Consider the following 115,343-nt stretch of genomic DNA (forward strand, 5'->3'; position numbering starts at 1 on the left):
GAACCTGGGCTCACAGCCTTTGCAGGCTCTGCTGAACCTGGGCTCACAGCCTTCGAAGGCTCTGCTGAACCTGTGGGAGCGGGTTTACCCGCGAAGAGGCCGGTGCAGGATTAATCAGTCAGGTGCGCTTGCTGAACTGTGCCAGCGCAGGCAAAAGCTGCTTGTCGATCGCCTGGCGCACCGCCGGCAATATCGTCGCGCTGCCGGTATACATCTGCTCGACCATGCCCTTCAGCGCCTTTGCATTGGGCTCGGTCAGCCCACGCACTACCGCCTCGCAGGCCTGCTCGGCGCTGGCCCCGGCGGGGATGTCGAAACCGCGCGCGCGCAGGTGGCCGGCGAGGTCGTCCTGGTCAATCAAATCCGCATGCATCATGGCTGTTGTCCCTTTTATCGCTAAGCGAGTGCTGCTGTGATTTACGACCGATTCTGTGTCCACCGCGACATGCCCGCAAGGGCAGAATGTCGCAATGGCTGCTTTGGCTAAGAACAGGTCGTTTACGGCTAAATCACCCGCCCCTGAAGTGCGCACACTCAAGCCATCTACCGCAACGGAGGGTTTGGTCACCCTCGCTCGTGCACAGTGGATGTTGCTCGCTCTTGGCCCCGGATGCTCACGGCTTTCCGGGGTTATTTTTTGCCCATACTTCGCTGTTTTCCATGCCGCTACCTGACATTTCTGCCAGGTGACTAGCCTGCGTGTTACCTGCTCTGCTAGAGGCGATGGACTTCCAGTGGAGTGGAATTATGAAAATATTTGCCTATAGGGCATGGCTCGTCATCGCAGGGTGCGCGTTGCTAGCAGCTTGCTCGTCATCGACACCGCCAGAGAGCGGAACTTCAAGCCCGGTTAAGCAATTGTTCACGCTTGAACCCACCCCAGATCGCAGTACGCTGCAGAAAACAGCCACGGGGTATCTGGCGACTCTGTTGGCGAACCCAGCTAACGAGGAAATAACGCTGGTTGACGCCAATGCGGAGTTGATCAACAACAGCACTCAGCATTTGGCAGTGACATTGCCCGATGGTAAAACAGCTCAATTCAACGTGCGCGACTTTAGTTCTATGGCCGGTGGTTACGAAGGCTGGGTGGGTTATAAAGGTTCAGCGTGGAAGCTGAATCACCCTTCACCTGCTGAGATCGATTTTGACCCTCGCTATTACCTGTCGATCGTGCGCCACGGCACCCAGTTGGTCGGTAACTTGATCGTGGATAACCAGCGCTATCAACTGGAATCCCTCGGAGGCAGGCAGCATGCGTTAATAAAGGTTGACAGTTCGAAGTTGCCGCCTGAAGACAGTCAGGGTCCACAGGGGCATGCAAATGAAGTATCGGCAGTCAAGACTAATCTACCGCCGAAATCGGCACACAGTACGATCAGGTTGCTGTTTGTCACTACCAATCAGGCCCGCGCTAACAATCCAAACTACCGTGCCGCGCTGATCCTGGGATTGCGGGATGCCAATCAAATCGCAAAAAATAGCCAGGTCGCTATAACGTATGAATTAGCTGGTTTTATGGACGCTAATCACGATGAGACCGGCAAAGATTTTGTCACGCTTCTCAATGATCTGACGTACCGGATGCCGGAGGTGAAAGTTGTGCGGGATCGGCTGCGCGCTGATCTCGTCTCGATGTTAGTGGCTAATAACGAGCTGTGTGGTGGCGGTAAACCGGGCCCAGAAAAACATTTAGGGTTTTCGGCAATCAATTGCATCTCTTCATTGGCGCACGAGATCGGTCACAACTTCGGTATGTCCCATAGCTGGAACGGTGAAAGTAATACCTACACGCATGGATATCAGTATAAACCTGCGTCGGGCTCCCTCAGGTTCCGCACACAGATGGCTTACGATTGCAGTCCGGCCTGCCCTAGGCAAATGTTCTTCTCCAATCCACGCTTGAGTTATCAAGGGCAAGCACTGGGTACGGTAGCTAACCATGATGTTGCTAGAGCGATTAATGAACGCAGAGAAACGGTCGAGAACTTCTACCCTCCCTTTACTGGAAAGAAAGTCGCAAATGTCGCACGCGTCAAATTAGGGCTTCCAGCCTGCTTGACGGTTACATCAAGTGGTGCGCTGACTTTTGCGGATTGCGGAAGTATCAGTGAAAGTAATTTTTGGTACTGGAACAACAGTTTGTGGACGACAATCCGCGTCCAGCAAGGCGATACTTCATCATGCCTTCAATGGACGGCAAATGGTGATGCAGCAGGCATGGGTGCATGCTCAGGTATGCGTTCAAGCTTTAATTTTGAGGACGGGTTGATTAAGTTCTCACTCTTTGGTATCTCCAACTGCCTGGAAGGTAATGAAAGAAGTGACAGCCCTCTATTCAGCAATTGCTCTGAGAGGGATGATGTTCTATGGATGGCTCTACCCTATTAGGGAGCAGGTGGGGCTGCCGTTCCTGGTTTGGACGTCGCCCCACCCGCATTACCGTGGCAACAGGCCAATGATGCGGCCGACGTAGGCGGGTGGTGGAATGCCGTATTGGAGCTTCGTTAGGCGTTGTATGCACTCGGTGGTCACATCACCGAATGGAGATGCCTTCGATGCTTTCAAGCAGACGTGCAATAACATCTGTTCACTGGCTGCCAAAGGCCCCTCAACATTTTCGCTGTGCAAGCTGTGATAAACATGCAAGCGCTTGTGATCAAAACCGATGATCTGCGTTTGCACATACACCTCGGTACCCAGCTTCACTTCGTGCAGGTAGTTGATGTGCGCCTCCAAGGTGAACAGGGAATGCCCACTTTGCCCGCGGCTGTCGGCATCCAGGCCGATACGCTCCATCAATGCATCGGTGGCATAGCTGAAAATCAGCAGGTAATAGGCATCGCGCAGGTGCCCGTTGTAATCCACCCAGTCCTCCTGGACCGGGGTGCGGTAGGTGATCAGTGCGGGCATTGCAGTCTCCTCAATCGCCAAAGGCCATGCCGTGCTTGGCCTTGCTGGTTTTCACCGCGTCCAGCACTGCCAGCAGGGTGTCATCACGGTAGCGCTCCAGCGCCGCAATACTGCGTTCGCCCAGTTGGTCCGAGGTGCCGTCCACAACATCGTCGATCAGCTTGTCGGTCAACTCGGGGGCTGGCAAGTAGGTCCAGGGCAGTTTCAGCGCCGGGCCGAATTGCGACATGAAGTGGCGCATGCCGGCATCGCCACCGGCCAGGGTATAGGTGAGGAAGGTGCCCATGAACGACCAGCGCAGGCCGGCACCAAAGCGGATTGCATCGTCGATCTCGCCGGTGGTCGCCACGCCGTCGTTGACCAAGTGCAGCGCCTCGCGCCACAGCGCTTCGAGCAGGCGGTCGGCAATGAAGCCGGGGACTTCCTTGCGCACATGCAGCGGGCGCATGCCGAGGGCGGTGTAGATGGTTTTTGCCGCATCGATGGCCTCTGGCGAGGTGCGCTTGCCGCCGACGATTTCGACCAGCGGCAGCAGGTAGACCGGGTTGAAGGGGTGGCCAACCACGCAACGTTCAGGGTGGGTGGATGACTCGTAGAATTCACTGGGCAACAGGCCCGAGGTGCTGGAGCCGATGATCGCATCAGGCTTGGCCGCAGCGCTGATCTTCGCGTGCAGGTCGAGCTTGAGGTCCAGGCGCTCTGGCGCGCTTTCCTGGATGAAGTCGGCGTCCCGCACGCAGGCTTCGATGGTGCTGACGAAGGTCAAACGTTGCGGCGATGCGCCTGGCGCCAGGCCTTGTTTTTCCAGCGCCGGCCAGGCGTTGGCGATGCGCTTGCGCAGGGCCTGCTCGGCGCCGGGGGCTGGGTCCCAGGCGACGACATCCAGGCCGTGGGCGAGGGCGCGAGCGACCCAGCCGCTGCCGATCACGCCACTACCCAGGGCGGCGAAGGTCTTGATCTTGGTGATGAAAGGCATAGCGGTCTCCTGTGGGATCAGCGGCGTTTGAGGTTCATTTTTTCCCGGCCCTCGGCCGGGGTCAGCACGCGGGCGCCGAGGCGGGAGATGATCTCCACGGCGCGCTCGACCAGCTGGCCGTTGCTGGCCAGCACGCCACGGTCCAGGTACAGGTTGTCTTCCAGGCCGACGCGCACGTTGCCGCCCAGCAGCACGGCCTGCGCGGCCATGGGCATCTGCATGCGGCCGATGCCGAAGCCGGCCCAGGTGACGTTGGCGGGCAGGTTGTCGACCATGGCCTTCATGGTGGTGGTGTCGGCCGGCGCGCCCCATGGGATGCCCAGGCACAGCTGGAACAGCGGGTCGTCGAGCAGGCCTTCCTTGATCATCTGCTTGGCGAACCACAGGTGGCCGGTGTCGAAGATTTCCAGCTCGGCTTTCACGCCCAGCTCGGTGATGCGCTTGGCACCGGCGCGCAGTTGGGCCGGGGTGGAGACGTAGATCGAATTGCCGTCGCCGAAGTTGAGGGTGCCGCAGTCGAGGGTGCAGATTTCCGGCAGCAGCGCTTCGACGTGGGCCAGGCGCTCCAGCGGGCCGATCAGGTCGGTGCCTGGGCCGAATTCCAGGGGCGTTTCGCCTGGGCCGATTTCCAGGTCGCCGCCCATGCCGGCGGTGAGGTTGACGATGATGTCCACGTCGGCTTCGCGGATGCGTTCCATGACTTCGCGGTACAGGTTCACGTCGCGGCTGAAGCGGCCGGTTTGCGGGTCGCGGACGTGGCAGTGGACCACGGTGGCGCCGGCTTTGGCGGCTTCGACGGCGGCTTCGGCGATCTGCTTGGGGGTGACTGGGACCAGGTGGCTTTTGGAGGCGGTGTCGCCGGCACCGGTGAGGGCGCAGGTGATGATGACGTCGTGGTTCATAGCGGTTCCTTGTGATGTCGGTTCTGGCCTTTTCGCGGGTAAACCCGCTCCCACAGGGGAACGTGATGTCCCTGGCATGCGCTGTACCTGTGGGAGCGGGTTTACCCGCGAAGCGGCCGGATCAGTTGGCGGTAAGCTTGAGGTTGTCCGCAGCGGGCTTGCCATCGAAGGTGGTCACACCTTCAAGCCAGCGGGCCTTGTCCTCGGGGTGGTCCTTGAGCCACTGGCGGGCCGACTCCAGCGCGTCCTTGTGGTCGAGCAGCGGCTGCATCATGCGGCTCTCGTCCTCGGCGCTGAAATTCAGGTTGGCCAGCAGGCGGTGAGCGTTGGGGCAGCGTTCGGCGTAGTCCGGCGCGGTGACCGTCCACACCGTGGCGCGGCCTTCGTCAGGGCCGAGCGCGTCCTGGCTGTCGCCCAGGTAGGCCATGTCGATGTTCACGTTCATGGGGTGCGGCGCCCAGCCGAAGAACACCACCGCCTCCTTGCGCCGCACGGCACGGTCGACCGCGGCGAGCATGCCGGCCTCGCTGGACTCGACCAGCTGGAACTTGCCCAGGCCGAACTGGTTCTTGGCGATCATCGCCTTGATCTGGGTATTGGCCCCCGAGCCGGGCTCGATGCCGTAGATTTTCCCACCCAGTTCCTTTTCGAACTTGTGAATGTCGGCGAAGGTCTTCAACCCCTTGTCGGCCAAGTACTTTGGCACTGCCAGGGTCGCCCGGGCGTCTTCCAGGCTCGGCTTGTCGAGCACCTTGACCTGCTTGGCGTCGATGAACGGGGTGATGGTCTGGGTCATGATCGGGTTCCAGTAACCCAGGAACATGTCCAGGCGTTTGTCGCGGATGCCGGCAAAGATGATCTGCTGCGAAGCGCTGGTCTGCTTGGTCTGGTAACCCAGGCCGTCGAGCAGTACCTGGGCCATGGCGCTGGTGGCGATGACGTCGGTCCAGTTGACCACGCCCAGGCGCACGTTCTGGCAGGCGGCGGGCTCGGCGGCTAGAAGCGGGGTAGAGACGATGCTGCTCACGGCAAGGGTCAACAGGCTGCGGCGGATCAAGCTGTGCATGGTGGCTCTCCATCGGCAGTGCATATTGTTATGGGGATCGGTCTCTCTGGACCGTGTGAACACGCTACGCTGCTGTCGGGGTGGAAAATCGCACCCTGGCGACCAACACTTGCACCCTGGCGACCACCTTCACTGTGGAGCGATGTAATGCCGCAGATCATTCATTTCCTGTTGTTACCCGGCTTCTCGGCCATGGGCTTTATCAGTGCCCTGGAGCCGCTGCGTGTGGCCAACCGCTTCAAGGGCCCGTCGTATCGCTGGCAGGTGCTGAGCCTGGATGGCGGCGCGGTGCAGGCCAGCAATGGGATGTCGGTGAACGCCGATGCGGCATTGGGCGCGGGCGAGGCGGGGGGCATTTTGCTGATCGTCGCAGGCTTCGAGCCTTTGGCCTGTTATGGGCCGCCGCTGCAGCAGGCGCTGCGCCGTCTCGATCATGACGGGGTGATATTGGGTGGCATCGATACCGGGGCGGTGGTGCTGGCCGAGGCGGGCTTGCTCGACGGCCACCGCGCGACCGTGCACTGGGAGGCGCTTGAAGCGTTTAAGGAAAATTACCCAGGTTTGCAGGCGACCCAAGAGTTGTTCGAAATCGACCGGCGGCGCATCACCTGCGCGGGCGGCACCGCCTCGATCGACCTGATGCTCGACCTGATTGCGCAAGCCCACGGCAGTGAGCTGGCGGTGCAGGTGTCGGAGCAGTTCGTGCTCGGGCGTATCCGCCCGCGACAAGACCACCAGCGCATGCAGATCGCCAGCCGCTATGGCATCAGCAACAAGAAGCTGGTGAAAGTGATTGGCGAGATGGAGCGCAATACCGAACAGCCTTTGAATACCCAAGTGCTGGCCGATGCGGTGCAGGTAACGCGGCGGCAGCTGGAGCGGTTGTTTCGGCTGCACCTGGACGACACGCCCAGCGGGTTTTACCTGCGGCTGCGGTTGGACAAGGCGCGGCAGTTGTTGCGCCAGACCGACATGAGTGTGCTGGAGGTGGGGGTCGCGTGTGGGTTTGAGTCGGCGTCGTACTTTACCCGCTGTTACCGGGCGCGGTATCAGCGGTGCCCGCGGGAGGACAGATTAGCCCGGGCGGTTTGAGGTTCATGTGGGAGCGGCCTTGCGTCGCGAAAGGCCGCTCCCACAGAACCGATACTCGTTACTGCTGCCCGATAGACTGCAGGTACTCCGACCGGTCATCACTGCGCTGCGCCACACAGGTGCCCCACGCCGCCTCGAACGCCTTGCTCCCAGGCTTCTCGGCAAAGGTCTCGACCTTGCAATCGGCATCGCGCAGCTGGGCCCAGAGTTTTTCCGCCGCCTCCATGCGCCCCACCAAGGCATTGGCCTGGTCGGCTTCGTCGGCATACTGGTCGCGAATGCGCTGGATCAAGTCATCGTAAGCCGACTTCAGCTCCCGCTCGGCCGTCTGCTTGTTGAAGGCCGCGCACGCGTACGTCTGTTGGTCGGTCTCGACGTTGTCGCACGGGGTGCTTTCTTCCTCGCCGGCCTGGGCGCCCGACACGACGGCCAGCAGTACCAGGCATGCCATTGATTTCATCCTTTATCTCCTCAACAGGCTGACGAATCGCAGGGATTCTCGCTCAGCCGAAGGCAACGCGGTAGCTCCCTGACGAAATGTTCATGAAAGCGAGCAAAATGTCGTTATCGAGACTGCCTCTCATCGCCAGATAGCGTCGCAGAGGGCCTGTTGTCGCGCATTGACGCTTTCGGCAAACCCCCTGTCGTTTTTGCATCGGGGCGCCTCGGGGCACAGGCATATGCTGGCCCCAAAGCGCCGGCACAACGTTCGGCGTGACCCAACTCAATAAAAGGGGACAGCCTGATGAGCCCAGCCGAATTACACGCCGACAGCATCGTCATCGACGGTTTGATCATTGCCAAATGGAACCGCGAGCTGTTCGAAGACATGCGCAAAGGCGGCCTGACTGCGGCCAACTGCACGGTGTCGGTCTGGGAAGGGTTCAAGGCCACGGTCGACCAGATCGCCTCCAGCCAGAAGCTGATCCGCGACAACAGCGACCTGGTCATGCCGGTGCGCACCACCGCCGACATCCGCAAGGCGAAAGAACTGGGCAAGACCGGCATCCTCTTCGGCTTCCAGAACGCCCACGCGTTCGAAGACCAGATCGCCTACGTGGACGTGTTCAAGCAGCTGGGCGTGGGCATCGTGCAGATGTGCTACAACACCCAGAACCTGGTCGGCACCGGCTGCTACGAGCGTGACGGCGGCCTGTCGGGCTTCGGCCGCGAGATCGTCGCCGAGATGAACCGCGTTGGCATCATGTGCGACCTGTCGCACGTGGGCTCCAAGACTTCTGAAGAAGTCATCCTCGAATCGAAGAAGCCGGTCTGCTACTCCCACTGCCTGCCGTCGGGGCTCAAGGAGCACCCGCGCAACAAGTCGGACGAAGAGCTGAAATTCATCGCCGACCACGGCGGCTTCGTTGGCGTGACCATGTTTGCGCCGTTCCTGGCCAAGGGCATCGATTCGACCATCGACGACTACGCCGAAGCCATCGAATACACCATGAACATCGTCGGTGAAGACGCCATCGGCATCGGCACCGACTTCACCCAGGGTCACGGGCAGGACTTCTTCGAATACCTGACCCACGACAAGGGCTACGCCCGTCGCCTGACCAACTTCGGCAAGATCATCAACCCGCTGGGCATTCGCACCGTTGGCGAGTTCCCCAACCTCACCGAGACCTTGCTCAAGCGCGGCCACTCCGAGCGTGTGGTGCGCAAGATCATGGGCGAGAACTGGGTAAACGTCCTCAAGGATGTCTGGGGCGAGTAAGCCGCTCTCCAAGCCTGAAAGCCCCTGCCAGCAACGCCGGGGCATCCCAATAAAAAATTTTATGGAGTTGAGTTTCCATGGCCAAGATCGCCCCGCAATTGCCAATCGAAGTCGACAGTGAGACCGGTGTCTGGACCAGCGACGCCTTGCCGATGCTGTACGTGCCACGCCATTTCTTCGTTAACAACCACATCGGTATCGAGGAAGTGCTGGGCGCCGACGCCTATGCCGAGATCCTCTACAAGGCGGGCTACAAGTCGGCCTGGCACTGGTGTGAAAAAGAAGCCGAGTGCCATGGCCTGGAAGGCGTGGCGGTGTTCGAGCATTACATGAAGCGCCTGTCCCAGCGTGGCTGGGGCCTGTTCGAGATCCAGGACATCGACCTGGACAAAGGCACCTGCAGCGTCAAGCTCAAGCACTCCGCCTTCGTCTACGTGTACGGCAAGGTTGGCCGCAAGGTCGACTACATGTTCACCGGCTGGTTCGCCGGCGCAATGGACCAGATTCTCGCTGCCCGTGGCAGCAAGATCCGCACCGTGGCCGAGCAGGTCTATGGCGGGTCGGAAGAAGGCCACGAAGATGGCCTGTTCGTTACAAAGCCGTTGTAAGCCGGAGATAGCGTCATGGCATTCGAAGCAATGTTCCAGCCGATCCAGATCGGCAAACTGACCATCCGCAACCGCGTGCTCAGCACCGCGCACGCCGAGGTCTACGCCACTGACGGCGGCATGACGACCGACCGCTATGTGAAGTACTACGAAGAGAAGGCCAAGGGCGGCATCGGCCTGGCGATCTGCGGCGGCTCGTCCGTGGTCGCCATCGACAGCCCGCAAGAATGGTGGGCGTCGGTCAACCTGTCGACCGACCGCATCATTCCGCACTTCCAGAACCTGGCCGACGCCATGCACAAGCATGGCGCCAAGATCATGATCCAGATTACCCACATGGGCCGTCGCTCGCGTTGGGACGGCTTCAACTGGCCGACCCTGATGTCGCCGTCGGGTATCCGTGAACCCGTGCACCGCGCCACCTGCAAGACCATCGAGGTGGAAGAGATCTGGCGGGTGATCGGCAACTACGCGCAGGCTGCGCGTCGTGCCAAAGAAGGCGGCCTGGACGGCGTCGAACTGTCGGCCGTGCACCAGCACATGATCGACCAGTTCTGGAGCCCGCGGGTCAACAAGCGTACCGACGAATGGGGCGGTACGTTCGAAGGCCGCATGAAGTTCGGCATGGAAGTGCTCAAGGCTGTGCGCGCCGAGGTCGGTGACGACTTCTGCGTGGGCATGCGTATCTGCGGCGACGAATTCCACCCCGATGGCCTGAGCCACGAGGACATGAAGCAGATCGCCGCCTATTACGACGCGACCGGCATGCTCGACTTCATCGGCGTGGTGGGCTCGGGTTGCGACACCCACAACACCCTGGCCAACGTTATCCCGAACATGAGCTACCCGCCGGAGCCGTTCCTGCACCTGGCGGCCGGCATCAAGGAAGTGGTCAAGGTCCCGGTGCTGCACGCGCAGAACATCAAAGACCCCAACCAGGCCACGCGCATCCTCGAAGGCGGCTATGTCGACATGGTCGGCATGACCCGCGCGCACATGGCTGACCCGCACCTGATCGCCAAGATCAAGATGGGCCAGATCGACCAGATCAAACAGTGCGTCGGTGCCAACTACTGCATCGACCGCCAGTACCAAGGCCTGGATGTACTGTGCATCCAGAACGCCGCGACCTCCCGTGAATACATGGGCGTGCCGCACATCATCGAGAAGACCACCGGTGTCAAACGCAAGGTGGTGGTGGTTGGCGCCGGCCCAGCCGGCATGGAAGCCGCCCGCGTGGCGGCCGAGCGCGGCCACGACGTGACCTTGTTCGAGAAGAAAGACCAGATCGGCGGGCAGATCACCATCGCCGCCAAGGCACCGCAGCGCGACCAGATCGCCGGTATCACCCGCTGGTACCAACTGGAACTGGCACGCCTGAAAGTCGACCTGCGCCTGGGCACCGCTGCCAGCGTGGACGCGATCCAGGACCTGCGCCCGGACGTCATCGTGCTGGCGGTGGGCGGCCATCCGTTCGTCGAGCAGAACGAGCACTGGGGCGCGGCCGAAGGGCTGGTGGTCAGTAGCTGGGACGTGCTCGATGGCAAGGTTGCGCCGGGCAAGAACGTGCTGGTGTACGACACCATCTGCGAGTTCACCGGCATGTCGACGGCGGACTACATTGCCGACAAGGGCAGCCAGGTCGAAATCGTCACCGACGACATCAAGCCAGGCGTGGCCATGGGCGGCACGACCTTCCCGACCTACTACCGCAGCATGTACCCCAAAGAAGTGATCATGACCGGCGACATGATGCTGGAAAAGGTCTACCGCGAAGGCGACAAGCTGGTGGCGGTGCTGGAGAACGAATACACCGGTGCCAAGGAAGAACGCGTGGTCGATCAGGTAGTGATCGAGAACGGCGTGCGCCCTGACGAGGAGCTGTACTACGCGCTGAAGGATGGCTCGCGCAACAAGGGCCAGATCGATGTGGAGGCGCTGTTTGCCATCAAGCCGCAGCCGATCCTCAGCCAGCCGGGCGAGGGCTACCTGCTGTACCGCATCGGCGACTGCGTGGCCCAGCGCAACGTGCATGCGGCGATCTACGACGCCTTGCGCCTGTGCAAGGATTTCTGATCGTTAACAGTCGCCGCCACTGAGCGCGGCCTCTGTGGGAGCGGGTTTACCCGCGAATGCGTCAGCTCTGACAACGCCGTTGCCTGACCGGACGCATTCGCGGGTAAACCCGCTCCCACAAGGGGCCAGTCTCGTCCTCAAGGCGGCGCAAGAATCCAGCTGTTGTGGGAGTCTCCCATGTTGAACACCCTTCTACCCATTCTGCTGTTCGCTGCCCTTGGCCTGGCGGTGCTCGGCGCCCTGCGCCGAGTGCGTATGTGGCGGCGTGGCCGAGCGTCCAAGGTCAATTTGATCGGCGGCCTGCTGGCCATGCCGCGACGCTACCTGGTCGACCTGCACCACGTGGTCGAACGCGACAAGTACATGTCCAAGACCCACGTCGCCACAGCGGGCGGCTTTGTGCTGTCGGCGGCCTTGGCGATCCTGGTGCACGGCTTCGGCCTGCAGAGCAAGATCCTTGGCTACGCGCTGCTGGTCGCCACGGTGATCATGTTCACCGGTGCGATCTTTGTCTTCAAACGCCGCCTTAACCCACCTGCGCGCCTGTCCAAGGGCCCGTGGATGCGCCTGCCGAAAAGCCTGCTGGTGTTTGCTGCAAGCTTCTTCATCGCCACCTTGCCGGTCGCCGGCATTCTGCCCGCCAACACCGGTGGCTGGGTGATGGTCGGTGTACTTGGCCTGGGTGTGCTGTGGGGCGTGTCGGAGCTGTTCTTCGGCATGACCTGGGGCGGCCCGATGAAACACGCCTTCGCCGGTGCCTTGCACCTGGCATGGCACCGCCGTGCCGAACGTTTCGGTGGCGGCCGCTCCACCGGCCTCAAGCCGCTGGACCTGGAAGACCCGAATGCGCCGCTGGGCGTGGAAAAACCGGTGGACTTCACCTGGAACCAGCTGCTCGGGTTCGATGCCTGCGTGCAGTGCGGTAAATGTGAAGCCATGTGCCCGGCCTATGCCGCCGGCCAGCCGCTGAACCCGAAAAAACTGATTCAAGACATGGTCATCGGCCTGGCCGGTGGCACCGACGCCAAGTTTGCTGGCAGCCCGTACCCGGGCAAGCCGATCGGCGAACATGGCGGCCACCCGCACCAGCCGATCGTCAACGGCCTGGTCGACGCCGAAACGCTGTGGTCGTGCACCACCTGCCGTGCCTGCGTCGAGGAATGCCCGATGATGATCGAGCACGTCGATGCCATCGTCGACATGCGCCGCCACCTTACCCTTGAAAAAGGCGCGACCCCGAACAAAGGCGCGGAAGTACTGGAAAACCTGATCGCCACCGACAACCCAGGCGGCTTCGCCCCAGGCGGGCGGATGAACTGGGCGGCCGACCTCAACCTGAAACTGCTGTCGGACGTGAAAACCACCGAAGTGCTGTTCTGGGTCGGCGACGGCGCCTTCGACATGCGCAACCAGCGCACCCTGCGCTCGTTCGTCAAAGTGCTCAAGGCCTCGGGCGTAGACTTCGCCGTGCTTGGCCTGGAGGAACGCGACAGCGGTGACGTGGCACGTCGCTTGGGTGATGAAGCAACCTTCCAGCAATTGGCCAAACGCAATATCCAGACCTTGGCCAAATACACGTTCCAGCGCATCGTCACCTGCGACCCGCACAGTTTCCATGTGCTGAAAAACGAGTACGGCGCGCTGGGTGGGGATTACCAGGTGCAGCACCACAGCACCTACATCGCCGAACTGATCGCAGCCAAGAAGCTCAACCTCGGCCAGCACAAGGGCGGCAGCGTTACCTACCACGACCCGTGCTACCTGGGCCGTTACAACGGTGAATACGAAGCGCCCCGTGAAGTGCTCAAGGCGTTGGGTATCGAAGTGCGCGAGATGGAACGCTCGGGCTTCCGTTCCCGTTGCTGTGGCGGTGGCGGCGGTGCGCCGATCACCGACATCCCGGGCAAGCAACGTATCCCCGACATGCGCATGGACGACATTCGCGAGACCCAGGCGGAGCTGGTTGCAGTGGGCTGCCCACAGTGCACCGCGATGCTCGAGGGCGTTGTCGAACCGCGCCCACAGATCAAGGACCTCGCCGAGTTGGTAGCTGATGTGCTGATCGAAGAGGAAACCCCTGCGGCCCCAAAGTCGCCAACGGTTAAACGTGAACCTGCGGAGGTGCACTGATGAGCGACATCATCCGCCGCGACCCACGCGCCGAGTGGATCGCCCGTAACCGTCTGCACCCGCTGCACGCGGCCATGCAGACGCAACAAACCAGCTGGATGGGGCCCAACGGCCTCATGCGCAAGAACCCGCATGCCATCGCCGCCGGTTTCATCGGCCCCAGTGGCATCAAGCGTATCGACCGCAGCGGTGCCCAGCAGGGCACGGGTGTGGGCGGGCGACGCACAGCGGCGGCGGCCGTCCAGTTGCCGCTGCACCAGGTGCCGGCGCCGGCGTTCTACATTGCCGTGGTGCCGGACATGGTCGGTGGCCGCCTGAGCAGCCACGACCGCGACCTGCTGGGCCTGGCCCATAGCCTGGCCGGCAACGACGGCGCAGTGTTGGCCGTGGTCTTTGGTGAACACAAGGAAAGCAACTTTTCCACAGCCGGCGTCGACCGCCTGCTGGTCATCGAAGGCGAAGCGTTCGAGGGTTATGCACCGGAGCAACTTGTGCAGGGGTTGCGGGCTGTGGATAACCAGTTCACACCGCGCCACTGGCTGCTGCCCGACAGCCGCACCGGCGGCGGCGAGCTGGGGCGGCGCTTCGGTGCCGCTTTGGGCGAACGGCCTGCGACGCGGGTTTGGCAGGTCAAGGACGGCCAATGCATCGGCCGCGCCGGCGCGGGTCAACAGGACCTGCAACGCGCCGTGCCACGGTTGATCCTGGCTGCGGCGGAATGTGCGGAGCCGGTCAGCGAAACCCGTCACGAAGCGCTGCCGGTAGAGTTGTCCACAAGTGTCGCACGCAGCCTGTCGCGTATCGAAGACCTCGGCTCGGTGGCCGTGGACCCGGCCACCATTGCCATGGCCGAGTCCGAGTTCATCGTTTCGGGCGGTAACGGCGTCAAGGACTGGGACCTGTACCACAAGGCAACTGCGGCCCTCGGCGCCACCGAAGGCGCCTCGCGGGTGGCGGTGGACGACGGCTTCATGCCGCGCAACCGCCAGGTCGGTGCTACCGGTACCTGGGTCACGGCACGGGTGTACGTGGCTGTGGGTATCTCTGGCGCGATCCAGCACCTGCAGGGCATCGGCGCCTGCGACAAGGTGGTGGCGATCAACATGGACCCTGGCTGCGACATGATCAAACGGGCTGACCTGTCGGTGATTGGCGACAGTTCGGCGATTCTCAAGGCGCTGATCGAAGCTGTGGACAACTTCCGCAGCGGCGGCCAGCGCGACGCGGCATAAGGGCACGAGCATGAGTACGAAAGTCATCAGCCTGGTTTCCATCGGTGCTCACCCAAGCTCTGGCCGCGCGCGCCGCGCCGAGCAGGATGCCCGCGCGGTGGAGCTGGGGTTGCAGCTGGCTGGGGATAACTTGCAGGTGGTGCATGCCGGTGACCCGCGGGAAGAGGCGCTGCGGGCCTATCTGGGCATGGGTCTGGAGCACCTGGACGTACTGGAACAGCCAGCCGGGGCGGATGTGTTGGGCGTGCTTGGCGACTACCTGCGCGACGCTGGCGCCCAGCTGGTGCTGACCGGGACTCAGGCCGAAACGGGCGAAGGTTCGGGCATGTTGCCGTTCCTGCTGGCCGAGAAGCTGGGCTGGCCGTTGATCGTTGGCCTGGCGGAAGTGGAGTCGATTGAAAATGGCACCGCCCAGGTGCTGCAGGCACTGCCACGCGGGCAGCGGCGTCGCCTGAAGGTGCGCCTGCCGTTGTTGGCGACTGTGGATAACGCCGCGCCCAAGCCACGCCAGAGCGCGTTCGGGCCGGCGCGGCGGGGTGTGTTGGCAGCGCGTAACGTGGCGATTGTCGAAGACGACCTGCTGGCCGAGGCAGAGCTGCAACCGGCCCGCCCACGGCCCAAGCGATTGAAGGTGATCAAGGCCAAGAGCGGCGCCGACCGGATGAAAGCGGCCACGGCCAAGGCCAGTGGCGGCGGGGGCAAGGTGCTCAAGGATGTATCGCCGCAAGAAGGCGCCGAGGCAATCCTCAAGCTATTGGTGGAGGAAGGGGTCCTGCGCTGAGTTATCTGCCGTGCGTCATGCGCGCACTTTGTAGGAGCAGCCTTGTGCTGCGAAGAGGCCGGTAAATGCACAGTGAATCTTCGCTGCTGTCACCGGCCTCTTCGCAGCACAAGGCTGCTCCTACAGGGCCGGTTAGGTGGCCACGTTGAATGCCGGAAGGTCAATTCAGGGCAGGAATTTTACCCACGAAATCTGTTCGCCAAGGTGTGGATAAAGTGTTTGCGCTTCGCTACAAGGCGCGGAACTCGGGGCTTACGCTGGGTTGATCAAAAAGTGAGCATAAGTGCCATACAGAGAAGTTCTTGGGCGTTATCCACAGTTTTACTTGGCAGAGCGAGCTTCTGCACGGCGTCACTGTGGATGAACCTGTGAATAAGGTGTTGGAAAATGCAGAAGCGCCTTGGAACAGTTTGACCTGGCATTTTTGACAGTTTCTGAGAGTGCCCGCCGGTATTAAAGTCGTCGTCACGCCTGTCGAGACGTGAGTCGACCTATGAACCGTGCCCAGTTGTTGATGACGGATATGCAGCGATCTGCCTTGATGGGGTCAGGCGCAAGCTCGAAAATGAGGGCTTACACGCCATATGGGTACGCTCTACTCGGTGCTGGGCCGTTCACCGCCTTCGCAGGCGAACGTCATGACTCAACTTCTGGATGCTACTTACTCGGCAACGGCTACAGGTCATACAGTCCTGGCCTGCTGCGTTTCCTGAGCCCGGATAAGTTGAGCCCGTTCGACCTAGGCGGGTTCAATGCCTATGCATATTGCGCCGGTGATCCTGTCAATCGTAGTGATCCATCAGGGAGAGGTCCGCTGGACTGGTTGGTGCAAGCAATCTTCGGGGTTGGCAACGCGGCAACGATCGGTGCGGGAGTCAGCTTCAGTGCCAACCGCCATGCCAATCCTCCTGCTCAAGGCTTCACCCGCTTGCAGGCCTTCACTGATCGCGCCATAGCAAATGCATTGACCCTAGGCGGCAGTGCTGGGCTGGCCGCACGTTACTTCACGGCACGCGCAATGATGGATCCCTCTCGTGCAGCGATGTTCAATCAACAAGCTACGACCGCGAACCTAGTGTCTGGTGTGTTGGTAGGTTCGGCAACTGTGGTCTACGAAGTTAGGGCAGCGATTCGCTGGGTGAATCAGTCTAGAGCCGCAGGGCGCAGACCTGGCCAAGCTCTGGCGCGGGGCGTCTATGAGTCTACAAACGCCGATCTAATTGTTGGCGCAGCGCGGTCAGTGGCACGCGGGATTGCAAGCGTAGCCAGTGCAGTAGGGAATGCCGCGCGTGATATGCATCGGAGATTCAAATGGTGGATCGCGGGCGAGAAGAACAACGAGGTTAGGATGCAGGGGACGTTCAATCAGCATAACGAGTTGTGAGTATCGTCAATGCCTGAGCATGAGCACTTGAACGGGGCTTGTTCACCCTATGCAGACTCACGTCGTTCAGGTGGTCGTGCGCTGGCCTTCTGCGGCGAACGTCGCGACGGTCGCCCAGGCAGCCGCATTTGCTGCCACCCGGGCTTGTATCAACTTACTGCGCCTGCACTTCCTTCAAATACGGCGCTGGCTCCGCCCCCAGGTTCTCCAGCACCCGCTGGCTGTACCAGTCGATGAAGTTCACCACACCAAACTCATAAGTCTTCGAGTACGGCCCTGGCTGGTACGCCGTGGAGTTGATCCCGCGCTGGTTCTCTTCCGCCAGACGGCGGTCCTGGTCGTTGGTGGCATCCCACACCTTGCGCATCTGCGCAGGGTCGTAGTCGACGCCTTCGACCGCGTCCTTGTGCACCAGCCACTTGGTGGTGACCAAGGTCTCCTGGGCGCTGATCGGCCACACGGTGAAGACGATCATGTGATCGCCCATGCAGTGGTTCCACGAGTGCGGCAGGTGCAGGATGCGCATCGAGCCGAGGTCCGGGTTCTTGATGCGGCCCATCAGCTTCTGGCAGGCCTGCTTGCCGTCCATGGTCATCGACACGGTGCCCTTGAGCAGCGGCATGCGCACGATGCGGTTACGCAGGCCGTGGCTCTTGTGCAGGTACGGGATTTTCTCGGCGTCCCAGGCAGCGGCAGAGGCGGCCACGTGGTCCTTGAATTCCTGGCTGGCACGCGGGTCGTTGGTGTCGTCCCATTCAAGCAGGGTCTTCAGCAGCTCGGGGTGCGAGCCGCTGCAGTGGTAGCACTCGCGGTTGTTTTCCAGTACCAGCTTCCAGTTGGCCTTCTCTAGCAACTGGGTCTGCACCGCGATCTTGGTGTTCTCCATGTCGTACGGTTCCATGTAATGGTCCAAAGTGGCCAGGAACTCGTCGATGGCTGGCGGGTTTTCTGCCAGGCTGATGAAGATGTAACCCCCCGCGACCTTCACGTTCACAGGCTTGAGGCCGTATTCCTTCATGTCGAAGTCGGCGCCCATTTCGGTGCCGGCGAACAGCAGGCGGCCGTCCAGCTCGTAGGTCCACTGGTGGTAATGGCAGACCAGCTTGGCCACCTTGCCCTTGTCGCTGGTGCACAAGCGCGAGCCGCGGTGGCGGCAGACGTTGTGGAAGGCATGCACCTTACCTTCGGCGCCACGGATGACGATGATCGGGTTCTTGCCGATCTGCAGGGTGATGAAGTTGCCTTTGGCCGGAATCTCGCAAGTCATGCCGGCGATCAGCCACTCCTTGTGGAAGATCTCCTGCATGTCGATCTGGAACAGACGCTCGTCGGTGTAGAAAGGCTGGGGCAGCGAGTAGGTGCGCTCGCGGGTTTGCAGCATCTCGGCGGTGGCCTTGCGTGCTGCTTCCAGTGGATCGCCCAGGCTCAGGGTTGCGGTGACGTCCATCGTGTGGTCCTCGGGGCCGCGTGCGGCCGGCAAAAGGTGGCTAATCATTGTTGTGGTGCCGCAAGGCTGTCGTTAAAAAAACAGCAGGTTCTTTTGCCGTGGAGTGTGCGTCCGAAGGCGTCGTGAACCGTATCCATGGGCGACATGGCCGATTTGAATAACGACGCCACAGCCCTTGTAGCATGGGGCTGGTCGCGATAAGTACGCCGATGTCGCAGGCAGGAATGTACGTCGCCTTCAGCTTGCGCATTATCGACGCCATAAAAAGGCCAATAGTCGGCTGCTGGAGATGAACATGTCCGATACCTTCCTCAATCCGGTCACCACCCAGACCTGGGCCAACGGCCGCCACATCGTGCGCTGCGTCAAGGTCATCCAGGAGACCTGGGACGTGCGCACCTTCTGCTTCATGGCCGACCAACCGATCATGTTCTTCTTCAAGCCAGGGCAGTTCGTCACCCTGGAGCTTGAGATCGAAGGCAAGCCGGTGATGCGCTCCTACACCATCTCCAGTTCGCCGTCGGTGCCTTACAGCTTCTCGATCACCGTCAAGCGGGTGCCGGGCGGGCATGTCTCCAACTACCTGCACGACACCATGCACGAAGGCGCCGAACTGCCCGTGCACGGGCCGGTGGGGTTGTTCAACGCCATCGACTTCCCGTCGGGCAAGGTGCTGTACCTCTCGGGCGGTGTCGGTATTACCCCGGTGATGTCGATGGCGCGTTGGTTCTACGACACCAACGCCAATGTCGACATGGTGTTCGTGCACAGTGCCCGTTCGCCGAAAGACATCATCTTCCACCGCGAGCTGGAGCAGATGGCCTCGCGCATCCCCAACTTCAGCCTGCACATCATTTGCGAGAAGCACGGGCTGGGCGAGCCGTGGGCGGGTTACCGCGGGTACCTGAACCAGCGCCTGATGGAACTGATCGCGCCCGACTACATGGAGCGCACGGTGTTCTGTTGCGGCCCGACGCCGTACATGACCGCGGTCAAACGCATGCTAGAAGCCGTCGGCTTCGACATGAAGAACTACCACGAAGAGTCGTTCGGCGCGACGCCCGCAGAAGCCAAGGCCGATGCCGTGGAGCATGCCGAGCAGGCCGCCGATGCACCGGAAGTGGATGTTTCGGACCTCAACCTGGTGGAGTTCATTGGCAGTGAGAAGAGCATCCGCATCGCCCCGGGCGAGACCGTGCATGCGGCGGCGGCGAAAGTTGGGCTGATGATCCCCAAGGCTTGCGGCATGGGCATTTGCGGGACATGCAAGGTGCTCAAGCTGGGTGGCGAGGTGGAGATGGAACACAACGGCGGCATTACCGAGGAAGACGAGGCCGAGGGGTACATCCTGTCGTGCTGCAGTGTGCCGAAAGGGGATGTGCGGATCGATTACTGATCTGCAGATTTTGGGGCCGCTTTGCGGCCCATTCGCGGCCGGTCCGACGCCTCGGCAAGGCCGCTCCCACAGGTTCACCGCAGGCTTGAGGGTTACGGTGATTTTGTGGGAGCGGGCTTGCCCCGCGAAGGGGCCATCAGATCCACACAGCATCCCAATGTGGATAATCGCCAGCACGGTCTACAAGCCCTGCTCTTATGGGGTTGGCAACGATGTACCTCGCCATTTGCAGTACACTCTCCTCCCGGCGCAAAGCCCGGTCCTGATAGCCCGGCTGCCATATCTTTTCGCGACGCATACCCCGCTGATAAAGCGCATGACTGCTGCGCGACTTGAACCTGCGCATCAGGCAGCACAACGTGCCACTTCGCAATTCGATCAGCCAATGCACATGGTCAGGCATTACTACCCAGGCCAAGGATTGGCAATGCCCATCGAGCTCGGCCTGTCTCAGTTGCTGGATCACGCCTCGGGCAAACTGCAGTTGAGTGAAGATCCGCTTGCGTTCAAGAGTGACCGTGGTCAGCAGGTATATCCCGCCCGGCTGAGAAAAACGGCCACGGCGCAGTAGGTAGGATTGGGCACGGTCCATGTGAGGCTCCCTGAAATAAGATTCAGGTGAAACACTAGGTTAGCGGGTAGTGGCCTGAGACTGGAAATGGTTGCTGGATGTTGGAGGTAGGGCAGTGCCGGCCCTTTCGCGGGGCAAGCCCGCTCCCACAGGTTCACCGAGTACTTCAGGCTTGCGCATAACCTGTGGGAGCGGGCTTGCCCCGCGAAAGGGGCCGCAGGTCAGGTACGGAAGCGCGCTACCAGCCCATTCAAATCCACCGCCAACCGTGACAACTCGGCACTCGCCGCACTGGTCTGATGCGCCCCGGTCGCGCTCTGCACCGACAGGTCATTGATATTCACCAAGTTGCGGTCCACCTCGCGGGCCACCTGGGCCTGCTCTTCCGCCGCGCTGGCAATCACCAGGTTACGCTCGTTGATCTGCGCCACCGCACCCGCAATGGTATCCAGCGCCATGCCCGCACCCCGGGCGATATTCAAGGTCGACGCGGCACGTTCGGTGCTGGTGCGCATCGACTCCACCGCCTCTTCGGTCCCGCCCTGGATACTGCCGATCATCCGCTCGATTTCGCTGGTCGACTGCTGGGTACGATGGGCCAATGCCCGCACTTCATCCGCCACCACGGCAAAGCCTCGGCCTGCTTCACCGGCACGGGCCGCTTCGATTGCGGCGTTGAGTGCAAGCAGGTTGGTCTGGTCGGCCAGGCCGCGAATCACATCCAGCACTTTGCCGATGTCACGCGACTGCTCGGCCAGGTGAGTGATCAGCGTGGCAGTGGCCTGCACATCACCGCTCATGCGCTCGATGGCGCCGACGGTCTCCAGTACCAGGTCGCGCCCGTCGCCGGCCGAACGGCTGGCTTCACCGGAGGCTTCCGAGGTGCTGACCGCATTGCGCGCCACTTCTTCCACGGCGCTGGTCATCTCGGTGACTGCGGTGGCGGCCTGCTCGATTTCGTTGTTCTGCTGCTGCAAGCCACGGGCGCTTTCGTCGGTGACGCTGTTGAGCTCTTCCGCCGCAGAGGCCAGTTGGGTCGCCGAACCGGCAATCAATTGCAGGGTGTCGCGCAGTTTCTCCTGCATGCGGCCCATGGCGCGTAGCAGGCGCGCGGCTTCGTCGGTGCCTTCGGCACGGATGACGTGGGTGAGGTCGCCGTCTGCCACCTGCTCGGCGCATTTGAGCGCCTCTTCAATCGGTTTGACGATACTGCGGGTCAGCAGGAAGGCGCACAGCAGGGTCAGCACCGTGGCTGCGATCAACAGGCCAATCACCAGGGCGAAGGCAGAGGCGTACTGGCTGGCAGCCGTTTCATTGGTGGCGCGGGTCTGGTCGGTGTTGATGCGCACCAAGGTGTCCATGACCTTGTTGATCTGCTCGGAGTTGGCCAGCAGGTCGCGGTTGAGCAGGTCGCGCAATTCGTCGGTGCGGTCCGCCTGGCTCAGGCTGCGCATGCGCGCCTCCAGCTGGCGGTACTGATTGAGCAGTTGGCTGTATTGATCGTAAGCCGCTTGCTCGTCGCGTGCGCCAATCATGGGCTCGTAGGCACGGCGCGCCTGGTCGATCTGGGTGTTGCGTTGGTCCAGCAGGTTGAGGGTGTCGCGCTGCGTCTCTGGGTCGCGGTTGAGCAGCAGGCGATAGGAAAGGGTGCGCATGCGCAGGTTCAGCGCAGTAAGTTCGTCCAGCGTCTTGATGCTAGGCACGCTGATGCTTTCGATGGCAACGCCGGCCTGGCGGATGTTGCCCATCTGCATCAGCGAGAAGATGCCGAGGCCGAGCATCAACAGGCCGATCAGCGCGAAGCCGAGCAGCGCGCGCGGGGCGATATTCATGTTGCGTAGGGACATGAGGGGCGTAATCCAGGCAAGGGGAAGAGGTCGCAGGGGACGGCGACGAAATATGACTTGCCTGGCTATCGGTCGTGACTGGTCAGTCTTGAGCGAGACCGGTGAAAATTGTGAGCGCGCTAACCTTTTCCTGACCGGCGGTTGATCCAGGTCGGAACAAGCGGGCGCTTACCCTGTCAATCTGCGGGTTAGAAACCTTAAGAATCCGATATTTAATGGCGAGGACTCACGCTTTTCTTTATCGTGTGCGGCCTTTGCAACAACCTGAGATAGACCCCATGCTGGAAGCCTCCCTGAATCAAATCGAGCAACTGGTCAGCGACCTGATGCAGAAAAACGCTCAACTCACCGAGCAGAACACCGCCCTCGGTCAGCAACTGGCCCAGGCCAAGGAAGAAAACGAGACCCTGCAGCTGTCGCTGATGGAGCAGGAAGAGAAGAACGGCGCCACCGCCGCGCGCATCCAGGCGCTGGTTGACCGCGCCAATGCGGGTGTCGTCAACGCATGAGTCTGCAAGCGCAGCCGGTCAATGTCGTGTCGATCCTTGGCAGCGACTATTCGATCAAGGCGCCCGAAGGCCAGGAAGAAACCCTGGCCCAGGCGGTGCGGATGCTGAACACCGCCCTGGCCGAGACCAAGCGTTCGTACCCGACCCTGATCGGTGACAAGCTGCTGGTGCTGGCGGCCCTGAACCTGTGTTCCAAGCAGGTTGAGCTGCAAAAAGAGCACCAGCAGACGCTGGCGCGTACCCAGGCGCAGATCGACGCCACGGTGGACGCGATCGTTCGGACTATCGCCGAACAATAAAGCACTCCGCGACCCCTTGTAGGAGCAGCCTTGTGCTGCGAAGAGGCCGGTGAAAACGCAGTGATTTCCGCTGCTGTCACCGGCCTCTTCGCAGCACAAGGCTGCTCTTACAATGTCCCAGATCACTGGAATAACTGGATACGTAAGTGTATACACTTCCCCCAAAACAATAATTGGCGGGGAGCACGGGCATGCGTATCTGGCGGCAAAGTATCCAGTGGCAATTGATCGCAAGCATGGGCGCAGCCCTGCTGGCGAGCATCCTGGTGGTGGTGATCATTTTCACGGTGGCGCTCAACCGCCTGACCGAACGCTACCTGGTCGACACAGCGCTGCCAGCCAGTGTCGAAGCAATCCGCAACGATATCGAGCGCATGCTCGGCCAGCCGCTGGTGGCGGCCGCCGACATAGCCGGCAATACCCTGCTGCGCGATTGGCTTGCCGAGGGCGAAGACCCCGCTCAAACCTCACGCTTTATTGAATACCTTGAGGCTGCCAAGCAGCGCAACAACGCCTTTACCACGCTGTTCGCCTCCACCGAAACCGGCCACTACTACAATGAGAAGGGGCTGGACCGCACACTCAGCCGGGCTAACCCGAAGGACACGTGGTTCTACGGGTACATCGACAGCGGCGCCGAGCGCCTGATCAACATCGACATCGACGGTGCCACAGGCGAGTTGGCGCTGTTCATCGACTATCGCGTGGAAAAAGACGGCAAGCTGGTCGGCGTGGCGGGTATGGGCTTGCGCATGACCGAGTTGTCGAAGCTGATCCACGATTTCAGCTTTGGCGAGCACGGCAAGGTATTTTTGGTACGCAACGATGGGCTGATCCAGGTGCACCCGGACAGCGCCTTCAGCGGCAAGCGCCAGCTTGTCGACCAGCTAGACGCACAGGCCGCGAAAGCGGTGATGAGTGGCGACCAGGGCCTGCGTACCAGCCGCTTCCAGCGTGATGGCGAAGGCTACCTGGCATTAGGCTTGCCACTGCGCGACCTGAACTGGACCTTGGTCGCCGAAGTGCCTGAGGCCGAGATCTACGCGCAGATGCATCAGGCAGTCTGGCTCACCACCTTGATCGGTGGTGGCGTGGCGCTGTTGTCGTTGCTGCTGGTGGTGGTGCTGGCGCGCGGCTTGGTACGGCCGATCCGCCGCGTCACGGCCGCACTGGTGCAGATCGGCAGCGGCGCGGGAGACCTCAGCCACCGCCTGGATGATTCGCGCCAGGACGAACTGGGTGACTTGGCCCGTGGCTTCAACCGCTTCCTCGACAGCCAGCGCGGGTTGATCGGCGAGGTGCTGCGCACGACTGAACGCCTGCACCTGGCCGTCGAACAGGTGACCCAGGTGGTGGACAACACAGCCGAGCGCTCCGGTCGCCAGCAGGAAATGACCGAAATGGTCGCCACCGCCGTGCATGAGATGGGCCTGACCGTGCAGGACATCGCCCGCAATGCCGGCAATGCCGCTGAAGCGTCACAATCGGCGCGCGACGAAGCCTTGCAGGCGCGTGACGTGGTGCGGCGCTCGATCCAAGGTATTGAAGGCATGTCCGGCGACATCGGCAAGGCGGCGGATGCGGTCGCACAGTTGGCCGACGAAGTCGCCTCGATCGATGAAGTATTGGCGGTGATCCGCAGTATTTCCGAACAAACCAACCTCTTGGCGCTGAACGCTGCGATTGAGGCGGCGCGGGCAGGGGAGATGGGGCGTGGCTTTGCCGTGGTCGCCGATGAGGTGCGTACCCTGGCGCGGCGCACGCAGCTGTCTACCGATGAAGTGCAGCAGATGATCCAGCGCTTGAAGCAGGGCGCAGGCTCGGCGGTGACGTCGATGCAGGCAGGGCAGCAGGCGACGGGTAGCGGCGTTGAATCGAGCCAGCGCACCGGTGCCTCGTTGGGGGCGATTACCGACAAGGTCGAGCACATCAGCGACATGAACCATCAGGTGGCGACAGCGACTGAAGAGCAGTCAGCGGTGACGGAGGAGATCAACCGGACGGTACAGGGGATTTCCGACCTTGCCAGGGAGACCGCGGCGGAGGTGCAGGGGTGCCGGGCGGAGTGCCAGGCGTTGCGTGGGTTGGCTGATGATTTGGCGCGGCAGATGGGTGGGTTCAGGCTTTAGATTGTTGGAGCTGCTGCCATCGCATTCGCGGGGCAAGCCCGCTCCCACAGGGTCCTCACAGATGCTGAAACTGTGCAGGACCTGTGGGAGCGGGCTTGCCCCGCGAATGCGATCTATCAGGCAGTGATGATCGCGCGGATATCCGCCGCCAGCTCACGCACCCGGTCTTCTTCAGTATCCCAGGAGCACATGAACCGCGCCCCGCCACTGCCAATAAAGGTATAGAACCGCCAGCCCTTGCCCCGCAGCGCTTCAATCGCGTGCTCAGGCATTTGCAGAAACACCCCGTTGGCCTCCACCGGGAACATCAGCTCCACCCCCGGCAGGTCGCTCACCAGCGACGCCAGCAGCTGCGCGCAGTGGTTGGCGTGCGTGCCGTGGCGCAGCCAGGCGCCATCTTCCAACAGCCCGACCCAGGGCGCAGACAAGAAGCGCATCTTCGACGCCAACTGCCCGGCCTGCTTGCAGCGGTAGTCGAAGTCTTCGGCCAGCTGGCGATTGAAGAACAGGATCGCCTCGCCCACCGCCATGCCGTTCTTGGTACCGCCAAAACACAGCACATCGACGCCGGCCTTCCAGGTCAGCTCCGCCGGGCTGCAACCGAGGAACGCGCAGGCATTGGTGAAACGCGCCCCGTCCATGTGCAGGTTAAGGCCCAGTTCCTTGCAGGTGGCGCTGATCGCCTTGAGCTCGTCTGGGCGGTACACGGTGCCCACTTCGGTGGCTTGGGTGAGTGTTACCACACGTGGCTTGGGGTAGTGGATGTCCTGGCGCTTCAACGCCACTTCACGGATCGACTCAGGCGTCAGCTTGCCGTTGATGCTGGGCGCGGTGAGCAGCTTGGAACCGTTGGAGAAAAACTCCGGCGCGCCGCATTCGTCGGTTTCTACGTGGGCGGTCTCGGAGCAGATCACGCTGTGGTAGCTCTGGCACAGCGAGGCCAGGGCCAGGGAGTTGGCGGCGGTGCCGTTGAAGGCGAAAAACACTTCGCAGTCGGTTTCGAACAAGTTGCGGAAGTACTCGGCGGCACGCTCGGTCCACTGGTCGTCGCCATAGGCGCGTTCGTGGCCCATGTTGGCCTTGGCCATGGCGGCCCAGGCTTCGGGGCAGATGCCGGAATAGTTGTCGCTGGCGAATTGTTGGCTCTTATCTGTCATGACACGGTCCTGTGAACGACGCAGAACAGCACTCTAAACCATCGATTCAGCAGTTGCCTATACAAGCAGCCCAACCATCGATTTATCCGTTGTCCGTGCCGGCCTCTTCGCGGGTAAACCCGCTCCCACAGGGATACCCAAAGGCTTCAAGCACCGCCGTACCTGTGGGAGCGGGTTCACCCGCGAAAGGGCCGGCACAAACAGCAAATCAGCGAATGTCGTAAACGCGCCATTGCAAGGCGTGCGCAGGCATCTGACCCACCCCGGCCAGTCATACCATCGCCACAAAGGGCCACAGTGCTCTACAGACAAGAAACGATCGCTGCCGGGAGACAACAAGATGTTCAGCAAGCAAGACCAGATCCAGGGTTACGACGACGCACTGCTGGCGGCGATGAATGCCGAAGAACAGCGCCAGGAAGATCACATCGAGCTGATCGCCTCGGAGAACTACACCAGCCAGCGCGTCATGCAGGCCCAAGGCAGCGGCCTGACCAACAAATACGCCGAAGGCTACCCAGGCAAGCGCTACTACGGTGGCTGCGAGCACGTGGACAAGGTCGAGGTGCTGGCCATCGAGCGCGCCAAGCAGCTGTTCGGTGCCGACTACGCCAACGTCCAGCCGCACTCCGGCTCTTCCGCCAACGGCGCGGTGTACCTGGCCCTGCTGCAGGCCGGTGACACCATCCTGGGCATGAGCCTGGCCCACGGCGGCCACCTGACCCACGGCGCTAAAGTGTCGTCCTCGGGCAAGCTGTACAACGCGGTTCAATACGGCATCGACACCAAGACCGGCCTGATCGACTACGACGAAGTCGAGCGCCTGGCGGTCGAGCACAAGCCGAAAATGATCGTCGCCGGCTTCTCGGCCTACTCCAAGACCCTCGACTTCCCACGCTTCCGTGCCATCGCCGACAAGGTCGGTGCGCTGCTGTTCGTCGACATGGCCCACGTTGCCGGCCTGGTTGCTGCGGGCCTGTACCCGAACCCGATCCCGTTCGCCGACGTGGTCACCACCACCACCCACAAGACCCTGCGCGGCCCACGTGGCGGCCTGATCCTGGCCAAGTCCAACGAAGAGATCGAGAAGAAGCTCAACGCTGCCGTGTTCCCCGGCGCCCAGGGCGGCCCGCTGATGCACGTCATCGCCGCCAAGGCCGTGTGCTTCAAGGAAGCGCTGGAGCCAGGCTTCAAGGCCTACCAGCAACAAGTCATCGAAAACGCCCAGGCCATGGCCCAAGTGTTCATCGACCGCGGCTACGACGTGGTTTCCGGCGGCACTGACAACCACCTGTTCCTGGTCAGCCTGATCCGTCAGGGCCTCACCGGTAAAGATGCCGACGCCGCCCTGGGCCGCGCGCACATCACCGTCAACAAGAACGCCGTACCGAACGACCCGCAGTCGCCGTTCGTCACCTCGGGCCTGCGCATCGGCACCCCGGCCGTCACCACCCGCGGCTTCAAGGTCGCTCAGTGTGTGGCCCTGGCCGGCTGGATTTGCGACATCCTCGACAACCTCGGTGACGCTGACGTCGAAGCCGATGTGGCGAAGAACGTCGCGGCGCTGTGCGCAGACTTCCCTGTTTACCGCTGAGTGGAGTAAACGACCATGCAACGCTACTCGGGCTTCGGCCTCTTCAAACACTCCCTCAGCCACCACGAAAACTGGCAGCGCATGTGGCGCACGCCGACCCCTAAAAAGGTCTACGACGTGGTCATCGTTGGCGGTGGCGGCCATGGCCTGGCCACGGCCTACTACCTGGCCAAGGAACACGGCATCACCAACGTCGCAGTGATTGAGAAGGGTTACCTGGGCGGCGGCAACACCGCCCGTAACACCACCATCGTGCGTTCCAACTACCTGTGGGACGAATCGGCGCAGTTGTACGAGCACGCCATGAAGCTGTGGGAGGGCCTGTCCCAGGACATCAACTACAACGTGATGTTCTCCCAGCGCGGTGTCTACAACCTGTGCCACACCTTGCAGGACATTCGTGACTCCGAGCGCCGCGTCAGCGCCAACCGCCTCAACGGCGTCGATGGCGAACTGCTGAACACCGCCCAGGTCGCGGCCGAAATCCCGTACCTGGACTGCTCGAAGAACACCCGTTACCCGATCCTCGGCGCGACCGTTCAGCGCCGTGGTGGCGTTGCCCGTCACGACGCCGTGGCCTGGGGTTACGCCCGTGCCGCCGACGCCCTGGGCGTGGACCTGATCCAGCAGACCGAAGTGATCGGTTTCCGCAAGGAAAACGGCGCGGTCATCGGTGTCGAAACCAATAAAGGCTTCATCGGCGCCAAGCGTGTCGGCGTGGTCACCGCGGGTAACTCCGGGCACATGGCCAAACTGGCCGGCTTCCGCCTGCCGCTGGAATCGCACCCGCTGCAAGCCCTGGTGTCCGAGCCGATCAAGCCAATCATCGACAGCGTGATCATGTCCAACGCCGTGCACGGCTACATCAGCCAGTCCGACAAGGGCGACCTGGTGATCGGCGCCGGTATCGACGGTTGGGTCGGCTACGGCCAGCGTGGTTCGTACCCGGTGATCGAGCACACCCTGCAAGCGATCGTCGAGATGTTCCCCAACCTCTCGCGCGTGCGCATGAACCGCCAATGGGGCGGCATCGTCGACACCTCGCCGGACGCCTGCCCGATCATCTCCAAAACCCCGGTCAAGAACATGTTCTTCAACTGCGGTTGGGGTACCGGTGGCTTCAAGGCGACCCCGGGTTCGGGCAACGTCTTCGCTGCCAGCCTGGCCAAAGGCGAGATGCACCCACTGGCCGCGCCGTTCTCCATGGACCGTTTCTACAACGGCGCACTGATCGACGAACACGGCGCCGCCGCCGTCGCCCACTAACCGGAGACACCGTCATGTTGCATATTTTCTGTCCCCACTGCGGCGAGCTGCGCTCCGAAGAAGAGTTCCACGCCTCTGGCCAGGCGCACATCGCCCGCCCGCTGGACCCTGCCGCCTGCTCCGACGAGGAGTGGGGCACCTACATGTTCTTCCGCGATAACCCGCGCGGTATTCACCACGAACTGTGGGACCACGTTGCCGGCTGCCGTCAGTACTTCAATGTCACCCGCGACACCGTGACCTACGAGATTCTGGAAACCTACAAGATTGGCGAGAAGCCGCAGGTGACCGCCAACGGCAAGCAAAACAGCGCACCGTCGACCGTCAAAGGCCAAGGGGAAAAAGTATGAGCCAGACCTATCGCCTCGCCAGCGGCGGCCGTATCGATCGCAGCAAGGTCCTGAACTTCACCTTCAACGGCAAGACCTACCAGGGTTATGCCGGTGACAGCCTGGCCGCTGCGCTGCTGGCCAACGGCGTCGACATCGTCGGCCGCAGCTTCAAGTACTCGCGCCCGCGCGGCATCATCGCCGCCGGTACCGAAGAGCCGAACGCCATCCTGCAGATCGGCTCCAGCGAAGCCACCCAGATCCCTAACGTGCGTGCCACCCAGCAGGCGCTGTACGCCGGCCTGGTCGCCACCAGCACCAACGGCTGGCCGAACGTCAACAACGACGTCATGGGCATCCTTGGCAAGGTGGGCGGCAGCATGATGCCGCCGGGCTTCTACTACAAAACCTTCATGTACCCGAAATCGTTCTGGATGACGTACGAGAAGTACATCCGTAAAGCGGCCGGCCTTGGCCGTGCACCGCTGCAGAACGACCCGGACAGCTACGACTACATGAACCAGCACTGCGACGTGCTGATCGTCGGTGCCGGCCCTGCTGGCCTGGCCGCCGCCCTGGCTGCTGCCCGCAGTGGCGCCCGCGTGATCCTCGCCGATGAACAGGAAGAGTTCGGCGGCAGCCTGCTCGACACCCGCGAAACCCTCGACGGCAAGCCTGCCGCTGACTGGGTCAATGCGGTGGTCAAAGAGCTGGAAAGCCTGCCGGAAGTGACCCTGCTGCCCCGCGCCACGGTCAACGGCTACCACGACCACAACTTCCTGACCATCCACGAGCGCCTCACCGACCACCTCGGCGACCGCGCCCCGATTGGCCAGGTGCGTCACCGCGTGCACCGTGTGCGTGCCGGCCGTGTGGTACTGGCCGCTGGCGCCCACGAGCGCCCGCTGGTGTACGGCAACAACGACGTCCCGGGCAACATGCTGGCTGGCGCTGTGTCCACCTACGTACGCCGCTACGGCGTGGCCCCGGGCCGCAAGCTGGTGCTGTCGACCAACAACGACCACGCCTACCGCGCCGCGCTGGACTGGCACGACGCTGGCCTGCAAGTGGTCGCCATCGCCGACGCCCGCCACAACCCACGCGGCTCGCTGGTTGAAGAAGCGCGTGCAAAAGGCATCCGTATCCTCACTTCCAGCGCCGTGGTCGAGGCCAAAGGCAGCAAGCACGTGACCGGCGCCCGCGTGGCCGCCATCGACGTGCAGGCCCACAAAGTCACCAGCCCAGGCGAAACCCTTGAGTGCGACCTGATCGCCAGCTCCGGCGGTTACAGCCCGATCGTCCACCTGGCGTCGCACTTGGGCGGTCGCCCGGTCTGGCGCGATGACATCCTCGGCTTCGTGCCGGGCGATGCACCGCAAAAACGCGTTTGTGTCGGCGGTATCCATGGTGTCTACGCCCTCGGCGACGTGATTGCCGACGGCTTTGAAGGCGGCGTTCGCGCAGCCACCGAAGCCGGCTTCAAGGCCACCACCGGCACCTTGCCGAAAACCGTGGCACGCAAGGAAGAGGCCACCGTGGCGCTGTTCCAGGTGCCGCACGACAAGGGCAGCAAAGGGCCTAAGCAGTTCGTCGACCAACAGAACGACGTGACCGCTGCCGGTATCGAGCTGGCCACCCGCGAAGGCTTCGAGTCGGTCGAACACGTCAAGCGCTACACCGCGCTGGGCTTCGGTACCGACCAGGGCAAACTCGGCAACATCAACGGCCTGGCCATCGCCGCCCGTTCGATCGGCATCACCATCCCGGAAATGGGCACCACCATGTTCCGCCCCAACTACACGCCGGTCACCTTCGGTGCGGTAGCGGGCCGTCACTGTGGCCACCTGTTCGAACCTGTACGCTTCACCGCCCTGCATGGCTGGCACGTGAAGAACGGCGCCGAGTTCGAAGACGTTGGCCAGTGGAAACGCCCGTGGTACTTCCCCAAAGCCGGTGAAGACATCCACGCCGCCGTGGCCCGCGAGTGCAAGGCCGTGCGTGACAGCGTCGGCCTGCTCGACGCCTCGACCCTGGGCAAGATCGACATCCAGGGCCCGGACGCACGTGAGTTCCTCAACCGCATCTACAGCAACGCCTGGACCAAGCTCGACGTGGGCAAGGCCCGCTACGGCCTGATGTGCAAAGAAGACGGCATGGTCTTCGACGACGGCGTGACCGCCTGCGTTGGCGACAACCACTTCTACATGACCACCACCACCGGCGGCGCCGCACGCGTGCTGCAGTGGCTGGAGCTGTACCACCAGACCGAATGGCCAGAGATGAAGGTGTACTTCACCTCGGTCACCGACCACTGGGCGACCATGACCCTGTCCGGCCCCAACAGCCGCAAGCTGCTGAGCGCGCTGACCGACGACATCGACCTGGACAAGGACGCCTTCCCGTTCATGACCTGGAAGGAAGGCACCGTCGCCGGCGTACCGGCCCGTGTGTTCCGCATCTCGTTCACCGGTGAGCTGTCGTACGAAGTGAACGTGCAGGCCAACTACGCCATGGGCGTGCTGGAAAAGATCATCGAGGCGGGCAAGCAATACAACCTGACCCCCTATGGCACCGAGACCATGCACGTGCTGCGTGCCGAGAAGGGCTTCATCATCGTCGGCCAGGACACTGACGGCTCGATGAACCCAGACGACCTGAACATGAGCTGGTGCGTCGGCCGCAACAAGCCATTCTCGTGGATCGGCCTGCGTGGCATGAACCGCGAAGACTGCTTGCGCGACAACCGCAAGCAGCTGGTCGGCCTCAAGCCGGTGGACCCGACCCAGTGGCTGCCAGAAGGCGCGCAACTGGTGTTCGACCCCAAGCAACCGATCCCGATGGACATGGTTGGCCACGTCACCTCCAGCTACGCGGCCAACTCCCTGGGGTATTCGTTCGCCATGGGTGTGGTCAAAGGCGGCCTCAAGCGCATGGGCGAGCGGGTGTACTCGCCGCAGGCTGACGGCAGCGTGATCGAGGCGGAAATCGTGTCTTCGGTGTTCTTCGATCCGAAGGGTGAGCGGCAGAACGTTTAAGGCCCCGGATGGTGGCGTCGAACCCTGTGGGAGCGGGTTTACCCGCGAATGCGATGTTGGCCTCACTGGCCTCTTCGCGGGTGAACCCGCTCCCACAGGTTCGGCGTTGCTCGGAACTACAGAATTCAAGGCAGGTAAGAAATGAGCGCTATCAACGTCTTCCAGCAAAACCCCGGCGCCGACGCCAAGGCCCAGTCGCCGCTGCACCATGCCGACCTGGCCAGCCTGGTTGGCAAGGGCCGCAAGAACGCAGGCGTGACCCTGCGTGAGAAAAAATTCCTCGGCCACCTGACCCTGCGTGGCGACGGCCATGACCCGGCCTTCGCCGCAGGCGTGCACAAGGCCCTGGGCCTGGAGCTGCCGGTGGCCCTGACCGTGGTTGCCAACAGCGACATGTCGCTGCAGTGGATGGGCCCCGACGAGTGGCTGCTGATCGTCCCGGGCGGCCAGGAGTTTGCCATCGAGCAAAAACTGCGCGCGGCCCTCGACGGCCTGCACATCCAGGTGGTTAACGTCAGCGGCGGGCAGAGCCTGCTGGAACTGCGCGGCCCGCACGTGCGCGAAGTGCTGATGAAGTCCACCAGCTATGATGTTCACCCAAACAACTTTCCGGTGGGCAAGGCCGTCGGTACGGTGTTCGCCAAGTCGCAACTGGTGATCCGCCGCACCGCCGAAGACACCTGGGAACTGGTGATTCGCCGCAGCTTCGCCGATTACTGGTGGCTGTGGCTGCAGGACGCTTCGGCCGAATACGGCCTGAGCATCGAAGCCTAAGGAGAGCCGCACATGAGTCGGGCACCGGATACCTGGATTCTCACCGCCGACTGCCCGAGCATGCTCGGTACCGTCGACGTGGTGACGCGTTTCCTCTACGAGCAGCGCTGCTACGTCACGGAGCACCACTCCTTCGATGACCGGCAGTCGGGGCGTTTCTTCATTCGCGTCGAATTCCGCCAGCCGGACGATTTTGACGAGGTGGGCTTTCGTGCCGGCCTCGCGGAACGTAGCGAAGCGTTCGGCATGGCCTTCGAGCTGACCGCGCCTAATCACCGCCCCAAGGTGGTGATCATGGTGTCCAAGGCCGACCACTGCCTGAACGACCTGTTGTACCGCCAGCGTATTGGCCAACTGGGCATGGACGTGGTCGCAGTGGTGTCCAACCACCCAGACCTCGAACCGCTGGCGCATTGGCACAAAATTCCTTACTACCACTTTGCACTCGACCCCAACGACAAGGCGGGGCAAGAGCGCAAGGTGCTGCAGGTGATCGAGGAGACTGGCGCGGAACTGGTCATCCTTGCCCGCTACATGCAGGTGCTGTCGCCCGAGCTGTGCCGGCGCCTGGACGGCTGGGCGATCAACATTCACCACTCGTTGTTGCCGGGGTTCAAAGGCGCCAAGCCTTATCACCAGGCCTACAACAAGGGCGTGAAGATGGTGGGCGCGACCGCGCACTACATCAACAACGACCTCGATGAAGGGCCGATCATTGCCCAGGGGGTCGAGGTGGTGGACCACAGCCATTACCCGGAAGACCTGATTGCCAAGGGGCGGGATATCGAATGCCTGACCCTGGCGCGCGCTGTGGGGTATCACATTGAGCGGCGGGTGTTTCTTAACGCCAACCGGACTGTCGTTCTCTGACTATTTTGGGGCTGCTTTGCAGCCCATCGCAGGCAAGCCAGCTCCTACAGGTGCACCGCCGCTTTCGAATGCGGCGCTGTACCTGTGGGAGCGGGTTTACCCGCGAATGGCCCAACACATTATCCCCTGCCGTAAAAAGGCATCCCCCTGTCGTTTTCAGTCTGCGCAACTCGCCTCATCAGGCCCACAATTCCCCTCATCCCAGTAACACATGCCGCCCATGGATGGCGGCGCTTCAACCAACGCTGCATAAATAAAAATCAAGCGAGGTAAGAGCATGTCTGGCAATCGTGGAGTGGTGTATCTCGGCGCCGGCAAGGTCGAGGTGCAGAAGATCGACTACCCGAAAATGCAGGACCCGCGCGGCAAGAAGATTGAACACGGCGTCATTCTCAAGGTGGTCTCCACCAACATCTGCGGCTCCGACCAGCACATGGTCCGCGGCCGCACCACTGCCCAGGTCGGCCTGGTTCTTGGCCACGAAATCACCGGTGAAATCGTCGAGTTGGGGCGTGATGTCGAACGCCTGAAAAAAGGCGACCTGGTGTCTGTACCGTTCAACGTCGCCTGCGGCCGCTGCCGCTCCTGCAAAGAAATGCACACCGGCGTCTGCCTCACTGTAAACCCGGCACGCGCCGGCGGTGCCTACGGCTATGTCGACATGGGCGACTGGACCGGTGGCCAGGCCGAGTACGTGCTGGTGCCGTACGCTGACTTCAACCTGCTGAAACTGCCGGACCGCGACAAGGCCATGGAAAAAATCCGTGACCTGACCTGCCTGTCCGACATTCTGCCGACTGGCTACCACGGCGCCGTGACGGCGGGCGTAGGCCCAGGCAGCACCGTTTACGTCGCGGGCGCCGGCCCGGTTGGCCTGGCCGCTGCTGCCTCGGCACGCCTGCTGGGCGCTGCCTGCGTGATCGTCGGTGACCTCAACCAGGCCCGCTTGGCGCACGCCAAGTCGCAGGGCTTCGAAGTGGTCGACCTGTCCAAGGACACCCCGCTGCACGAGCAGATCATCGACATTCTCGGTGAGCCGGAAGTGGACTGCGCCGTCGATGCCGTTGGCTTCGAGGCCCGCGGCCATGGCCACGAGGGTGCCAAGCATGAGGCCCCGGCCACCGTGCTGAACTCGCTGATGCAGGTTACCCGCGTTGCCGGCAGCATCGGTATCCCGGGCCTGTACGTGACTGAAGACCCGGGCGCCTCCGATGCCGCTGCCAAGATCGGCGCCCTGAGCATCCGCTTTGGCCTGGGTTGGGCAAAATCGCACAGCTTCCACACCGGCCAGACCCCGACCATGAAGTACAACCGCCAGCTGATGCAGGCGATCATGTGGGACCGTATCAACATTGCTGAGGTGGTTGGTGTGCAGGTGATCAACCTCGACCAGGCGCCGGAAGGGTATGGCGAGTTCGATGCGGGTGTGCCGAAGAAGTTTGTGATCGACCCGCACAAGATGTGGGGCGCGGCGTAATTTAAGTTGAGCTAAAAGCCCCTCGAATGAGGGGCTTTTTTCTAGACAACAACCTACAAGCAGGCCCAGGTACGGTATGGAATCCAGGGTCGGTCAACGGTTCTGGTATGGTTGCGTAAGCACGGTCGCCAGGATTGGAGCAAGCGGCCCCGATCCGAGACGAGAAGAGCTGCGCGATGTCTGACCCGAAAATGCTCACTCCAGAAGAGCGGATCAAAGAGCTTGAGCAGCAGCTTGAGCTGATGAACCAGAAGGCCCAACTCTTTACCGCTGCTGCGGGGTACGCCTTATTAAGGCGTCATGCCCCTTGAACTTCTGTAGCTTCCACGAATGTATAGACCTTCAATTGTGGGATCTTCGGCTTTAGCGAGAAGACTTTCACCTAATTTAACGATGAAGTCGTTTCGTTTCATTCGGCTCTTTATTTCCGTGCTGAGGTATTTACTCACGCTAGGAGATAATGGCGGATTATGCCCATTGGCACTCAGAGGCGCGGTCAGTTGCCTGAGTTCGATGTCATTGGCCAAGTACTCGGATAAATTGGACTGCGAAATATGTACTTTGGTTTCTCCTGCTTCGAGGATATACAGCGTTTCACGGTGGAATGTCGAATTGTGTGTTTTTGGTTCCAGCTTATAATTTCTGGTGTTTCCGGGTTTTTCTAGCAGATTAACTGATGGCTCTGATGGCTCTGATGGCTTTCTTGGGTGATCAATCTCGATTTGAATAGAGGGGAGCTTTTCTATGTTTCTGATGATTGATTTGACGTGGCCTGATGGGTCGCAGAAATTGACTGGATCACCTTGACAATAGGCATACGCATTCGGTGCACCTTTTCCAAAAGGGCTCAGATTATCAGGCGCGATAAAGCGCATCAGCGCTGGGCTATACGGCCGGTAGCCGTTGCCTAGCATTTGACAGTGGTTGAACGCCTCTAGGCGTTCGCCGTTGAATCCCGCTAGGGTAATTGCTGAGGGCAACGAAGGGTCATGGCCATATACAGAATATCTATGCTCCTCTTCCTCGGCTTTGCCTTGCACTCTGAGGACAGAGCTTTTATTGTCGGCAGCCATTAGCCAGCTGCCCGGCTTGTCGCCCGCTTGCTGCTCGCCCAGTGGGATATCCGCTCTACGAAAAATGGCGCGGTGGTGGTCGCCTTGGTTGACGGTGATCGGCTTGTCGCCCTGGTAGAAGAAAAGCGAACGGTTCGATGCTTTGCTCATGATTCAGGTCTCTGCTGCTCTGGATGTATGGGGTGTGCCTGACGCCCATTCTGAACAGCCGCAAGAATTTCGATACTGGCAGAAATAACAGTTCTACAGCTTCCCCAGCACTGCCTCATAACCTGTGGGGTTTGCCCTCGAAGAGACCAGCCCTGCCAACCCATGACTCAGTGCATCATCCCCAGCTCGGCATCAGATCGGCACGCTGAGCTTCCGCTTCGTCTTGAACTGGGTTGAATCGCATAGTTTCCACGCCAGCGGGACCCAGACCGTCGAAGGGTTTTTGTGGTCAGCATCGCCGAATCTATGTGTTACTGATTTCTCATGAAAGTAACTTTATTCTCCAAACTGTTTATTTTTCTATCTAGAGATGAAATTTTTAGATCAAGTTTTAGGTTGGCGTTATTGAGTTCGTACATGTTCTGAACTCCTGGATTTACGTTGTAAAAGTGTTTTACAGCGCTTTCAGCTTGTTGTGCGTCGACGATTTGCTTGAACGCAGCGTCAGAGTTCCGGTGACCGCTCGCTGCTATTTCATTTTTAACTCGGGCATTTTGTAAAAGGTCATCCAGTTTTTTAAGATTGCCTGGCTTGTGGTATGAATAATTCAAAACCTTGTTTTGATCTTCTCTCAGGCGAGGTTCATACGGCGTCAGCTTGGCGCGTTTTTGTTTTAATATATCTAGCTCAGACCTACGTTCTGGCGGCAAAGGTGCGAAGGTTACTTCTTTTTGGGGGGCAGGGACTGCCGAACCGTTTTTTCCCCCTTGGACATGACCTGAGGGGTCTAAATGATTAATTGGGTCTCCAGCGCAATAGGCATATCCGTTAATGCCTCCGTCATCGAAGGGGCTTAGCGAATCAGGAGATAAAAATCGCATCAGTATGGGACTAAACACCCGATAGCCATTGCCCAGTACATAGCTTTCAGACCCTGTGTCGAGCCGTTCTGCATTAAAACCTAAGACAGTGCTTGACGAGGGGAGAGTTAGATCGTAACCGTAAGCAGTGAATGCATGGACTTCTGTTTTTTGGGGGGCATGCAACCTGAGCACCGAACCGCCATTTTCTACTGCCAACAGTCCAGTACCCAATAGTGTATCGGTATTTCGTTGTGCAAGTGGAATGTCAGGAGTTTGTATGCTCCTGGATATCTGGCCACCTTGCTGTACGCTGGAGAGCTTGCCGCTTTGGTAGAAGTAATGGACAGTGCCTTCGCGTTTCATGGGATATCCATAATAATTGGTGAGAAATGTAATGCTTTGATAAATGTAGCTATGCGTTATTGGTTTAACAACTAGCAAAAATGATAGGTGCTTGGGTCGAGCGATTACCACCAGGCTGGGAGCTAGGTGTATGGTTTCGGAATGAGAGGGTGCGGATTGACAGTGAGGGTTGGGCCTGTCAGTTAGCGGGGCCGCTGCGCGGCCCTTCGCGGGCAAGCCCGCACACAAGGGTACGCGACATACCCCGATACGCGGCCTGGAACAAACCACCAATCCTCCAGTCGAATGCCTCGTTTCCCAGGCCATCCCGGCCCACGAGGTCCCTCCCGATGAAAGCATTCACCCTGGCAACCCTGATGACCCTGGCCGCAAGCCCGGTGTTCGCCTTCAACCTCAGCGATGCCGCCAATGCAGTGTCGGCCATGCAGAACCAAAAACAACAGGGCCAGGTCCAGGCGCCCGAGGCGCAGGCCAATTTGCTCAATACCTTGGGTAGTGAACTCAAGATCACCCCGGAACAGGCCGTGGGCGGGGCGGGGGCGATGCTGGGTTTGGCGCGCAATAACCTGAGTTCCGACGACTACGGTCAGTTGACCAAGGCCGTGCCTGGGCTGGACTTGCTGTCCGGTGCCAATGCGCTGGGCGGGTTGAGTGGGTTGGGTGAGCTGCTGGGCAAGAACAGCGAAAGCCAGTCGGCGTTGAACAATGCGCTGGGCAACAACGTCGAGAACCGCAGTGACCTGGACAGCGCGTTCAAGGCGTTGGGCATGGATACCGGGATGATCGGGCAGTTTGCGCCGTTGATTCTGCAGTACCTGGGGCAGCAGGGGATTGCCGGGGCGTTGTTGCAGAATCTGGGGAGTTTGTGGACTACACCGGCGCCTCTGACCCAACCTTCGGTCTGAAGGCAGGACGCGGGCCCTGTGGGAGCGGGTTTACCCGCGAATGCGATAGTGACTTCACCGCCGCCTTCGCGGGTAAACCCGCTCCCACAGTTACAATGTTGCTCAAGTGGCTTCTGTGAAGTCCACCAAGCGCACCGGGCGGCGGAAGCCGGCGGTCAGTACCGCCAGGTATGCAAGGCCCAGAGCAAACCAGCACAGCCCAATCACCATGGTCAGCGCCGACAGGCTGGTCCATAGCCACAGCGTCAGGCCCAATCCCACCAGCGGTACCGCGCCATAGCACAGCAGCCCCTTGAGGTTACGCTGGGCCCCGTCATCCATCAGGTGCGTCTTCACCACCGCCAGGTTCACCGCCGAGAACGCCACCAGCGCGCCAAAGCTGATCAGCGAGGCGAGGGTGGACAGGTCGATCACCAGCGCCAACAGCGAAAACGCCGACACCAGCAAAATGGCGAACACCGGCGTGCCAAAACGCGGCGACAGGTAACCGAACGTGCGCTGCGGCAGCACATTGTCGCGCCCCATGGTGAACAGGATGCGCGACACCGCTGCCTGCGAGGCCAGTGCCGAACCCAGGCTGCCGGCGACGAAGGCGGCGGTGAAGAAGTTGGCGAGGAATTGCCCGCCTGCCTTGAACATCACTTCATTAGCCGCCGCATCGGCGTTTGCAAACGTGCTGCCCGGCAGCACCAGCTGGCTGACGTAGGCCAGCGCGGTGAACAGTACGCCGGCGAAGAGCGTGGTGAGGATGATCGCCCGTGGCACGTCGCGGCGGGCATCGCGGCATTCTTCGGCGAGGGTGGAGACGGCATCGAAGCCGAGGAACGACAGGCACAGTACTGCGGCGCCCGCCATCAGCGGGCCAAAGCCAGGTTGTGTGCCGTCACCCATCAGCGGCGAGAACAGGTCTAGCGGTTGGCCGGCCAGGGTCTGGCAGGACAAGGCCACGAATACCCCGATAAACACGATCTGCGCACCGACGATCAGGTTGCTGGTTTTAGCCACCGAGTTGATGCCGACTACGTTGAGCACGGTCACCAGGGCGATGGAGGCGAGCACGAAGGCCCAGGCGGGCACAGCCGGGAAGGCGATGTTGAGGAACAGGCCGATCAGCAGGTAGTTGATCATCGGCAGGAACAAGTAATCGAGCAGCAGCGACCAACCCGCCAGGAAACCAACGTTCTGGCCGAAGGCCATGTTGGTGTAGGAGTACGCCGAGCCCGCAACCGGGAAGCGTTTGACCATGAAACTGTAGGACGCGGCGGTGAACAGCATGGCCACCAGCGTAACCAGGTAGGCGCCAGCGGTGCGGCCACCGGTGAGTTCGGTGACGATGCCGTAGGTGGTGAAGATGGTCAGCGGGACCATGTACACCAGGCCGAAGAAGACCAGGGCGGGCAGGCCCAGGACGCGACGAAGTTGGGCGGGGGCGGAGCAAGGTTGGTTGGCCATCGATCGATCCAGGCAATTTTTTGTAGTTGTGCTTTGATCGATTTTTATCCACTTAGGTGGAGGGTGACAAAGAAGTAATCCTTATGTTGATTATTAGCCTGGGTTTTAATCGGATTTGTGCTGTGCCTGTGCAGGCCTCTTCGCGGGCAAGCCCGCTCCCACAGGTTCACTACAGGTCTTGAGAGCGGTGGTAGAACTGTGGGAGCGGGCTTGCCCCGCGAAGAGGCCGGACCAGCCAACATGGCCTAGCGCAATTCTCCGCGCAACTCCTCGATACGCTGGTCTTTTTCCAACCACAACTGGTTCACCCAAGCCTGCACGGTCTGCCGGAAGGCCGGGTCATTTTCATAATCCCCATCCCACAACGCCGGGTCCAACTCACGCACCTGAATGTCGATAATCACCCGGCTAATGCTGCCATTGAGCAAGTCCCAGAACCCCGGCGCCTGGTTGCCCGGGTAAACGATGGTCACGTCCAGCAGCGCATCCAGCTGCTCGCCCAGCGCCGCCAGCACAAACGCCACGCCGCCGGCCTTGGGCTTGAGCAGGTAGCGGTAAGGCGATTGCTGCTCCTGGCGCTTGGCCTCGGTGAAGCGCGTGCCTTCCAGGTAGTTGACCACGGTCACCGGCTGGCGCTTGAACAGCTCACAGGCGGCCTTGGTGATCTCCAGGTCCTTGCCCTTGAGCTCGGGGTGCTTGTCCAGAAAGGCCTTGCTGTAGCGCTTCATGAACGGGTAATCCAGCCCCCACCAGGCTAGGCCCAGCAGTGGCACCCAAATCAGCTCCTTCTTGAGGAAGAACTTGAAGAACGGCGTGCGGCGGTTGAGGCTTTCGATCAGCGCGGGGATGTCGACCCAGGTCTGGTGGTTGCTCACGGCCAGGTACGAGGTGTCCTTGCGCAGGCGGTCGACGCCCCGGATATCCCACTGGGTGGGGATGCACAGGGCGAAAATCGCCTTGTCGATCTCTGACCAGGTTTCGGCGACCCACATCACCGCCGCAGAGGCATAGTCACGGCCACGGCCCGGCAGCACCAGCTTGAGCAGGGCAAAGACCAGCAGCGGGCAGATCAACACCACGGTGTTGAGCAGCAGCAGGAGGGTTGTGAGAATGCCGGTCAGCAGGCGACGCATAAAGGAACTCTTGTAGTGAGATAAAAACAGCCGGCAATGATAAGCAGCGATGCGGCCTACGCCAAATGCCCAATGCCCAGCGGCGAGGACAAATGTTTCACATTGTGTTGATTACCGTGTACAGACGAACCTATTCAACTCATGCAGTCTAAGCACTGTCTGCACTCAAGGAAGCGTAACCTGTGAAATCACTGCTTGCCCTGTTGTCACTGTTCGCCTTGCCGGTCATGGCCGCCGAGCCGACGATTTATGGCCGTTACGAAAACATCGCCCTGCCGGAGATTGGCGAGACCTTGAAGGCCAAGATGGACACCGGTGCCTTCACCGCATCGCTGTCGGCCAAAGACATCGAGCTGTTCACCCGCGATGGCGATGAGTGGGTACGCTTCCGCCTGGCGACCAAAGAGTCCGACGGCAAGGTTTACGAGCACAAGGTCTCGCGCATCAGCAAGATCAAGGGCCGTGCCGACGAAGAGGAAGAGGGCGATGCGCCGGAAATCTCCAAGCGCCCGGTGGTCGACCTGGAGCTGTGCCTGGGTGATGTGAAGCGCACGGTCGAAGTGAACCTGGTGGACCGCAGCAGTTTCAACTACCCGCTGTTGATCGGTTCCAAAGCGTTGCGTGAGTTCAAGGCAGCGGTCAACCCGGCCAAGAAGTTCACCGCCGGCAAGCCGGACTGCTGACCAACATTTCACCCGTTCCTCCGTGTAGGAGCAGCCTTGTGCTGCGAAGAGGCCATGCCAGACGCAGCAAATGTGCTGACGATACCGGCCTTTTCGCAGCACAAGGCTGCTCCTACAATGTCCAGCTACGCCCCCAGCCAGGCCGGACACCATGCCCCATATCCTCATCGTCGAAGACGAAGCCGCCATCGCCGACACCCTGGTCTACGCCCTGCAGGTCGACGGCCACAGCACCGAGTGGGTGACCCTGGGCGGCGCCGCCCTCGACCAGCAGCGCCAGCGCCCGGCCGACCTGATCATCCTCGACATCGGCCTGCCTGATATCAGTGGTTTCGAAACCTGCCGCCAACTGCGCCGCTTCAGCGAGGTGCCGGTGATGTTCCTCAGCGCCCGCGATGGCGAAATCGACCGGGTGGTGGGCCTTGAGATCGGCGCCGACGACTACGTGGTCAAACCCTTCAGCCCCCGCGAGGTGGCGGCACGGGTGCGGGCCATCCTTAAACGCATGGCACCACGTGTTGAGCCCGCCGCCGCGGCAACGCTGTTCCAGCTCGACACCCTGCGCATGCAGATCAGCTACCGTAACCAGCCGCTGAGCCTGACCCGCCACGAGTTTCGTTTGCTGCAGTGCCTGCTGGAACAGCCCCAGCGGGTGTTCAGCCGCGAGCAACTGCTCGATGCCCTGGGCGTGGCGTCTGACGTGGGCTACGAGCGCACCATCGACAGCCACATCAAGAGCCTGCGGGCCAAGTTGCGCCTGGTCGCCAGCGAGGCAGAACCGATCCAGACCCACCGCGGCCTCGGCTACAGTTACAGCCCGGATCACGCCTGATGCGCCTGGGTATCCGGATCTTCCTGGTGTACTTCCTGTTCGTCGGGCTGGCGGGGTACTTCCTGCTTAACACGGTGCGCGAACAGATCCGCCCGGTGGTGCGCCAATCGTCCGAAGAAACCTTGGTCGACACCGCCAACCTGCTGGCGGAGATTTTGCACGATGACGTCAAGGCCGGCACCCTCGGGCAAAGCCGCTTGCCCGAAGTACTCAAGGCTTACGGTTCGCGCAGCCCGGGCGCGCAGATCTGGGGCTTGGCGAAGAACCAGGTCAGCCACCGCATCTATGTGACCGACGCCAAAGGCATCGTGCTGCTCGACTCCAGCGGTGAGGACCTGGGCAAGGATTACTCGAAGTGGAATGACGTTTACCTCACCCTGCGCGGCGAGTACGGCGCCCGCTCCACGCGCAGTGTCGCCGATGACGAAAGCACTTCGGTGATGCATGTGGCCGCGCCGATCATCGATGACGGCCAGATCATCGGCGTGGTTACCGTGGCCAAGCCCAACAGTTCGCTGCAACCCTACATCGACCGCTCCGAGCAGCGTTTGCTCACGTTGGGCCTGGGCCTGATCGGCCTGGGCTTGTTGATTGGCGCAGCGCTGTCGTGGTGGCTGGCGCGCTCGCTGCGCAGGCTGGCCCGTTACGCCCAGGCGGTCAGCGAAGGTGAGCGGGCGGCGCTGCCGCATTACAAGGGCGGTGAGCTGGCGCACCTGGCCAATGCAGTGGAGCGCATGCGCACGCAGCTGGAAGGCAAGGCCTACGTCGAGCGCTATGTGCACACCTTGACCCACGAGCTGAAAAGCCCGCTGGCGGCCATCCGCGGTGCCTCCGAGTTGTTGCAGGGCGATATGCCGGCTGAGCAGCGGGCGCGCTTTGCCGGCAACATCGAGCGCGAAAGCGAGCGCCTGCAGCAGATGATCGAACGCCTGCTCAACCTCGCCCGCGTGGAGCAGATGCAAGCGCTGGAGGATGAACAGCAGGTGGCGTTGGCGGCACTGGTCGACGAATTGCTGTTGGCCCATGCGGCGCGCATCGAAGCGGCGGGCCTGCAGGTGCGGCAGCGGGTGCCGGCCGGTTTGCGGTTGTTGTGCGATCCGTTTCTGATGCGCCAGGCGTTGGCGAACCTGCTCGACAATGCGCTGGACTTTACCCCGGCCGGTGGGGCGTTGTTGTTCGAGCTTGAGCGCGACGGTGGGCGGGTGGCGTTGAGCCTGTTCAACCAGGGGCAGGCGATACCGGCGTATGCCATTGGGCGGGTGAGTGAGCGCTTTTACTCGCTGCCGCGGCCGGGGAGTGGGCGCAAGAGCACCGGGCTGGGGCTGAATTTTGTGGCCGAGGTGATGCAACTTCATGGCGGTTCGCTTGCAGTCGATAACGTCGATGGCGGGGTGCGGGTAAGGTTGTGGCTGCCGGTGCGGCGTATCAGCTGAAAACACGGAATCTCCACACAGTCTCCTCAAGGTCTCCACGCAAGGCGCAGACACTGCGCCCACTGCCAAAGGAGGCCCTATGAACAAGACCCTTGGATTCAAGCTCGGCATGATTGCCCTGCTGATGGTGCTGTTGCTGATCCCCCTGCTGATGATCAGCGGCCTCATCGACGAGCGCCAGACCCTGCGTGACAGCGTAGTACGTGACATCGCCCAGAGCGCCAGCTTCGACCAGCAACTCAGTGGCCCGCTGCTGGTGGTGCCTTACCGCAAGTACCAGCGCCGCTGGATCGACAAGGACGGCGAGCGTACCCAGGAGACCAGCAGCATCGCCGGCCACCTGTACTTCCTGCCGGAAACCTTCGAGGCCGATCTGGGTGTCGACACCGAGCTGCGATCACGCGGCATCTACCAGGCGCGGCTGTTTCACGCCAAAGGCCGCATCAGTGGCCGCTTCAAGCTCCCCGAACGCTGGGGCATCGACAAGGATTTTGAAGACTACCGGTTCGACAAGCCCTTTCTGGTGGTGGGCATCAGCGACATTCGTGGCATCGAGAATGGCCTGGAGCTGACGCTCGACGAGCGCAAGTTGCCCTTTGAAGCGGGGACCGGGCTCGACTGGATGCGCGGTGGCGTGCATGCCAGCGTGCCAGGGCTGGATGGCCTGCAAGCGCGGGAGTTCAGCTACGGCTTCGACCTGGCGCTGCAAGGCACTGGCCAGTTGCATGTATTGCCGGTAGGCCGTACCAGCAGTGTGGATATGCGCGCCAACTGGCCGCACCCAAGCTTCATCGGCAGTTACCTGCCCAGCCGTCGCGACATCGATGCCCAAGGCTTCACTGCCCACTGGCAGACGTCGTTCTTCGCCACCAACCTTGAAGATGCCCTACGCCAGTGCGCCACGGCCGGGCAATGTGAGGACTTCAGCGAGCGTACCTTTGGCGTCAGCTTTGTCGACCCGGTTGATCAGTACCTGAAGAGCGAGCGGGCGATCAAATACGCGCTGCTGTTCATTGCCCTGACCTTTGCCGGCTTCTTCCTGTTCGAGGTGCTGAAGAACCTCAGCGTGCACCCGGTGCAGTACATCCTGGTGGGTGTGGCGTTGGCGTTTTTCTACCTGCTGTTGCTGTCGATGTCCGAACACATCGGCTTTGGCCCGGCGTATGGGCTGTCGGCTTCGGCCTGCGTGTTGCTGATTGGCTTCTACCTGAGCCACGTGCTGCGCAGCCTGGGGCGTGGGGTTGGGTTTGCGGCGGGGTTAGCGGCGTTGTACGGGATGCTTTATGGGCTGCTCAGCGCCGAGGACTACGCGCTGTTGATGGGGTCGTTGCTGTGCTTTGGTTTGTTGGGCGTGTTCATGGTGCTGACCCGGCGGCTGGACTGGGCGCGGGTGGGGAGGGCGGCATGAGGGAGGACAGAGAAATCGGGCGGTGGTTGGCACGCAGGATTGGGCAGTTGTTTCCTGTGATACCGAGGTAAGGCATTCGCAGCACAAGGCTGCTCCTACAGGGCGCGCGCTACCGTGTAGGAGCAGCCTTGTGCTGCGAAGAGGCCCGTCAGGCCGCTGGAGAGGTAGCAACCATCGACGGCCGCTGGGCCACCTCGGCATACCACTTCGCCAGCCCAGGCTGGCGCTCACGCCAACCAAATTCAGGCTGACGCAAATCCAGGTACCCCAGCGCACAGGCAACACCAATGGCAGCCAGATCAAAGCCCGAAATCAGCTCCGCCAGATGTTCCTGCTCCAGGTTGGCCAGGCTGCGGCGTATTTTGTCGCCCTGCGCCTCGAGCCAGCCATCCCAGCGCTTGTCCTCAGGCCGCAGGAAGCTCTCATAGCGGCTCGACACCGCCGCATCCATGATCGCATCAGCCTGCGACGCCAAGGTCATGCGCCGCCAGCGCGCCGAGCCTTCACGCGGCAGCAATGGCAGGCCGACGTGCTGCAGGTCGAGGTACTCGCAAATCACCCGGCTGTCGTGCAGCACCGTGCCGTCGTCCAGGCGCAGGGCCGGGATCTTGCCGATCGGGTTGCCCTGGTTGAGCTGGTCATCACCACTCACGGGGCTGATGTTCACCGGCTGCAGGGTGACGCGGTCAAGCTGGCCGGTCTCGTGCAGCACCACCATGACCTTGCGCACGAAGGGCGACAGCGGCGAGTGGAACAGGGTCATCGTGGCCATGGTTCAGTTGCCCTGCAGGCTGGGTGGCAGGCACACACCGGTACCGCCAATACCGCAGTAGCCGTCCGGGTTCTTGGCCAGGTACTGCTGGTGGTAGGCCTCGGCGAAGTACACGGTCGGGGCCTGGTCGATCTCGGTGGTGATCTCACCGAAACCGGCCTTGTTCAGCTCGGCCTGGAAGGCGTCGCGGCTGGCCTTGGCTTCTTCGAGCTGCTGCGGCGAGGTGCAGTAGATGGCCGAGCGGTACTGGGTGCCGACGTCGTTGCCCTGGCGCATGCCCTGGGTTGGGTTGTGCAGTTCCCAGAACATGGCCAGCAGCTCGCGGTAGCTGACCTTGTCCTTGTCGAACACCACCAGCACCACTTCGGTGTGGCCGGTCAGGCCGGAACAGACTTCTTCGTACGTGGGGTTGGGGGTGAAGCCGCCGGCATAGCCGACCACCGTGCTGACCACGCCTTCACGCTGCCAGAAGCGGCGCTCGGCGCCCCAGAAACAGCCCAGGCCGAAGATGGCGAAGTCGATGGCACCTTCGAAGAAGGGGCCCAGCAGGGGGGTGCCTTCGAACACATAGTGGAACTCGGGCAGCGACATTGGCGTTTCGCGGCCAGGCAGGGCCTGCTCCGCGGTTGGCATGACGTTTTTGTTCACCAGGATTTCCGAACGCAGGACCATGGCCGTTCCTCTGTGTTTTTTCAGTTGGATTGGTGGTGAGGCCTTCGCAGCACAAGGCTGCTCCTACAGGGAGCGCGCACTGCTGCAAAAGGGCCCGAATGGGCTCTATAGTGCCCGAGGTTAACGCTGCTGTCAGGCCATTGGACCGCGCGGATAGCGCTTCAGTCGCTCGGCCAGTTCACGCCCCGGAATCGGCCGATCGAACAGGTACCCCTGGCCCACGTCGCACCGGTGCCGGCGCAGAAACGCCAGCTGCGCCGGGGTCTCGATCCCTTCGGCAACTACCTTGAGCTTGAGGTTGTGGGCCATGGCCACCACCGCCGAGGTGATTTCCATGTCGTCCTGGTTATCCGGGATTTCGTTGATGAAGCTGCGGTCGATCTTGATGATGTCGATCGGAAACTTCTTCAAGTAGCTCAACGACGAATAGCCCGTGCCGAAGTCGTCCATCGCCAGGGTCAAGCCCAGGGCCTTGAGCTCGTCGAGCTGGCGGTGGGTGTCTTCGGTCGCTTCCAGCAGCAGGCCTTCGGTCAGCTCCAGCTCCAGCAGGTGCGAGGGCAGCGCTTCTTCCTTGAGGATCGAACTGATCGAGGCTACCAGGTCCGGGTCGGAGAATTGCTTGGGCGACAGGTTGATGGCCACGTGCAAGTTGCCCAGGCCGGCCTCGCGCAGTTGCTGGCTCATGCGGCACGACTGGCGCACCACCCACTTGCCGATTGGGATGATCAGGCCGGTTTCCTCGGCCACGCTGATGAACTGGTCCGGGCGGATCATGCCGCGCTCGGGGTGGTTCCAGCGCAGCAGTGCTTCCAACCCTAGCAGGCGGCCGCTGCGCAGGCACAGCTTGGGCTGGTAGAACACTTCCAGTTCGTTCTGGGTCAGGGCGCGTCGCAGGTTGTTCTCGACGAACAGCTTGTAACTGGCCTCGGCATTGAGCACTTCGGTGAACACCTGCACTTGGTGCTTGCCGTTGGCCTTGGCCTTGTGCAGCGCCAGGCCTGCGTTTTTCATCAGGCTCGCCGGGTCGATGCCGTGCAGCGGCGCGCAGGCAAGGCCCACCGAGGCGGTGACGTTGATCAGCTGGTTGTCGACGAACATCGGCTTGTCGAGGGTGTGCAGCAACTGCTGGGCGACGTCCTGGCCGTCTTCCAGGCGGGTGTCGTCGAGCAGCACAGCGAACTCGTTGCTGGCGAAACGCGCCAGGATGCCACCGGCGCTTAGGCTGTTGCGCAGTCGGCGGGCCAGGCTGACCAACAGCTTGTCGCCGGTCTGGTGGCCGAGGCTGTCGTTGATGCGCTTGAAGTTGTCGATGTCCACCAGCAGCAGGCACATCGAGCTCTCGCTGTTACGGGCAAAGCGCTCGTCGAGGCTGCGGATGAACGCCGGGCGGTTGCCCAGGTTGGTCAGGTTGTCGGTGTAGGCCAGGCGCTCGATGCGCTGTTGGGCCAGCTTGGTCTGGGTGACGTCTTCGTAGATGCCGATGTAGTGGGTCAGCTCACGGTTGTCGCCATACACCTTGGATATCGACAGTTGGCCCCAGTAGGGTTCGAGGTTTTTGCGCCGGCTTTTGAATTCGCCTTGCCAGCTGTTGCCCATGGCCAGGCTCGACGGCGAATCGAACAGCAGCTCGCTGAGGTTTTCCAGGGCTGGCAGCTCGGCCAGTTGGCGGCCCTGGACTTCATCGGTGCTGTACTGGGTGATCGCCGTGAAGCTTGGGTTGACGTATTCCACCACACCGTCGCGGTTGACCAGCAAAAAGGCACTGGCGCTTTGTTCCACCGCGCGCTGGAACAGGTGCAGGGCGCTGGCCGCAGTGCGTCGGTTGTGGTTGGTGATGACCTGGGCGAACTGGTCGGCCAGCTCACCGGCAAAGGCGATTTCATCGGACTGCCAGGCCCGCGGCTGGCCACTTTGCTCCAGGCACAACACCCCGATTACCTGGCCATCGACGCGCACGCTGGCATCGAGCATGGCTTTGTTGTCGGGGCGCAGGCTCTGGGTCAGGGCGCGGGTGCGCGGGTCGTGGTTGGCGTTGTGGGCGTCGATGGCGCGGCTGGCGTGCAGGGCGTCGAGGTAGTCGGGAAAGTGGCTGGCATCGATGGCTTCGGGCAGGCGATGCTCCTGCTCGTGGCGGTACCAGGCACTGATCGGCTCCAGGCGCTGGCCTTCCAGGTGCCAGATGCTGGCGCTGTCGACCTTGTAGATCTCACAGGCGCTCTGGGTGATCAGCTCGGCGGCTTCGAGCAGCGAGTTTTCTGCGCTGTAACGCTGGCGGGCCAGGCGCAGGATCAGGTCTTGCTGGCCGCGCACACGCTCCAGGTGTTCAAGCTGTTCTTGCTGGGCGCGCTGGTTGAGCTGCAGGGCCAGTTGCAGGCGGTTGTTGCGCGACTCCAAGTCACTGGCGTCGGGGTCGGCGGCGTCTTCGGGCGGGTCGTCGAGTACGCTCAGGTAGCCGCGCAGCAGTTGCCGGTTGTGTTGCCTGTAGGCTTCCCCGGCCTCCAGCAGGCGCAGTGACGCGCCAGGGGCATGCAAGGTGTAGCGCACGCGGTAGTAGCCACGGCGGGCAAGCTGCGACTGGATCTCGTCGTGCAGCCTGTAGCGGGCTTCGGGTTCCATCAGGCTGGCATAGGGCGAATCGACCAAAGCGCACAGCTCGCCTGCCTGCAGGCCGAACTGGCGTTCGCAGGTGGGGTCGAGGTAGAGCATGGCCCAGGTGGCTTCGTTGAGCCTTTCGAAACGCAGCATGCCGAGCCGCGAGGGCACGGGTAGCTGCGTGACGACCTCGGCCGCCACACGGCTGGCGGCATCGGGTTGGCTTTTCATCGAAGACTCGCTTGAAGAGGGAAACACGGCCTGGTCGGCGGCGTATCTGGCAAGGTTGCATCATGTCCCGAGGGCTGGCAAGCGGCCATGTGTGATGCTGTGTACGGGTTATCGGCAGAGGTACCACAAACTATAGGCGCGCCCCTTGTAGGAGCAGCCTTGTGCTGCGAAGAGGCCCTGCCAGGCGCTGGAAATGTTGGCGGTGGTACCGGCCCTTTCGCAGCACAAGGCTGCTCCTACAAAAAAACCGGTGAGGTGTGAGCCGCAGGCAAAAAAAAGCCCCGCCAAATGACGGGGTTGAGGTACGAGCGTGGCAGCTCGAAAAGGGTACTGCCCCTCTTGCGAGGGGCAGCGTGCCGCCTTACAGCAGCAGGGTGCGGATATCCGCCAGCACGTCGCCCAGGCGCTTGGTGAAGCGCGCGGCGGCAGCGCCGTTGATCACACGGTGATCGTAGGACAGCGACAGCGGCAGCATCAGCTTCGGCTGGAAGGCTTTGCCATCCCAGACTGGCTGCATGGTTGCCTTCGAAACGCCCAGGATCGCCACCTCAGGCGCGTTGACGATCGGCGTGAAGCCGGTGCCGCCAATGTGGCCGAGGCTGGAGATGGTGAAGCAGGCGCCTTGCATGTCGTCGGCCGACAGCTTTTTGGTGCGCGCCTTCTCGGCCAGTGCAGCGGCTTCGGCAGCCAGTTGCAGCAGGCTCTTCTGGTCGACGTTCTTGATCACAGGGACCAGCAGGCCATCCGGGGTGTCCACGGCAAAGCCGATGTTCACGTACTTCTTGCGGATGATCGCCTTGCCGCTTGGCGCCAGCGAGCTGTTGAAGTCCGGCATTTCCTTGAGCAGGAATGCGCTGGCCTTGAGCAGCAGTGGCAGCACGGTCAGCTTGACGCCAGCCTTCTCGGCCACGGCCTTCTGCGCCACGCGGAAGGCTTCCAGCTCGGTGATGTCGGCGGAGTCGAACTGGGTCACGTGCGGCACGTTCAGCCAGCTGCGGTGCAGGTTGGCGGCACCGACCTGCATCAGGCGGGTCAGGGCCACTTCTTCCACTTCACCGAACTTGCTGAAGTCCACGGCAGGGATTGGCGGGATGCCAGCGCCGCCGGTTGCGCCGGCGGCTGCCGGGGCTTCCTTGGCCTTCTGCATCATCGCTTTGACGTAAACCTGCACGTCTTCTTTCAGGATGCGGCCATGCGGGCCGGTGGCCGCGACAGCGCCCAACTCGACACCGAATTCACGGGCCAGCTGACGAACGGCTGGGCCAGCGTGAACCTTGGCGTTGTTGCCAGCAGCCGGCGCTGTAGCGACCGGAGCAGGGGCAGCAGCCGGGGCGGCAGCGGCAGGTGCGGCAGCAGGCGCAGCCTCAGCCTTGGCCGGTGCAGCAGCGGCCGGAGCCGGTGCGGCAGCCGGCGCTGCGCCAGCAACCTTCAGCTTGAAGATCAGGTCGCCAGTGCCGACTTCATCTTCCAGCTTGCACAGCACTTCTTCGACCACGCCAGCAGCAGGCGATGGGATCTCCATGGAGGCCTTGTCGGACTCCAGGGTGATCAGCGACTGGTCGGCTTCGACGGTGTCGCCGACCTTGACCAGCACTTCGATGATCTTGGCCTTGCCCGACGAGCCGATGTCCGGCACGTGGATGTCTTGCACGCTGGCGGCAGCCGGGGCTGCAGCAGGCGCAGGCGCAGCTTCGGCGGCCGGCTTTTCAGCGGCGGCCGGCGCAGCGGCAGGGGCAGGTGCGGCGGCTGGCGCCTCGGACGCCGCAGCGCCCTCGGCTTCCAGCACCAGCAGCTCGTCGCCTTCTTTCAGGCGATCGCCCAGCTTGACCTTCAGCTCTTTGATCACGCCGGCCTTAGGGGCCGGGATCTCCATGGAGGCCTTGTCGGACTCCAGGGTCAGCAGGCTCTGGTCAGCCTCGATACGGTCACCGACCTTGACGAACAGCTCGATGATTTCACCTTCACCGCTGCCGATGTCAGGTACGCGAATGAGTTCGCTCACTTAAAAATACTCCTCAGCAGTCCAGTGGGTTGCGCTTGTCCGGATCGATGCCGAACTTGACGATAGCGTCAGCCACCACTTTCGGTTCGATCTCGCCACGGTCAGCCAAGGCTTCCAGGGCAGCCAGCACCACGAAGTGGCGGTCAACTTCGAAGAAGTGACGCAGCTTCTTGCGGCTGTCGCTGCGACCGTAACCGTCGGTACCCAGGACTTTGAACTCTTTGCTCGGCACCCACTGGCGAATCTGTTCGGCGAACAGCTTCATGTAGTCGGTGGAGGCGATGACCGGGCCTTTGCGACCGTTCAGGCACTCTTCGACGTAAGTCAGCTGAGGCTTCTGGCCAGGCTTGAGGCGGTTGGCGCGTTCCACGGCCAGGCCGTCGCGACGCAGTTCGTTGAAGCTGGTGACGCTCCACACGTCGGCACCGACGTTGAACTCTTCACGCAGGATCTTCGCTGCTTCGCGGACTTCGCGCAGGATGGTGCCGGAGCCCATCAGCTGAACGTGGTGCGCGGCTTCGCGGGTGTCTTCTTCGAGCAGGTACATACCCTTGATGATGCCTTCCTCAACACCGGCCGGCATGGCTGGCTGCTGGTAGGATTCGTTCATCACGGTGATGTAGTAGAAGATGTCCTGTTGCTCTTCGGTCATCTTCTTCATGCCGTCCTGGATGATCACCGCCAGCTCGTAGCCGTAGGTCGGATCATAGGTGCGGCAGTTCGGGATGGTGCCCGCCATCATGTGGCTGTGACCGTCTTCGTGCTGCAGGCCTTCACCGTTGAGGGTGGTACGGCCGGCGGTACCGCCGATCAGGAAGCCACGGGTGCGGCTGTCGCCAGCGGCCCAGGCCAGGTCGCCGATACGCTGGAAGCCGAACATCGAGTAGAAGATGTAGAACGGCAGCATCGGCTGGTTGTGGCAGCTGTACGAGGTACCGGCAGCGATGAACGACGACATGGCGCCGGCTTCGTTGATGCCTTCCTCGAGAATCTGGCCCTTCTTGTCTTCGCGGTAGAACATCACCTGGTCTTTATCGACTGGCTCGTAGAGCTGGCCGACGGACGAGTAGATGCCCAACTGGCGGAACATGCCTTCCATACCGAAGGTACGGGCTTCGTCCGGGATGATCGGGACGATGCGCTGGCCGATTTCCTTGTCCTTGACCAGCTGCGCCAGGATGCGCACGAAGGCCATGGTGGTGGAGATTTCGCGGTCGCCCGAGCCGTCCAGGATCGCTTTCAGCGTTTCCAGGGATGGGGTCGGCACGCTGAAGCTCTTGGCGCGACGTTGCGGCACGAAGCCACCCAGGGCAGCGCGGCGCTCGGCCAGGTACTTGGCTTCGGCAGAACCTTCTTCCGGCTTGAAGAACGGCAGGTTCTCAAGGTCGGCATCCTTGACCGGGATGTCGAAGCGGTCACGGAAGTGACGCAGGCTGTCGACGTCGACCTTCTTGGTGTTGTGCGCGGTGTTCTTGGCTTCGCCTGCACCGGTGCCGTAACCCTTGATGGTCTTGGCCAGGATGACAGTCGGTTGCTCTTTGTGGTTCACCGCCTGGTGATAAGCCGCGTAGACCTTGTACGGGTCGTGGCCGCCACGGTTGAGCTTCCAGATCTCTTCGTCGGACAGGTCTTCGACCATGGCCTTGAGCTCTGGGGTGTTGAAGAAGTTCTCACGCACGTACGCGCCGTCTTTGGCTTTGTAGTTCTGGTACTCGCCGTCGATGACTTCGTCCATGCGGCGCTGCAGGGCACCGTTGGTGTCCTTGGCCAGCAGTGGGTCCCAGAAGCGGCCCCAGACGACTTTGTTGACGTTCCAGCCACCGCCACGGAACACGCCTTCGAGTTCCTGGATGATCTTGCCGTTGCCGCGAACCGGGCCGTCGAGGCGCTGCAGGTTGCAGTTGATGACGAAGATCAGGTTGTCCAGCTTCTCGCGGCCAGCCAGGGCGATTGCGCCCAGGGATTCCGGCTCGTCGCACTCGCCGTCGCCCATGAAGCACCAGACCTTCTGCTTGCCGGCCGGGATGAAGCCACGGGCTTCCAGGTACTTCATGAAGCGCGCCTGGTAGATCGCCTGGATCGGGCCCAGACCCATCGAAACGGTCGGGAACTGCCAGAAGTCAGGCATCAACCACGGGTGCGGGTACGAAGACAGGCCGTTGCCGTCCACTTCCTGACGGAAGTTGTTCATCTGGTCTTCGCTGATGCGGCCTTCCATGAAGGCACGGGCGTAAACGCCTGGCGAAGCGTGGCCCTGGAAGAACACCAGGTCGCCGCCGTGTTCTTCGGTCGGGGCCTGGAAGAAGTAGTTGAAGCCGATGTCGTACAGGGTGGCACTGGAGGCGAAGCTGGAGATGTGGCCGCCCAGGTCCGAGTCCTTCAGGTTGGTGCGCATCACCATGGCCAGCGCGTTCCAACGCACCAACGAGCGAATGCGGCGTTCCATGAACAGGTCGCCAGGCATGCGTGCTTCGTGGGTGACAGGGATGGTGTTGCGGTATGGCGTGGTGATCGCATACGGCAGCTGGGAGCCACTGCGGGTGGCCAGCTCGCCCATACGGGTCATCAGGTAATGAGCGCGGTCTTCGCCTTCTTTGTCGAGGACCGACTCCAGGGCATCCAGCCATTCCTGGGTTTCGATTGGATCGAGGTCTTGCATGGCTTGCTCCAGGGCGGAAAGGCAACCAGAATCGATTGCCTGAGTTTGCGACTGGCCTTATGGGCAGACGTCGTGAATTCTTGGATTACCGGAGTGTGATCCGGCGCCGTGTAGTTTTACTACAAATGCATTCGCATTTCATGCTTTTAGACAGTCGGGGTAGTAGTAAAACTACACAAATGCGGCTTTTGGTCGCACCCCGGCTTGTGGGGAAAAACGTTCATGTTGGTTGGCGATGTGTCGCGAACGGGTGATTCTTGATGTTTTTTGCCAGTGATTGCTTTTTTTCAGCTATTTCCAACTTTTGTATGACAGTCCAACCGTGGTCCGCCTTCCATTTGGCCGCCTTTACCCCTCTCTTTCACGCCGATCAAGGATAGTCCATGCGCCTGCCTTTGCCGCTCGATCTGCCCGCCACCCTGCAACCGCTGGTCGCTCGTAATCAGCAGTTCCTCAGCGAAGCTGTGGCTGGCCACCCCGAACTCGACCTGAACGGTTGCAGCCCGGCCCATCGGCAACAGTTCGACCAGGTTGCTGCCGCCAGCGACTTCGTCCTTGGCCTGGCCCAGCGCGAACCGGCCATGCTGCTCGCCCTGATGGCCAGTGGTGAACTGGACCGCCGCTACGCGCCCGGCGAGTTGCGCGGGCAGATCGGGGCGGTGGCCCAGGCAGCGCAAAGCGAAGACGAACTGGCGCGTAACCTGCGGCGCGAGCGCAATCGCCAGCAGTTGCGCATCATCTGGCGCGACATTACGCGCCAGGCCGAGCTGGGCGAAACCTGCCGTGACCTGTCCGACCTTGCCGATGCCGCCATCGACGAAGCGTATCAATGGCTGTACCCGCGCCATTGCCAGCAGTTCGGCACGCCCATCGGCCACCGCAGCGGCCTGGCGCAGCACATGGTGGTGCTGGGCATGGGCAAGCTGGGGGCGGTGGAGCTGAACCTGTCGTCGGACATCGACCTGATCTTCGCCTTCCCCGAGGGCGGCGAGACCGAAGGGGTGAAGCGCTCGCTGGACAACCAGGAGTTCTTCACCCGCCTGGGCCAGCGCCTGATCAAGGCCCTGGACCCGGTCACCGTCGACGGTTTCGTGTTCCGCGTCGACATGCGCTTGCGCCCTTACGGTTCGGCCGGTTCGCTGGTGCTGAGCTTCAATGCCCTGGAGCAGTACTACCAAGACCAGGGCCGCGACTGGGAACGCTACGCCATGATCAAGGCGCGGGTGGTGGCCGGTGACCAGGCGGCAGGCGCTCAGTTGCAAGAGATGCTGCGCCCGTTCGTCTACCGCCGTTACCTGGACTTCTCGGCCATCGAAGCCCTGCGCACCATGAAGCAGCTGATTCAGCAGGAGGTGCGGCGCAAGGGCATGTCCGAGAACATCAAGCTGGGTGCTGGCGGCATCCGCGAGGTGGAGTTCATCGCCCAGGCCTTCCAGCTGATCCATGGCGGGCGAGACCTGAGCCTGCAGCAACGGCCCTTGCTCAAGGTGCTGGCGACCCTCGAAGGGCAAGGTTACCTGCCACCCGCGGTGGTGGCCGAGTTGCGCGAAGGCTACGAATTCCTGCGTTATACCGAGCACGCTATCCAGGCCATCGCCGACCGCCAGACGCAGATGCTGCCGGACAACGAAATTGACCAGGCGCGGGTCGCCTACATCCTCGGCTTCGCCGACTGGCAGGGCTTCCATGACCAATTGATGTACTGGCGCGGCCGGGTCGATTGGCACTTCCGCCAGGTGATCGCCGACCCCGATGATGAGGACGGCGAGGGCGAACTGGTGGTCGGTGGCGAATGGTCGCCGCTGTGGGAGCAGGCGCAGGATGAAGACGCGGCCTGTCGTCAGCTTGAAGAAGCCGGGTTCAAACAACCCGCCGATGCCTTGCGTCGCCTCACTGGGTTGCGGGGCAGCCCGCAATTGCGCTCGATGCAGCGCATTGGGCGCGAACGTTTGGACGCCTTTATTCCAAGGCTCTTGGCCCAGGCCGTGGAGCACCAAGACCCTGACCTGGTGCTTGAACGCGTGCTGCCGCTGGTCGAAGCGGTTGCGCGGCGGTCGGCCTACTTGGTGCTGCTCACCGAAAACCCGGGTGCCTTGCGCCGCCTGTTGACCCTGTGCGCGGCCAGCCCTTGGATCGCCGAGCAGATTGCCCGCTACCCGTTGCTGCTCGACGAGTTGCTCAACGAGGGCCGGCTATTCAGCCCGCCATTGGCGCCGGAGCTGGCCAGCGAACTGCGCGAACGTTTGACGCGCATCCCCGAAGACGACCTGGAACAGCAGATGGAGGCGCTGCGCCACTTCAAGCTGGCCCACAGCCTGCGTGTGGCGGCCTCGGAAATCAGTGGCAACCTGCCGTTGATGAAAGTCAGCGATTACCTGACCTGGCTGGCCGAAGCCATCCTCGACCAGGTGCTGGCCCTGGCCTGGCGCCAGACCGTAGCCCGCCACGGCCAGCCCAAGCGCAGCGACGGCAGCCTGTGCGACCCGGGCTTCATCATCATTGGTTATGGCAAGGTCGGTGGGCTTGAACTGGGCCATGGCTCGGACCTGGACCTGGTGTTCATTCACGATGGCGACCCCCAGGCCGAAACCGATGGCGCCAAGCCGATCGACAGCGCGCAGTTCTTTACCCGCCTGGGCCAGCGCATCATCCACTTGCTGACCACCCAGACCAACTCTGGCCAGCTGTATGACGTGGACATGCGCCTGCGCCCGTCCGGCGCTTCAGGGCTGTTGGTCAGCTCGCTCGGTGCCTTCGAGCGCTATCAACAGAACGAGGCCTGGACCTGGGAGCACCAGGCCTTGGTGCGTGCGCGTGTGCTGGTCGGCTGCAAACAGGTGGGCGCGGCGTTCGAAGGCGTGCGCGCCAACGTCCTGGGCCAACCCCGTGACCTTGAGACGTTGCGCACCGAAGTCAGTGAAATGCGCGCCAAGATGCGCGGCAACCTCGGCACCAAGGCCACGGCTGCCGGCACCGCAGCCAATGCCTTCGAGGCCGGTGTACCCTTCGATATCAAGCAGGATGCCGGCGGTATCGTCGATATCGAATTTATGGTGCAATACGCGGCTTTGGCCTGGTCCCACGACCACCCGGCCATACTCCGATGGACCGATAACATCCGCATTCTGGAAGAGCTGGAGCAGGCAGGTTTGATGCCGGCCAGTGACGCGGTGCTGTTGCGTGAAGTGTACAAGGCGTTCCGTTCTGCCTCGCACCGCCAGGCCCTGCAGAAGCAGGCCGGGGTGATCGATGCGGCGCAGTTTGCCGATGAACGCCGCGAGGTGCGGCGGATCTGGGGCGAGCTGGGTTTGACTTGATACCGCTGAGGCCCCTGTAGGAGCGGCCTTGTGCCGCGAAGGGCTGCAAAGCAGCCCCAAAGGTCCATGCCTCACCACCGGTGTTACACTGTCCGCCACATAGCCTGAATATAAAGAGGGGAGGCCAGGCTGTACCGCAGCCTGTAGCCTCCCCGAGCGTTTCTGGACTAAGCATGAGAATACTGATCATTGGCCCCAGCTGGGTCGGCGACATGGTAATGGCGCAGACCTTGTTCCAGTGCCTGAAACAGCAGCACCCCGACTGCGTGATCGACGTGCTGGCGCCCGAGTGGAGCCGGCCGATCCTCGAACGCATGCCCGAGGTGCGCCAAGCCTTGAGCTTCCCGCTCGGCCACGGTGCGCTGGAACTGGCCACCCGACGTCGCATCGGCAAGTCCCTGGCCGGCCAGTACGACCAGGCAATTCTGCTGCCCAACTCGATGAAATCGGCGTTGGTGCCGTTCTTTGCCGGTATTCCCAAACGCACCGGCTGGCGCGGCGAGATGCGCTTCGGCCTGCTCAACGACGTGCGCAAGCTGGACAAGGCACGCTACCCGTTGATGATCGAGCGCTTCATGGCCCTGTCCTACGCGCCGGGCGTCGAGCTGCCACAGCCTTACCCGCGCCCCAGCCTGCAGATCGAACCGCAGAGCCGTGACGCCGCCCTGGCCAAGTTCGGCCTGGCACTCGACCGCCCGGTGCTGGCGCTGTGCCCCGGTGCCGAGTTTGGCGAGGCCAAACGCTGGCCGGCCGAGCACTACGCCGCCGTGGCCGAGGCGATGATCCGCCAGGGCTGGCAGGTGTGGTTGTTCGGTTCGAAAAGCGATCACCCCGTCGGTGAGCAGATCCGCGATCGGCTGATCCCGGGCTTGCGTGAAGAATCCTACAACTTGGCCGGCGAAACCTCGCTGGCCGAGGCCATCGACCTGATGTCCTGCGCCGATTCCGTGGTGTCCAACGACTCCGGGCTGATGCACGTGGCGGCCGCGCTGAATCGCCCGCTGGTCGCCGTGTATGGCTCGACCTCGCCGGGCTTCACGCCGCCGCTGGCCGAACAGGTGGAAGTGGTGCGCACCGGCATCGAATGCAGCCCGTGCTTCGACCGCACCTGCCGCTTCGGCCACTACAACTGCCTGCGCCTGCTCGACCCGCAGCAAGTCATCGCCGCCTTGCACAGCCTGGGCGGTCCGAACCTGATCGATACCGTGGCCGAGGTCGACTAAGTGCGGGTACTGATCATCAAGACATCGTCGCTGGGGGATGTGATCCACACCCTGCCGGCGATCACCGATGCCGCCCACGCGATACCGGGCATTCGTTTCGACTGGGTGGTGGAAGAAGGCTTTGCCGAGATCCCCAGCTGGCACCCGGCAGTCGACCAGGTGATCCCGGTGGCGATCCGTCGCTGGCGCAAGAACATCTGGCAGACCCTCAAGAGCGGCGAGTGGAAAGCGTTCAAGCAGCGCGTTCGCGCGCGCAAGTACGACCTGGTGATCGATGCCCAGGGCCTGGTCAAGTCGGCCTGGCTGACCCGCTACGTCAAGGCACCGGTGGCCGGGTTGGACCGCTACTCGGCGCGCGAAGGCCTGGCCAGCCGTTTTTATGACCGGCGCCTGTCGGTCGCCACGGGCCAGCACGCGGTCGAGCGTGTGCGCCAGCTGTTCGCCCTGGCCCTGGCCTACGACTTGCCGGAGGGCATCGGCAACTACGGCCTGGACCTCGATCGCTTGCAATTGCCGCCGGCCGCGCCCTACGTGGTGTTCCTGCACGGCACCACCTGGGCCACCAAGCATTGGCCCGAGGCTTACTGGCGCGAGCTGGCCGAGCGCATGGGCCGGCGCAAGCTGCAAGTGCGCCTGCCGTGGGGTAACCCGGCCGAGAAGGCACGCGCCGAACGTATCGCCCAAGGCTTGAATAACTGCCAGGTACTGCCCAAGTTGAACCTTGTCGGCGTCGCCCGCGTGCTGGCGGCGGCCAAGGCCTGCGTGGCGGTGGACACCGGCCTGGGCCATTTGGCTGCGGCGCTGGATGTGCCGACCATTTCACTGTTCGGCCCGACCAACCCGGGCCTGACCGGCGCCTATGGCCGCGCCCAGGTTCACCAGGCCAGCGATTTCCCCTGTGCGCCGTGCCTGCAGAAAAAGTGCACCTACAAGCCGAGCGCCGATGACCTGCGCCGGTTCGATCTCAAACGCGAGTGGCCGCTGTGCTTCACTCGCCTGAATCCCGAGCATGTGGCGAGCCGCTTGAGCGCGCTGCTGCTGGCTGAGGATGTTCGTTGATGCAACTGGCTTTCGTGCTTTACAAATATTTCCCCTTCGGCGGGCTGCAGCGCGATTTCATGCGCATTGCCCTGGAATGCCAGAAGCGGGGCCACCAGATCCGTGTGTACACACTGATCTGGGAAGGTGACATTCCGCCTGGCTTCGAAGTGCTGGTGGCGCCGGTCAAGGCGCTGTTCAACCACCGCCGCAACGAGAAGCTCAGCGCCTGGATGGAAGCCGACCTGGCCAAGCGCCCGGTCGACCGCCTGATTGGCTTCAACAAGATGCCGGGGCTGGACGTGTACTACGCCGCCGACGGCTGCTTCGAGGACAAGGCCCAGACCCTGCGTGGCGGCCTCTACAAGCGCTGGGGCCGCTACCGGCACTTTGCCGAGTACGAGCGCGCGGTGTTCGCCAAAGACTCGAAAACCGAGGTGCTGATGATCTCGGAGGTGCAGCAGCCGCTGTTCGTCAAACACTACGGCACCCCGGCTGAACGCTTCCATCTGCTGCCGCCGGGCATTTCCCAGGACCGTCGGGCGCCGGCCAACGCCGCCGAGATCCGCGCCGAGTTCCGCCAGGAATTCAACCTGGGCGACGATGACCTGTTGCTGGTGCAGATCGGTTCGGGCTTCAAGACCAAGGGCGTCGACCGCAGCCTCAAGGCCTTGGCCGCGCTGCCGTCGGCCTTGCGCAAGCGCACCCGGTTGATGGTCATCGGCCAGGACGACCCCAAAGTCTTCCAACTGCAGAGCGCCACCCTCGGCCTGGGCGACCAGGTGCAGTTCCTCAAGGGGCGTAGCGATATCCCACGCTTCCTGCTGGGCGCTGACCTGCTGATCCACCCGGCCTACAACGAAAACACCGGCACCGTGCTGCTCGAAGCACTGGTGGCAGGCTTGCCGGTGCTGGTCTCCAAGGTGTGTGGCTACGCCCATTACATCGCCGAAGCCGACAGCGGCCTGGTGTTGGACGAGCCGTTCGAACAGGAACAGCTCAACGGCTACCTGCAACGCATGCTCGAAGACCCGCAGGCCCGTGCCGACTGGTCGCGCAACGGCCTGGCCTTTGCCGATACGGCCGACCTGTACAGCATGCCGCAGCATGCTGCTGATGTGATCCTGGGGCAGGAGACCGCATGAAGCTGATACTGGCCGAACCCTTCAAGCGCTTGTGGGCCGGGCGTGATGCCTTCGAGGCCGTGGAAGCGCTGCAAGGCGAGGTATACCGCGAGCTGGAAGGGCGCCGCACGCTGCGCACCGTCGTCGAGGGCGAGGGGTTTTTCGTCAAGATTCACCGCGGCATCGGCTGGGGTGAGATCTTCAAGAACCTGTTCAGCGCCAAGCTGCCGGTGCTCGGTGCCGGCCAGGAATGGCGAGCCATCCAGCGCCTGCACGAGGTCGGCGTGCCGACCATGACCGCCGTCGCCTATGGCGAGCGCGGCAGCAACCCGGCCACTCAGCATTCGTTCATCGTGACCGAAGAACTGGCGCCGACCATCAGCCTGGAAGACTTCAGTATCGACTGGGTCAAGCAGCCGCCCGCGCCACGCCTCAAGCGTGCGCTGATCGCCGAAGTGGCGAAGATGACTGGCGGCATGCACCGCGCCGGGGTCAACCACCGCGACTGCTACATCTGCCACTTCCTGCTGCACACCGATCGCCCGGTGACGCCAGAAGACTTCAAACTGTCGGTCATCGACCTGCACCGTGCCCAGACCCGGGCGACAATCAGCCGCCGCTGGCGTGACAAAGACCTGGCCGCGCTGTACTTCTCGGCGCTGGACATCGGCCTGACCCGGCGCGACAAGCTGCGCTTTTTGCGTGGCTACTTCCAGCGCCCGCTGCGCCAAGTGCTTGCCGACGAGGCCGCGCTGCTCGCCTGGCTGGAACGCAAGGCGCAGAAACTCTATGACCGCAAACAACGCTATGGGGATGCACTCTGATGGCGGGTTGGACACTGGCGCCAGGCTACGAACACCTGGCGGCGGATTTCGGCAGCCTTGACGCAGTCTTCGCCCTTCAAGGTGAACGCCTGACCCGCGACCCGCTCAGCGAAGTGGTGCGCATCGAGCGCGAGGGCATCAATTACTACGTCAAGCGTTACACCGGGGCGGGCAAGCACATGCGCCGCTACCTCGGCCGGCCGCGCATCAAGGCCGAATGGCAAAACCTCAAGCAGTTCGCCAAGTGGGGCATTCCCACCGCCGAAGTGGTCGCCTGGGGCCTGGAGCGCAAGGGCCTGGCGTTTGGCCGCGGGGCGATGATCACCCGCGAGCTGCCGCGCACCGAAGACCTGTCGGCCTTGGCCGAACGCAAAGACCCGCGCCTGGCAGACCCCGCCTGGGTCGACCACGTCAGCCGCCAGTTGGCGCGCCACACCCGGGTCATGCACGAGCACCGTTTTGCCCACAACGACTTGAAGTGGCGCAACCTGCTGGTCGACGACCAGGGCACGCTGTTCTTCATCGACTGCCCGACCGGCGACTTCTGGCGCGGCTTCATGTGGCGGCACCGGATGATCAAAGACCTGGCGTGCCTGGACAAGGTCGCCAAATACCACCTGTCGGCGACCCAGCGCCTGCGTTTCTACCTGCAATACCGTGGTCGCGACAGGCTCAACGCCCGCGACAAGCAGCGGATTCGCCAAGTGCTGAGCTTTTTCGAGGGAAGGGAATGACCGATTACCTGGCCAGCGCGGACCTCGCGCTGCTCAAACGCCACGGCTTGAACGATTTCGACGCGCTGTGGGCGCTGCAGCTCGATGCCGTGGACGAGCCCAACACCGGCCGTGGGGGCTGGAGCAGCGTGTTCCGCCTGGAACTCGAAGGCAAGGGCTACTACCTCAAGCGCCAGAGCGACTACCTCACCCGTACCTTGCACCGGCCATTCGGCGAGCCAACCTTCGCCCGCGAATTCCGCAACATCAGCCGCTACCAGAAGCTGCACATTCCGGCCTTGCAAGCGGTGTTCTATGGCGAGCGCAAGCAGGCCGGCGAGCACCGGGCGATCCTCATGACCCGTGCCTTGGACGAGTGGGCCGACCTGGACAGCCTGCTGGCTCAGTGGCCGCAGTTGGGCGATGCCGAACGCAACGGCATCCTCGAGGCCTGCGGCCAGTTGGCGCGCACGCTGCACAGTGCTGGCCAGGTGCACGGCTGCTTCTACCCCAAGCACATCTTCCTGCGCCAACGCCGCGAAGGCTGGGATGCCCAACTGATCGACCTGGAAAAAACCCGGCCCCTGCTGTTCGGCATGCGTGACCGGCTCAAGGACCTGGAGCCCCTGTTGCGCCGTGCCCGGGCCTGGAGCGAGGCGGATGTGCGTCACCTGCTGGCAGCCTACCTGGTGCAGCCGGCGGACAGCACGCTGGTCGGCACCTGGCTGCAACGCCTGACGCAACGCCGTCGTGAAAAAGAGGCCCGCTGATGCGTTTGTCTGAACTGAAAGAGGCCGGGCGCGCCCCGGCATTGCCCCTTAACGTGAGCCTGGCCGATGCCGCCGGCAGCGCCGAGCTGCAACTGCTGAGCCTGCTGCGCGTGCTGCCCGGCCAGCGCTATGTGGGTGCTGGTGTCTGGCGTGGCACGCCGGTGCTGGCCAAGCTGTTGGTGGGCAGCAATGCTGCCCGGCACTTCCAGCGCGAGCTGCAAGGCGTCAAGTGGCTGGCCGAGCAGGGCCTGACCACGCCCAAACTGCTGGCCGATGGTTTGAAGGAAGGCGACGGCGGCTGGCTGCTGTTCGCGTTTCTGGATGGTGCCGAAAGCCTGGCCGATGCCTGGGCCGCCGTGGAGCACCTGCCGGTACTGGCAGACGAGCAACACGCGGTGTTGGGTGAGGCGCTGACGGCGGTGGCGCAGATGCACGCCAAGGGCTTGTGGCAGGAAGACCTGCACCTGGACAACCTGCTGCGCCATGGCGGCAAGCTGTACCTGATCGACGGCGCGGGCATCAAGGCCGAGACCCCGGGCCAGCAGTTGTCGCGCCCGCGTGTGCTGGAAAACCTCGGCGTGTTCTTCGCCCAATTGCCCAAGCGCCTGGAGCCGTTCATCGAAGAGCTGTTGGTGCATTACCTGTTGGCCAATGCCGAGCACGCGCTGCCACTCGAAGCGCTGCAGAAGCAGGTGGACAAGGTGCGCAACTGGCGCCAGAAGGACTACCTGGAAAAGGCCGGCCGCGAGTGCTCGCTGTTCAGCGTCGAGCGTAGCCTTTCGGGCCTGCGGGCGATTCGCCGCGCTGAGGTGCAGGCCATGCTGCCGGTGCTGGAACACGCTGATGAGCTGATCGACAAGGGCCACTTGTACAAGACCGGTGGCGCCGCCAGTGTGGCCCGCATCGAGGTCGATGGCCGGCAACTGGTGCTCAAACGCTACAACATCAAGAACACTGCGCACTGGTTCAAGCGCTTCTGGCGCCCGAGCCGTGCCTGGCACTCGTGGATCGAAGGCCATCGCCTGGAATTTCTCGACATCGCCACCCCACGCCCTCTGGCAGTGCTAGAGGAGCGTGTCATGGGCCTGCGCAGCCGTGCTTACCTGGTCACCGACTATGTCGATGGCCCGGACCTGACCGCGTGCTTCGCGCCCTATGTGGAAAACGGCGAGGCACCTGAAGAGCAGGTCGATGCGCTGGTGAAGGTCATGCAGCAACTGATCCGCGAGCGCATCAGCCATGGCGACTTCAAGGGCCATAACCTGTTCTGGGATAACGGCCAGTGGTCGCTGATCGACCTCGATGCCATGTGCCAGCACGCCACCCAGCTCAGCTTCGCCCCGGCCTACGCCCGTGACCGGGCGCGGCTGCTGCGCAACTGGCCGCGTGACAGTGCCTTGTATCAACGGCTGGACAGGTTGCTGCCGCGGTTGTCCGAATAAGCTGCCGGCAGCGCCAGCCAGTTGCTGCTGCGGCCGGTCTGGCGCACGCGGATGCGCCATTGCGCATCCTGCCAGCGCAGCACTGCCCACGCGGGCACCGTGCCGCGCAGCGTCTCAGGCAACACCAGGTGGTAGTGAGCAGCGAGCAGATGGCGGCGCACAGGTAACTGGTGGCTGCCCAGTTGCAGGTACAGCGTGGTGTTGTCCTGAAACAGCTGGGCATCGTCTTCGGTCGCGGTGCCGTGTAACGAGGTGGTCAGGCGGCAGTCTTCCAACAGTTGCTGGATATTCGGCAACCCGTCGTACCAGAGCACTGGGGAGTCGACCACCCAACGGCCATCCAGGCAGCGCTTGATCGGCAGCTTCAGGTAGGTGTTCGGCTGGTTCGGGTCGGTGGCGCGCCAGCGTGTGCCGTCGAAGGTGACATTGAAGTAGCGGCCCAGGTTATCCCTCACGTAGTACTGCGACAGGCCGGGGCTCGCCGACTGCTGTTCGTACACGGCCTCGCCGTGCAGTGCATCGATGCGGTAGCGCAGCCTGGCCACGTCAGGGGTTGCTTCGTAATGCTTGGGCAGCGGCACCGGTGGCGGTTTGGGCAGGCCGCGCATCACCCGGCGCATCAGCCCAGAGCCTGCCATGTCGTTGAGCCCCGCCGTGGCGTGGCCGAGTGCGGCGACTGCGTGATGGAGCGCGCCACTGTGGTCGTCCCTGTCGAGCGCTTCGAAACCGTCCCAGATGGAAATGCCCATGCGCCCGAATGCCAATGCGGTCGAGCCCGCCTGCGGCAACACCAGGGTGAGGATATCCAGCACCAGCCTGAGCACATTGACCGAGAACTCTCCCAGCAGCTCCTCGTTGCTGCGCGTCACGGCATCGGCCTGGGCCATCAGGGTACTGACCTCGGCGCGGTAGAGGGCGTCGTACAGGTTGCCGGTGATGGTCTGCAAACTGATATGCGAGCCCAGGCGCCCACGCACCAGTAGTGCTTCCAGGGCTTTGCCATTGCCTAACGGCAGGCGCTGCAACACATAGCGGCGCAACTGCGCATCGCTGCGCACGGCGCGAATCAATGCTCGAGCGTTGTCGTATTCACGCCAGGGGCGGCGGTCTGGCGCGTCGGGGCTGTAGACCACGATGCGATAAGAGTGCTCCGGCGAGACCAGTAGCACGACACCTTGCAGGGTTTGCCCCTGTATCAGCATCTGTCGGGCGATCACCTGTTGTTCATTGCGGTGCGGGCGGGTATGGCTGTCAGGTGAGTGAATAACGCAGTCGGCCCAACCATAACCCTGCTCGATCATGCTCGGCTGGAAATGCCCAGCGTAGCGCGCCTTGACCGCTTCTGCGTACATGCGCGTGCGGCTCAGTTGCCCGTAGGCCTGCTGCCGCCAGCGGCCATGGGGCGAGTCGAGCAGTTGGGTGCGCAGATAGGCCTGGTAGCCGCTGCCGGCATTCAGGCGCCGTACGATTTGCTTGACCCGCAGTGGCGTCAGGGCCGGCAGCGGCTGATCGGCGTCAAGGTGCACGCGGGCGGTCAGCCAGTAATCGACGTCGAACCAGGCAATATTAAGCAGCGCCAGTTCATCGAGCCGATAGCTGTGGTTGACCAGTTCAATCGTCCCGCCGGCATGCGGGCGGCTGGCCACGGGGATGTAGGCGCTGGTGTCGAGCGGGTTGCTGACGGGGCCGACCTGGCGCGCCAGGGTTACGCTAATCGAGATCTGCTCTGGTGCGGTGTCGATGCCCGGGTCTTGCTGCAGAAACTCGCGCAGCCGCTGACGCACCCAGGCCAGCAGGGTGTGCCGTTGGTTGAACTGCTCCAACGTGAGGATGCCTGGCGCGGCTGCGACCGTGATGGCCGCCACCTGCTCTTGCATGGCTTGCATGATGTGGGCAATGCCTTGCTGTGAGGTCGAGCGCAGCCAGTCTGGCATGTGTTTTTCGAGTAGCAGGCCATAACGGTTAGCCACCGGGCCTTGGCTGCCTAGCGTGTGGCGCAGGTCCAGCGCGTTGGCCAGATGCGCGTCGAGGTGTTCGATATGGCGTTGCAGGCTTCGGTCCCATGCCGTTTGCCAGGCGTCTGACAAACGCTTGCCATGGGCGTCGCGAATCGCCAGGGCTTGCGCCTCGGCGAGGTCCTCGTTGTACCAGTTGTAGCGCAGGCGTTCGGCGCCGTGGGTACGTTGGCGATCTGCAGAGGCGACCAGCAGTTGGGTCAGGGGCGTGTTTTGCAGCGGGTCTTCGAGGCGCTCGCATAGCTCTGTATGCAACTCGGCCAGGCTGTCGAAGGCTTCGATGCCGTGCGCGATGCTGCACAGGAGTACCCGCCCGACCGACGCTTGTGCTTCGAGCAAATGCCCCTCTGGGCCGCTTTCGGTGAGGATCAGCACGCCAGGCAAGTGGCTGCGCCAGTTGGGCGTCGAGCCCGACAGCAGCGGGCGGTACACTTGTGGGCGGCTGGCCGCCGGCAAGTGTCGGCGTTGCCAAGGCTGCGGGTATTCAAGGCAGGTGGTCAGCAGTCGGGCGTGCTCCGCTGACAGGGTCTGGTCGTGGCTGCGCAAGCGCATCTCGGTGAACAGTTGATCGCGGCGCAAGCTGGCAAGACGCGTCATCCGGCTCAGCCCGCTATCGTCGCGCGCGAGCCAATAGCTGGCCAGGCGCGCATGCAGGCCTTGGCGAAGGGTTGCGCAAAAGTTGCCGATGCGGACGTTGAAGTCACTTGGCAGGTTGAATGGGCGGTCGTCTAGGCGGGGCTGGGCGCCAGCCGGTGGCTTGAACGTGTCGCCATCGAACAGGTGAAAGCCGATCAGGTCCAGCAGGCGGAAGCGCCCGAAGTACAAGGTACGGGCGCGGATCGTTTGATCGGGGAACAGAGTTTGCAGGTACTCGTCGACGCAGTGTTCTACCCCCGGCAAGGGCGGCAGTAGGACTTCGAGTTGGCTGTCCAGCGACTGGAGGCGCAGCAGCGGTGTCATGGCCTATCTCCTGGTGAAAGGGGACCATGCTGCACCGCGTTGGCCGGGCGGCTGCGTTAACCCATTACCTCAACGCCGCCAGAAACCGCGCAGTGCCAAGTACGCCGGCAGGCCCAGGCCCACCCAGGACAAGCCATCCCACGCGCCGTCGCCCAGCAGCGCAGCGAACAGGCCCAAGGCACCGAGCAGGGCGATGAGTGCCGGCCAGGCGAAAATCTTAGTGGTCGATCGCGACGCGTGGCTCATGCCTTGCACTCCCGTGGTTTGCGCTGCTTGCCCCACCACAGGTACAGGCCGCTGCCGAGCACGATGAGGGTCAGCACGTCGAGCACCGCCCAGAGGATCTGCATGGGGCGCCCGCCGTAGTCACCGAAGTGCAGCGGCTGCGACAGGCCCATGGCGTCCATGTACCAGGGCCGCTCGCCGACGGCGGTCACCTGCAGGGTCTGCGCATCGATCAGCACCGGGGTGAGCAGGTGCGAGGTCAGGTGCGTGGCGCCTTTCATGAACACGGCGTAGTGGTGCTCGCTGGAAAAGCGCGTGCCGGGGAAGGCGATGAAATCCGGGCGCATGCCGGGCGCCGCGTGCTCGGCGATGGCCAACAGGCGGCTGGCTGGGGCGCGTTCGGTGAGCGGCGGGGCATCACGGTAGGGGGCGACCATGGCGGCCAGGCTGTCGTTGCGCCAGGCGGCGATGACCAGGTCGGACAGTGCACTGATCACACCGGTGACGCCAACCGTCAGCGCCCAGGCCAGGGTCACCACGCCGATCAGGTTGTGCAGGTCGAGCCAACGCAGGCGGCGGGACTTGTCGTGGCGCACCGTGGCGAAATCCAGGCGGCGCATGAACGGCGCGTAGAGCACGGTGCCAGAGACGATCGCCACGACGAACAGCACGCCCATGAACGCCAGCAGCAACTTGCCAGGCAGGCCGGCGAACAGGTCCACGTGCAGGCGCAGCATGACCATCATGAACCCGCCGTTCGCAGCCGGCATGGCGACGGCTTCGCCGGTGCGGGCGTCGAGCATGAAGGTGTGCGACGCATTGGGCTCGGTGCCGGCGGTCGCGGCTGTGATTGCCACCACGCCGTTGCGTTCGTCCTCGTCGTAGCCGAAGTACTGCATCACCTCGCCTGGGCGGTGTTGTTCGGCCTTGAGCACCAGCTGTTGCAGGTCGAGGTGCGGGGTGCCGGCGGGCATCTCGCGCAGTTCGGGAGCGTCACCGAGCAGCTGTTCCAGCTCGTGGTGGAAAATCAGCGGCAGGCCGGTGAGGGCCAGCAACAGCAGGAACAGGGTACAGACCAGGCTGCTCCAGGTGTGGATGAAGGACCAGCGGCGGATGGTTGAGCTTTTCATTTCATTTTGTTTCTCGACGTCCAGAAAGACCAAAGCCGCCCTCTGAAGGACGGCTTGGTCGGCGCGCGTGGGGCGTCAGGTCATCACCATTTGTAGGTGGCGCTGGCGACGACGCTGCGCTCATCTCCGTAGTAGCAGTAGTAACTGTCACAGGTGGAGAGGTAGTCCTTGTTGAACACGTTGGTCGCGTTGACCGCCACCGACGCGCCTTTGAGGCTGTTGTTCAGGCGGCCGAGGTCGTAGTGCACCGAGGCATCGAACACGGTGTAGGCATTGGCCTTGCCCAGGTAGGTGTTGGCCTGGTCGCCATAGGTATTGCCGGTGTAGCGCGCGCCACCGCCGATGCCAAAACCGTCAAGCACGCCGCTGTGCCAGGTGTAGTCGGCCCACAGCGAGGCTTGCTGGTTGGGCATCAGTTGCAGGCGGTTGCCTTTGTAGTCGCCCTTTTGCACTTCGGACTTGGCCAAGGTGTAGGCAGCGGTCAACTTGAGGTTTTCGCTGACGTCGGATACCGCTTCCAGCTCCAGGCCGCGCACTTTCACTTCGCCAGTCTGGCTGGTGACGCTCACGTTGCCGATGGTGTTGGTGACCGAGACGTTTTTCTGGGTCAGGTCATACACGGCTGCCGACAGCAACGTGTTGGAACCTGGCGGTTGGTATTTGATACCCAGCTCCCATTGCTTGCCTTCGGTCGGTTTGAACGACTCCGTGGCAGACACGGCGGCATTGCTGGCCGGCTGGAACGACTCCGCATACGACAGGTACGGCACAAAGCCCGAGTCGAACACATAGCTGATCGCCGCGTTGCCGCTGAATTGCTTGTCACGTTGGGTGTTGGTGGCATCGCCCTGGTTGAGGTACTTGGTGCCGGTGTGCACCCAGTCTTCCCGGCCACCCAGGGTCAGGCGCCAGTTGTTCAGTGCCATCTGGTCTTGGACATACAGGCCCGTCTGACGGGTTTTCTGGTTGTAGTCATAGAACGCCGTGGAGCGGTCCGGGCGGGTGATCGGCAGCCCGTAAACCGGGTTGTTGACGTTGCTGTTCGGTACGTTGAAGCCGTAGATCGACAGGTAGTTGGTGTTGACGCGCTGGTGGTCCAGGCCGATCAGCAGGGTGTGAGTAATGTCCCCGCTGGCGAAGTCAGCCTGGAAGTTGTTGTCCACGGCGAATTGGCTGATGTCTTCGTCGACGTTGGTGGACATGCGGCTGACGGTACCATCGTCTTGCACCGGGCCACCGGGCGCGTAGTAGCTGCCGGGGGTGATGGTCTGGAACGCCAGGTCCGACTTGGTGTAGCGCAGGTTCTGGCGGAACTGCCAGACATCGTTGATGCGATGCTCGAAGGCATAGCCCAGCGCGTAGTAGGTGCGGTCGTAGAACTCGTAGTCCGGATCCCCCAGGTTTTTGTGGTGGGAGATCTTGCCGAACGGCATGTCGATCTTGGTGCCCTGGATCGGCCGAAACTGGCTGGTGGCGCCCGTATCGTCGCGGGTGAACTGGGTCAGCAAGGTCAGCGAGGTGTCGTCGTCGATGTTCCAGGTCAGGCTCGGGGCGATGTTGTAGCGCTTGTCGTCGATATGGTCGATCTGGGTGCCGCCATCGCGGATCACGCCACTGACGCTGTACAGAAACTGGCCTTGGTCATCGATTTTGCCGGTGCTGGCGAAGTTGATCTGGCGGTGGTTGTCGCTGCCGTACTGCAGTTCGATTTCGTGGGCGCTTTCAGCTTGTGGGCGACGGCTGACCATGTCCAGCAGGCCGCCCGGTGGGGTTTGCCCGTAGATCGAGGACGCCGGGCCGCGCAGCAGTGCGAGGCGGTCGAGGTTCCAGGTTTCGGCTTTCGGGTTGGCGTACACGCCACGGGGCAGCGGCAGGCCATCGAGGAACTGGGTCGGCTCGAAGCCACGCACGCGCATCCAGTCATAGCGTGTGTCGCTGCCGAAGCTGGCAGACACGATGCCGGGCATGTAGCGCACGGCATCATCCAGGCTGTGCACGCCGCGGTCGGCCATTTGCTGGCGCGTGGCAACAGAGATGGAGCGGGGGACTTCGACCAGCGCGGTATCGGTCTTGGTGCCGGCGGCGGTGCGCTTGGCGAGGTAGCCCTCTACCGGGCCCCAGGCGCTTTCGCTGACGCTGTCGGCATTCACGGTGGTTTCCGGCAGTGCCAGGGTGCCGTCAGGGACGGCCACCAGGCTGTAGCTGCCAACGCTGCTCTGCTGCAGCTGCAAGCCGGTGCCGCGCAGGGCGGCCTGCAAGGCGCCGATGCCGTCGTACTGGCCGTTGACCGGGGCCGAGGTGCGGCCGCTGACCAGGGCCGGGTCGATGGCCAGGGCGATGCCCGATTGGCTGGCGATCTGGTTGAGGGTGCTGGCCAAGGGCGCGCTAGGCAGGTCGTAGGCGCGCTGGGCGGATTGCTCGGCGGCGAACAGGGCAGGGCTGGCCAACGGCGCGGCCAGGCCAATGGCCAGGGCCATCAGGCTGGGGCGCAGGATACGATCGACAGTACGGGACATGCAGCGGCTCCTAGACGGATAAGTGCTAACTGCTTCCTTGCCGAGCGAGATTTCAAAAGTGACAGGGGCTGTCGAAAAAAAAGTGAAAAACTTCAAGAACCGGCAATGCCCGTTCAAACGCCATCCGCTGTAGGAGCAGCCTTGTGCTGCGAAGAGGCCAGTGAAAGCAGCGAAGATCCACTGTGTTGTCGCTGGCCTCTTCGCAGCACAAGGCTGCTCCTACAGTGAATTCGCGCCAGAACAACAGATCACTATTTGGCCTTGACGGTCACCCACCACGGCGTATGCCGCTCGATCTGCACCGGCAGTGCGGGCACCAGCGAGGCCAGGGCCAGGTCGGTGTCGGTCAGCGGGAAGCTGCCGGTGACACGCAGGTCGGCGACTTCGTCAGCCACCCCGAGATGGCCGCTGCGGTAACGCCCAAGCGCGGCCAGCAAGTCAGCCAGGCGCACGTTGTCCACCACCAGCATGCCGCGGGTCCAGGCATCGGCGCCGACGGCGACTGTGCCGACCTGGCCAAGCCCGTTGGCATCCATGAGTACCTGCTGGCCTTCGCGCAACACCTGCTCGTCGCCACTGTTCAGCGGCATGGCCGCGACCGAGGCCTGCAGCACTTCCAGGCGAGTGCCCTGCGCCTCACGGCGCACCAGGAAGCGTGTGCCCAGCGGGCGAAGGCGACCGTCGTCGGTGCGTACCAGCAACGGGCGTGGGTCTTGGTGGCCAGTCTCGACCGAGATCTCGCCCTGGTGCAGCACGATCACCCGTTGCTCGCCTTGGTAGTCGATATCCACCGCGGTATGGGTGTTCAGGCTCAGCAGGGTGCCGTCTTCCAGGCGCAGGGTGCGCAGCTCGCCGGTGGCCGTGCGTTGGTCGGCGAGCCAGTAGTTCGGTGACAGCGACGGGGCGCCGACCCAGGCCAGCAGCGAGCCTAGCAGCAACATCCCGGCCAGGCCGCTGCCAACCTTGCCGATGCGCCGCCGCAGCCCGGCCCGCGACTGCAGCAGTGCCTGGCGCGCAGGCCCGGCAGCGGCGCTCACGCGCTGGTCGAGGCTGCCCAACTGGCGCCAGGCGCGGGCATGCTCTTCGCTGGCGGCGTGCCAGCGCATGAACGCGTTGCGTTCATCAGGCGTGCCACTGCCTTCATCCAGGTTCAGCTTCCAGGCGATGGCCGCTTCCAGGACGCGGGACGATACCGGTGAGCCGTTCACGTGGGCTCCCCGTACAGGGCCACATAGCACTGGCGCAGGCCTTGGGCGATGTACTGGCGTACCCGCGAGACCGAAACGCCAAGGCGCTCGGCGATTTCGGCATGGCCCATACCGTCCAGGCGGTTGTACAGGAAGGCCGCCCGCGCTTTGCTCGACAGCTTGCCCAGCAGGCGGTCAATGGCTTTGAGGTCTTCTAGAATCAGGTGCTGGGTTTCCGGGGAGGGGTGTTCGGCTTCGGGCAGCAGGGCGAGCTCGGCCAGGTAGGCCTGCTCCAGCGCGGTGCGGCGGAAATGGTCGAACATCAGCCCTTTGGCCACGGCGGCCAGAAAGGCGCGTGGCTCGCGGGGCGTTTCCAGCCGATCACGGCCGAGCAGGCGCACGAAGGTGTCCTGGCTCAGGTCTTCGGCACGCTGACGGCAGGCCATGCTGCGTTGCAGCCAGGCGAGCAGCCAGCTGCGATGGTCGCGGTAAAGCGCACCGACCAGCTCGGCGTGTGGGCTGTGTGCAGAAGACAAGCAGCGTCCCCCCGGAACGAATGCATTAACTAACGATAATTATTCGCGATTGTTGCAGAGGCAGGGGGCGGGGCGCAATGGACGCTTATCGGATTGCCACTATGGTTGGGGCGCCGCCGGGTGTAATGATTGGGTGATTTGGCGCCTGTGAGATCGAGCGCCGCCCGCGCGGCGCATCGCGAGCAACGCTCGCTCCTACGTTTGTTTCGGGCCAATTATTCCTGGGGCATATGCGCGCGACCGCCTTGTATGTTCGACGCGATAACGCGCCATGCGCCAAGGCGATCGCGCGCACCTGTCACAGGCGTTACTGGCCAAAAATAAACGTAGGAGCGAGCGTTGCTCGCGATGCGCCGCGCGGGCGGCGCTCGATCTCACAGGCGCAACAACCCTCAAGCCCTACAAACCGTGACTATGCACCTTACGCCGACGCCACCCCCGCAACCGCTGCTCCAGCTGCAACGGGCTGTCCAGCTGCTGGCGGCGGGCCTGGCTGAACAGGATCAAGGCCAGCTCAGCAGTCACCTGGGCATCGGCACTGGCATGGTGGCGCTCTTCCACCTGCAGGCCAAAACGCGCAACCCAGTCATCCAGCCCGGCTTCGCGCAGCACCGTGTCGGGGTTGAGCATCGGCGCCAGTTCGGCAACATCGAGAAACGGCAACTGCAGGCGATAGCCCAGGCTTTCTTTCAGCGCGCGCGCGAGCATGCGCTGGTCGAAGGGCGCATGGAACGCCAATACCGGGCTATCGCCAATGAAGTCGAGCAGGTCGAGCAAGGCCTCGACCGGGTCGCAGCCGGCCGCCAGGGCACTGGGCCCCAGCCCGTGGATCAACACGCTGGCGTTGGTCTTCTGGGTGGGGCGGTACAGGGTGCGTTCAAACTGCTGGGCAAAGTCGATAGCACCGTCTTCAATGGCCACGGCGCCAATCGACAACACCTGGTCACGGTTGGGGTTGAGGCCGCTGGTTTCCAGGTCCAGCACCACCCAGCGCTGTTCACGCAATGTGCACACCCCCAGCGCCGCGGGCTTGGGCAACTGCGCCAGGCGCTGGCGCGAGGCGTCGTCCAGGTCGGGCAGGCTGGGACGTAGCCAGGCGAACAAGCTCATAGCTGGTACCGCAAGGCCAGGCTGCTTTGCAGGCGCTGCGCCTGGCGCAGCGACTCTCGCAGAATGCGCCGGTCCAGGTGGTTGAGGCTGTCTGGGTCGACGCGGTTGGAGTAGGGCAGGTTATCGCGGGTCTGGCGCTGGTGCTGCTGCATGCGGGTTTGCTGGATGAAGTGGTAAGCCTCTTCATACGCTGCGCCGTCGAGTGGCTCGATGACGCCTTTCGTCACCAGTTGGCGCAGGCGCTCGAGGGTGTTGCAGGCACCGATGCCATTGGCCAGGGCCAGCAACCGCGCGCCATCGACGAAGGGCGTCAGGCCCTGCACCTTGAGGTCGAGGGTGGCGGCCTTGTCATTGCCTTGGCGGGTCAGCACGAATTCACGCAGGCGGCCCACGGGTGGGCGCTGGCGCAGGGCGTTGTCGGCCATCATGCGCTGGAAGAGGCGGTTGTCGGCCACCTGCGCCAGCAGGCTTTGGCGCAGTTGCTCGCAGCCTTGCTCGTCACCCCAGACCACGCGCAGGTCGAAATAGATGCTCGAAGCCAGCAGGTTTTCCGGGCTGGCCTCGCGGACGAAGCCGGCAAAGCGCTGCGCCCATTCGCTGCGTGACAGGCACAGCTCGGGGTTGCCGGCCATGACATTGCCTTTGCACAGGGTAAAACCGCACTGGGCCAGGCATTGGTTGATGTACTGCGCCAGTGGCAGCAGGCGGGCTCGGACCGCGTCGGCTTCGGCGCTGTCGCGGGCGTCGAACAGGATGCCGTTGTCCTGGTCGGTGTGCAGGGTCTGCTCGCGCCGCCCTTCGCTGCCGAAACACAGCCAGCTGAAGGGCACGCCTGGGTCGCCGCGCTCGGCCAGGGCCAGTTCGATGACCCGGCAGACGGTGTGGTCGTTCAACAGCGTGATGATCTGGGTGATCTGCGTCGACGAGGCGCCGTGGGCGAGCATGCGCTCGACCAGTTGGCTGATCTCACCGCGCAGGGAAACCAAGGTTTCCAGGCGCGGTGCATGACGAATGGTACGCGCCAGGTGCACCAGGTCGACCCGTTGCAGGGAGAACAGGTCACGTTCGGAGACCACCCCGCACAGGCGTTGGTTGTCCACTAGGCAAACATGGGCGATGTGCCGCTCGGTCATGGCCATGGCGGCGTCGAAGGCGCTGGCCTGCGGGCTGAGGTAGAACGGTTTGGCGGTCATGTGCCGCTCGATCGGCGCACCCAGGTCGGCATCGGCGGCCGCCACCACCTGGCGCAGGTCGCGCAGGGTGAAGATGCCGATCGGGTAGCGTGCGGGGTCGACCACGACAATGCTGCCGACCTGCTGCTCGTGCATCAACCGCACGGCGTCGCGCAGCGGCATGTCGGGGCTGCAGACCACCGGGTGACGCATGGCCAGTTCGCCCAGGGGAGTATTCAACGAGTACTGGGTGCCGAGGGTTTCCACGGCGCGTTGGCGCACTTGCTGGTTGACCTGGTCGAGCAGGCTGCTGACCCCGCGCAGGGCGAAGTCGCGAAAGGCTTCCGACAAGGAGAACACGCGGATGAACGCGGCCTTGTTCAGTTGCAGGCAGAAGGTGTCCTCACCGGCCAGGTGCTCGGTGCGGGTGGCACGCTCGCCCAGCAGCGCCGCCAGGGGGAAGCACTCGCCGCTGGTGATCTCGAAGGTGGTTTCCACCCCGGGTTTGACCAGGTGCTGGCGCTCGCCGACGACACGCCCCTGCTTGACGATGTAGAAGTGCTCGACCGGGCCATCGGCGGGTTTGACGATGCTTTCGCCGCTGGCATAGAAGCGCAGCTGGCACTGCTCGACCAGATACGCCAGGTGGCCGTGCTCCATCTGGTTGAACGGGGGGAAGCGCTGCAGAAACTGCAACGTGCCTTGTATGTTCTGTAGCACAGCCGTCCTGCCCGCCTGGCTGTAGGCGTCCTTTTTACTCATGAAGCTGACCGTATCGCTACGCCGAACTATATATATCTATATATAGGTGCCGGCCTTGTTGTTCTCGGTCCCCATGGTCGGCTGGCTGCGCTGTGGTGCCCATTGGACGTAAGTCTATGAGCGGCGTGTGATCAATATCGCATGATGCGGTCTTACCGTGAGCACGACTTTTTGACGAGATGACCATGGTTGAGCATGACGACCTCCTGAGTGACGCCGAACGCGAGGCACTGGCCGTGGTGAGTGCGCCTGTTGCGCCCCGACCGGTGGTGCTGGTGGTCGATGACAATGCCGTGAACAGGAAGGCGCTGAGCTACTACCTGAAAAGCCGGGGCATCGATTGCATGACGGCCGATGGTGCTCTGGAAGCGCTGTGGAAACTGCACTGGGAACCCAGAATTGCCCTGATGATTACTGATCTGCGCATGGAGCCCAAGGATGGAATGGCGTTGATCCGGCAGATTCGTGAATCGAGGTGGGCGGCGTTGTCGATCATCGTGGTGTCGGGTGACACCGATGTGAAAGAGGCGGTGGACGTGATGCACCTTGGGGTGGTGGATTTTCTGCTCAAACCAGTGGATCTGGAGAAACTGCTGGGGTTGGTGAAGAAAGAGTTAAGGCTCAAGTAGGTCGGTTGCTTGTGCCATAGCATTCGCGGGCAAGCCCGCTCCCACAAAGACCCCACCGCATTCGAGCTGAGTGGGGTACCTGTGGGAGCGGGCTTGCCCGCGAATGGGCCGCACAGCGGCCCCTTGCGATTTACAGCCCGTTACGCGCCTTGAACTCGCGACGACGGCGGTGCAGTACCGGCTCGGTATAACCGTTCGGCTGCTTGCCACCTTCGATCACCAGCTCCACAGCCGCCTGGAACGCGACGTTATCGTCGAAGTTCGGCGCCATCGGGCGGTAGAGGGCGTCGCTGGCGTTCTGCTGGTCAACCACCACCGCCATGCGCTTGAGGCTTTCCAGCACCTGCGCCTCGCTGACCACGCCATGGCGCAGCCAGTTGGCCAGCAACTGGGCCGAGATGCGCAGGGTGGCGCGGTCTTCCATCAGGCCGACGTTGTTGATGTCCGGCACTTTCGAGCAACCCACGCCCTGATCGATCCAGCGCACCACGTAACCGAGGATGCCTTGGGCGTTGTTGTCCAGCTCGTTGCGGATCTCTTCGTCCGACCAGTTGGTGTCGGCAGCCAGCGGGATAGCCAGGATGTCGTCGACCGACGCCGGGGTGCGCGTAGCCAGCTCTCGCTGACGTGCCTGCACATCGACCTTGTGGTAGTGCAGGGCATGCAGGGTCGCGGCAGTCGGCGAAGGTACCCAGGCGGTGTTGGCGCCGGCCAGCGGGTGAGCGATCTTCTGCTCGAGCATGGCGGCCATCAGGTCGGGCATGGCCCACATGCCTTTGCCGATCTGCGCACGGCCTTGCAGGCCGGTGGCCAGGCCGACGTCGACGTTGTTGTTCTCGTAAGCGCCGATCCACTTCTCGTTCTTCATGGCGCCTTTGCGCACCACAGCGCCGGCTTCCATGGAGGTGTGGATTTCGTCACCGGTGCGGTCGAGGAAGCCGGTGTTGATGAACGCTACGCGCTCGGCGGCTGCCTTGATGCAGGACTTGAGGTTGACCGTGGTGCGGCGCTCCTCGTCCATGATGCCGACCTTGACGGTGTTGCGCGGCATGCCCAGCAGGTCTTCGACCTGGCTGAAGATTTCGGCGGCAAAGGCCACTTCTTCAGGGCCGTGCATCTTCGGCTTGACGATGTACACGCTGCCGGTGCGGGTGTTCTTGCGGCTGGTGTTGCCGTTGAGGTTGTGCAGGGCGATCAGGTTGGTGAACAGCCCGTCCTGGATACCTTCCGGGATTTCGTTGCCCTGGGCATCGAGGACCGCCGGGTTGGTCATCAGGTGACCCACGTTGCGCACGAACAACAGCGAACGACCGTGCAGGGTGACGCTGCCACCGTTAGGCGCGGCGTACTCGCGGTCTGGGTTCATGGTGCGGGTGAAGGTCTTGCCACCCTTGTTGACGCTTTCGGCCAGGTCGCCTTTCATCAGGCCCAGCCAGTTGCGGTAGACGATGACCTTGTCATCGGCGTCTACAGCCGCAACCGAGTCTTCGCAGTCCATGATGGTGGTCAGTGCCGATTCCATCAGGATGTCTTTGACGCCGGCGGCATCGGTGCTGCCGACCGGGGTGCTGGCATCGACCTGGATTTCGAAGTGCAGGCCGTTGTGCTTGAGCAGCACGGCGGTCGGCGCGGCGGCGTCACCGACGAAACCGATCAGTTGTGCGTCGTCACGCAGGCCGCTGTTGCTGCCACCCTTGAGGGCGACCACCAGCTTGCCGCCCTGGATGCTGTAGGCGGTGGAGTCGACATGCGAGCCCGCAGCCAGTGGCGCGGCTTCGTCGAGGAAGGCGCGAGCGAAGGCGATGACCTTGTCGCCACGCGCTTTGTTATAACCCTGGCCTTTCTCGGCGCCGCCTTCATCGCTGATGGCATCGGTGCCATACAGGGCGTCGTAGAGCGAGCCCCAGCGGGCGTTGGCGGCGTTCAGGGCGAAACGGGCGTTCATCACCGGCACGACCAGCTGCGGGCCGGCCATGCGGGCGATTTCTTCGTCCACGTTTTGTGTGGTGGCCTGGAAATCGTCGGCTTGTGGCAGCAGATAGCCGATTTCCTGGAGGAAGCTTTTGTAGGCTACGGCGTCATGGGCCTGGCCTTTGCGTGCCTGGTGCCAGGCGTCGATCTTGGCTTGCAGCTCGTCGCGCTTGGCGAGCAGGGCTTTGTTCTTTGGAGCGAGGTCATTGATGATCTTCTCTGCACCTGCCCAGAACTGCTCGGCGACGATGCCGGTACCTGGGATGGCTTCGTTGTTCACGAAGTCGTACAGGACCTTGGCGACCTGAAGGCCACCGACTTGAACGTATCCAGTCATTGCTTGCCTCACTCTGCTCAGCTATTTCGCTCTTCTGTATTAAGCCTGTAGCGCTTCTCTAAACACGGCACCAGTGCGTGCCCTGGGTGAATGAACCCTAGGGCGGCTGGGTGCGGCCTGCCAGACGGGCTGGCGGGCAGTGTGCGTATTTTCACAGGCGCCTTGGCAGACATCCAAACGACGTTTTGTAGTCCGCGCCACGGGATACTACATGAAGCAGTAGGCGGGGCAAAATCAGACTAAAAGCGTCGTTGTGCGACCCGTTGGTCGCGTATGGTCACGCTGGGAGTGGGTATGTTCGCAAAAAACAGGTGGATTGTTCCAGATAAATCTTGAAACAGTACACGATTCGTTATGTCGATTGCCCTGCGGCAGGTTGCCGCGCCTTGCCTATACTCAATCGATCCCCCGGTTTATCGCCGCCCAGCGCGGTTCGACGCAGAGGAAGGGCTTGTGGATCATCTTGTACTCACTGTGATTGCCCCTGACAAGGCCGGGCAGGTCGAACGCATTGCCCAATGCATCGCCGACCACAGCGGCAACTGGCTGGAAAGCCGCATGTCACGCATGGCCGGGCAGTTTGCCGGCATCTTGCGGGTGGCGGTGCCGGCAGAAAATTACACAGAGCTGGTGGCGTCGTTGCAGGGCTTGGCGCGGTATGACATTCGCGTGTTGATTGCCGAGAGCGGCATCGAGCCCTCGTGCACCTGGAAGCCGATCGCCATGGAGCTGGTGGGCAATGACCGGCCGGGGATCGTGCGTGATATCACCCGGCTGCTGGCCGAGCTTGGGGTGAACCTGGAGCGCTTTACCACCGAAGTGCGGCCTGCACCGATGAGCAGCGAGCCGCTGTTTCATGCCAATGCGTTGTTGGCGCTGCCGTTGACGTTGTCGCTGGATGAGCTGCGGCAGCGGTTGGAGAGTTTGGCGGATGATTTGATGGTGGAGTTGGAGTTGCGGGCGGAGGATTGATTTGGGATTGCCGGGGTCCGCTTTGCGGCCCATTCGCAGCACAAGGCTGCTCCTACAGAGGTTGCGTGGCGAATGGGCCGCGAAGCGGACCCCAGGGTTATCCCCCATTTCACAGGTACGGCCCTGTGGATAACCTGGGGGCGTACCTCTCCAGCCCAGGTAACACAAGCCTTGCAAGCTTTTGATCAAAAAACACCCAAATATCAGCGGCTTGTGCACAAAGCACGGGGACGAGGGTGTGGATAACCTCTGGAGATGTCTCTGCAAGCCACGGCTGGCGTACCTTGCAGAGTTTTGATCATTTTTTGATCAGGCGCGTTTGCGCAAATTCAACCAGGCATCGACGCTATAGATCGCCAAACCCGCCCAGATGAACATGAACGCCACCAGCGTGCTCGACGACAAATGCTCGTCAAACAGCAACACTGCCTGCAGCAATACCAGCGTCGGCGCCAGGTACTGCAGGAAGCCCAAGGTGGTATACGGCAGGTGGCGTGCGGCGGCGTTGAAGCACACCAGCGGCACCAGGGTCACTGGCCCTGCCGCCATCAACCACAACGCTTCACTGCTGGTGTAGAACGCGCCCTGTGCGCTCAGGGCAGCGGGGTGCAGCAACATCCAGCCAAGGGCCAGCGGCACCAACATCCAGGTTTCCACTACCAGGCCCGGAAGCGCTGCCACCGGCGCCTGTTTGCGGATCAACCCATAGAAGCCGAAGCTCAGCGCCAGCACCAGCGACACCCAGGGCAGGCTGCCCACTTGCCACACCTGCTGGGCCACCCCCACGGCCGCCATGGCCACCGCCAGCCATTGCAGGCGGCGCAGGCGCTCGCCGAGGATGAGCATGCCCAGCAACACGTTGATCAGCGGGTTGATGTAGTAGCCCAGGCTGGCTTCGAGCATGCGGCCGTTGTTCACCGACCACACATACGTCAGCCAGTTACCCGCGATCAGCGCGCCGCTCAGGGCGAGGATGGCCAGCCTGCGCGGGTTGTCGCGCAGTTCACGCCACCAGCCTGGGTGCTTCCAGACCAGTAGCAGCAGCGAACCGAACAACGCCGACCAGAGCACCCGGTGGACGATGATCTCCACGGCGGGGACGCTCTGGATGGCCTTGAAGTAAAGGGGGAACAGACCCCAGATGATATAGGCGCTGAGGCCCAGGATGTACCCGCGTTGCGGGTTTGCGGCGTGCATGCAGAATCCTTGCTTAGGTAGCTAAATAAAGCGACGCCTATTGTAGACAGAGCTCAGCACACATCTAGAACAATTTCAGCGGTTGTTCATCGAGGGCCGCCATCTGCTCGCGCAGTGCGAGAATCTGGTCGCCCCAGTAGCGCGGCTGGCCAAACCAGGGGAAGCTGCGCGGGAAGGCCGGGTCGTCCCAGCGGCGGGCCAGCCAGGCGCTGTGGTGCAATTGGCGCAAGGCTCGCAAGGGCTCGATCAGGGGCAACTCGCGTGGGTCGAAGTCGTGGAACTCGTTGTAGCCGTCGATCAGCTCTGCCAGTTGGCCGAGGCGTTCCTCGCGGCTGCCGGCGAGCATCATCCACAGGTCTTGCACCGCTGGGCCCATGCGGCAGTCGTCGAGGTCGACGACGTGATAGACCTCGTCGCGATGCATCAGGTTGCCGGGATGCAGGTCGCCGTGCAGGCGCATCACTTTGTGCGGGGTGCGCGCGTAGATGTCCTCGACCCGTTTCAGCAGGTCGCGGGCGACGGACTCGAAAGCAGGTAGCAATTCCCGCGGTACGAAGTTGCCCTCAAGCAGGGTTTGCAGTGACGCGTGGCCAAAGTTGTCCACCGCCAATGCTTCGCGGTGCTCAAACGGGCGTGTCGCGGCTACGGCGTGCAGGCGGCCGAGCAACTGGCCGAGGCGATACAGCTGGTCGAGGTTGCCAGGCTCAGGGGCATGGCCACCGCGGCGGGGGAACAGGGTGAAGCGAAAACCCTGGTGCTCGAACAGCGTGCGGCCGTCATGTTGCAGAGGCGCGACCACCGGCACTTCACAATCGGCAAGCTCAGCGGTGAAGCGGTGCTCTTCGAGGATGGCCTCATCGCTCCAGCGGCCTGGGCGGTAGAACTTGGCGATCAGCGGCTGCGAGTCTTCGATGCCCACCTGATAGACGCGGTTCTCGTAGCTGTTCAGGGCCAGGATCCGGGCGTCGCTGAGAAAGCCGATGCTTTCAACGGCGTCCAGGACCAGGTCGGGGGTGAGGGTGTCGAAGGGGTGGGACATGAAAGCTCCGCAGGGGGAATGGGGCATAGCGCCCGCATTGTAATGACGCTCTGAGCGTCCAGCCTCCCTCAATCGGTTCGCAGGCGCAAGCAATCAAGCGCCGCCCACTTGCCGAGTACCTAGCATTTCTACCAGTACCCACAAAAGGGATGCTGGTTTACCGTCCTGCTCATCGCTCTCGCATATCGGCAGTTGCGCACGAACGGTTCAGAGATCCCGGATTCGGCTGGTCATATTGGCCACTGGAGCACCGGGGCGGTTGTCACCTGCGCATGTGCGCGGGGTGGCTTCGACAAGGAGACGATTCATGCGCCGTCTTGCTGCGTTCGGTCTTGCTGCACTGCTGACAAGCCTGTTGGGATACATGAGCCTCGCACCTTCGCAGGAGCGCACGAAAACACGACAGGCAACGCCTGAACAATGCCAAGCGCCTGCCTATGAAAAGCCCGCTGCTGGCGAAACTCCCTACAGCCAGGACAGTTTGGTGACCAATGTTGGCAGGGCCTTCCAATGCAAAAACGACAGAGAAGGTACTGTCGGTGCCTGGCAGTGGTGTAATCAGCCACCTTACTCCCCCGGTGAAGCATTCAACGGTAGCGAGCTCTGGCGCGATGCGTGGAACGACCTTGGTGCTTGTAGTGCTCAGCCCCAGACCAACACACTGGAACTGTCATTCAGCACAGTGACGGGCAAGGTACCGTTCACGGCATCGATGAAAGGGGTCGGGCCGGCAGGGCGGCGCAACCTCGAGGTCAGTGGCGTGCTGCGCTGCAAAAAAGAGACGATTCCGTTCTCCGGGCGTTCCGATGAAGTGCTGACCTTGCCTGACCTCCCTGCCTGCAAGTACGACCTGATCATGAACGAAGCGCAGGGTTACCTGCCGCTGACCACGCCTACCCAGGTCGAATTCAAACCTGACACGCCAGAGAAGATCAGCTTCGAGGTCAAGTTTCGCCAGCCACTGGACCTGGGCAGGCTAGTGACGCTGCCAGGTGTGAAGGTGGAGCTGTTTGCCAGCGGCCTGTATCAACCGCGGCAGATGGCGATGGGCAACCGGGTGCTTTACGTCGGCTCCAGTGCCATCCCCGTCTACACCTATGAAGCGCGCACGGCAGGGTTCATCTATGCGATCCCGCTGGACGAGGCCGGTAAGCCAACAGGGGTGTATCTGCTGGCCTCAGGGCTGGAAGAGCCGCATGGCGTGGTGTACCGCGATGGCGACCTGTATTTCTCGACCTCCGGCAAGTTGTATCGGGTGCGCAATGTCGATGAGCACTACCGTGATGCTAAGCCTGAAGTGGTGATGAACTTCCCCGCCGACGACACCGCCTTCCCGCTTGCCCGGCCTGGTCAGCGTATCTGGCACCAGAAGCATCCTTTGCACTTCAACCCGATCGATCCATCGGACAAGGGCCTTTATACCGCCGTCGGTATCCCCTGCAATACCTGCATCATTCCGCCAGATGGGCGTTACGGCACAGTCCTGCGCTATGACATCGAAAACGCCACCTCCCGGGTGCTGGCCAAAGGCGTGCGCAATGCGGTCGGCTTCACCTGGCACCCAGACGGCAAGATCTGGTTCACCGATAATAACCGGCAGGGCTACCTGAACTCCGACGAAGTCAACTTGATCAGCCAGGAAGGGCAGCATTTCGGCGTGCCGTATTTCTACGGCCGCGATGTGCCTGGGTTTACCCAGGAGGAATACCAGGAGCCAGGCTCCATCGTGCCGCCATTGGCCGATGGGGCGATCGTTTCGGACAAGCCATTGCACCTGCTCAAGCCTGAAGATTATCAGGCGCCCGCCTATGAACTGGGCAGCAACACCGCACCGCTCGCCATCGAGTTCTGGAAAGGGTTCTACAACGATGACGCCAATCTCCAACGCCTGCTGGTGGCCGTGCATGGGACGGGGACCAAAGCCAGCCCAGGCATGGAACTGCGCATGCTCACGGTCAAGGACGGACGTGAGGTTATCAACCAGATCCCGCTGGTAACGGGCTGGGGAGGCTCGACAGAGCACTTCAATGTGTATTGCCTGGACGACTCGTGCCTTGGCCGCCCAGCCGACATGTTGCCGTTGAGCGACAACTCGCTGTTGGTGTCTGACGACTTGGCCGGGGTGATCTATCGCATCACCTTCGACATGGGGCAAGTGGTAGGCAAGAGCCTGCTCAAACTGCAACCCACTACGGCGCCAAGCCCCGAGGTTCGGCCACTGATGATCAGTGGCACGCTCAAGGGCAGCGATGGACGCAGCCGGCGTTTCGATGTCGCCTGGGGTGAGTCGCCACTGAGCATCAAGGGGCTGGCTGCCGGCACGTATACGGTCACGCTGGACAACGTCGGTGAGTTGATACCCAGCCAGCGCCAGCAACAGGTGACGCTGAGCGACTCGCCGGACGCGCAGGTCGTGCAACTCGCCTACATCGAACGGCCACCGTTCCAACCCGTCAAGGCCACCGTGGTTGCACCGGACAAGCCTGCATTCAGTGGCGAGGCGCCGGCGCAGTGGGAAGTCACCCTGATCAGCGACGGCGAGGCGCAGGTCATCAAGGTGCCATGGGGCAGATCCCAGGACGTGCTGCTGCCAGTCGGCGAGCACAAATTCAACTTCCCGTACTACCAGGGCGAACTGCCAGAGCCGACCCAACAGGTCGTGAACATCGATGAAGAAAGCCGGGATGCAGTAAAGGTTGAGATGCGCTACCAGCACGTGGCCGAACTCGGCAAACAGGTTGTGGCGACCACCTGTGCGAGGTGCCATACCGTGCAGTACTTCGAGGACGCCAACAAGGCTATCAACTGGAGCCTGGCGGGCAAGGAAGCCCTGGTTCAGCAGATTCTTGGCATGAGCGTGAGCGGGCATTGCGATGCGTCTTGCTCGGGGCAGATTGCCGACTACTTCTACGACGAACTGTGGGCCGGCTATCTGGACCCTGGGCAAGCATTCGGCAAGCGGCAACTGCGCCTGCTGACCCGTGACGAGTATGTGAACAGCGTGCACGACCTGTTTGCCGTGCAAGTGCAGGCCGATACGTTGCCGGCCGACAAGTTTGATAAAGAGTTCAAATACGTCGGGGAGGCAGATCTGGGGATGATCAACGCCGAAGACCTGAAGACGCTGTATGACGTGGCGTGGAATGTGGCAGGCAAGGTCGAACCGCAATGGCTGGCTCAGCAGAGCGTCGAAAGCCTCGGCCATCGCGTCTTCCGACGGCCGCTGAGCCGGGCTGAGTTGAGCCGGTATGAGGCCGTGAAGGCTGACCATGATGATGCCTCGCTGGTCGCAGCATTACTGTTGTCACCTCACTTCCTGTATCGCTCCGAATTGGGCGTAACAGATGGCCGGACATCCGGTACCTATCAGTTGACCGCCAACGAACGAGCGACAGCGCTTTCTTACGCAATGCTGGGTACCACGCCGAGTGAAGAACTCATGCGCAAAGCCGAACAAGGCCAGCTCGAGACGCCCGAGCAGATGGGTGCGCTGGCTCAGCAGATGTTGATGAGCGAACAGGGGATCACACAGTTCAACCGCTTCATCAGCTACTACATCAAAACCAGCCGCGACATCCAGGAAAAGCCCGGGCTGGCGCCTGAGGTTATCCAGAGCATGCGGCAGGAGCAGGCACGCCTGGTGGGTGAGGTGCTCAAGAGCGGCGGGGCATTCAATGCACTGTTCAACCCTGGGTATACCTACCTCAATCAAAGGCTGGCAGAACACTACGGTATTGCCGGGGTGTCCGGGGGCGATATGCGCAAGGTTACGGTCGATGAGCGAAGGGGGGGGCTGTTGCACCTGGGTGCTACCCAGGCGGCCACTTCTGACTACCAGGCAACATCACTGGTCAAGCGCGGCATCATGATCCGTGAGCAACTGCTGTGCCGGGAGTTCGGTGCGCCGGTCGATGCCGACCCGCAAGAGCCGCAGTATCCGCCAAGGGCGATCACAACCCGCGAGCGTTGGGACCTGGTCAACGGTGAGCAAGCCTCGGAGGGCCGTTGCTGGCAGTGCCACAAGTACATGAACGACACCGGATCCAGCATGGAAAACTACGATGCTTCCGGGCGCTACCGGGAAACTGAGCCGGCTTACAACCATGCGCAGTTCCCGGTGCCGGTGAACATTGATGCCGCAGGGCCGTTCATCAGCAACACGGGCCTGGAGACTTGGGCAAATGTTCACAATGTGCGCGATATCGCTCGGCTGCTGCCCGCAAATCTCACGGCGCAAACCTGCATGGCCGACAGCTATTTCCGCTTCATGTTCGGCAACAAGGTTTCTGCTGGGTCGGTTGGCACGTTGAAGTCTGCCGCCGAATCGCTCAAGACCAACGGTTCGTTGATCCAGATGATTCGCGAGCTGGCTACCTCACCTGTGTTCCTCAAGCGCCAAGAGGAGAATTGACATGGACATCCTGAAGAGCCGCCGGCGTTTCCTGATGCAATTGGCTGCGGCGGGTACGCTGTTGCCGCTTAGCAGCAGTGGGTTTGCTCAATTTCTGCTGCAGGGGGAACGGCAGGTGCCCCGTCTGAAAGTGGTGTTCTTCATCGTGCCGGACGGCTTGGCAGTTGACTCGTACAGCGGCGGCTACGGCGACGGCCTGTGGTTTCCGCGTGCGGTAAGTGATGACAGCACTAACTTCGAGTTAAACGCAGTCAGTCAGGAGTTGGCAGCTTACCGCGACCAGTCACTGTACTTGCAGGGCATCATCGTAGCCTCGGGGCAGGGCGGTCATGGTGCCTGGAACTACGCATTGCGTGATAACAAGGGGCAAATGAGTTCCATAGACAAGATTTTGGGAGATGCGATGCCTGGCACTCAGCCAACCCATCGCAGCCTGTTTGCTGGCCCGCATGCGGGCATCGACAACACGCCTTGGTATGTGTCTTGGGATGGGGACAAGATCAGGGCGCCTCAGCAGAACCCCGTGCGTCTTTACGAGTCGGTGTTTGGTGCGACCTCCCGCGCGGTGCGCGATAGCCAGTCACGCAACGCCCACGTTTTTGACCCGATTAGGGCCGATATCGCAGAACTCAGAGGGCGCGTGGCAGGCGCCCAGCGAGAAAAGCTGGTGACTCATCTGGATGCGTTAGAGCAGGTCGCCAAGGATCTGGAAGGGGCGATACCCTCAGTTTGTGAACCGTTGTCGCTGGAAGATCACCCGATCAGTTCGGCGCAGTTCCGCAATGAAGTTCAGGCCGGCCATCACAAGGTAGTGGCCGCGGCCTTGGGTTGCGGTGTGACCCGTGTTGCGACGGTGCAGGTTGGGCGTTCTGCCGAGTCGCTGAATATTCTTGATGTCAGCGCCAGCACCAACCCCCATGACTGCGCTCACCGTTATGCTGGCGAGGAAGTCTGGAGAGGGTCCAGGCAGTGGTATGTACGACAGGTGAAACTGTTCATGGATGAGCTGGCTCGCTACAGCGATCCTGATGTGCCAGGCGACAGTCTGCTCAAACATACCTTGGTGGTCTTCACCAGCGAAATGGCCGACGGCGCGCCAGAGCACATGATGAACATGCCCATGGTACTCATGGGTGGCGCCAGTGGCCTTCTGCGCAATGGCAGCGGAAATGGCCGCTATTTCAGTATCAAGAGCCAGTGGGATCGGGAATTGCACTCGGATGCAAAACTCAGGTTTGTCGACATGCAACGCATCTGGTCAACGATCGCGCTGGCCGCCGGGACCTCGGTTCCTTATGCCGGCAACGTGTCGCCGGTGACTGGCATCTTCACCAACGTAACCTGACCTAGACCGGTACCCCCAGCAGGACGAAGGACGGGTGAAACTGCACCCTGGCCTCGTCACCCGCCTTCAGGCCCTGCTGGGCCAGCCACGCTGTTTGGGCGAGTGCACACAGCGTCTGGCCATTGCCCAGTGCCATGCGCAATTCACTGCTGCCCCCTTCCTCAGCCAGGACTTCCTCGATACAAGCCGTCAGGCAGTTACTGCCTGGCTCCGGCTCATCATCAGCCCCCAGCAGTTGAACCCATCCGGCCTTGAGCAACGCCACTACCATGCGGCCCAAGCTCAGCTCCAAACGCTCGGTACTGCCGCGGGTGATCAAGGCTTCTATCTCCAGCCCGCCGCCCAGTGCAAGGCTGACGCGGTCATGGCGCCCCTCCCTGCGCAACGCGCTGACCTGGCCTTGCAGTTGGTTGCGCGCGCTGGTGCGCAACATCAAACGCCCGAGTAGGTCGAGGTCGCTGGAGTCCTCGGCAGCTTCCAGGATCTGTACCTGCAGCGCCTGCAGCCGTTGATAAAGGCGCAGCACCCGCTCGCCTTCGGCCGACAGGCGTGCGCCACCGCCGCCACGCCCGCCGGTGCTGCGCTCGACCAGCGGCTGGCTGGCCAGGTTGTTGAGCTCATCGATGGCGTCCCAGGCGGCTTTGTAGCTGATGCCGGCAGCCTTGGCGGCGCGGGTGATCGAGCCTTGCTCGGCGATGTGCTGGAGCAAGGCAATGCGTTGCGGGCGGCGGGCGATGTGCTGGGTGAGGAGAGCGGGCAGGGACATGATGGCGCCTATCTGAGACTGACCCGTCAAGCTTGCCCCGGTTTTGCCGTGCGTGCCAGGCAATACACATCGACCCGTCGCGCACCTGCTTCTCGCAGCAGCGTGGCAATGGCCTGTGCGGTGGCCCCGGTGGTCAGCACGTCATCGACCACGGCCACATGCAGGCCCTTGAATGCGCCCGCTTCAATCAGGGCAAAGGCCCGCTGCAGATTGCGCCGACGCGCCTTGGCATCCAGGCTTTGCTGCGCGGGTGTGTCGCGTGTGCGCTGCAGCAAACGCTCATTGAAGTTGATTGCCAGGCTCATCGACAGCCAGCGCGCCAACATGCCGGCCTGGTTGAAGCCGCGCTCACGCTGTCGACGCCTGGCCAGTGGTACGGGTAACAGCAGGTCAGGCCTGGCCAAGCCTTCCGCGTAGCGATGCTGCAGGCCGTGGCTCAACATTTCGGCCATTAAACGCCCCAGCGGCCATTGGCGGTTGTGCTTGAAACGGCTGATCAGCGTGTCGACCGGAAACCCGTAATGCCACAGCGCGACGACGTGCTCGAACGCCGGCGCACGGCGGCAACACTGGGCGCAAGTGAGGTTGGCCATCGGCAACGGCAGGGCGCAGCGCAGGCAATGGTCCGTCAGCCAAGGCAGCTCCTGCTCGCAGGCTATACACAACGGGTACGCCTGTTCAGCAGGCGCGTCGCACAGCAAACAGCTATGGTTAATATTTGCACACTTGTAAACCATTGCTTTCAGTCTGAGTTGACAGTTCATAGGCCTTCCGTGACTATGCGAGCTATCCGTGATGCGCTGGCGGGCTTTCCTGTCCCGGCGCCAGTTACAGCCTAAACAAGGAAACGCCGATGAGCGCCAGCACAACTGCAACAACACGTCACGACTGGACCTTGGCCGAGGTCAAGGCGCTGTTCCAGCAACCGTTCAATGACCTGCTGTTCCAGGCGCAGACCGTGCACCGCGCGCACTTCGACCCGAACCGTGTTCAGGTTTCGACCCTGCTGTCGATCAAGACCGGCGCCTGCCCAGAAGATTGCAAATATTGTCCGCAGTCCGGCCACTACAACACCGGGCTGGAAAAACAAAAGCTGATGGAAGTGCAGAAGGTGCTGGAAGAAGCCGCCCGCGCCAAAGCCATCGGCTCGACCCGCTTCTGCATGGGCGCGGCGTGGAAGCATCCGTCGGCCAAGGACATGCCCTACGTGCTGGAAATGGTCAAAGGGGTGAAGGCCATGGGCCTGGAAACCTGCATGACCCTCGGCAAGCTCGACCAGGACCAGACCCAGGCCCTGGCCCAGGCCGGCCTCGACTACTACAACCACAACCTCGACACCTCGCCGGAGTTCTACGGCAGCATCATCACCACCCGCACCTACAGCGAGCGCCTGCAGACCCTGGCCTATGTGCGCGATGCCGGGATGAAGATCTGCTCTGGTGGCATCCTCGGCATGGGCGAGTCGCTGGACGACCGCGCCGGCCTGCTGATCCAGTTGGCCAACCTGCCGGAGCACCCAGAGTCGGTGCCGATCAACATGCTGGTCAAGGTCGCCGGAACGCCGCTGGCCGAGGAAGAAGATGTCGACCCGTTCGATTTCATCCGCATGCTGGCGGTGGCCCGCCTGCTGATGCCCAAGTCGCATGTGCGCCTGTCGGCCGGCCGTGAGCAGATGAACGAACAGATGCAGGCACTGGCCTTCATGGCTGGCGCCAACTCGATCTTCTATGGCGAAAAACTGCTGACCACCGCCAACCCGCAGGCTGATAAAGACATGCAGCTGTTCGCCCGCCTCGGCATCAAGCCTGAGGCCCGCGAAGAGCATGCCGATGAAGTGCACCAGGCGGCCATCGAGCAGGCGCTGGTCGAACAGCGCAGCAGCGAGATGTTCTACAACGCAGCATCGGCCTGAGATGGCCTTTGACCTGGCGGCGCGCCTGGCCGAACGGCGCGCCGCAGACCTGTATCGGCAACGGCCCCTGCTGGAGAGCCCGCAAGGGCCTGAGGTGGTGGTCGATGGCCAGCCGCTGTTGGCGTTTTGCAGCAACGATTACCTGGGCCTTGCCAACCACCCCGAGGTGATTGCTGCCTGGCAGGCCGGCGCCGAACAGTGGGGTGTCGGTGGCGGGGCGTCGCACCTGGTGGTTGGCCACAGCACGCCGCACCATCAGGTTGAGGAGGCCCTGGCAGAACTCACCGGGCGCCCGCGCGCGCTGTTGTTCTCCACCGGCTACATGGCCAACCTGGGTGCAATCACCGCGCTGGTGGGGCAGGGCGACACGGTGTTGCAGGACCGCCTTAACCACGCGTCCTTGCTCGACGGCGGGCTGCTGAGCGGCGCCCGTTTCAACCGCTATTTGCACAACGACCCGGCCAGCCTGGAAAGCCGCTTGGACAAGGCCGTCGGCAATACCCTGGTGGTAACCGACGGGGTGTTCAGCATGGATGGCGACCTTGCCGATTTGCCGGCGTTGGCCAAGGTTGCCCGCGCCCGCGGCGCCTGGCTGATGGTCGATGATGCCCATGGCCTGGGCACGTTGGGTGCGCAAGGTGGCGGTATCGTCGAGCACTTCGGCCTGGGCATCGATGATGTGCCTGTGCTGATCGGCACGCTGGGCAAGGCCTGCGGTACGGCGGGTGCCTTTGTCGCCGGCAGCGAAGCGTTGATCGAAGCGCTGGTGCAGTTTGCCCGGCCCTATATCTACACCACTAGCCAACCCCCGGCGCTGGCCTGCGCGACACTCAAGAGCCTGGAGCTGCTGCGCCGCGAAACCTGGCGCCGTGAGCACCTGGCTGCGTTGATTCGCCAGTTCCGCCTAGGTGCCGAACAGATCGGCCTGCAGCTGATGGACAGCCCGACGCCGATCCAGCCGATCCTGATTGGCGACAGCGCACAAGCGCTGCGCCTTTCGCAGATGTTGCGCGAACGTGGCTTGCTGGTGACGGCCATCCGCCCGCCCACCGTGCCTGCCGGCAGTGCACGCTTGCGGGTTACCTTGAGCGCCGCGCACAGCGATGCGCAGGTGCAGCTATTGTTGAATGCATTGGCCGAGTGTTATCCACAGCTGGAGGCCGCCGATGCGTAACCGACTGATCCTTCTCCCCGGATGGGGCCTGGGTACTGCTGCGCTGGAGCCGTTGGCGGCCAGCCTGCGCGCCCAGGATGCCCGCCTGCAGGTCGAACTGATGCCCCTACCGGAGCTGGCCGACGCCGATGTACAGGCGTGGGTCGACCACCTTGACCGCAAGTTGCCCAGTGATACCTGGCTGGGCGGTTGGTCGCTGGGCGGCATGCTCGCCAGCGAACTTGCGCGCAAGCGCGGCGACCACTGTTGCGGACTGCTGACTTTGGCCAGCAATCCAAGCTTCGTGGCCCGTGCCGATTGGCCCCACGGCATGGCCGATGACACCTTCGGGACCTTCCTTGATGGGTGCCGCAGCCATACCTCCGTAACCCTCAAGCGTTTCCGCAGCTTGTGCAGCGACGGCGCCCAACAGCCTCGTACCCTGCTGCGCCAGCTGGGCGTCGGTGTGCCGGATACCGACCCGCTGTACCTCGCCACCGGGCTGGAAGTACTGGCCCAGCTGGATACCCGCGAGGCACTGCAGGCCTATGGCGGTCCGCAACTGCACTTGTTTGCCGGCAGCGACGCACTGGTGCCGGCGGAAGCTGCCAAGGCCCTGAGCGAACTGTTGCCAGACGTGGAAGTGGGCCTGGTGGAAGAGAGTTCCCACGCGTTCTTGCTGGAGTACCCACAGGAGCTGGCGGCGGGTATCAAGAGTTTTCTGCATGAGAGTGGCGATGACTGACCTTTCCCGTCCGACCCTGCCCGGCGCGCTGCCGGACAAGCGCCAGGTGGCGGCCTCGTTTTCCCGCGCGGCGGCCAGCTACGACAGCGTCGCGGCGTTGCAGCGCGACGTCGGCCTGAACCTGTTGGGCCAGTTGCCAGAGGGCTTGGCACCGTCGCGCTGGCTGGACCTGGGCAGCGGCACCGGCCACTTCAGCCGGGTGCTGGCCGAGCGCTTCGCGCAGGCCAGTGGCGTGGCGGTGGATATCGCCGAAGGCATGCTGCGCCATGCCCGCAACGAACAGCGCGGCGCGCAGTACCACGTGGCCGGCGATGCCGAGCGCTTGCCGCTGCGCGATGCCAGCGTCGATTTGGTGTTCTCCAGCCTGGCGGTGCAGTGGTGCGGGCAGTTCGCCAGTGTGCTGGACGAGGCGCGCCGGGTGTTACGCCCAGGCGGGGTGCTGGCCTTCAGCAGCCTGTGCGTCGGCACGCTCGATGAGCTGCGTGCCAGCTGGCAGGCTGTGGATGGCCTGGTGCATGTCAACCGCTTCCGCCGCTTTGACGATTATCAGCGCCTGTGCGCGGGCAGTGGCTTCGAGCAGGTAGCGCTGCAGCAGCGCGCGCACGTGCTGCACTACCCCGATGTACGCAGCCTGACCCACGAGCTGAAGGCGCTTGGTGCGCACAATATCAACCCGGGCCGGCCTTCGGGCCTCACCGGCCGTGCCCGCATGCAGGGCTTGTTGCAGGCGTACGAGGCGTTTCGCCAGCCTCAGGGGCTGCCCGCCACTTACCAAGTGGTCTATGGTGTGTTGCGCAAGCCACAGGCGTAAGGGGAGTCAGATGAGCCAGGCCTATTTCATTGCCGGTACCGATACCGATGTCGGCAAGACCACGATTGCTGCCGGCCTGCTGCATGCAGCGCGGTTGCAGGGCATGAGCACATTGGGCGCCAAGCCGGTGGCGTCGGGTTGCACGGTAACCGCAAAGGGGCTGCGCAACAGCGACGCACAGGCGCTGATCGATGAAAGTACGATCAAATTGCCGTACGAACAGGTCAACCCATTCGCCTTCGAGCCTGCGATTGCGCCGCATGTCGCCGCACGCGAGGCCGGCGTCACGCTGGGTGTACCCGAGCTGCTGGCGGCGATGCGCAACGTGCTGCAGCAAAACGCCGACTTCACGTTGATCGAAGGCGCCGGTGGCTGGCGTGTGCCGCTGTCGGGCCAGGCCAACCTGTCTGACTTGGCCATTGCCCTGCAACTGCCAGTGATCCTGGTGGTTGGGGTGCGCCTGGGCTGTATCAGCCATGCCTTGCTCAGCGCCGAAGCGATTGCCCGCGATGGGCTGCAACTGGCGGGCTGGGTGGCGAATATCATCGAACCGCGGACATCGCGCCTGGAAGAAAACCTGGCCAGCCTCGCCGAGCGCTTGCCGGCGCCTTGCCTGGGGCGGGTACCGAAGTTGAAGCTGGCGAGTGCCGATATGGTGGCTGAGCATTTGCAGCTGGATTTGCTGGATTAACGGCCGCTGCCTATCGACTGGCACTGGGCCATTAACGATTTAAACGGGCCTTTTCTGCCATCTGCTGCTTTAATGAGGCCTGTTCGTCATCCAGCGTCAATGGAGTCCTGACATGGAAATCACCGGCAGCTCCGCCTATTACGCGGGCCTTAGCGCAATCCAAAGCGGCCAGAACCGCGTCGATCAAGCCGCCAGCCAGATCGCCAACAATACCGCCGAACGCACCGCCACCAGCCAGTCGAGCGACTTCCAGGCTGAGCGTCTGCGCGCTGTTGATCGCAGCCAGCAGATGGACTTGGCCACCAGTACCGTGCAACTGGCACTGGGCAAACATGAAGTGGAGCTTGGCGCGAAAGTCGTCAAGGCATCCGACGAAATGCTCGGCCGGATCATCGACACCTACGCCTGATCCCTCGCGGCACTCAACTTAGCGACTCTTCCTTTGTGGGCGCGGGCTTCCCTTGCGCCTCATTGCGCCCCTGCGCGCCCTCTGTAGGAGCAGCCTTGTGCTGCGAAGAGGCCGCTAAACACCCTGGGATGTTCGTTTTTATCGCTGGCCTCTTCGCAGCACAAGGCTGCTCCTACAAGGGGTTGTGTTGATTTCATGTGTGGGGTGGCGTAAACGCCATTTTTCGTGGCGTAAATGGCACTATCGTCCCTCCTTGACATCCGCGCGCGCTAAACGTAAGTTTCAAACAACTGTTTGATCGACGGCCGCCAAGCCTTGCCGGCAGTTCCGATCACCCCCGAACTCATCACAGAGGTTCATCGCAATGCCTGACTACAAAGCCCCCTTGCGTGATATCCGTTTCGTTCGCGATGAACTGCTCGGCTACGAAGCGCATTATCAGAGCCTGCCGGGTTGCCAGGACGCCACGCCCGACATGGTCGACGCGATCCTCGAAGAAGGCGCGAAGTTCTGTGAGCAGGTACTGGCCCCGCTGAACCGCGTTGGCGATCAGGAAGGCTGCACCTGGAGCGAGTCGGGTGTGAAGACGCCGACCGGTTTCAAAGCGGCCTACGAGCAATTCGTCGAAGGTGGCTGGCCGAGCCTGGCCCACGACGTGGCCCACGGCGGCCAAGGCCTGCCAGAGTCGCTGGGCCTGGCCCTGAGCGAGATGGTCGGTGAGTCGAACTGGTCGTGGGGCATGTACCCAGGCCTGTCCCATGGCGCGATGAACACCATTTCCGAGCACGGCACCGAAGAGCAACAGCACACCTACCTGACCAAGCTGGTCAGCGGCGAGTGGACTGGCACCATGTGCCTGACCGAGCCGCATTGCGGTACCGACCTGGGCATGCTGCGCACCAAGGCCGAGCCACAGGCCGACGGTTCGTACAAAGTGTCCGGTACCAAGATCTTCATCTCCGCCGGTGAGCACGACATGGCCGATAACATCGTCCATATCGTCCTGGCCCGCCTGCCCGATGCACCGGCCGGCACCAAAGGCATCTCGCTGTTCATCGTGCCCAAGTTCCTGCCCAACGCCGAAGGCGCTATCGGTGAGCGCAACGCGGTGACCTGTGGCTCGATCGAGCACAAGATGGGCATCCACGGTAACGCCACCTGCGTGATGAACTTCGACGGCGCTACCGGCTACCTGATCGGCCCGGCCAACAAAGGCCTGAACTGCATGTTCACCTTCATGAACACTGCTCGCCTGGGCACCGCGCTGCAAGGCCTGGCCCACGCCGAAGTGGCGTTCCAGGGTGGCCTGAAATACGCCCGTGAGCGCCTGCAGATGCGTTCGCTGACCGGCCCTAAAGCCCCTGAAAAGGCGGCTGACCCGATCATCGTCCACCCGGACGTGCGCCGCATGCTGCTGACCATGAAGGCCTTCGCCGAAGGCAACCGCGCCATGGTCTACTTCACCGCCAAGCAGGTGGATATCGTCAAGTACAGCCAGGACGAGGAAGAGCGCAAAAAAGCCGACGCCCTGCTGGCCTTCATGACCCCGATTGCCAAGGCCTTCATGACCGAAGTCGGTTTCGAGGCTGCCAACCACGGCGTGCAGATCTACGGTGGCCATGGCTTCATCGCCGAGTGGGGCATGGAGCAGAACGTGCGCGACAGCCGTATCTCCATGCTGTACGAAGGCACCACCGGTATCCAGGCGCTGGACCTGCTCGGCCGTAAAGTGCTGATGACCCAAGGCGAAGCGCTGAAGGGCTTTACCAAGATCGTGCACAAGTTCTGCCAGGCGCAAGAAGGCAACGAGGCGGTCAAAGAGTTCGTTGAGCCGTTGGCGGCCATCAACAAGGAATGGGGCGAGCTGACCATGAAAGTGGGTATGGCCGCCATGAAGGATCGCGAAGAAGTGGGTGCCGCTTCGGTCGATTACCTGATGTATTCCGGTTACGCCTGCCTGGCTTACTTCTGGGCCGACATCGCTCGCCTGGCTGCCGAGAAGCTGGCTGCCGGTACTGAAGAAGTGGCGTTCTACACCGCCAAGCTGCAGACCGCGCGCTTCTACTTCCAGCGCATCCTGCCGCGTACCCGCACCCATGTGGCGACAATGCTGTCGGGTGCTGGGAACCTGATGGCGATGGACGAAGAGCACTTCGGCCTCTCTTACTGATCCACCGCGTGCACAAAAACCCGCCTGCCCTCACCGGCAGGCGGGTTTTTTTATTCTGCAGCCAGATGCCTGTGTAGGAGCAGCCCTGTGCTGCGAAGAGGCCATAACGGCCACAGAAAATCGTTTGCCATACCGGCCTCTTCGCAGCACAAGGCTGCTCCTACACAGGGGCGGCATCAGACTGTATTCAACTGTTCACGCGCGCTGCCGATGAAATAAGGGCACAATGCCACTATTGATCTGCCGGGTTGGAGATTACCCTTGTTTCGTCTTGATGCTGTACGCGTAACCCACTTCCTGCCTTCGCTGTTTCTCTTGCTGGCAGGCCTTGCGGCGGCTTACGTAAGAGACCTCAGTGTCTTTTTCACATCGCTGTTCAATGTCTTGCCCACCTTGGTCCTGCTATTGGGCGGTGCCTACTGCGCCGTCTACCGACGCCAGCGTGAGCTGTTTCTGATGGTCACGGTGTACATCGCCTACTTCCTGCTCGACACCCAGACAGACTTTTACCGCGACAACGGCCACGTGCGTGCGGACGCCGCGGTCATCTTCCACTTGGTGTGCCTGCTGCTGCCAGCCCTGTTCGGGCTGTATGGCGCCTGGCAGGAGCGCACCCACCTGCTGCAGGACCTGGTCGCCCGCTTCGCAGTGTTGTTCGCTGTTGCGAGCGTTGCGGTGGCACTGGAGCAAAGCTACCCCGACGCGCTGCTGGCCTGGCTGGCAGAGATCCGCTGGCCGGCCTTGCATGGCCAGTGGATGAGCCTGATCCAGATGGTCTACCCGCTGTTCCTCGGCGTGTTCATCCTGCTGGTGGTGCAGTACCTGCGTGCGCCCAGGCCGTTGCATGCGGCGCAGGTCATTGGCCTGATCGGCCTGTTCTGGATGCTGCCGCAGACGTTCATCCTGCCGTTTACCCTGAACATCATGTGCAGCCAGGTGATGTTGATGATTGCCGCGGCCGTGGCGCACGAGGCCTATCAGATGGCCTTCCGCGACGAGCTGACTGGCCTGCCGGGGCGCCGTGCTTTGAACGAGCGCATGCAGCGGCTGGGGCGCAACTATGTGATCGCCATGACCGACGTCGACCACTTCAAGAAATTCAACGATACCCACGGCCACGATGTCGGCGACCAAGTGTTGCGCCTGGTTGCCAGCCGGTTGTCCAAGGTCACTGGTGGCGGCCGCGCCTACCGTTATGGTGGCGAGGAATTCGCCCTGGTCTTTGCGGGCAAGACGGCTGAAGAATGCGTGCCGCATGTGGAAGCTGTGCGCGGGGTGATTGCTAACTATGCGATGCAGCTGCGCGACCAGAACAGCCGACCGCAGGACGACTCGGCTGGGCGACAGCGCCGTGCTGGCAGCGGCGCGGGTACGGTGTCGGTGACCATCAGCATCGGTGTGGCCGAGCGCCAGGCCGATCATCGCAACCCGGAGGCGGTGCTCAAGTCGGCCGACCAGGCGCTGTACAGCGCCAAAGAGGCCGGGCGCAATTGTGTCATGGTGCATGGGCAACAATCGCAACGTGGGGCGGTCCGCATGGTGTGACCAAATAAGACCATACGGTCAGCTGATGACCCTATGTCTCGTAAAAGTTGTTCGGTTACACTGCCTGCAACCCAGTGTCGCGGTTCCCCGAGACCGCCCCGACCCTACTAGTGAGAGGTTGTCATGGCCGACTATAAAGCGCCCCTGCGCGACATGCGCTTCGTTTTGAATGAAGTCTTCAACGTGACCGAGCAATGGGCGCAGTTGCCCGCGCTGGCCGAAGTGGTGGATGCCGAGACCGCCCTCGCTGTGCTGGAAGAGGCCGGCAAGGTGACGGCCAGGACCATCGCCCCACTCAGCCGCGCCGCCGACGAAGAGGGCTGCCACTGGGACAACGGCGCGGTCAGCACGCCGGCCGGCTTCATCGAGGCCTACAACACCTACGCCGAAGGTGGCTGGGTGGGCGTTGGTGGCGATCCCTTGTTCGGCGGCATGGGCATGCCCAAGGTTATCTCGGCCCAGGTCGAGGAAATGGTCAACGCGTCGAGCCTGGCCTTCGGCCTGTACCCGATGCTGACTGCCGGTGCCTGCCTGTCGATCAATGCCCACGCCAGTGAAGCGCTCAAGCAACAGTACCTGCCCAACATGTATGCCGGGGTCTGGGCTGGCTCCATGTGCCTGACCGAGCCCCATGCCGGCACCGACCTGGGCATCATCCGCACCAAGGCCGAACCCCAGGCCGACGGCAGCTACAAGGTCAGTGGCACCAAGATCTTCATCACCGGTGGTGAGCACGACCTGACCGAGAACATCATCCACCTGGTGCTGGCCAAGCTGCCGGACGCGCCCGCCGGGCCGAAAGGCATTTCGTTGTTCCTGGTGCCCAAGTTCCTGGTTAACGAAGACGGTAGCCTGGGCGCGCGCAACCCGGCCACTTGCGGCTCGATCGAACACAAAATGGGCATTCAAGCCTCCGCCACTTGTGTGATGAACTTCGACGAAGCGGTCGGTTACCTGGTCGGTGAGCCCAACAAGGGCTTGGCGGCCATGTTCACCATGATGAACTACGAGCGCCTGGGCGTCGGCATTCAGGGCCTGGCATCGGCTGAGCGTTCCTACCAGAACGCCGTTGAGTACGCCCGTGACCGCCTGCAGAGCCGTGCCCCGACCGGCCCACACGCCAAGGACAAGGTTGCCGACCCGATCATCGTGCACCCTGATGTGCGGCGCATGCTGCTAACCATGAAAGCCTTGATCGAAGGCGGGCGCGCCTTCTCGAGCTACGTGGCGCTGCAACTCGACAGTGCCAAGTACAGCGAAGACGCCACCACGCGCAAGCGCAGTGAAGAGCTGGTGGCCTTGTTGACGCCGGTGGCCAAGGCCTTCCTGACCGACCTGGGCCTGGAGTGCACGGTGCACGGCCAGCAGGTGTTTGGCGGGCATGGTTACATTCGTGAGTGGGGCCAGGAGCAACTGGTGCGTGATGTGCGGATTACGCAGATCTACGAAGGCACCAACGGCATCCAGGCCCTCGACCTGATGGGTCGCAAGGTGGTTGCCAGTGGTGGCGCGTACTACAAGCTCTTCTCGGACGAGATCCGCCGCTTCATCGCCGGTGCCGACAGCGCGCTGGACGAGTTCGCCAAGCCGCTGGGCGCGTACCTCGACCAGCTGGACGGGCTGACCGAGTGGGTGCTGGAGCAGGCCAAGGGCAACCCCAATGAAATTGGTGCGGCCTCGGTCGAGTACCTGCATGCCTTTGGTTATGTGGCGTATGGCTACATGTGGGCGCTGATGGCGCGTGCGGCGCAGGCGGGTGAGGGGGATGAGGCGTTCTACTCGGGCAAGCTGGGTACGGCGCGGTTCTACTTTGCACGGTTGCTGCCACGGGTAGATTCGCTGGTGGCGTCGGTGAAGGCGGGGAGTGAGTCGCTGTACCTGCTGGACGCTGAGCAGTTTTGATAGATTGTGGGGCCGCTTTGCGGCCCCCAGTATTGGCATGTCTGGGAATGAATCACCTTTGTAAGCTTTTTCCTACACGACGTGGTGACTTTTCACCACTGTTCTCAGATTGGATCCACAGGTAATCTTTACCACATGGACGTTGCGCAGGAAGCGCAAAGGACAGATCAAGGAAGACGACGAAGGACCACCTGCCAGGATGGCAGGGCGATACGGATGTCACAGGGAAACAGTCTGGAAAACCCCGCTTCGGCGGGGTTTTCTTTGTGCGCGTTTTTTTGTCAGCCCAGCACATCCAGAGGCGAGCCTCCCAGCTGGCGCGCGTCTGTCTCTTCTTCCAGTAACGTACGCAGCAGCTCCACCGAGGCTTGCTGGCGCTGCGCATCGCGGAACACCAGCCCGACCTTGAGCGGCACCCGCGGCTCGCTCAATGGCTTCCACAGCAGCCCCTGGTCATCCTCGGCCGCGTCCTTGGCCCGCCCCGGCAAGATGGTAGCCAGCGCCGTATGGGCCAGGCTGTCGAGAATCCCCGCCATGTTGTTCATCTCTGCCTGCACCTGCGGCCGACGGCCCTGGCTGGCCAGTTGCGCCTGCCAGATCTGTCGAATCTGAAACTCTTCGCCCAGCATCAGCATGGGCAGTTCAGCGGCCTGGCGGATCGACACCTTCTTGAAGTCCTTCAAGGGATGGGTGTCGGGGATGACCAACTGCAGTTCATCTTCGTACAGCAACAGGCCATGCAGCCCGGGTTGGCGCGGTGGCAGGTAACTGATGCCGATGTCCAGGCTGCCATTGAGCAGGCGCCGTTCGATTTCCAGCCCCGACAGCTCGTAGATTTGCACCACAAGGTGCGGCTGGGCCTTGCGCAAGCGTTCGAGCAACTGCGGCACCAGGCTGGGCCGCACGGTCTGCAGCACGCCGATGGCCAGGGTACGCAAAGACTGGCCCTTGAAGTTGCGCATGGCCTCCTGGGCCCGTTGCAGGCCGTCGAGCAACGGCAAGGCATGGTTGTACAGCGTGTGGGCGGCCAAGGTCGGCAGCAGGCGCTTGTTGCTGCGCTCGAACAGGCTCAGGTCGAGGCTGTGCTCCAGTTGGCGGATTTGCTGGGAAAGCGCGGGTTGGGACAAAGACAGGCGCTCGGCGGCGCGGCCGACATGGCCTTCTTCGTACACCGCGACGAAATAACGCAGTTGGCGGAAATCCATAAGTAACACTTATCGAAAATGCTGGAAAAACGAAATGGTCGAAACCCGTCGTGGCGCCTAGTCTATCGCCGTATTCCAGTGGGTTACAGCGGTCATCGGGCCGGATTGTTACCCCGGATGAAAAACACTTTTGATAGGCAAGGCTGAATATCAAGTGCCGGCATCAAGACCGCACATTGGCCGCCCTTTACCGTGATTGGTTGGAGCCCTGATGAACCTGTTCAACCTGCGTCGCTCGGCTGCCGCCGCCGTCGCCGAGCCCGAGCGTGCGCCGGTGACCGTGGCGGATGCGCCGCAGTTGTCCCGTGAGCGCCTGATGCCGAGTACCGAACGTGCCCCGCAGGTTTTCGTGCGCGGCCAGGGCTCGTGGTTGTGGGACAGCGAAGGCCATGCCTTCCTCGACTTCACCCAGGGCGGCGCAGTGAACAGCCTTGGCCACAGCCCCAGCGTATTGGTCAAGGCGCTGGGTAATCAGGCCCAGGCGCTGATCAACCCGGGTTCGGGGTTTCACAGCCGCGGCCGGCTGGCGCTGGTCAACCGCCTGTGCCAGAGCACCGGCAGCGACCAGGCCTACCTTCTGAACAGCGGCGCCGAAGCGTGCGAAGGGGCGATCAAGCTGGCGCGCAAATGGGGCCAGCTGCACCGCAACGGCGCCTATCACATCATCACCGCCAGCCAGGCTTGCCACGGCCGCAGCCTGGGCGCGCTGTCAGCCTCCGACCCGCTGCCGTGCAATCGCTGCGAGCCTGGGCTGCCGGGCTTCAGCAAGGTGCCTTTCAATGATCTGGCGGCACTGCATGCGGAAGTGAACTCGCGCACCGTGGCGATCATGCTTGAGCCGATCCAGGGCGAGGCGGGCGTTATTCCCGCCACACAGGCGTACCTCAAAGGCGTCGAAACGCTGTGCCGCGAGCTGGGCATCCTGCTGATTCTGGATGAAGTCCAGACCGGTATCGGCCGGTGTGGTGCGCTGCTCGCCGAGCAGACTTACGGGGTACGTGCCGACATCATCACCCTGGGCAAGGGCTTGGGCGGTGGGGTACCGCTGGCCGCCTTGCTGGCACGCGGCACCGCTTGCTGCGCCGAGCCGGGTGAGCTGGAAGGCAGCCACCATGGCAACGCGCTGATGAGCGCGGCAGGCCTGGCAGTGCTGGACACCGTGCTGGAGCCTGGTTTTTTCGAGCATGTGCAGGACAGCGGCCGTCACCTGCGCGAAGGCCTGAGCCGCCTGGCTGGCCGTTATGGCCAGGGCGAGGTGCGTGGCCAGGGGCTGCTGTGGGCCCTGCAACTGCACGAAGGCGTCGCCCAGGACCTGGTAACGGCCGCCCTGCATGAAGGCCTGCTGCTCAATGCACCGCAGGCGGATGTGGTGCGTTTCTCGCCGGCGCTTACCGTGAGCAAGGGCAACATCGACGAAATGCTCCTGCGCCTGGCCCGCGCCTTTGCCCGCCTGCATGCACAGCAGCAAGCCCGCCGCGAAATGCCGGCGTAACCGAATTCAACGAACCGTCTGGCGTTCCTGCGCATCGCCCCTGGCCTGTTTCATTTGGCCCGGGGCGTTTTTTTTGGGGTGCTTGTCGCTGGATCTTCTGCGCCTGGGAGATCGAGCGCCGCCCGCGCGGCGCTTCGCAGCACAAGGCTGCTCCTACATTTGTTTCGGGCCAATTATTCCTGGGACATGGGCGCGCGGCCCCTGTGGCGTCCACCTCGATATCGTGTGGAACACACAAGGCGGTCGCGCGCGCTGGTACAGGCGTGACTGGCCGGAAACAGATGTGGGAGCAGCCTTGTGCTGCGAAGCGCCGCGCGGGCGGCGCTCGATTTGCGCACCACCTCAAAAACCAAGACAAGCACTTGGCAGCCGTCACCCTACCTTTACCTTTTTACCTGGCGCCCAACGTGGAACCTCTACGACGCGCGGCTAGTCTCTGTTGTAACCCTTCAGGAGAGACGTGCATGGACTTCATTCGCATCATCATCGCCATCTTGCTGCCGCCGCTTGGGGTATTTCTGCAGGTGGGCTTTGCCGGGGCGTTCTGGCTGAATATTCTGCTGACGCTGTGTGGGTACATTCCGGGGATCGTGCACGCGGTGTATATCATCGCCAAGCGCTAAGAAACGCGGGGGCCGCAGTGCGGCCCCCTTGGCTTTACTGGCCCAACACCCGGCAATAAAACGCCCATTCCTCTTCCAACGCATGCGCCAGGTTCTGTGCATTACGGAACCCGTGCCGCTCTCCCGCATAGAAGTGCCCCTCGGCTGCAATGCCATTTGCCTTTAAGGCGTCCAGCATCAGGCGCGTTTGCTCTGGCACCACCACCGCATCCAGCTCACCCTGGAAGAAAATCACCGGCACTTTGATCTGCGCTGCATGCAGCAGAGGCGTGCGTGCGCGATAACGTTCGGCGTCCTGCAGCGGGTCGCCGATCAACCAGTCCAGGTAGTCCCCTTCGAACTTGTGCGTGGCGCGGCCCAGCGCGACAGGGTCACTGACGCCATACAGGCTGGCGCCGGCCCGGAACACATCATGGAAGGCCAAAGCACATAGCGTGGTATAGCCGCCCGCGCTGCCGCCGCGAATGAAGGCCTTGCTCGGGTCGATCAGCCCCAGCCCCGCCAAGTGCGCAACCGCCGCGCAGGCATCCTCGACATCGCTCTCGCCCCAGCGCAGGTGCAGCGCCTGGCGATAGGCCCGGCCATAACCCGTGCTGCCGCGGTAATTGAGGTCGGCGACGGCGAAGCCGCGCTGGGTCCAATATTGGATGCGTGGGTCGAGCGCTGGGTAGCACGCCGAGGTCGGCCCGCCATGGATAAACACCACCAAGGGCGCGGGCGCTTTGGCGTTCATGGCCGGGTAGAAGAAACCATGGGCGATACCGTTGCCGCTGGCGTAGCGCATGGCCTGCGGCTTGCTGATGCATTCGGCGGGCAGCACCTCGGCACCACCGGCCAGTACCCGCACCTCATGATTGCTCAGGTCGATGGCAATGACGGCGGGTGGGCTGACGGGCGAGGCGGCGATGGCATAGAGCTGCCCGGCATCCATCGCCAGGCTGCGAAAGCGGGTGTAGGCGCTGGCAAAACGCTCCACTTGCTGGTTCGCGGTTATCAGCCCTAACTGCGCAAAGCCATCCTCGAACCAACTGGCTACATAGCGTTGCGGCCCCAGCGCGAGCCAGGTGCTGGTACCCAGTTGCCAGGGCGCGCCGGCATGGTCGGCGGGTTCGGCAGGCAGGGCCTGCCAGTGCCCGGCGATCTCCCCCCAGGGCTGCCAGAAGCCATTGCGGTCCGACAGGCAATACAAGCGGCCTTGCGCATCGAAACGCGGTTGTTGCAGGGATTCGTCCAAGCCCGCCACGCAACGCGCAGGCCCCCAGGCGCCGCTGCTATCACGCTCGCGCAACAGCAGGCGCGTCTGTGTCCAAGGTTGCGCCGGGCGGTCCCATTCGACCCAGGCCAGGCGCTGCCCGTCGCTGCTCAAGGTGGGGGACGCGTAGAAGTCGGCACCTTCAGCCAGCACCTCGCGGGCGCCTTCGCGCAGGGCAACCAGGCGATGCTCCACGGTTGGCCCATGGTGCTCCTCGACTGCCAGCACCTGGCCGTCATGCCAGTGCACATCGCCGTAGCGGCAGTCGTCTGCCTGGGTCAGCGGGCGCGGCACTTCGCCGTCCAGCCCTTGGGTATACACCTGTTGATCCGTTTCGTTGACGAAGACCAGCCCGTCACCGCCGACGCAGAAACTGCCGCCGCCGTATTCGTACACCCGGCTGCGCACACTGAAGCCATCCGGTGTCAGGCACTGGGCTTGGTACTGGTGCCAGTGCCAGATTCGGCAGGCGCCGTCGGCCGGGCGAAATTCGTTCCAGAACAGCCCGGCCGGGCTGACCTTGAGCTCGGCGAAGTCGGTGCCTGCAGCAACGGCCTGTGCTGCGCTGAATTCAGCCGCGAGCGATGACACGGGAGTTTCGTTCATTGCGGAAGGTCATCTCTTCAATCGCGAGTTGGGCGGTTTCTGCCTCCTCGCGGGCCTTGAGGATGATGCCGTGGTCAGCCGATTTTGCGCACACCGGGTCGGCGTTACTGGCATCGCCGGTGAGCATGAAGGCCTGGCAACGGCAACCGCCGAAGTCCTTTTCCTTCTCATCGCACGAGCGGCAGGGCTCAGGCATCCATTGGTAACCGCGGTAACGGTTGAAGCCGAACGAGTCGTACCAGATATGCCGCAGGTCGTGGTCACGCACGTTGGGGAACTGCACCGGCAGTTGGCGGGCGCCGTGGCAGGGCAGGGCGGTGCCGTCCGGGGTGATGGTCAGGAACAGGCTGCCCCAGCCATTCATGCAGGCCTTGGGGCGCTCTTCGTAATAGTCCGGGGTGACGAAGATCAGCTTGCAGGGGTTGCCCTCGGCCTTGAGCTTGTCACGGTATTGGTTGGTGATGCGCTCGGCGCGCTCCAATTGCGCGCGGGTCGGCAGCAGGCCCAGGCGGTTGAGGTGCGCCCAGCCATAGAACTGGCAGGTGGCGAGCTCGACGAAGTCGGCTTCGAGGGCGATGCACAGCTCGATGATGCGGTCGATCTTGTCGATGTTGTGCCGATGGGTGACGAAGTTGAGCACCATCGGGTAGCCGTGGGCCTTCACGGCACGGGCCATCTCCAGCTTCTGCGCGAAGGCCTTTTTCGAGCCGGCCAGCAGGTTGTTCACCTGCTCGTCGCTGGCCTGGAAGCTGATCTGGATATGGTCCAGGCCGGCTTTTTTGAAGTCGGCGATGCGGGCTTCGGTCAGGCCGATGCCGGAGGTGATCAGGTTGGTGTAGTAGCCCAGCCGACGGGCCTCACCGATCAGCTCGGCGAGGTCCTGGCGCACCAGCGGTTCGCCGCCGGAGAAACCAATCTGCGCAGCGCCCATTTCTCGCGCTTCGGCCATCACCTTGAACCACTGCGCGGTGCTTAATTCCTGGCCTTGGGCGGCGAAGTCCAGCGGGTTGGAGCAGTACGGGCATTGCAGCGGGCAACGGTAGGTGAGCTCGGCCAGCAGCCACAGCGGCAAGCCGACCTCGGGCGTGGCCGGCAACTCAGGCGAGGACGATCCAGTGTTCGCCACGGGCCACCTCCATGAACTGCTCGATGTCGTCGGCAACTTCCGGCACATCGGGGAACTGCCGTGCAAGTTCGGCAATGATTGCCGCGACGTCGCGCTGGCCATCGATCAGGCCACCGATCAGCGCAGCGCTTTCGTTGAGCTTGATCATGCCCTCGGGGTACAGCAACACATGGCCTTTCTGTGCCGGCTCGTACTGGAAGCGGTAGCCGGGGCGCCAGTTGGGCACTTGCTTGCGATCGAAACTCATAGGGCGATCCCCTTGTGCCAGACCCGTTCCTGGGTGACCGAATGATAAGGCGGGCGGTTCAGCTCGTAGGCCATGCTCATGGCATCGAGCATGCTCCAAAGAATATCCAGCTTGAACTGCAGGATCTCCAGCATACGCTCCTGGCCCGCACGGGTGGTGTAGTGCTGCAAGGTGATTGCCAGGCCGTGCTCGACATCACGCCGCGCCTGGCCCAGGCGCGTGCGGAAGTATTCGTAGCCGGCGGGGTCGATCCAGGGGTAGTGCTGTGGCCAGCTGTCCAGGCGCGACTGGTGGATCTGCGGGGCGAACAGCTCGGTCAGCGAGCTGCTGGCCGCCTCTTGCCAACTGGCGCGGCGGGCGAAGTTGACGTAGGCGTCGACGGCAAAGCGCACGCCGGGCAGTACCAGCTCCTGGGAGCGCAGTTGATCAGGGTCCAGGCCCACGGCCTCGCCAAGGCGCAGCCAGGCCTCAATACCGCCGTCTTCGCCAGGCGCGCCGTCATGGTCGAGCAGGCGCTGGATCCACTCACGGCGTACTTCGCGGTCCGGGCAGTTGGCCAGGATCGCGGCATCCTTCATCGGGATGTTGACCTGGTAGTAGAAGCGGTTGGCTACCCATCCCTGGATCTGCTCGCGGCTGGCGCGGCCCTGGTACATCGCCACGTGATACGGGTGATGAATATGGTAGTAGGCACCTTTGGCGCGCAGGGCCTGCTCGAATTCGGCAGGGGACATCGGCAACGGGTCGCTCATCAGGCCTCCTTAAAGCTCGATGCTCATGCCATCGAAGGCGACTTCAACGCCTCGACGCTGGACCTCGGCCCGTTCTGGCGAGTCTTCATCGAGAATTGGGTTGGTGTTGTTGATGTGGATAAGTACCTTGCGCTGGCGCGGGAAACCATCGAGTACCTCGAGCATACCGCCGGGGCCGTTTTGCGCCAGGTGGCCCATCTCGCGACCGGTGCGGGTGCCCACCCCACGGCGCTGCATTTCATCGTCTTCCCACAGGGTGCCGTCGACCAGCAGGCAGTCGGCGCCGTGCATCATCGCCAGCAGTTTGTCGTCGACCTGGCCCAGGCCCGGGGCGTAGAACAGCTTGCCACCGGTGCGGGTGTCTTCGACCAGCAAGCCCAGGTTGTCACCCGGGTGCGGGTCGAAGCGGTGCGGCGAATAGGGGGGCGCGGCGCTGCGCAGGGGGAAGGGCGTGAACCTGAGGTTGGGGCAGGCGTCGATAACGAAGCTGCCTTCGAGCTCGATGCGGTTCCATTGCAGGCCGCCGTTCCAGTGGCTGAGCATGTTGAACAGCGGAAAGCCGGTGGTCAGGTCTTGGTGGACCATGTCTGTGCACCACACCTGGTGCGGGCAGCCTTCGCGCAGGCTGAGCAGGCCGGTGGTGTGGTCGATCTGGCTGTCGAGCAGGACGATGGCATTGATGCCGGTATCGCGCAGGGCGCGGGCCGGCTGCATCGGCGCGAAGGCCTGCAGTTGGGCGCGGATGTCGGGCGAGGCATTGCACAAGACCCAGTGCTCGCCATCGTCGGACAGCGCGATGGACGATTGCGTGCGCGCCGTGGCCCGCAGGCTGCCGTCGCGGTAGCCCTTGCAGTTGACGCAGTTGCAGTTCCACTGGGGGAAGCCGCCGCCGGCGGCAGAACCGAGAATCTGGATGTACATGGCCACTCTCTACCGGAAAACCGTTTCCAAAAAACACAAACGCCCCGGCGGGCCGAGGCGTCGAACCGTAAGCAGGGCTTAGCGGTTGGCGAAGTACATGGTGACTTCGAAGCCGATACGCAGATCAGTGTATGCAGGTTTGGTCCACATGGGATGACTCCTTCCGAACGGGGTTGGGTTGGTCAGCTACTTATTGGGTACCGCCGTACGCCGGAGGTTCCCTTGACTGAGATTGCGCTATCTTACAAGAAAAATTTGTACCGAAAGGTTAATTCTTCGAAAAGCGCCCTTGCAATTAACGTAACAATCCTCGTTTTTGCTATTGCCAGGATGGGTCTGGCGCTGCGCTGTTGGCCAGGCAGAGCCAAGGGGCATGAGGGGCCAGAAGGCTGCCAAGTAGCGCTTCAAGGTCCGCTTGCCGAGCCATGAGGATAGACCACTGTAGGTCATTCAGCCTGTCGGGTCGTGTCGCCAGGTGTGTCTGCCACGCCCATTCGGCCACCTCGGCATTGGCCATCGCAGGCTCGGCGAACTGCTCGGCCAGCGCCTGCTGTGCTGCGCTGTCGAGCACCACGCCTTTGCTTAGGACCGGCTGCAGGTGAGCGAGAATTTGAGCAGGGGTGGCATGGGGCGATTGCACGCCAAACAGCAGGCCAGCGCAGCCTTCAATCTGACGGAAGGCGCTGAACACCGCGTAGCCCAGTTGCAGCTCTACCCGTAGGCGTTGATACACCGGCCCCTGCAACAGCTGCGCGAGCAGGCGGCCGATGGCTTGCTGGTCAGCGGGCACTGGGCAGAACAGCAACACCGCGTTTTCGCTACCGGCCAGTGCAGCGTCTACCCATCGACGGGCCTGCCACTGGGGCGGCGCAGTGGCCGTGGCGCCTTGCCCGGGGCAGTGGGCCAGCACGGTGCCGAGAGGGCCCGTGTCTTCAAAGCCCAGTGCCAGGCCATGCCAGCGGGCCTGTTCCCACGCCTGCGCCAGCTGCCTCGGTTCGAGCGAGCCCACGGGTAGCGGTTCGGCCTTGTGGGCATGCATGGCATCAGGCAGTCGCTTGAGCAGGGCTCTGATCGGGATCAGGGCGGGCGCGGGCGGCGGCGGGGTCTGCCAATCGGCAGGTGAGGGCGCGTTCAGCAGCGCGAGGGCTTCGGTGACGGCGTTCATCACTGCCGACGGTTGGCCGGCGCACTGTAGCTGCCAATATTCGCCAGCTTCGCTGAACTGTAGGTGCAGCCCGGCGCGTTCGGCGCGCTCCTGCAAAGGGCGCAGCGCCTGGCAAAGGATCGGGAACACGCCATGACGCAGGCTTGAGGGCAGGTGCCAGCGTAGATAGAGGGCGGCGTATTGGCGTGATGCCGGGAGCATGTTGCTGATGGCCAGTGCGTTGGGTAACGGCGCAGTCGCGGGGGGCGGTGCGGCGGTCAGCAGAGTGTCTGCGGCGGGTATCTGCCATTGGCCATGCTCGCTGCTGGGAAGGCTGGCAAGCAGTGCCTTCAGCGCACTCAGGCCTTGTTCGTCGAGTGCGGCGAAGGGCTGGCCTGAGCTGTCCCGTCGTGCCAGCTCCAGCGGGCTGGCGGCCCACTCACGGCTGCGCTGTAATTGACTGAACGCGGCGTTCAGCCGCTGCGGATCGGCCTGACGGATAAAACCGAACCAGCTGTGCAGCAATGCGATCGCCTCATCCTTGCAGGCATCAGCCCCGAGCTGCAGGTCGATGTGCCAAAGCAACTGCCCGGCGAACGCATACAGCGTTTCGGCTTTGAAGCCTTGCAGCCAACCGCGCTGGCGAAGCGCACTCAGCCATCCGCCTGGTCGGCTGTCGTCGAGCAAGTCGATCAGCAACCCCAGTGCGCGCTCGGCACCTTCTGGCAGGCTTTCGTGGGCGAACGTCAGTGACTGCCCGGCCCTGCGCAGTGGCGGCGGCGATGCCTGCGCGGCACGGCTACCGGCCGGGAACAGGCTGCCAAATTCCCGACCCAGGCGTTCCAGTGCTTCCAGCGGTTGTGGGCCGCACAGGCTCATTGTGATCTGCCCACCTTGGTAGAAGCGTTGGTGAAACAGGCCAAGGGCGCGTTGAAATGCAGGATCTTGCAGGGCGAGGGTGTAACGATTGCCCGCCTGAAAACTGCTCAGAGGATGCTGGGGCGAAACCGACTGCAGCAGGGCGAATTGCTGCTGAGCCTGCGGGTTACGCGACCAGGCGATGAATTCGGCATGAATGACCTCTCGCTCCCGGCGCTGGCGCTCGATGCCAAGGTCGGGTTCGGCCAGCATCTGGCACAGGCGCTCCAGCCCGCCGGCCAAAGCCGCGGGGGGGACTTCGAAGAAAAAGTCGGTGGTGCGCTCACGGGTGCTGGCGTTGACCTGGCCACCGAGGGCCTGCACATACCGCATCAGGCCGTTTTCCAACGGGAAGCGCGCTGTGCCCAGGAAGAACAGGTGTTCGAGAAAGTGCGCCATGCCCGGCCATTTTGCCGGGGCATCGTGGCTGCCTGCCTGCACCCGCAACGCGGCCGCCGCACGCTTGAGGCGCGGGGCATGGCGCAGGGTCAGCTGCAAGCCGTTGGCGAGGGTGAGGTGCTGCGTGGCGTCAGGCATGGGAGCTCCAGGTAGGCGTTCATGCTAACGCATTTGTGCTGCCTGGCCTGTCCCAATCGCCGGCAAGCCGGCGCCTACGGGGCCTGTTTGCGTTGTCATTGTGGGAGCAACTGTCTTGTGGTGCTTGTGCCGGCCTCATCGCTGGCAAGCCAGCTCCCACAGGTGCGGCGCTAGCCTTTGAGGCTACACAGTTCGGGTGGGAGCCGGCTTGCCGGCGATTGGGCCACAACGCGGCCCCTGTCAGCCCTCGCGCACATGCAGCTCCTGGCGCAAATCGGTCAGGTAAGGAAACGCCTTGCGCCCTTCTACCACCTGCTCACGCGCAAGCTCGGCCAGCAACTGGCACTCGTCCCGCCCGGCCATGGCCAGCAGGCTGCCATCCGGGCCGATGATGCTGCTCTGGCCGCAATACTGGATGTCTCCCTCGGCCCCACAATAGTTGGCATACACCAGGTAACACTGGTTCTCCTGTGCCCGCGCTCGCACCGTCACCTGGCAGATGAAATCGTAAGGCGCCATGTTCGCCGTCGGTACCAGGATCAGTTCGGCGCCGTCCAGCGCCAGGCGCCGGGCGTTCTCCGGAAACTCGATGTCGTAGCAGATCAGCATGCCGACCTTCCAGCCTTCCAGTTCCACAACCGGGAAATGGTCGGGGCCTGCGCTGAACATCGAGCGGTCCAGCTCACCGAACAGGTGCGTCTTACGGTAGTTGCACAGGCTGCGACCGTGGGCATCGATCAACTGCACGCTGTTGTAGAACGCGCCATCATCGCCGCGCTCCGGGTAGCCATAGGCGATGGCGATGCGATGCGCCTGGGCGATCTCCACCACGTCCATGGCCGTGGGGCCATCACTGGCCTCGGCCAGGCGCTCGACCTGGGGCAGGCCGATGTTGTAGCCGGTCAGGAACATCTCCGGGCACACCAGCAGCTGGGCGCCGCGTTCAGCCGCCCGTTGCGCCTGGTGCTGCAGCCGTTGCAGATTGCCGGGCACGTCCAGTGGGTTGGGCGCGCCTTGGAACAGAGCGATGCGCATGGCGCCTCCTTGTCTCAGTCGGCCAGGGCGATCGGGCCGATTTCATCGAACACATCGCCTGGGCCTGGGTTGTCCGGGTGGGTCTGGCCACCGAAGTGATTCATGATACCCCACACGGCATTGAGCGACGTCTGCACCGCGCCTTCCACCCACGCCGGCGTCCACGACACGTCGTCGCCGGCGATGAACATGCCGCGCTGTTCGGCGGGCATGTCCTGCTGCATGAAGTGCGCGTACATGCGCTGGTTGTAGCGGTAATGGCCCGGCAGCGCGCCCTTGAAGGCACCGAGGAAGTGCGGGTCGGCCTCCCACGATATGGTGATCGGGTCGCCGATGATGTGCCCGGCGATATCGGTCTTCGGGTAGATTTTCTTCAGTGCGTCGAGGGCCAGCTGCACGCGTTTTTCCACCGGGTGCGGGAGCATCTTCAGGGCATCGCTCATCCACGCGTAGGACAGGCAGATCACCCCCGGCTTGTCGTCACCGTTGTCGAACAGGTAGGTCCCGCGGGTGAGGCGGTCAGTGAGCGTCATGCTCATCAGGTCGCGGCCGGTTTGCGGGTCTTTGTCCTTCCAGAACGGGCGGTCGACCATCACGAAGGTTTTCGACGATTGCATGTAGCGGGTACGGTCCAGGGCCATCCACATCTTCTGCGAGAACAGCGACTCTTCGCAGTCGATCTGCGTGGTCAGCAGCCAGGTCTGGCACGTTGCAAGCACGGCGGCGTAATGGCGGGTGTCACCCCAGTTGTCGGTGACCGCCAACTGGCCATCGGCGGCGCGGGCAATGCGCTTGACCCCAGTGCGCGGCGCACCGCCGTGCAGCGAGCTGAGGCTGGTGCCTTGCGGCCAATGGGCGCAGCGTTCCGGCACATGGCGCCAGATGCCTTGCGGCACCTGCTCGACGCCGCCCACGACCAAGTGTTGGTGGTCGTCGCAATTGGTCATCACCACGCGGAAGATTTCCAGCATCGAGTTGGGGAAATCCGAGTCCCAGCCTCCGGTACCGAAGCCGACCTGGCCGAACACCTCCCGGTGCTGGAAGCTCAGCTTGGCGAACGAGCGCGAGGTGGCGACGAAGTCGTAGAACGTGCGGTCGTCCCACAGGGGCACCAGCGTGTTCCACAGCGCTTTCAGGCGCGGTACATCACGGTCCCGGATCGCCTGCTGGATATCGGCAAACTGCGCGCCGCTTTCCAAGGCGTCGGCCCAGGCGTCGGCCACCTCGTGGAACAGGTCGGGCAGGTCCGCGGCCTTTTCGGCGTAGTAGGTCTGGCCTTCCAGGTCGATCACCGTGCTGCCAGAGGCGGGGGTCAGCGGGTTGGGGAATGGCTTGGTCTCCAGGCCCAACTTGTCCACATAGTGGTAGAAGGCCGTCGAAGAGACCGGAAAGCGCATGCCACCCAACTCGGCGATGATCCCGTCGGTGCCGTTGAAGGCTTGCGAGCGCAGCCGGCCACCCAGTTTCGACGCTTCATAGACAACAGGCTTGAGGCCCAGCTTCATCAACTCGTAAGCCGCTACCAGGCCAGCGATCCCGGCCCCGACAATCGCCACTTCCTCGCCCTGGCGCTCGGCCGGGATGCTGCCCAGGCCGGCCGGGTGTTCCAGCCAGTCATCGAAGGCGAAGGGGAAGTCCGGGCCGAAGATGGTGATGGGCTTTTTGCCGTCGGCGGGGTGGCGGTTCTTGTTGTTCATGAAGTGACCTTGCCAGAGGGGCTGCGCAGAGAGCGGAGCCTGAGTATAGGAGATGCCTGGAGGTCATTTTAGGGCGTGGGGGGTTCGTAATTAAGATGCAGAGTGTTGTCTGAATGTATGTTTTTTCGTCTAAATGAGCATTAATTGATTGTTTTTGACGAGATCGATGGTGACGGTTAAGAGTTTGTCTGGAGATTTGCAGCGCCTATGAGATCGAGCGCCGCCCGCGCGGCGCTTCGCAGCACAAGGCTGCTCCTACATCTGTTTCCGGCCAGTAAAGCCTGTGAGAGAGGCGCGCGACCGCCTTGTTGGTCCAACTCGATATTGAGGTGGGCGCAAAGGTGCCGCGCGCCCATGTCACAGGAATAATCGGCCCGAAACAGATGTAGGAGCAGCCTTGTGCTGCGAAGCGCCGCGCGGGCGGCGCTCGATCTCATGCGCGCCGCCAATCGCAAGCCTGGCACCTCGTGCCCCTCACGTCACAGCAATTGCCCCCGGTCCACCTTGCTGCTCAAAATGATCGACGTGGTGGTTTTCTCCACCCCATCGACACTGCCGATCTGATCAAGCAACTGGTCCAGCTGCTCCGGCGAATCGGTCCGCAGCCAAGCCACATAATCGAACTCACCACTCACCGCGCACAGTTGCTGCACCTGCCCCATGGCACTCAGACGCCGCACCACCTCCTTGCCGGAACGGGGCTGCACCTTGATCCCGACATACGCCTGCAAGCCACCGCCCATCACGTGTTGGCCCAGGCGCACACCATAGCCTGAGATCACCTTGTTTTTCTCCAGCCGCTCCAGGCGTGAGTTGACCGTGGTGCGCGCGATACCCAGCAGGCGGGCGAGGGTGGCAACGCTTTCGCGGGCATTGATTTGCAGCAGGGCGATCAGCTGGCGGTCGATTTCAT

General features: G+C 62.6%; 92 protein-coding genes and 1 pseudogene (1 of these 93 running past the window's edge). 50 read left to right on the forward strand and 43 right to left on the reverse strand.

Annotated features, from left to right (window positions below; genetic code table 11):
• Positions 1-118 precede the first annotated feature (118 nt).
• Entirely contained in the window at positions 119-376 is a 258-nt protein-coding gene (locus GIB19_RS15645) for a hypothetical protein (protein WP_027594285.1), read from the reverse strand.
• 371 nt (positions 377-747) lie between these two features.
• Here GIB19_RS15645 and GIB19_RS15650 point away from each other — a divergent pair, with 371 nt between their 5' ends.
• Complete coding sequence (locus tag GIB19_RS15650) at positions 748-2,391, forward strand: reprolysin-like metallopeptidase (RefSeq protein WP_099430852.1); 1,644 nt, start codon at positions 748-750, stop codon at positions 2,389-2,391.
• Positions 2,392-2,439: 48 nt separating this feature from the next.
• On the opposite strand, the gene GIB19_RS15655 is transcribed toward GIB19_RS15650, so the two are convergent.
• The 4 genes from GIB19_RS15655 to choX form a co-directional block, all read right to left on the reverse strand.
• A complete protein-coding gene (locus GIB19_RS15655; protein ID WP_099428107.1) occupies positions 2,440-2,913 on the reverse strand; it encodes a thioesterase family protein in 474 nt (157 codons plus the stop codon).
• Between the two features lie 10 nt (positions 2,914-2,923).
• On the reverse strand, positions 2,924-3,889 hold the full coding sequence (locus GIB19_RS15660; RefSeq protein ID WP_099428108.1) for an L-carnitine dehydrogenase: 966 nt from the start codon (positions 3,887-3,889) through the stop codon (positions 2,924-2,926).
• A gap of 17 nt (positions 3,890-3,906) precedes the next feature.
• Entirely contained in the window at positions 3,907-4,791 is an 885-nt protein-coding gene (locus tag GIB19_RS15665; RefSeq protein ID WP_027594288.1) for a 3-keto-5-aminohexanoate cleavage protein, read from the reverse strand.
• A 121-nt stretch (positions 4,792-4,912) separates the two neighbouring features.
• The gene (choX, locus tag GIB19_RS15670; protein ID WP_099428110.1) at positions 4,913-5,857 is read right to left on the reverse strand and encodes a choline ABC transporter substrate-binding protein; all 945 of its coding nucleotides are present in this window, start codon (positions 5,855-5,857) and stop codon (positions 4,913-4,915) included.
• A 147-nt stretch (positions 5,858-6,004) separates the two neighbouring features.
• Between choX and GIB19_RS15675 the strand changes: the two genes are divergently transcribed.
• Positions 6,005-6,949 (forward strand): GlxA family transcriptional regulator, encoded by a 945-nt coding sequence (locus GIB19_RS15675; protein ID WP_027594290.1) that lies wholly within the window; start codon positions 6,005-6,007, stop codon positions 6,947-6,949.
• A 58-nt stretch (positions 6,950-7,007) separates the two neighbouring features.
• Here the strand turns inward: GIB19_RS15675 and GIB19_RS15680 are convergent, their stop codons facing one another.
• Positions 7,008-7,409 carry a lysozyme inhibitor LprI family protein gene (locus tag GIB19_RS15680; RefSeq protein ID WP_027594291.1) on the reverse strand — a complete coding sequence of 134 codons (402 nt, stop codon included), beginning with the start codon at positions 7,407-7,409 and terminating at the stop codon, positions 7,008-7,010.
• Positions 7,410-7,694: 285 nt separating this feature from the next.
• On the opposite strand from GIB19_RS15680, the gene GIB19_RS15685 reads away from it, so the two are divergent.
• The 7 genes from GIB19_RS15685 to GIB19_RS15715 all read left to right on the forward strand — a co-directional run bounded on the left by GIB19_RS15685 (position 7,695) and on the right by GIB19_RS15715 (position 16,883).
• Positions 7,695-8,672 carry a dipeptidase gene (locus GIB19_RS15685; protein ID WP_027594292.1) on the forward strand — a complete coding sequence of 326 codons (978 nt, stop codon included), beginning with the start codon at positions 7,695-7,697 and terminating at the stop codon, positions 8,670-8,672.
• A 77-nt stretch (positions 8,673-8,749) separates the two neighbouring features.
• Positions 8,750-9,280 carry a DUF5943 domain-containing protein gene (locus tag GIB19_RS15690; RefSeq protein WP_027594293.1) on the forward strand — a complete coding sequence of 177 codons (531 nt, stop codon included), beginning with the start codon at positions 8,750-8,752 and terminating at the stop codon, positions 9,278-9,280.
• 15 nt (positions 9,281-9,295) lie between these two features.
• On the forward strand, positions 9,296-11,356 hold the full coding sequence (gene dgcA / locus GIB19_RS15695; RefSeq protein WP_027594294.1) for a dimethylglycine demethylation protein DgcA: 2,061 nt from the start codon (positions 9,296-9,298) through the stop codon (positions 11,354-11,356).
• 177 nt (positions 11,357-11,533) lie between these two features.
• Positions 11,534-13,486 carry a dimethylglycine demethylation protein DgcB gene (gene dgcB, locus GIB19_RS15700; protein WP_099428112.1) on the forward strand — a complete coding sequence of 651 codons (1,953 nt, stop codon included), beginning with the start codon at positions 11,534-11,536 and terminating at the stop codon, positions 13,484-13,486.
• Positions 13,486-14,718, forward strand: a complete 1,233-nt coding sequence (etfA, locus tag GIB19_RS15705; RefSeq protein WP_085273836.1) for an electron transfer flavoprotein subunit alpha — start codon at positions 13,486-13,488, stop codon at positions 14,716-14,718. Before dgcB ends, etfA begins: the two co-directional genes overlap by 1 nt.
• Before the next feature lie 10 nt (positions 14,719-14,728).
• The gene (gene etfB, locus GIB19_RS15710; protein WP_027594297.1) at positions 14,729-15,499 is read left to right on the forward strand and encodes an electron transfer flavoprotein subunit beta; all 771 of its coding nucleotides are present in this window, start codon (positions 14,729-14,731) and stop codon (positions 15,497-15,499) included.
• 493 nt (positions 15,500-15,992) lie between these two features.
• Complete coding sequence (locus GIB19_RS15715) at positions 15,993-16,883, forward strand: RHS repeat-associated core domain-containing protein (protein ID WP_099428113.1); 891 nt, start codon at positions 15,993-15,995, stop codon at positions 16,881-16,883.
• 154 nt (positions 16,884-17,037) lie between these two features.
• Here GIB19_RS15715 and gbcA read toward each other — a convergent pair whose 3' ends face one another.
• On the reverse strand, positions 17,038-18,330 hold the full coding sequence (gene gbcA, locus GIB19_RS15720) for a glycine-betaine demethylase subunit GbcA (RefSeq protein ID WP_027594299.1): 1,293 nt from the start codon (positions 18,328-18,330) through the stop codon (positions 17,038-17,040).
• 295 nt (positions 18,331-18,625) lie between these two features.
• On the opposite strand from gbcA, the gene gbcB reads away from it, so the two are divergent.
• On the forward strand, positions 18,626-19,726 hold the full coding sequence (gene gbcB, locus GIB19_RS15725; RefSeq protein WP_027594300.1) for a glycine-betaine demethylase subunit GbcB: 1,101 nt from the start codon (positions 18,626-18,628) through the stop codon (positions 19,724-19,726).
• A gap of 136 nt (positions 19,727-19,862) precedes the next feature.
• On the opposite strand, the gene GIB19_RS15730 is transcribed toward gbcB, so the two are convergent.
• The gene (locus tag GIB19_RS15730; RefSeq protein WP_274887141.1) at positions 19,863-20,318 is read right to left on the reverse strand and encodes an REP-associated tyrosine transposase; all 456 of its coding nucleotides are present in this window, start codon (positions 20,316-20,318) and stop codon (positions 19,863-19,865) included.
• A gap of 200 nt (positions 20,319-20,518) precedes the next feature.
• The gene (locus GIB19_RS15735; protein WP_099428115.1) at positions 20,519-22,144 is read right to left on the reverse strand and encodes a methyl-accepting chemotaxis protein; all 1,626 of its coding nucleotides are present in this window, start codon (positions 22,142-22,144) and stop codon (positions 20,519-20,521) included.
• Positions 22,145-22,422: 278 nt separating this feature from the next.
• On the opposite strand from GIB19_RS15735, the gene GIB19_RS15740 reads away from it, so the two are divergent.
• The 4 genes and pseudogenes from GIB19_RS15740 to GIB19_RS28465 all read left to right on the forward strand — a co-directional run bounded on the left by GIB19_RS15740 (position 22,423) and on the right by GIB19_RS28465 (position 25,081).
• Entirely contained in the window at positions 22,423-22,653 is a 231-nt protein-coding gene (locus GIB19_RS15740) for a hypothetical protein (RefSeq protein WP_099428116.1), read from the forward strand.
• Positions 22,650-22,952, forward strand: a complete 303-nt coding sequence (locus tag GIB19_RS15745; RefSeq protein WP_027594303.1) for a cell division protein ZapA — start codon at positions 22,650-22,652, stop codon at positions 22,950-22,952. The genes GIB19_RS15740 and GIB19_RS15745 overlap by 4 nt, the downstream gene beginning before the upstream one ends.
• Positions 22,953-23,188: 236 nt before the next feature.
• Positions 23,189-24,217, forward strand: a pseudogene (locus GIB19_RS28460) (HAMP domain-containing protein); the annotation flags it as partial.
• A gap of 135 nt (positions 24,218-24,352) precedes the next feature.
• Entirely contained in the window at positions 24,353-25,081 is a 729-nt protein-coding gene (locus GIB19_RS28465) for a methyl-accepting chemotaxis protein (protein WP_446731389.1), read from the forward strand.
• A 116-nt stretch (positions 25,082-25,197) separates the two neighbouring features.
• On the opposite strand, the gene GIB19_RS15755 is transcribed toward GIB19_RS28465, so the two are convergent.
• Positions 25,198-26,238: a threonine aldolase family protein gene (locus GIB19_RS15755; protein ID WP_027594305.1), complete on the reverse strand. Its 1,041-nt coding sequence runs from the start codon at positions 26,236-26,238 to the stop codon at positions 25,198-25,200.
• Positions 26,239-26,578: 340 nt separating this feature from the next.
• Between GIB19_RS15755 and GIB19_RS15760 the strand changes: the two genes are divergently transcribed.
• From GIB19_RS15760 to GIB19_RS28470, 8 genes are all read left to right on the forward strand, one after another.
• Positions 26,579-27,832 (forward strand): serine hydroxymethyltransferase, encoded by a 1,254-nt coding sequence (locus GIB19_RS15760; RefSeq protein WP_274887145.1) that lies wholly within the window; start codon positions 26,579-26,581, stop codon positions 27,830-27,832.
• A gap of 15 nt (positions 27,833-27,847) precedes the next feature.
• Entirely contained in the window at positions 27,848-29,098 is a 1,251-nt protein-coding gene (locus tag GIB19_RS15765) for a sarcosine oxidase subunit beta family protein (RefSeq protein WP_008089646.1), read from the forward strand.
• A 14-nt stretch (positions 29,099-29,112) separates the two neighbouring features.
• Positions 29,113-29,448, forward strand: coding sequence for a sarcosine oxidase subunit delta (locus GIB19_RS15770; protein WP_027594307.1), 336 nt, complete (start codon positions 29,113-29,115; stop codon positions 29,446-29,448).
• A complete protein-coding gene (locus GIB19_RS15775) occupies positions 29,445-32,462 on the forward strand; it encodes a sarcosine oxidase subunit alpha (protein ID WP_027594308.1) in 3,018 nt (1,005 codons plus the stop codon). The genes GIB19_RS15770 and GIB19_RS15775 overlap by 4 nt, the downstream gene beginning before the upstream one ends.
• Before the next feature lie 141 nt (positions 32,463-32,603).
• Positions 32,604-33,236, forward strand: a complete 633-nt coding sequence (locus GIB19_RS15780; protein ID WP_027594309.1) for a sarcosine oxidase subunit gamma — start codon at positions 32,604-32,606, stop codon at positions 33,234-33,236.
• Between the two features lie 12 nt (positions 33,237-33,248).
• Positions 33,249-34,106, forward strand: a complete 858-nt coding sequence (purU, locus tag GIB19_RS15785; RefSeq protein WP_099428119.1) for a formyltetrahydrofolate deformylase — start codon at positions 33,249-33,251, stop codon at positions 34,104-34,106.
• Positions 34,107-34,383: 277 nt separating this feature from the next.
• Positions 34,384-35,583: a formaldehyde dehydrogenase, glutathione-independent gene (gene fdhA, locus GIB19_RS15790; protein WP_027594311.1), complete on the forward strand. Its 1,200-nt coding sequence runs from the start codon at positions 34,384-34,386 to the stop codon at positions 35,581-35,583.
• A gap of 176 nt (positions 35,584-35,759) precedes the next feature.
• On the forward strand, positions 35,760-35,894 hold the full coding sequence (locus GIB19_RS28470; protein ID WP_446731388.1) for a hypothetical protein: 135 nt from the start codon (positions 35,760-35,762) through the stop codon (positions 35,892-35,894).
• Here the strand turns inward: GIB19_RS28470 and GIB19_RS15800 are convergent.
• Together GIB19_RS15800 and GIB19_RS15805 are read right to left on the reverse strand one after the other, a co-directional pair.
• Entirely contained in the window at positions 35,874-36,806 is a 933-nt protein-coding gene (locus GIB19_RS15800; protein WP_099428120.1) for an RHS repeat-associated core domain-containing protein, read from the reverse strand. The genes GIB19_RS28470 and GIB19_RS15800 overlap by 21 nt on opposite strands.
• Before the next feature lie 311 nt (positions 36,807-37,117).
• Entirely contained in the window at positions 37,118-38,032 is a 915-nt protein-coding gene (locus GIB19_RS15805) for an RHS repeat-associated core domain-containing protein (RefSeq protein ID WP_274887152.1), read from the reverse strand.
• Between the two features lie 329 nt (positions 38,033-38,361).
• Here GIB19_RS15805 and GIB19_RS15810 point away from each other — a divergent pair, with 329 nt between their 5' ends.
• The gene (locus GIB19_RS15810; protein ID WP_274887154.1) at positions 38,362-38,937 is read left to right on the forward strand and encodes a DUF2780 domain-containing protein; all 576 of its coding nucleotides are present in this window, start codon (positions 38,362-38,364) and stop codon (positions 38,935-38,937) included.
• Between the two features lie 102 nt (positions 38,938-39,039).
• Here the strand turns inward: GIB19_RS15810 and GIB19_RS15815 are convergent, their stop codons facing one another.
• Positions 39,040-40,389, reverse strand: coding sequence for an APC family permease (locus tag GIB19_RS15815; protein WP_274887156.1), 1,350 nt, complete (start codon positions 40,387-40,389; stop codon positions 39,040-39,042).
• Positions 40,390-40,634: 245 nt separating this feature from the next.
• Positions 40,635-41,522: an acyltransferase gene (locus GIB19_RS15820; RefSeq protein ID WP_099428125.1), complete on the reverse strand. Its 888-nt coding sequence runs from the start codon at positions 41,520-41,522 to the stop codon at positions 40,635-40,637.
• 182 nt (positions 41,523-41,704) lie between these two features.
• Here GIB19_RS15820 and rloA2 point away from each other — a divergent pair, with 182 nt between their 5' ends.
• The 4 genes from rloA2 (at position 41,705) to creD (ending at position 45,878) form a co-directional block, all read left to right on the forward strand.
• A complete protein-coding gene (rloA2, locus tag GIB19_RS15825; protein WP_099428126.1) occupies positions 41,705-42,205 on the forward strand; it encodes a retropepsin-like aspartic peptidase RloA2 in 501 nt (166 codons plus the stop codon).
• A gap of 151 nt (positions 42,206-42,356) precedes the next feature.
• Positions 42,357-43,037, forward strand: a complete 681-nt coding sequence (gene creB / locus GIB19_RS15830; protein WP_274887157.1) for a two-component system response regulator CreB — start codon at positions 42,357-42,359, stop codon at positions 43,035-43,037.
• A complete protein-coding gene (gene creC, locus GIB19_RS15835) occupies positions 43,037-44,470 on the forward strand; it encodes a two-component system sensor histidine kinase CreC (RefSeq protein WP_274887159.1) in 1,434 nt (477 codons plus the stop codon). Before creB ends, creC begins: the two co-directional genes overlap by 1 nt.
• 79 nt (positions 44,471-44,549) lie before the next feature.
• A complete protein-coding gene (gene creD / locus GIB19_RS15840) occupies positions 44,550-45,878 on the forward strand; it encodes a cell envelope integrity protein CreD (protein WP_274887160.1) in 1,329 nt (442 codons plus the stop codon).
• A gap of 148 nt (positions 45,879-46,026) precedes the next feature.
• Here the strand turns inward: creD and GIB19_RS15845 are convergent, their stop codons facing one another.
• From GIB19_RS15845 to aceE, 5 genes are all read right to left on the reverse strand, one after another.
• Entirely contained in the window at positions 46,027-46,650 is a 624-nt protein-coding gene (locus tag GIB19_RS15845) for a glutathione S-transferase (RefSeq protein WP_099428130.1), read from the reverse strand.
• A 3-nt stretch (positions 46,651-46,653) separates the two neighbouring features.
• The gene (gene msrA, locus GIB19_RS15850) at positions 46,654-47,322 is read right to left on the reverse strand and encodes a peptide-methionine (S)-S-oxide reductase MsrA (RefSeq protein ID WP_085274042.1); all 669 of its coding nucleotides are present in this window, start codon (positions 47,320-47,322) and stop codon (positions 46,654-46,656) included.
• Between the two features lie 132 nt (positions 47,323-47,454).
• A complete protein-coding gene (locus GIB19_RS15855; RefSeq protein ID WP_099428132.1) occupies positions 47,455-50,145 on the reverse strand; it encodes a putative bifunctional diguanylate cyclase/phosphodiesterase in 2,691 nt (896 codons plus the stop codon).
• 361 nt (positions 50,146-50,506) lie between these two features.
• Positions 50,507-52,147 carry a dihydrolipoyllysine-residue acetyltransferase gene (gene aceF, locus GIB19_RS15860; protein WP_085274043.1) on the reverse strand — a complete coding sequence of 547 codons (1,641 nt, stop codon included), beginning with the start codon at positions 52,145-52,147 and terminating at the stop codon, positions 50,507-50,509.
• A gap of 13 nt (positions 52,148-52,160) precedes the next feature.
• Positions 52,161-54,806, reverse strand: coding sequence for a pyruvate dehydrogenase (acetyl-transferring), homodimeric type (gene aceE / locus GIB19_RS15865; protein ID WP_027594324.1), 2,646 nt, complete (start codon positions 54,804-54,806; stop codon positions 52,161-52,163).
• A 383-nt stretch (positions 54,807-55,189) separates the two neighbouring features.
• On the opposite strand from aceE, the gene glnE reads away from it, so the two are divergent.
• From glnE to GIB19_RS15905, 8 genes are all read left to right on the forward strand, one after another.
• On the forward strand, positions 55,190-58,123 hold the full coding sequence (glnE, locus tag GIB19_RS15870) for a bifunctional [glutamate--ammonia ligase]-adenylyl-L-tyrosine phosphorylase/[glutamate--ammonia-ligase] adenylyltransferase (protein ID WP_274887162.1): 2,934 nt from the start codon (positions 55,190-55,192) through the stop codon (positions 58,121-58,123).
• A 173-nt stretch (positions 58,124-58,296) separates the two neighbouring features.
• Positions 58,297-59,346: a lipopolysaccharide heptosyltransferase II gene (waaF, locus tag GIB19_RS15875; protein WP_274887165.1), complete on the forward strand. Its 1,050-nt coding sequence runs from the start codon at positions 58,297-58,299 to the stop codon at positions 59,344-59,346.
• Positions 59,347-60,405 carry a lipopolysaccharide heptosyltransferase I gene (gene waaC / locus GIB19_RS15880; RefSeq protein WP_027594327.1) on the forward strand — a complete coding sequence of 353 codons (1,059 nt, stop codon included), beginning with the start codon at positions 59,347-59,349 and terminating at the stop codon, positions 60,403-60,405.
• Positions 60,405-61,529, forward strand: coding sequence for a glycosyltransferase family 4 protein (locus tag GIB19_RS15885; RefSeq protein ID WP_099428137.1), 1,125 nt, complete (start codon positions 60,405-60,407; stop codon positions 61,527-61,529). Before waaC ends, GIB19_RS15885 begins: the two co-directional genes overlap by 1 nt.
• Positions 61,526-62,332: a lipopolysaccharide core heptose(I) kinase RfaP gene (rfaP, locus tag GIB19_RS15890; protein WP_085274046.1), complete on the forward strand. Its 807-nt coding sequence runs from the start codon at positions 61,526-61,528 to the stop codon at positions 62,330-62,332. The genes GIB19_RS15885 and rfaP overlap by 4 nt, the downstream gene beginning before the upstream one ends.
• Positions 62,332-63,066: a lipopolysaccharide kinase InaA family protein gene (locus tag GIB19_RS15895; protein ID WP_274887168.1), complete on the forward strand. Its 735-nt coding sequence runs from the start codon at positions 62,332-62,334 to the stop codon at positions 63,064-63,066. Before rfaP ends, GIB19_RS15895 begins: the two co-directional genes overlap by 1 nt.
• On the forward strand, positions 63,063-63,815 hold the full coding sequence (locus tag GIB19_RS15900) for a lipopolysaccharide kinase InaA family protein (protein WP_085274048.1): 753 nt from the start codon (positions 63,063-63,065) through the stop codon (positions 63,813-63,815). The genes GIB19_RS15895 and GIB19_RS15900 overlap by 4 nt, the downstream gene beginning before the upstream one ends.
• Positions 63,815-65,257: a lipopolysaccharide kinase InaA family protein gene (locus GIB19_RS15905; RefSeq protein ID WP_274887171.1), complete on the forward strand. Its 1,443-nt coding sequence runs from the start codon at positions 63,815-63,817 to the stop codon at positions 65,255-65,257. The genes GIB19_RS15900 and GIB19_RS15905 overlap by 1 nt, the downstream gene beginning before the upstream one ends.
• Here GIB19_RS15905 and GIB19_RS15910 read toward each other — a convergent pair.
• From GIB19_RS15910 to GIB19_RS15945, 8 genes are all read right to left on the reverse strand, one after another.
• Complete coding sequence (locus GIB19_RS15910; RefSeq protein WP_274887172.1) at positions 65,218-68,232, reverse strand: dermonecrotic toxin domain-containing protein; 3,015 nt, start codon at positions 68,230-68,232, stop codon at positions 65,218-65,220. The two genes, GIB19_RS15905 and GIB19_RS15910, sit on opposite strands and share 40 nt — an antisense overlap.
• A gap of 69 nt (positions 68,233-68,301) precedes the next feature.
• On the reverse strand, positions 68,302-68,478 hold the full coding sequence (locus GIB19_RS15915; protein ID WP_172960334.1) for a hypothetical protein: 177 nt from the start codon (positions 68,476-68,478) through the stop codon (positions 68,302-68,304).
• Positions 68,475-69,587: a PepSY-associated TM helix domain-containing protein gene (locus GIB19_RS15920; RefSeq protein ID WP_274887174.1), complete on the reverse strand. Its 1,113-nt coding sequence runs from the start codon at positions 69,585-69,587 to the stop codon at positions 68,475-68,477. The genes GIB19_RS15915 and GIB19_RS15920 overlap by 4 nt, the downstream gene beginning before the upstream one ends.
• A gap of 83 nt (positions 69,588-69,670) precedes the next feature.
• Positions 69,671-72,103, reverse strand: coding sequence for a TonB-dependent siderophore receptor (locus GIB19_RS15925; protein WP_274887176.1), 2,433 nt, complete (start codon positions 72,101-72,103; stop codon positions 69,671-69,673).
• Between the two features lie 251 nt (positions 72,104-72,354).
• Positions 72,355-73,311 carry a FecR domain-containing protein gene (locus GIB19_RS15930; protein WP_274887177.1) on the reverse strand — a complete coding sequence of 319 codons (957 nt, stop codon included), beginning with the start codon at positions 73,309-73,311 and terminating at the stop codon, positions 72,355-72,357.
• The gene (locus tag GIB19_RS15935; protein ID WP_099428143.1) at positions 73,308-73,826 is read right to left on the reverse strand and encodes an RNA polymerase sigma factor; all 519 of its coding nucleotides are present in this window, start codon (positions 73,824-73,826) and stop codon (positions 73,308-73,310) included. Before GIB19_RS15935 ends, GIB19_RS15930 begins: the two co-directional genes overlap by 4 nt.
• A 399-nt stretch (positions 73,827-74,225) precedes the next feature.
• Positions 74,226-74,936, reverse strand: a complete 711-nt coding sequence (locus GIB19_RS15940; RefSeq protein WP_274887179.1) for a 3'-5' exonuclease — start codon at positions 74,934-74,936, stop codon at positions 74,226-74,228.
• Positions 74,933-76,870 carry a DUF294 nucleotidyltransferase-like domain-containing protein gene (locus GIB19_RS15945; RefSeq protein ID WP_274887180.1) on the reverse strand — a complete coding sequence of 646 codons (1,938 nt, stop codon included), beginning with the start codon at positions 76,868-76,870 and terminating at the stop codon, positions 74,933-74,935. Before GIB19_RS15945 ends, GIB19_RS15940 begins: the two co-directional genes overlap by 4 nt.
• A 179-nt stretch (positions 76,871-77,049) precedes the next feature.
• On the opposite strand from GIB19_RS15945, the gene GIB19_RS15950 reads away from it, so the two are divergent.
• Positions 77,050-77,499 (forward strand): response regulator, encoded by a 450-nt coding sequence (locus tag GIB19_RS15950; protein WP_256215050.1) that lies wholly within the window; start codon positions 77,050-77,052, stop codon positions 77,497-77,499.
• A 130-nt stretch (positions 77,500-77,629) separates the two neighbouring features.
• Here the strand turns inward: GIB19_RS15950 and GIB19_RS15955 are convergent, their stop codons facing one another.
• The gene (locus GIB19_RS15955; protein ID WP_027594341.1) at positions 77,630-79,807 is read right to left on the reverse strand and encodes a malate synthase G; all 2,178 of its coding nucleotides are present in this window, start codon (positions 79,805-79,807) and stop codon (positions 77,630-77,632) included.
• A gap of 453 nt (positions 79,808-80,260) precedes the next feature.
• Between GIB19_RS15955 and GIB19_RS15960 the strand changes: the two genes are divergently transcribed.
• Positions 80,261-80,779, forward strand: a complete 519-nt coding sequence (locus GIB19_RS15960; protein WP_027594342.1) for a glycine cleavage system protein R — start codon at positions 80,261-80,263, stop codon at positions 80,777-80,779.
• 309 nt (positions 80,780-81,088) lie between these two features.
• Here the strand turns inward: GIB19_RS15960 and rarD are convergent, their stop codons facing one another.
• Together rarD and GIB19_RS15970 are read right to left on the reverse strand one after the other, a co-directional pair.
• The gene (rarD, locus tag GIB19_RS15965; RefSeq protein ID WP_085274054.1) at positions 81,089-81,976 is read right to left on the reverse strand and encodes an EamA family transporter RarD; all 888 of its coding nucleotides are present in this window, start codon (positions 81,974-81,976) and stop codon (positions 81,089-81,091) included.
• Positions 81,977-82,040: 64 nt separating this feature from the next.
• A complete protein-coding gene (locus GIB19_RS15970) occupies positions 82,041-83,015 on the reverse strand; it encodes a serine/threonine protein kinase (RefSeq protein ID WP_027594344.1) in 975 nt (324 codons plus the stop codon).
• Positions 83,016-83,727: 712 nt separating this feature from the next.
• Between GIB19_RS15970 and GIB19_RS15975 the strand changes: the two genes are divergently transcribed.
• A complete protein-coding gene (locus tag GIB19_RS15975; protein WP_274887183.1) occupies positions 83,728-87,426 on the forward strand; it encodes a DUF1588 domain-containing protein in 3,699 nt (1,232 codons plus the stop codon).
• Between the two features lies 1 nt (position 87,427).
• Positions 87,428-88,771, forward strand: a complete 1,344-nt coding sequence (locus tag GIB19_RS15980) for a DUF1552 domain-containing protein (protein ID WP_099428149.1) — start codon at positions 87,428-87,430, stop codon at positions 88,769-88,771.
• 1 nt (position 88,772) lies between these two features.
• Here GIB19_RS15980 and GIB19_RS15985 read toward each other — a convergent pair whose 3' ends face one another.
• Positions 88,773-89,537, reverse strand: a complete 765-nt coding sequence (locus GIB19_RS15985; protein ID WP_274887185.1) for a TOBE domain-containing protein — start codon at positions 89,535-89,537, stop codon at positions 88,773-88,775.
• 26 nt (positions 89,538-89,563) lie between these two features.
• Positions 89,564-90,301, reverse strand: coding sequence for a ComF family protein (locus GIB19_RS15990; protein ID WP_274887187.1), 738 nt, complete (start codon positions 90,299-90,301; stop codon positions 89,564-89,566).
• A gap of 89 nt (positions 90,302-90,390) precedes the next feature.
• Here GIB19_RS15990 and bioB point away from each other — a divergent pair, with 89 nt between their 5' ends.
• The 9 genes from bioB to GIB19_RS16035 all read left to right on the forward strand — a co-directional run bounded on the left by bioB (position 90,391) and on the right by GIB19_RS16035 (position 100,875).
• Positions 90,391-91,449 (forward strand): biotin synthase BioB, encoded by a 1,059-nt coding sequence (gene bioB / locus GIB19_RS15995; protein WP_027594348.1) that lies wholly within the window; start codon positions 90,391-90,393, stop codon positions 91,447-91,449.
• Position 91,450: 1 nt separating this feature from the next.
• A complete protein-coding gene (gene bioF, locus GIB19_RS16000) occupies positions 91,451-92,623 on the forward strand; it encodes an 8-amino-7-oxononanoate synthase (RefSeq protein WP_274887188.1) in 1,173 nt (390 codons plus the stop codon).
• Positions 92,616-93,347: an alpha/beta fold hydrolase gene (locus GIB19_RS16005; RefSeq protein ID WP_099428153.1), complete on the forward strand. Its 732-nt coding sequence runs from the start codon at positions 92,616-92,618 to the stop codon at positions 93,345-93,347. The genes bioF and GIB19_RS16005 overlap by 8 nt, the downstream gene beginning before the upstream one ends.
• Complete coding sequence (bioC, locus tag GIB19_RS16010; RefSeq protein WP_085274059.1) at positions 93,340-94,158, forward strand: malonyl-ACP O-methyltransferase BioC; 819 nt, start codon at positions 93,340-93,342, stop codon at positions 94,156-94,158. Before GIB19_RS16005 ends, bioC begins: the two co-directional genes overlap by 8 nt.
• Before the next feature lie 10 nt (positions 94,159-94,168).
• Positions 94,169-94,849: a dethiobiotin synthase gene (bioD, locus tag GIB19_RS16015; RefSeq protein WP_027594352.1), complete on the forward strand. Its 681-nt coding sequence runs from the start codon at positions 94,169-94,171 to the stop codon at positions 94,847-94,849.
• 112 nt (positions 94,850-94,961) lie between these two features.
• Positions 94,962-95,258, forward strand: coding sequence for a pyrroloquinoline quinone biosynthesis protein PqqE (locus tag GIB19_RS16020; RefSeq protein WP_099428155.1), 297 nt, complete (start codon positions 94,962-94,964; stop codon positions 95,256-95,258).
• A gap of 364 nt (positions 95,259-95,622) precedes the next feature.
• A complete protein-coding gene (locus tag GIB19_RS16025) occupies positions 95,623-97,428 on the forward strand; it encodes a phenylacyl-CoA dehydrogenase (protein WP_027594354.1) in 1,806 nt (601 codons plus the stop codon).
• A 261-nt stretch (positions 97,429-97,689) separates the two neighbouring features.
• The gene (locus GIB19_RS16030; RefSeq protein WP_274887191.1) at positions 97,690-98,973 is read left to right on the forward strand and encodes a GGDEF domain-containing protein; all 1,284 of its coding nucleotides are present in this window, start codon (positions 97,690-97,692) and stop codon (positions 98,971-98,973) included.
• 123 nt (positions 98,974-99,096) lie between these two features.
• A complete protein-coding gene (locus GIB19_RS16035; protein ID WP_085274060.1) occupies positions 99,097-100,875 on the forward strand; it encodes an acyl-CoA dehydrogenase C-terminal domain-containing protein in 1,779 nt (592 codons plus the stop codon).
• Between the two features lie 281 nt (positions 100,876-101,156).
• Here the strand turns inward: GIB19_RS16035 and GIB19_RS16040 are convergent, their stop codons facing one another.
• Positions 101,157-102,080: a LysR family transcriptional regulator gene (locus GIB19_RS16040; RefSeq protein WP_085274061.1), complete on the reverse strand. Its 924-nt coding sequence runs from the start codon at positions 102,078-102,080 to the stop codon at positions 101,157-101,159.
• Positions 102,081-102,291: 211 nt separating this feature from the next.
• Between GIB19_RS16040 and GIB19_RS16045 the strand changes: the two genes are divergently transcribed.
• Positions 102,292-103,572, forward strand: coding sequence for an aspartate aminotransferase family protein (locus GIB19_RS16045; RefSeq protein WP_186681328.1), 1,281 nt, complete (start codon positions 102,292-102,294; stop codon positions 103,570-103,572).
• Between the two features lie 464 nt (positions 103,573-104,036).
• The gene (locus GIB19_RS16050) at positions 104,037-104,195 is read left to right on the forward strand and encodes a YqaE/Pmp3 family membrane protein (RefSeq protein ID WP_007904205.1); all 159 of its coding nucleotides are present in this window, start codon (positions 104,037-104,039) and stop codon (positions 104,193-104,195) included.
• Positions 104,196-104,229: 34 nt separating this feature from the next.
• Here GIB19_RS16050 and GIB19_RS16055 read toward each other — a convergent pair whose 3' ends face one another.
• The 10 genes from GIB19_RS16055 to GIB19_RS16100 all read right to left on the reverse strand — a co-directional run.
• On the reverse strand, positions 104,230-106,053 hold the full coding sequence (locus GIB19_RS16055) for a S9 family peptidase (protein ID WP_186704030.1): 1,824 nt from the start codon (positions 106,051-106,053) through the stop codon (positions 104,230-104,232).
• The gene (pqqE, locus tag GIB19_RS16060; RefSeq protein WP_099428158.1) at positions 106,019-107,179 is read right to left on the reverse strand and encodes a pyrroloquinoline quinone biosynthesis protein PqqE; all 1,161 of its coding nucleotides are present in this window, start codon (positions 107,177-107,179) and stop codon (positions 106,019-106,021) included. The genes GIB19_RS16055 and pqqE overlap by 35 nt, the downstream gene beginning before the upstream one ends.
• Positions 107,151-107,426 (reverse strand): pyrroloquinoline quinone biosynthesis peptide chaperone PqqD, encoded by a 276-nt coding sequence (pqqD, locus tag GIB19_RS16065; RefSeq protein WP_027594361.1) that lies wholly within the window; start codon positions 107,424-107,426, stop codon positions 107,151-107,153. The genes pqqE and pqqD overlap by 29 nt, the downstream gene beginning before the upstream one ends.
• Complete coding sequence (gene pqqC, locus GIB19_RS16070; RefSeq protein WP_274887201.1) at positions 107,423-108,178, reverse strand: pyrroloquinoline-quinone synthase PqqC; 756 nt, start codon at positions 108,176-108,178, stop codon at positions 107,423-107,425. Before pqqC ends, pqqD begins: the two co-directional genes overlap by 4 nt.
• A gap of 9 nt (positions 108,179-108,187) precedes the next feature.
• Complete coding sequence (gene pqqB, locus GIB19_RS16075; RefSeq protein ID WP_099428159.1) at positions 108,188-109,099, reverse strand: pyrroloquinoline quinone biosynthesis protein PqqB; 912 nt, start codon at positions 109,097-109,099, stop codon at positions 108,188-108,190.
• A gap of 78 nt (positions 109,100-109,177) precedes the next feature.
• Positions 109,178-109,249 carry a pyrroloquinoline quinone precursor peptide PqqA gene (gene pqqA / locus GIB19_RS16080; RefSeq protein ID WP_003243383.1) on the reverse strand — a complete coding sequence of 24 codons (72 nt, stop codon included), beginning with the start codon at positions 109,247-109,249 and terminating at the stop codon, positions 109,178-109,180.
• A gap of 169 nt (positions 109,250-109,418) precedes the next feature.
• Positions 109,419-111,698, reverse strand: a complete 2,280-nt coding sequence (pqqF, locus tag GIB19_RS16085; RefSeq protein ID WP_274887202.1) for a pyrroloquinoline quinone biosynthesis protein PqqF — start codon at positions 111,696-111,698, stop codon at positions 109,419-109,421.
• 240 nt (positions 111,699-111,938) lie between these two features.
• Positions 111,939-112,733, reverse strand: coding sequence for a carbon-nitrogen hydrolase family protein (locus GIB19_RS16090; RefSeq protein ID WP_274887203.1), 795 nt, complete (start codon positions 112,731-112,733; stop codon positions 111,939-111,941).
• 14 nt (positions 112,734-112,747) lie between these two features.
• Positions 112,748-114,430 carry a flavin monoamine oxidase family protein gene (locus GIB19_RS16095; RefSeq protein ID WP_027594366.1) on the reverse strand — a complete coding sequence of 561 codons (1,683 nt, stop codon included), beginning with the start codon at positions 114,428-114,430 and terminating at the stop codon, positions 112,748-112,750.
• A 479-nt stretch (positions 114,431-114,909) separates the two neighbouring features.
• A protein-coding gene (locus GIB19_RS16100; protein ID WP_027594369.1) for an Lrp/AsnC family transcriptional regulator crosses the window boundary here: on the reverse strand, positions 114,910-115,343 show its 3' portion. The gene runs 28 nt beyond the window's last position; the window shows 434 of its 462 coding nt (coding positions 29-462); the start codon falls outside the window, past its right edge — the gene reads right to left on this strand; the stop codon is at positions 114,910-114,912.

Source organism: Pseudomonas sp. ITEM 17296 (assembly GCF_028895205.1).
Classification (GTDB): Bacteria; Pseudomonadota; Gammaproteobacteria; order Pseudomonadales; family Pseudomonadaceae; genus Aquipseudomonas; species Aquipseudomonas kermanshahensis.

What these genes read in the sequence shown, in the direction of transcription:
- GIB19_RS15645 (WP_027594285.1), bottom strand. Translation starts at nt 376, where the DNA reads ATGATGCATGCGGATTTGATTGACCAGGACGACCTCGCCGGCCACCTG.
- GIB19_RS15650 (WP_099430852.1), top strand. Translation starts at nt 748, where the DNA reads ATGAAAATATTTGCCTATAGGGCATGGCTCGTCATCGCAGGGTGCGCG.
- GIB19_RS15655 (WP_099428107.1), bottom strand. Translation starts at nt 2,913, where the DNA reads ATGCCCGCACTGATCACCTACCGCACCCCGGTCCAGGAGGACTGGGTG.
- GIB19_RS15660 (WP_099428108.1), bottom strand. Translation starts at nt 3,889, where the DNA reads ATGCCTTTCATCACCAAGATCAAGACCTTCGCCGCCCTGGGTAGTGGC.
- GIB19_RS15665 (WP_027594288.1), bottom strand. Translation starts at nt 4,791, where the DNA reads ATGAACCACGACGTCATCATCACCTGCGCCCTCACCGGTGCCGGCGAC.
- choX (WP_099428110.1), bottom strand. Translation starts at nt 5,857, where the DNA reads ATGCACAGCTTGATCCGCCGCAGCCTGTTGACCCTTGCCGTGAGCAGC.
- GIB19_RS15675 (WP_027594290.1), top strand. Translation starts at nt 6,005, where the DNA reads ATGCCGCAGATCATTCATTTCCTGTTGTTACCCGGCTTCTCGGCCATG.
- GIB19_RS15680 (WP_027594291.1), bottom strand. Translation starts at nt 7,409, where the DNA reads ATGAAATCAATGGCATGCCTGGTACTGCTGGCCGTCGTGTCGGGCGCC.
- GIB19_RS15685 (WP_027594292.1), top strand. Translation starts at nt 7,695, where the DNA reads ATGAGCCCAGCCGAATTACACGCCGACAGCATCGTCATCGACGGTTTG.
- GIB19_RS15690 (WP_027594293.1), top strand. Translation starts at nt 8,750, where the DNA reads ATGGCCAAGATCGCCCCGCAATTGCCAATCGAAGTCGACAGTGAGACC.
- dgcA (WP_027594294.1), top strand. Translation starts at nt 9,296, where the DNA reads ATGGCATTCGAAGCAATGTTCCAGCCGATCCAGATCGGCAAACTGACC.
- dgcB (WP_099428112.1), top strand. Translation starts at nt 11,534, where the DNA reads ATGTTGAACACCCTTCTACCCATTCTGCTGTTCGCTGCCCTTGGCCTG.
- etfA (WP_085273836.1), top strand. Translation starts at nt 13,486, where the DNA reads ATGAGCGACATCATCCGCCGCGACCCACGCGCCGAGTGGATCGCCCGT.
- etfB (WP_027594297.1), top strand. Translation starts at nt 14,729, where the DNA reads ATGAGTACGAAAGTCATCAGCCTGGTTTCCATCGGTGCTCACCCAAGC.
- GIB19_RS15715 (WP_099428113.1), top strand. Translation starts at nt 15,993, where the DNA reads ATGAACCGTGCCCAGTTGTTGATGACGGATATGCAGCGATCTGCCTTG.
- gbcA (WP_027594299.1), bottom strand. Translation starts at nt 18,330, where the DNA reads ATGGACGTCACCGCAACCCTGAGCCTGGGCGATCCACTGGAAGCAGCA.
- gbcB (WP_027594300.1), top strand. Translation starts at nt 18,626, where the DNA reads ATGTCCGATACCTTCCTCAATCCGGTCACCACCCAGACCTGGGCCAAC.
- GIB19_RS15730 (WP_274887141.1), bottom strand. Translation starts at nt 20,318, where the DNA reads ATGGACCGTGCCCAATCCTACCTACTGCGCCGTGGCCGTTTTTCTCAG.
- GIB19_RS15735 (WP_099428115.1), bottom strand. Translation starts at nt 22,144, where the DNA reads ATGTCCCTACGCAACATGAATATCGCCCCGCGCGCGCTGCTCGGCTTC.
- GIB19_RS15740 (WP_099428116.1), top strand. Translation starts at nt 22,423, where the DNA reads ATGCTGGAAGCCTCCCTGAATCAAATCGAGCAACTGGTCAGCGACCTG.
- GIB19_RS15745 (WP_027594303.1), top strand. Translation starts at nt 22,650, where the DNA reads ATGAGTCTGCAAGCGCAGCCGGTCAATGTCGTGTCGATCCTTGGCAGC.
- GIB19_RS28465 (WP_446731389.1), top strand. Translation starts at nt 24,353, where the DNA reads ATGGTCGCCACCGCCGTGCATGAGATGGGCCTGACCGTGCAGGACATC.
- GIB19_RS15755 (WP_027594305.1), bottom strand. Translation starts at nt 26,238, where the DNA reads ATGACAGATAAGAGCCAACAATTCGCCAGCGACAACTATTCCGGCATC.
- GIB19_RS15760 (WP_274887145.1), top strand. Translation starts at nt 26,579, where the DNA reads ATGTTCAGCAAGCAAGACCAGATCCAGGGTTACGACGACGCACTGCTG.
- GIB19_RS15765 (WP_008089646.1), top strand. Translation starts at nt 27,848, where the DNA reads ATGCAACGCTACTCGGGCTTCGGCCTCTTCAAACACTCCCTCAGCCAC.
- GIB19_RS15770 (WP_027594307.1), top strand. Translation starts at nt 29,113, where the DNA reads ATGTTGCATATTTTCTGTCCCCACTGCGGCGAGCTGCGCTCCGAAGAA.
- GIB19_RS15775 (WP_027594308.1), top strand. Translation starts at nt 29,445, where the DNA reads ATGAGCCAGACCTATCGCCTCGCCAGCGGCGGCCGTATCGATCGCAGC.
- GIB19_RS15780 (WP_027594309.1), top strand. Translation starts at nt 32,604, where the DNA reads ATGAGCGCTATCAACGTCTTCCAGCAAAACCCCGGCGCCGACGCCAAG.
- purU (WP_099428119.1), top strand. Translation starts at nt 33,249, where the DNA reads ATGAGTCGGGCACCGGATACCTGGATTCTCACCGCCGACTGCCCGAGC.
- fdhA (WP_027594311.1), top strand. Translation starts at nt 34,384, where the DNA reads ATGTCTGGCAATCGTGGAGTGGTGTATCTCGGCGCCGGCAAGGTCGAG.
- GIB19_RS28470 (WP_446731388.1), top strand. Translation starts at nt 35,760, where the DNA reads ATGTCTGACCCGAAAATGCTCACTCCAGAAGAGCGGATCAAAGAGCTT.
- GIB19_RS15800 (WP_099428120.1), bottom strand. Translation starts at nt 36,806, where the DNA reads ATGAGCAAAGCATCGAACCGTTCGCTTTTCTTCTACCAGGGCGACAAG.
- GIB19_RS15805 (WP_274887152.1), bottom strand. Translation starts at nt 38,032, where the DNA reads ATGAAACGCGAAGGCACTGTCCATTACTTCTACCAAAGCGGCAAGCTC.
- GIB19_RS15810 (WP_274887154.1), top strand. Translation starts at nt 38,362, where the DNA reads ATGAAAGCATTCACCCTGGCAACCCTGATGACCCTGGCCGCAAGCCCG.
- GIB19_RS15815 (WP_274887156.1), bottom strand. Translation starts at nt 40,389, where the DNA reads ATGGCCAACCAACCTTGCTCCGCCCCCGCCCAACTTCGTCGCGTCCTG.
- GIB19_RS15820 (WP_099428125.1), bottom strand. Translation starts at nt 41,522, where the DNA reads ATGCGTCGCCTGCTGACCGGCATTCTCACAACCCTCCTGCTGCTGCTC.
- creB (WP_274887157.1), top strand. Translation starts at nt 42,357, where the DNA reads ATGCCCCATATCCTCATCGTCGAAGACGAAGCCGCCATCGCCGACACC.
- creC (WP_274887159.1), top strand. Translation starts at nt 43,037, where the DNA reads ATGCGCCTGGGTATCCGGATCTTCCTGGTGTACTTCCTGTTCGTCGGG.
- creD (WP_274887160.1), top strand. Translation starts at nt 44,550, where the DNA reads ATGAACAAGACCCTTGGATTCAAGCTCGGCATGATTGCCCTGCTGATG.
- GIB19_RS15845 (WP_099428130.1), bottom strand. Translation starts at nt 46,650, where the DNA reads ATGGCCACGATGACCCTGTTCCACTCGCCGCTGTCGCCCTTCGTGCGC.
- msrA (WP_085274042.1), bottom strand. Translation starts at nt 47,322, where the DNA reads ATGGTCCTGCGTTCGGAAATCCTGGTGAACAAAAACGTCATGCCAACC.
- GIB19_RS15855 (WP_099428132.1), bottom strand. Translation starts at nt 50,145, where the DNA reads ATGAAAAGCCAACCCGATGCCGCCAGCCGTGTGGCGGCCGAGGTCGTC.
- aceE (WP_027594324.1), bottom strand. Translation starts at nt 54,806, where the DNA reads ATGCAAGACCTCGATCCAATCGAAACCCAGGAATGGCTGGATGCCCTG.
- glnE (WP_274887162.1), top strand. Translation starts at nt 55,190, where the DNA reads ATGCGCCTGCCTTTGCCGCTCGATCTGCCCGCCACCCTGCAACCGCTG.
- waaF (WP_274887165.1), top strand. Translation starts at nt 58,297, where the DNA reads ATGAGAATACTGATCATTGGCCCCAGCTGGGTCGGCGACATGGTAATG.
- GIB19_RS15885 (WP_099428137.1), top strand. Translation starts at nt 60,405, where the DNA reads ATGCAACTGGCTTTCGTGCTTTACAAATATTTCCCCTTCGGCGGGCTG.
- rfaP (WP_085274046.1), top strand. Translation starts at nt 61,526, where the DNA reads ATGAAGCTGATACTGGCCGAACCCTTCAAGCGCTTGTGGGCCGGGCGT.
- GIB19_RS15895 (WP_274887168.1), top strand. Translation starts at nt 62,332, where the DNA reads ATGGCGGGTTGGACACTGGCGCCAGGCTACGAACACCTGGCGGCGGAT.
- GIB19_RS15900 (WP_085274048.1), top strand. Translation starts at nt 63,063, where the DNA reads ATGACCGATTACCTGGCCAGCGCGGACCTCGCGCTGCTCAAACGCCAC.
- GIB19_RS15905 (WP_274887171.1), top strand. Translation starts at nt 63,815, where the DNA reads ATGCGTTTGTCTGAACTGAAAGAGGCCGGGCGCGCCCCGGCATTGCCC.
- GIB19_RS15910 (WP_274887172.1), bottom strand. Translation starts at nt 68,232, where the DNA reads ATGACACCGCTGCTGCGCCTCCAGTCGCTGGACAGCCAACTCGAAGTC.
- GIB19_RS15915 (WP_172960334.1), bottom strand. Translation starts at nt 68,478, where the DNA reads ATGAGCCACGCGTCGCGATCGACCACTAAGATTTTCGCCTGGCCGGCA.
- GIB19_RS15920 (WP_274887174.1), bottom strand. Translation starts at nt 69,587, where the DNA reads ATGAAAAGCTCAACCATCCGCCGCTGGTCCTTCATCCACACCTGGAGC.
- GIB19_RS15925 (WP_274887176.1), bottom strand. Translation starts at nt 72,103, where the DNA reads ATGTCCCGTACTGTCGATCGTATCCTGCGCCCCAGCCTGATGGCCCTG.
- GIB19_RS15940 (WP_274887179.1), bottom strand. Translation starts at nt 74,936, where the DNA reads ATGAGCTTGTTCGCCTGGCTACGTCCCAGCCTGCCCGACCTGGACGAC.
- GIB19_RS15945 (WP_274887180.1), bottom strand. Translation starts at nt 76,870, where the DNA reads ATGAGTAAAAAGGACGCCTACAGCCAGGCGGGCAGGACGGCTGTGCTA.
- GIB19_RS15950 (WP_256215050.1), top strand. Translation starts at nt 77,050, where the DNA reads ATGACCATGGTTGAGCATGACGACCTCCTGAGTGACGCCGAACGCGAG.
- GIB19_RS15955 (WP_027594341.1), bottom strand. Translation starts at nt 79,807, where the DNA reads ATGACTGGATACGTTCAAGTCGGTGGCCTTCAGGTCGCCAAGGTCCTG.
- rarD (WP_085274054.1), bottom strand. Translation starts at nt 81,976, where the DNA reads ATGCACGCCGCAAACCCGCAACGCGGGTACATCCTGGGCCTCAGCGCC.
- GIB19_RS15970 (WP_027594344.1), bottom strand. Translation starts at nt 83,015, where the DNA reads ATGTCCCACCCCTTCGACACCCTCACCCCCGACCTGGTCCTGGACGCC.
- GIB19_RS15975 (WP_274887183.1), top strand. Translation starts at nt 83,728, where the DNA reads ATGAAAGGGGTCGGGCCGGCAGGGCGGCGCAACCTCGAGGTCAGTGGC.
- GIB19_RS15980 (WP_099428149.1), top strand. Translation starts at nt 87,428, where the DNA reads ATGGACATCCTGAAGAGCCGCCGGCGTTTCCTGATGCAATTGGCTGCG.
- GIB19_RS15985 (WP_274887185.1), bottom strand. Translation starts at nt 89,537, where the DNA reads ATGTCCCTGCCCGCTCTCCTCACCCAGCACATCGCCCGCCGCCCGCAA.
- GIB19_RS15990 (WP_274887187.1), bottom strand. Translation starts at nt 90,301, where the DNA reads ATGAACTGTCAACTCAGACTGAAAGCAATGGTTTACAAGTGTGCAAAT.
- bioB (WP_027594348.1), top strand. Translation starts at nt 90,391, where the DNA reads ATGAGCGCCAGCACAACTGCAACAACACGTCACGACTGGACCTTGGCC.
- bioF (WP_274887188.1), top strand. Translation starts at nt 91,451, where the DNA reads ATGGCCTTTGACCTGGCGGCGCGCCTGGCCGAACGGCGCGCCGCAGAC.
- GIB19_RS16005 (WP_099428153.1), top strand. Translation starts at nt 92,616, where the DNA reads ATGCGTAACCGACTGATCCTTCTCCCCGGATGGGGCCTGGGTACTGCT.
- bioC (WP_085274059.1), top strand. Translation starts at nt 93,340, where the DNA reads ATGACTGACCTTTCCCGTCCGACCCTGCCCGGCGCGCTGCCGGACAAG.
- bioD (WP_027594352.1), top strand. Translation starts at nt 94,169, where the DNA reads ATGAGCCAGGCCTATTTCATTGCCGGTACCGATACCGATGTCGGCAAG.
- GIB19_RS16020 (WP_099428155.1), top strand. Translation starts at nt 94,962, where the DNA reads ATGGAAATCACCGGCAGCTCCGCCTATTACGCGGGCCTTAGCGCAATC.
- GIB19_RS16025 (WP_027594354.1), top strand. Translation starts at nt 95,623, where the DNA reads ATGCCTGACTACAAAGCCCCCTTGCGTGATATCCGTTTCGTTCGCGAT.
- GIB19_RS16035 (WP_085274060.1), top strand. Translation starts at nt 99,097, where the DNA reads ATGGCCGACTATAAAGCGCCCCTGCGCGACATGCGCTTCGTTTTGAAT.
- GIB19_RS16040 (WP_085274061.1), bottom strand. Translation starts at nt 102,080, where the DNA reads ATGGATTTCCGCCAACTGCGTTATTTCGTCGCGGTGTACGAAGAAGGC.
- GIB19_RS16045 (WP_186681328.1), top strand. Translation starts at nt 102,292, where the DNA reads ATGAACCTGTTCAACCTGCGTCGCTCGGCTGCCGCCGCCGTCGCCGAG.
- GIB19_RS16050 (WP_007904205.1), top strand. Translation starts at nt 104,037, where the DNA reads ATGGACTTCATTCGCATCATCATCGCCATCTTGCTGCCGCCGCTTGGG.
- GIB19_RS16055 (WP_186704030.1), bottom strand. Translation starts at nt 106,053, where the DNA reads ATGAACGAAACTCCCGTGTCATCGCTCGCGGCTGAATTCAGCGCAGCA.
- pqqD (WP_027594361.1), bottom strand. Translation starts at nt 107,426, where the DNA reads ATGAGTTTCGATCGCAAGCAAGTGCCCAACTGGCGCCCCGGCTACCGC.
- pqqC (WP_274887201.1), bottom strand. Translation starts at nt 108,178, where the DNA reads ATGAGCGACCCGTTGCCGATGTCCCCTGCCGAATTCGAGCAGGCCCTG.
- pqqB (WP_099428159.1), bottom strand. Translation starts at nt 109,099, where the DNA reads ATGTACATCCAGATTCTCGGTTCTGCCGCCGGCGGCGGCTTCCCCCAG.
- pqqF (WP_274887202.1), bottom strand. Translation starts at nt 111,698, where the DNA reads ATGCCTGACGCCACGCAGCACCTCACCCTCGCCAACGGCTTGCAGCTG.
- GIB19_RS16090 (WP_274887203.1), bottom strand. Translation starts at nt 112,733, where the DNA reads ATGCGCATCGCTCTGTTCCAAGGCGCGCCCAACCCACTGGACGTGCCC.
- GIB19_RS16095 (WP_027594366.1), bottom strand. Translation starts at nt 114,430, where the DNA reads ATGAACAACAAGAACCGCCACCCCGCCGACGGCAAAAAGCCCATCACC.